Annotated in this window: 95 protein-coding genes and 17 pseudogenes (1 of these 112 cut by a window edge); 46 read left to right on the top strand and 66 right to left on the bottom strand. The window is 61.5% G+C overall.

All coding sequences use genetic code 11. The features are described 5' to 3' along the window. The first annotated feature begins 142 nt into the window (after positions 1-142). A protein-coding gene (locus tag HAP54_RS18670; RefSeq protein WP_166293531.1) for an IS630 family transposase occupies positions 143-1,089 on the top strand; the annotation gives its coding sequence in 2 pieces (ribosomal slippage) (positions 143-482 and positions 482-1,089; 948 coding nt in all). A 94-nt stretch (positions 1,090-1,183) separates the two neighbouring features. On the opposite strand, the gene HAP54_RS18665 is transcribed toward HAP54_RS18670, so the two are convergent. The 13 genes and pseudogenes from HAP54_RS18665 to HAP54_RS18605 form a co-directional block, all read right to left on the bottom strand. Further along, complete coding sequence (locus HAP54_RS18665; RefSeq protein WP_166302550.1) at positions 1,184-2,077, bottom strand: energy transducer TonB family protein; 894 nt, start codon at positions 2,075-2,077, stop codon at positions 1,184-1,186. Continuing rightward, positions 2,074-2,562 (bottom strand): TonB system transport protein ExbD, encoded by a 489-nt coding sequence (gene exbD / locus HAP54_RS18660; protein ID WP_166302547.1) that lies wholly within the window; start codon positions 2,560-2,562, stop codon positions 2,074-2,076. The genes HAP54_RS18665 and exbD overlap by 4 nt, the downstream gene beginning before the upstream one ends. A gap of 2 nt (positions 2,563-2,564) precedes the next feature. Next, positions 2,565-3,671 (bottom strand): tonB-system energizer ExbB, encoded by a 1,107-nt coding sequence (exbB, locus tag HAP54_RS18655; protein ID WP_414646223.1) that lies wholly within the window; start codon positions 3,669-3,671, stop codon positions 2,565-2,567. Between the two features lie 290 nt (positions 3,672-3,961). Continuing rightward, positions 3,962-5,536 (bottom strand): (2,3-dihydroxybenzoyl)adenylate synthase, encoded by a 1,575-nt coding sequence (locus HAP54_RS18650; protein WP_224742062.1) that lies wholly within the window; start codon positions 5,534-5,536, stop codon positions 3,962-3,964. A 37-nt stretch (positions 5,537-5,573) separates the two neighbouring features. Further along, positions 5,574-6,278, bottom strand: coding sequence for a class I SAM-dependent methyltransferase (locus tag HAP54_RS18645; protein WP_166302542.1), 705 nt, complete (start codon positions 6,276-6,278; stop codon positions 5,574-5,576). Further along, positions 6,275-7,027 carry a thioesterase II family protein gene (locus HAP54_RS18640; protein ID WP_166308004.1) on the bottom strand — a complete coding sequence of 251 codons (753 nt, stop codon included), beginning with the start codon at positions 7,025-7,027 and terminating at the stop codon, positions 6,275-6,277. The genes HAP54_RS18645 and HAP54_RS18640 overlap by 4 nt, the downstream gene beginning before the upstream one ends. Continuing rightward, positions 7,027-8,109 carry a Gfo/Idh/MocA family oxidoreductase gene (locus tag HAP54_RS18635; protein WP_166302539.1) on the bottom strand — a complete coding sequence of 361 codons (1,083 nt, stop codon included), beginning with the start codon at positions 8,107-8,109 and terminating at the stop codon, positions 7,027-7,029. The genes HAP54_RS18640 and HAP54_RS18635 overlap by 1 nt, the downstream gene beginning before the upstream one ends. Next, on the bottom strand, positions 8,106-9,224 hold the full coding sequence (locus tag HAP54_RS18630) for a saccharopine dehydrogenase NADP-binding domain-containing protein (protein WP_166302537.1): 1,119 nt from the start codon (positions 9,222-9,224) through the stop codon (positions 8,106-8,108). Before HAP54_RS18630 ends, HAP54_RS18635 begins: the two co-directional genes overlap by 4 nt. Then, positions 9,224-14,674, bottom strand: coding sequence for a non-ribosomal peptide synthetase (locus HAP54_RS18625; protein ID WP_166302534.1), 5,451 nt, complete (start codon positions 14,672-14,674; stop codon positions 9,224-9,226). Before HAP54_RS18625 ends, HAP54_RS18630 begins: the two co-directional genes overlap by 1 nt. Next, on the bottom strand, positions 14,671-24,306 hold the full coding sequence (locus HAP54_RS18620; protein WP_166302532.1) for a non-ribosomal peptide synthetase: 9,636 nt from the start codon (positions 24,304-24,306) through the stop codon (positions 14,671-14,673). The genes HAP54_RS18625 and HAP54_RS18620 overlap by 4 nt, the downstream gene beginning before the upstream one ends. A gap of 388 nt (positions 24,307-24,694) precedes the next feature. Beyond that, positions 24,695-26,029, bottom strand: a complete 1,335-nt coding sequence (locus tag HAP54_RS18615) for an IS1182 family transposase (protein ID WP_166202952.1) — start codon at positions 26,027-26,029, stop codon at positions 24,695-24,697. Positions 26,030-26,137: 108 nt separating this feature from the next. Continuing rightward, positions 26,138-26,971 (bottom strand): annotated as a pseudogene (locus tag HAP54_RS18610) (TonB-dependent receptor domain-containing protein); the annotation flags it as partial. Continuing rightward, on the bottom strand, positions 26,860-27,480 hold the full coding sequence (locus tag HAP54_RS18605; RefSeq protein WP_166302529.1) for a hypothetical protein: 621 nt from the start codon (positions 27,478-27,480) through the stop codon (positions 26,860-26,862). The pseudogene HAP54_RS18610 and the gene HAP54_RS18605, both read right to left, overlap by 112 nt. Before the next feature lie 130 nt (positions 27,481-27,610). Between HAP54_RS18605 and HAP54_RS18600 the strand changes: the two genes are divergently transcribed. After that, positions 27,611-28,557 (top strand): IS630 family transposase gene (locus HAP54_RS18600; protein ID WP_166302526.1). Its coding sequence is split into 2 segments (ribosomal slippage): positions 27,611-27,950 and positions 27,950-28,557, totalling 948 coding nucleotides; the frame shifts between segments, so codons are not numbered across the junction. Here the strand turns inward: HAP54_RS18600 and HAP54_RS18595 are convergent. The 8 genes from HAP54_RS18595 to HAP54_RS18560 all read right to left on the bottom strand — a co-directional run bounded on the left by HAP54_RS18595 (position 28,493) and on the right by HAP54_RS18560 (position 38,180). After that, on the bottom strand, positions 28,493-29,155 hold the full coding sequence (locus tag HAP54_RS18595) for a TonB-dependent receptor plug domain-containing protein (RefSeq protein ID WP_166302523.1): 663 nt from the start codon (positions 29,153-29,155) through the stop codon (positions 28,493-28,495). The two genes, HAP54_RS18600 and HAP54_RS18595, sit on opposite strands and share 65 nt — an antisense overlap. A gap of 455 nt (positions 29,156-29,610) precedes the next feature. After that, a complete protein-coding gene (locus HAP54_RS18590; protein ID WP_166302521.1) occupies positions 29,611-30,309 on the bottom strand; it encodes a 4'-phosphopantetheinyl transferase family protein in 699 nt (232 codons plus the stop codon). Then, positions 30,281-31,717 carry an isochorismate synthase gene (locus tag HAP54_RS18585; RefSeq protein WP_166302518.1) on the bottom strand — a complete coding sequence of 479 codons (1,437 nt, stop codon included), beginning with the start codon at positions 31,715-31,717 and terminating at the stop codon, positions 30,281-30,283. The genes HAP54_RS18590 and HAP54_RS18585 overlap by 29 nt, the downstream gene beginning before the upstream one ends. Then, positions 31,711-32,046 (bottom strand): isochorismate lyase, encoded by a 336-nt coding sequence (locus tag HAP54_RS18580; protein WP_166302516.1) that lies wholly within the window; start codon positions 32,044-32,046, stop codon positions 31,711-31,713. The genes HAP54_RS18585 and HAP54_RS18580 overlap by 7 nt, the downstream gene beginning before the upstream one ends. Further along, positions 32,046-33,392 carry a cytochrome P450 gene (locus HAP54_RS18575; protein ID WP_166302513.1) on the bottom strand — a complete coding sequence of 449 codons (1,347 nt, stop codon included), beginning with the start codon at positions 33,390-33,392 and terminating at the stop codon, positions 32,046-32,048. Before HAP54_RS18575 ends, HAP54_RS18580 begins: the two co-directional genes overlap by 1 nt. Continuing rightward, the gene (locus HAP54_RS18570) at positions 33,376-35,163 is read right to left on the bottom strand and encodes an ABC transporter ATP-binding protein (RefSeq protein ID WP_166302510.1); all 1,788 of its coding nucleotides are present in this window, start codon (positions 35,161-35,163) and stop codon (positions 33,376-33,378) included. Before HAP54_RS18570 ends, HAP54_RS18575 begins: the two co-directional genes overlap by 17 nt. Next, positions 35,160-36,938, bottom strand: coding sequence for an ABC transporter ATP-binding protein (locus HAP54_RS18565; protein ID WP_166302507.1), 1,779 nt, complete (start codon positions 36,936-36,938; stop codon positions 35,160-35,162). Before HAP54_RS18565 ends, HAP54_RS18570 begins: the two co-directional genes overlap by 4 nt. A 15-nt stretch (positions 36,939-36,953) precedes the next feature. After that, positions 36,954-38,180 (bottom strand): MFS transporter, encoded by a 1,227-nt coding sequence (locus HAP54_RS18560; RefSeq protein WP_166302504.1) that lies wholly within the window; start codon positions 38,178-38,180, stop codon positions 36,954-36,956. A gap of 215 nt (positions 38,181-38,395) precedes the next feature. Here HAP54_RS18560 and HAP54_RS18555 point away from each other — a divergent pair, with 215 nt between their 5' ends. Then, on the top strand, positions 38,396-39,739 hold the full coding sequence (locus tag HAP54_RS18555; protein WP_166302501.1) for an IS1380-like element ISBdi2 family transposase: 1,344 nt from the start codon (positions 38,396-38,398) through the stop codon (positions 39,737-39,739). Between the two features lie 500 nt (positions 39,740-40,239). On the opposite strand, the gene HAP54_RS18550 is transcribed toward HAP54_RS18555, so the two are convergent. The 3 genes from HAP54_RS18550 to HAP54_RS18540 form a co-directional block, all read right to left on the bottom strand. Beyond that, entirely contained in the window at positions 40,240-40,908 is a 669-nt protein-coding gene (locus tag HAP54_RS18550) for a helix-turn-helix transcriptional regulator (RefSeq protein ID WP_166302498.1), read from the bottom strand. A gap of 110 nt (positions 40,909-41,018) precedes the next feature. After that, complete coding sequence (locus HAP54_RS18545; protein WP_166298619.1) at positions 41,019-42,083, bottom strand: IS630 family transposase; 1,065 nt, start codon at positions 42,081-42,083, stop codon at positions 41,019-41,021. Positions 42,084-42,847: 764 nt separating this feature from the next. Continuing rightward, positions 42,848-42,982, bottom strand: coding sequence for a hypothetical protein (locus HAP54_RS18540; RefSeq protein ID WP_339156954.1), 135 nt, complete (start codon positions 42,980-42,982; stop codon positions 42,848-42,850). Positions 42,983-43,559: 577 nt separating this feature from the next. Between HAP54_RS18540 and HAP54_RS18530 the strand changes: the two genes are divergently transcribed. After that, positions 43,560-44,006, top strand: a complete 447-nt coding sequence (locus tag HAP54_RS18530) for a hypothetical protein (protein ID WP_166302495.1) — start codon at positions 43,560-43,562, stop codon at positions 44,004-44,006. A gap of 306 nt (positions 44,007-44,312) precedes the next feature. Next, positions 44,313-45,230 carry a LysR family transcriptional regulator gene (locus tag HAP54_RS18525; RefSeq protein WP_175619447.1) on the top strand — a complete coding sequence of 306 codons (918 nt, stop codon included), beginning with the start codon at positions 44,313-44,315 and terminating at the stop codon, positions 45,228-45,230. A gap of 34 nt (positions 45,231-45,264) precedes the next feature. Here the strand turns inward: HAP54_RS18525 and HAP54_RS18520 are convergent. Together HAP54_RS18520 and HAP54_RS18515 are read right to left on the bottom strand one after the other, a co-directional pair. Continuing rightward, positions 45,265-45,477 (bottom strand): annotated as a pseudogene (locus tag HAP54_RS18520) (DUF2274 domain-containing protein); the annotation flags it as partial. An 89-nt stretch (positions 45,478-45,566) separates the two neighbouring features. Further along, positions 45,567-45,806 carry an ATP-binding cassette domain-containing protein gene (locus HAP54_RS18515; RefSeq protein ID WP_166307995.1) on the bottom strand — a complete coding sequence of 80 codons (240 nt, stop codon included), beginning with the start codon at positions 45,804-45,806 and terminating at the stop codon, positions 45,567-45,569. 57 nt (positions 45,807-45,863) lie between these two features. Here HAP54_RS18515 and HAP54_RS18510 point away from each other — a divergent pair, with 57 nt between their 5' ends. Next, positions 45,864-46,160, top strand: a complete 297-nt coding sequence (locus tag HAP54_RS18510; protein WP_248114485.1) for a globin — start codon at positions 45,864-45,866, stop codon at positions 46,158-46,160. A 154-nt stretch (positions 46,161-46,314) separates the two neighbouring features. Here the strand turns inward: HAP54_RS18510 and HAP54_RS18505 are convergent, their stop codons facing one another. After that, the gene (locus HAP54_RS18505) at positions 46,315-46,848 is read right to left on the bottom strand and encodes a hypothetical protein (RefSeq protein ID WP_166302490.1); all 534 of its coding nucleotides are present in this window, start codon (positions 46,846-46,848) and stop codon (positions 46,315-46,317) included. A gap of 260 nt (positions 46,849-47,108) precedes the next feature. Then, positions 47,109-47,636 (bottom strand): RidA family protein, encoded by a 528-nt coding sequence (locus HAP54_RS18500; RefSeq protein WP_029085234.1) that lies wholly within the window; start codon positions 47,634-47,636, stop codon positions 47,109-47,111. A gap of 598 nt (positions 47,637-48,234) precedes the next feature. Between HAP54_RS18500 and HAP54_RS52530 the strand changes: the two genes are divergently transcribed. Further along, on the top strand, positions 48,235-48,543 hold the full coding sequence (locus HAP54_RS52530) for a hypothetical protein (RefSeq protein ID WP_414646204.1): 309 nt from the start codon (positions 48,235-48,237) through the stop codon (positions 48,541-48,543). Between the two features lie 226 nt (positions 48,544-48,769). Here the strand turns inward: HAP54_RS52530 and HAP54_RS18490 are convergent. Beyond that, positions 48,770-49,021 (bottom strand): annotated as a pseudogene (locus HAP54_RS18490) (IS110 family transposase); the annotation flags it as partial. Between the two features lie 258 nt (positions 49,022-49,279). Then, a complete protein-coding gene (gene ltrA / locus HAP54_RS18485; RefSeq protein WP_224496557.1) occupies positions 49,280-50,578 on the bottom strand; it encodes a group II intron reverse transcriptase/maturase in 1,299 nt (432 codons plus the stop codon). Between the two features lie 587 nt (positions 50,579-51,165). Between ltrA and HAP54_RS18480 the strand changes: the two are divergent. Beyond that, positions 51,166-52,412, top strand: a pseudogene (locus tag HAP54_RS18480) (IS256 family transposase). Between the two features lie 76 nt (positions 52,413-52,488). On the opposite strand, the gene HAP54_RS18475 reads toward HAP54_RS18480, so the two are convergent. Beyond that, positions 52,489-52,680, bottom strand: a complete 192-nt coding sequence (locus tag HAP54_RS18475; RefSeq protein WP_166302487.1) for a hypothetical protein — start codon at positions 52,678-52,680, stop codon at positions 52,489-52,491. Between the two features lie 309 nt (positions 52,681-52,989). On the opposite strand from HAP54_RS18475, the gene HAP54_RS18470 reads away from it, so the two are divergent. The 4 genes from HAP54_RS18470 to HAP54_RS18455 all read left to right on the top strand — a co-directional run bounded on the left by HAP54_RS18470 (position 52,990) and on the right by HAP54_RS18455 (position 55,947). Continuing rightward, positions 52,990-53,172 (top strand): hypothetical protein, encoded by a 183-nt coding sequence (locus HAP54_RS18470; RefSeq protein WP_166302485.1) that lies wholly within the window; start codon positions 52,990-52,992, stop codon positions 53,170-53,172. A gap of 1,019 nt (positions 53,173-54,191) precedes the next feature. Continuing rightward, positions 54,192-54,458 carry a DUF3892 domain-containing protein gene (locus tag HAP54_RS18465; protein ID WP_084518836.1) on the top strand — a complete coding sequence of 89 codons (267 nt, stop codon included), beginning with the start codon at positions 54,192-54,194 and terminating at the stop codon, positions 54,456-54,458. Between the two features lie 553 nt (positions 54,459-55,011). Further along, on the top strand, positions 55,012-55,176 hold the full coding sequence (locus tag HAP54_RS18460; RefSeq protein ID WP_166302482.1) for a hypothetical protein: 165 nt from the start codon (positions 55,012-55,014) through the stop codon (positions 55,174-55,176). A 213-nt stretch (positions 55,177-55,389) separates the two neighbouring features. Then, on the top strand, positions 55,390-55,947 hold the full coding sequence (locus tag HAP54_RS18455) for a DUF5677 domain-containing protein (protein ID WP_166302480.1): 558 nt from the start codon (positions 55,390-55,392) through the stop codon (positions 55,945-55,947). A 352-nt stretch (positions 55,948-56,299) separates the two neighbouring features. On the opposite strand, the pseudogene HAP54_RS18450 reads toward HAP54_RS18455, so the two are convergent. After that, positions 56,300-57,175, bottom strand: a pseudogene (locus HAP54_RS18450) (IS3 family transposase); the annotation flags it as partial. Between the two features lie 228 nt (positions 57,176-57,403). Here HAP54_RS18450 and HAP54_RS18445 point away from each other — a divergent pair. Further along, entirely contained in the window at positions 57,404-58,786 is a 1,383-nt protein-coding gene (locus HAP54_RS18445) for an IS110 family transposase (protein ID WP_175619444.1), read from the top strand. A 2-nt stretch (positions 58,787-58,788) separates the two neighbouring features. Here the strand turns inward: HAP54_RS18445 and HAP54_RS18440 are convergent. Beyond that, a pseudogene (locus HAP54_RS18440) lies at positions 58,789-59,049 on the bottom strand (transposase); the annotation flags it as partial. Between the two features lie 344 nt (positions 59,050-59,393). Here HAP54_RS18440 and HAP54_RS18435 point away from each other — a divergent pair. Both HAP54_RS18435 and HAP54_RS18430 read left to right on the top strand, forming a co-directional pair. Beyond that, a complete protein-coding gene (locus HAP54_RS18435) occupies positions 59,394-59,615 on the top strand; it encodes a hypothetical protein (protein ID WP_166302477.1) in 222 nt (73 codons plus the stop codon). Between the two features lie 83 nt (positions 59,616-59,698). Continuing rightward, positions 59,699-60,133 (top strand): universal stress protein, encoded by a 435-nt coding sequence (locus HAP54_RS18430; RefSeq protein ID WP_166302475.1) that lies wholly within the window; start codon positions 59,699-59,701, stop codon positions 60,131-60,133. A 481-nt stretch (positions 60,134-60,614) separates the two neighbouring features. Here the strand turns inward: HAP54_RS18430 and HAP54_RS18425 are convergent, their stop codons facing one another. Further along, entirely contained in the window at positions 60,615-61,202 is a 588-nt protein-coding gene (locus tag HAP54_RS18425; RefSeq protein WP_166302472.1) for a hypothetical protein, read from the bottom strand. A 106-nt stretch (positions 61,203-61,308) separates the two neighbouring features. Beyond that, positions 61,309-61,695 carry a hypothetical protein gene (locus HAP54_RS18420; protein ID WP_166302470.1) on the bottom strand — a complete coding sequence of 129 codons (387 nt, stop codon included), beginning with the start codon at positions 61,693-61,695 and terminating at the stop codon, positions 61,309-61,311. A gap of 685 nt (positions 61,696-62,380) precedes the next feature. On the opposite strand from HAP54_RS18420, the gene HAP54_RS18415 reads away from it, so the two are divergent. Both HAP54_RS18415 and HAP54_RS18410 read left to right on the top strand, forming a co-directional pair. Next, a complete protein-coding gene (locus HAP54_RS18415; protein WP_166302467.1) occupies positions 62,381-62,572 on the top strand; it encodes a hypothetical protein in 192 nt (63 codons plus the stop codon). Between the two features lie 204 nt (positions 62,573-62,776). Next, the gene (locus HAP54_RS18410) at positions 62,777-63,034 is read left to right on the top strand and encodes a hypothetical protein (protein ID WP_166302464.1); all 258 of its coding nucleotides are present in this window, start codon (positions 62,777-62,779) and stop codon (positions 63,032-63,034) included. A gap of 57 nt (positions 63,035-63,091) precedes the next feature. Here the strand turns inward: HAP54_RS18410 and HAP54_RS18405 are convergent. The 6 genes from HAP54_RS18405 to HAP54_RS18380 form a co-directional block, all read right to left on the bottom strand. Further along, a protein-coding gene (locus HAP54_RS18405; protein ID WP_166298338.1) for an IS3 family transposase occupies positions 63,092-64,443 on the bottom strand; the annotation gives its coding sequence in 2 pieces (ribosomal slippage) (positions 63,092-64,107 and positions 64,107-64,443; 1,353 coding nt in all). 62 nt (positions 64,444-64,505) lie between these two features. Continuing rightward, entirely contained in the window at positions 64,506-64,628 is a 123-nt protein-coding gene (locus tag HAP54_RS18400) for a DUF5131 family protein (RefSeq protein WP_414645904.1), read from the bottom strand. 373 nt (positions 64,629-65,001) lie between these two features. Next, complete coding sequence (locus HAP54_RS18395) at positions 65,002-66,411, bottom strand: integrase catalytic domain-containing protein (protein ID WP_166293515.1); 1,410 nt, start codon at positions 66,409-66,411, stop codon at positions 65,002-65,004. A gap of 166 nt (positions 66,412-66,577) precedes the next feature. Then, positions 66,578-66,934 (bottom strand): hypothetical protein, encoded by a 357-nt coding sequence (locus HAP54_RS18390; RefSeq protein ID WP_166302461.1) that lies wholly within the window; start codon positions 66,932-66,934, stop codon positions 66,578-66,580. Between the two features lie 59 nt (positions 66,935-66,993). After that, on the bottom strand, positions 66,994-67,350 hold the full coding sequence (locus HAP54_RS18385) for a hypothetical protein (protein WP_166302458.1): 357 nt from the start codon (positions 67,348-67,350) through the stop codon (positions 66,994-66,996). Between the two features lie 39 nt (positions 67,351-67,389). Beyond that, the gene (locus HAP54_RS18380) at positions 67,390-67,551 is read right to left on the bottom strand and encodes a DUF2934 domain-containing protein (protein WP_084518397.1); all 162 of its coding nucleotides are present in this window, start codon (positions 67,549-67,551) and stop codon (positions 67,390-67,392) included. A 687-nt stretch (positions 67,552-68,238) separates the two neighbouring features. On the opposite strand from HAP54_RS18380, the gene HAP54_RS18375 reads away from it, so the two are divergent. Then, the gene (locus tag HAP54_RS18375; RefSeq protein WP_166298615.1) at positions 68,239-69,585 is read left to right on the top strand and encodes an IS5 family transposase; all 1,347 of its coding nucleotides are present in this window, start codon (positions 68,239-68,241) and stop codon (positions 69,583-69,585) included. Between the two features lie 628 nt (positions 69,586-70,213). Here HAP54_RS18375 and HAP54_RS18370 read toward each other — a convergent pair. Genes HAP54_RS18370 through HAP54_RS18355 form a run of 4 tightly spaced genes read right to left on the bottom strand, consistent with a single transcriptional unit; the run spans position 70,214 to position 72,198 of the window. Then, positions 70,214-70,690 carry a DUF3147 family protein gene (locus HAP54_RS18370; protein ID WP_035978340.1) on the bottom strand — a complete coding sequence of 159 codons (477 nt, stop codon included), beginning with the start codon at positions 70,688-70,690 and terminating at the stop codon, positions 70,214-70,216. Next, entirely contained in the window at positions 70,687-71,034 is a 348-nt protein-coding gene (locus HAP54_RS18365) for a DUF3147 family protein (protein WP_029084926.1), read from the bottom strand. The genes HAP54_RS18370 and HAP54_RS18365 overlap by 4 nt, the downstream gene beginning before the upstream one ends. Beyond that, complete coding sequence (locus HAP54_RS18360) at positions 71,031-71,636, bottom strand: cupin domain-containing protein (protein ID WP_166302455.1); 606 nt, start codon at positions 71,634-71,636, stop codon at positions 71,031-71,033. The genes HAP54_RS18365 and HAP54_RS18360 overlap by 4 nt, the downstream gene beginning before the upstream one ends. Beyond that, the gene (locus HAP54_RS18355) at positions 71,623-72,198 is read right to left on the bottom strand and encodes a phosphatase PAP2 family protein (RefSeq protein ID WP_166302453.1); all 576 of its coding nucleotides are present in this window, start codon (positions 72,196-72,198) and stop codon (positions 71,623-71,625) included. Before HAP54_RS18355 ends, HAP54_RS18360 begins: the two co-directional genes overlap by 14 nt. A 190-nt stretch (positions 72,199-72,388) precedes the next feature. Between HAP54_RS18355 and HAP54_RS52525 the strand changes: the two genes are divergently transcribed. The 3 genes and pseudogenes from HAP54_RS52525 (at position 72,389) to HAP54_RS18340 (ending at position 73,961) form a co-directional block, all read left to right on the top strand. Next, complete coding sequence (locus HAP54_RS52525) at positions 72,389-72,538, top strand: hypothetical protein (protein WP_166302450.1); 150 nt, start codon at positions 72,389-72,391, stop codon at positions 72,536-72,538. A gap of 20 nt (positions 72,539-72,558) precedes the next feature. Then, positions 72,559-73,507 (top strand): annotated as a pseudogene (locus HAP54_RS52520) (YihY/virulence factor BrkB family protein). 160 nt (positions 73,508-73,667) lie between these two features. After that, complete coding sequence (locus HAP54_RS18340) at positions 73,668-73,961, top strand: hypothetical protein (protein WP_224741879.1); 294 nt, start codon at positions 73,668-73,670, stop codon at positions 73,959-73,961. 103 nt (positions 73,962-74,064) lie between these two features. On the opposite strand, the gene HAP54_RS18335 is transcribed toward HAP54_RS18340, so the two are convergent. After that, a protein-coding gene (locus HAP54_RS18335; protein ID WP_166204126.1) for an IS3-like element ISRj2 family transposase occupies positions 74,065-75,194 on the bottom strand; the annotation gives its coding sequence in 2 pieces (ribosomal slippage) (positions 74,065-74,942 and positions 74,942-75,194; 1,131 coding nt in all). On the opposite strand from HAP54_RS18335, the gene HAP54_RS18330 reads away from it, so the two are divergent. The 5 genes and pseudogenes from HAP54_RS18330 (at position 75,158) to HAP54_RS18310 (ending at position 78,742) form a co-directional block, all read left to right on the top strand. Beyond that, positions 75,158-75,634 (top strand): hypothetical protein, encoded by a 477-nt coding sequence (locus tag HAP54_RS18330; RefSeq protein WP_166302448.1) that lies wholly within the window; start codon positions 75,158-75,160, stop codon positions 75,632-75,634. The genes HAP54_RS18335 and HAP54_RS18330 overlap by 37 nt on opposite strands. Continuing rightward, positions 75,631-75,936: a hypothetical protein gene (locus HAP54_RS18325; protein WP_166302445.1), complete on the top strand. Its 306-nt coding sequence runs from the start codon at positions 75,631-75,633 to the stop codon at positions 75,934-75,936. Before HAP54_RS18330 ends, HAP54_RS18325 begins: the two co-directional genes overlap by 4 nt. A gap of 83 nt (positions 75,937-76,019) precedes the next feature. Further along, positions 76,020-77,510 (top strand): annotated as a pseudogene (gene istA, locus HAP54_RS18320) (IS21 family transposase); the annotation flags it as partial. A gap of 8 nt (positions 77,511-77,518) precedes the next feature. Further along, entirely contained in the window at positions 77,519-78,382 is an 864-nt protein-coding gene (istB, locus tag HAP54_RS18315; RefSeq protein WP_166294386.1) for an IS21-like element helper ATPase IstB, read from the top strand. Between the two features lie 120 nt (positions 78,383-78,502). After that, positions 78,503-78,742 carry a hypothetical protein gene (locus HAP54_RS18310; RefSeq protein WP_166302442.1) on the top strand — a complete coding sequence of 80 codons (240 nt, stop codon included), beginning with the start codon at positions 78,503-78,505 and terminating at the stop codon, positions 78,740-78,742. A gap of 288 nt (positions 78,743-79,030) precedes the next feature. On the opposite strand, the gene HAP54_RS18305 is transcribed toward HAP54_RS18310, so the two are convergent. Both HAP54_RS18305 and HAP54_RS18300 read right to left on the bottom strand, forming a co-directional pair. Next, the gene (locus HAP54_RS18305) at positions 79,031-79,261 is read right to left on the bottom strand and encodes a hypothetical protein (protein ID WP_165127406.1); all 231 of its coding nucleotides are present in this window, start codon (positions 79,259-79,261) and stop codon (positions 79,031-79,033) included. Positions 79,262-79,323: 62 nt separating this feature from the next. After that, on the bottom strand, positions 79,324-79,584 hold the full coding sequence (locus HAP54_RS18300; RefSeq protein WP_166302439.1) for a hypothetical protein: 261 nt from the start codon (positions 79,582-79,584) through the stop codon (positions 79,324-79,326). Positions 79,585-79,943: 359 nt separating this feature from the next. Between HAP54_RS18300 and HAP54_RS18295 the strand changes: the two genes are divergently transcribed. The 4 genes from HAP54_RS18295 to HAP54_RS18275 all read left to right on the top strand — a co-directional run bounded on the left by HAP54_RS18295 (position 79,944) and on the right by HAP54_RS18275 (position 83,099). Next, positions 79,944-80,120: a hypothetical protein gene (locus HAP54_RS18295; RefSeq protein ID WP_165127410.1), complete on the top strand. Its 177-nt coding sequence runs from the start codon at positions 79,944-79,946 to the stop codon at positions 80,118-80,120. A 1,200-nt stretch (positions 80,121-81,320) separates the two neighbouring features. Next, positions 81,321-81,968: a CoA transferase subunit A gene (locus HAP54_RS18285; protein WP_166302437.1), complete on the top strand. Its 648-nt coding sequence runs from the start codon at positions 81,321-81,323 to the stop codon at positions 81,966-81,968. A gap of 3 nt (positions 81,969-81,971) precedes the next feature. Then, a complete protein-coding gene (locus HAP54_RS18280) occupies positions 81,972-82,622 on the top strand; it encodes a 3-oxoacid CoA-transferase subunit B (RefSeq protein ID WP_166302434.1) in 651 nt (216 codons plus the stop codon). Positions 82,623-82,640: 18 nt separating this feature from the next. Continuing rightward, positions 82,641-83,099: a MaoC family dehydratase gene (locus HAP54_RS18275; RefSeq protein ID WP_029084595.1), complete on the top strand. Its 459-nt coding sequence runs from the start codon at positions 82,641-82,643 to the stop codon at positions 83,097-83,099. A gap of 16 nt (positions 83,100-83,115) precedes the next feature. Here the strand turns inward: HAP54_RS18275 and fabI are convergent, their stop codons facing one another. Genes fabI through HAP54_RS18255 form a run of 4 tightly spaced genes read right to left on the bottom strand, consistent with a single transcriptional unit; the run spans position 83,116 to position 88,326 of the window. Then, entirely contained in the window at positions 83,116-83,907 is a 792-nt protein-coding gene (fabI, locus tag HAP54_RS18270) for an enoyl-ACP reductase FabI (protein ID WP_166302431.1), read from the bottom strand. Continuing rightward, positions 83,904-85,118 carry an acetate/propionate family kinase gene (locus HAP54_RS18265; RefSeq protein ID WP_166302428.1) on the bottom strand — a complete coding sequence of 405 codons (1,215 nt, stop codon included), beginning with the start codon at positions 85,116-85,118 and terminating at the stop codon, positions 83,904-83,906. The genes fabI and HAP54_RS18265 overlap by 4 nt, the downstream gene beginning before the upstream one ends. A gap of 5 nt (positions 85,119-85,123) precedes the next feature. Continuing rightward, a complete protein-coding gene (locus tag HAP54_RS18260; RefSeq protein ID WP_166302425.1) occupies positions 85,124-86,089 on the bottom strand; it encodes a phosphate acetyltransferase in 966 nt (321 codons plus the stop codon). A gap of 26 nt (positions 86,090-86,115) precedes the next feature. Further along, positions 86,116-88,326: a DUF3141 domain-containing protein gene (locus HAP54_RS18255; RefSeq protein ID WP_166307992.1), complete on the bottom strand. Its 2,211-nt coding sequence runs from the start codon at positions 88,324-88,326 to the stop codon at positions 86,116-86,118. Positions 88,327-88,443: 117 nt separating this feature from the next. Between HAP54_RS18255 and HAP54_RS18250 the strand changes: the two genes are divergently transcribed. Continuing rightward, the gene (locus tag HAP54_RS18250; protein ID WP_166302422.1) at positions 88,444-88,962 is read left to right on the top strand and encodes a GNAT family N-acetyltransferase; all 519 of its coding nucleotides are present in this window, start codon (positions 88,444-88,446) and stop codon (positions 88,960-88,962) included. A 103-nt stretch (positions 88,963-89,065) separates the two neighbouring features. After that, a complete protein-coding gene (locus HAP54_RS18245) occupies positions 89,066-90,130 on the top strand; it encodes an IS630 family transposase (RefSeq protein ID WP_166204319.1) in 1,065 nt (354 codons plus the stop codon). Positions 90,131-90,377: 247 nt separating this feature from the next. Here HAP54_RS18245 and HAP54_RS18240 read toward each other — a convergent pair whose 3' ends face one another. The 4 genes and pseudogenes from HAP54_RS18240 to HAP54_RS18230 all read right to left on the bottom strand — a co-directional run. Then, entirely contained in the window at positions 90,378-90,992 is a 615-nt protein-coding gene (locus HAP54_RS18240; protein WP_166302419.1) for a hypothetical protein, read from the bottom strand. Positions 90,993-91,643: 651 nt separating this feature from the next. Further along, positions 91,644-91,892 (bottom strand): response regulator transcription factor, encoded by a 249-nt coding sequence (locus HAP54_RS52515; protein ID WP_224742065.1) that lies wholly within the window; start codon positions 91,890-91,892, stop codon positions 91,644-91,646. Positions 91,893-92,150: 258 nt separating this feature from the next. Next, complete coding sequence (locus HAP54_RS18235) at positions 92,151-92,327, bottom strand: hypothetical protein (protein ID WP_166302414.1); 177 nt, start codon at positions 92,325-92,327, stop codon at positions 92,151-92,153. 154 nt (positions 92,328-92,481) lie between these two features. After that, positions 92,482-93,357, bottom strand: a pseudogene (locus tag HAP54_RS18230) (IS3 family transposase); the annotation flags it as partial. A gap of 228 nt (positions 93,358-93,585) precedes the next feature. On the opposite strand from HAP54_RS18230, the gene HAP54_RS18225 reads away from it, so the two are divergent. Next, positions 93,586-94,968 carry an IS110 family transposase gene (locus HAP54_RS18225; RefSeq protein ID WP_175619444.1) on the top strand — a complete coding sequence of 461 codons (1,383 nt, stop codon included), beginning with the start codon at positions 93,586-93,588 and terminating at the stop codon, positions 94,966-94,968. A gap of 2 nt (positions 94,969-94,970) precedes the next feature. Here HAP54_RS18225 and HAP54_RS18220 read toward each other — a convergent pair. The 5 genes and pseudogenes from HAP54_RS18220 to HAP54_RS18200 all read right to left on the bottom strand — a co-directional run. Then, a pseudogene (locus HAP54_RS18220) lies at positions 94,971-95,231 on the bottom strand (transposase); the annotation flags it as partial. Positions 95,232-95,267: 36 nt separating this feature from the next. Further along, on the bottom strand, positions 95,268-96,065 hold the full coding sequence (locus tag HAP54_RS18215; RefSeq protein ID WP_166302409.1) for a hypothetical protein: 798 nt from the start codon (positions 96,063-96,065) through the stop codon (positions 95,268-95,270). A gap of 85 nt (positions 96,066-96,150) precedes the next feature. Then, the gene (locus tag HAP54_RS18210) at positions 96,151-96,417 is read right to left on the bottom strand and encodes a hypothetical protein (protein ID WP_339156845.1); all 267 of its coding nucleotides are present in this window, start codon (positions 96,415-96,417) and stop codon (positions 96,151-96,153) included. A 162-nt stretch (positions 96,418-96,579) separates the two neighbouring features. Then, positions 96,580-97,644, bottom strand: a complete 1,065-nt coding sequence (locus tag HAP54_RS18205; RefSeq protein ID WP_166204319.1) for an IS630 family transposase — start codon at positions 97,642-97,644, stop codon at positions 96,580-96,582. Positions 97,645-97,663: 19 nt separating this feature from the next. After that, positions 97,664-98,275, bottom strand: coding sequence for a hypothetical protein (locus tag HAP54_RS18200; protein WP_175619443.1), 612 nt, complete (start codon positions 98,273-98,275; stop codon positions 97,664-97,666). A 386-nt stretch (positions 98,276-98,661) separates the two neighbouring features. Between HAP54_RS18200 and HAP54_RS18195 the strand changes: the two are divergent. Beyond that, positions 98,662-99,090 (top strand): annotated as a pseudogene (locus HAP54_RS18195) (transposase); the annotation flags it as partial. Here the strand turns inward: HAP54_RS18195 and HAP54_RS18190 are convergent. Continuing rightward, positions 99,091-99,465: pseudogene (locus HAP54_RS18190) on the bottom strand (IS66 family transposase); the annotation flags it as partial. Positions 99,466-99,503: 38 nt separating this feature from the next. On the opposite strand from HAP54_RS18190, the gene tnpA reads away from it, so the two are divergent. From tnpA to HAP54_RS18165, 5 genes and pseudogenes are all read left to right on the top strand, one after another. Further along, positions 99,504-99,899, top strand: coding sequence for an IS66-like element accessory protein TnpA (gene tnpA, locus HAP54_RS18185; RefSeq protein WP_166202956.1), 396 nt, complete (start codon positions 99,504-99,506; stop codon positions 99,897-99,899). After that, positions 99,896-100,243, top strand: a complete 348-nt coding sequence (gene tnpB / locus HAP54_RS18180) for an IS66 family insertion sequence element accessory protein TnpB (RefSeq protein WP_063676425.1) — start codon at positions 99,896-99,898, stop codon at positions 100,241-100,243. The genes tnpA and tnpB overlap by 4 nt, the downstream gene beginning before the upstream one ends. Before the next feature lie 46 nt (positions 100,244-100,289). Beyond that, positions 100,290-100,882: pseudogene (locus tag HAP54_RS18175) on the top strand (IS66 family transposase zinc-finger binding domain-containing protein); the annotation flags it as partial. Between the two features lie 12 nt (positions 100,883-100,894). After that, positions 100,895-101,014: pseudogene (locus HAP54_RS18170) on the top strand (hypothetical protein); the annotation flags it as partial. Positions 101,015-101,077: 63 nt separating this feature from the next. Further along, a pseudogene (locus tag HAP54_RS18165) lies at positions 101,078-101,956 on the top strand (IS66 family transposase); the annotation flags it as partial. Between the two features lie 78 nt (positions 101,957-102,034). Here HAP54_RS18165 and HAP54_RS18160 read toward each other — a convergent pair. From HAP54_RS18160 to HAP54_RS18145, 4 genes and pseudogenes are all read right to left on the bottom strand, one after another. Continuing rightward, a pseudogene (locus tag HAP54_RS18160) lies at positions 102,035-102,343 on the bottom strand (IS66 family transposase zinc-finger binding domain-containing protein); the annotation flags it as partial. 154 nt (positions 102,344-102,497) lie between these two features. After that, the gene (locus tag HAP54_RS18155; RefSeq protein ID WP_166302406.1) at positions 102,498-103,499 is read right to left on the bottom strand and encodes a trypsin-like peptidase domain-containing protein; all 1,002 of its coding nucleotides are present in this window, start codon (positions 103,497-103,499) and stop codon (positions 102,498-102,500) included. Positions 103,500-104,066: 567 nt separating this feature from the next. Continuing rightward, positions 104,067-104,303, bottom strand: a complete 237-nt coding sequence (locus tag HAP54_RS18150) for a hypothetical protein (protein ID WP_166302403.1) — start codon at positions 104,301-104,303, stop codon at positions 104,067-104,069. Positions 104,304-104,516: 213 nt separating this feature from the next. Continuing rightward, on the bottom strand, positions 104,517-104,720 hold the full coding sequence (locus HAP54_RS18145; protein ID WP_166302400.1) for a hypothetical protein: 204 nt from the start codon (positions 104,718-104,720) through the stop codon (positions 104,517-104,519). 305 nt (positions 104,721-105,025) lie between these two features. Between HAP54_RS18145 and HAP54_RS18140 the strand changes: the two genes are divergently transcribed. The 7 genes and pseudogenes from HAP54_RS18140 to HAP54_RS18105 form a co-directional block, all read left to right on the top strand. Further along, entirely contained in the window at positions 105,026-105,640 is a 615-nt protein-coding gene (locus HAP54_RS18140) for a hypothetical protein (protein WP_166302398.1), read from the top strand. Positions 105,641-105,681: 41 nt separating this feature from the next. Continuing rightward, a complete protein-coding gene (locus HAP54_RS18135; protein WP_166202952.1) occupies positions 105,682-107,016 on the top strand; it encodes an IS1182 family transposase in 1,335 nt (444 codons plus the stop codon). Positions 107,017-107,635: 619 nt separating this feature from the next. Next, on the top strand, positions 107,636-107,899 hold the full coding sequence (locus HAP54_RS18130; RefSeq protein ID WP_166212946.1) for a hypothetical protein: 264 nt from the start codon (positions 107,636-107,638) through the stop codon (positions 107,897-107,899). Positions 107,900-109,840: 1,941 nt separating this feature from the next. Next, positions 109,841-111,184 (top strand): IS1380 family transposase, encoded by a 1,344-nt coding sequence (locus HAP54_RS18120; protein ID WP_224741340.1) that lies wholly within the window; start codon positions 109,841-109,843, stop codon positions 111,182-111,184. A 643-nt stretch (positions 111,185-111,827) separates the two neighbouring features. After that, positions 111,828-112,958 (top strand): annotated as a pseudogene (gene istA, locus HAP54_RS18115) (IS21 family transposase); the annotation flags it as partial. A gap of 403 nt (positions 112,959-113,361) precedes the next feature. Continuing rightward, positions 113,362-114,177, top strand: coding sequence for a DUF2971 domain-containing protein (locus HAP54_RS18110; protein WP_166299299.1), 816 nt, complete (start codon positions 113,362-113,364; stop codon positions 114,175-114,177). Positions 114,178-114,299: 122 nt separating this feature from the next. Then, positions 114,300-115,343 carry the 5' portion of an IS1380-like element ISBdi2 family transposase gene (locus HAP54_RS18105; protein ID WP_166295177.1) on the top strand. 300 nt of this gene lie beyond the right edge of the window, so only the first 1,044 of its 1,344 coding nucleotides appear in the window; its start codon is at positions 114,300-114,302; the stop codon falls past the right edge of the window.

Below are 115,343 nucleotides of genomic sequence, written 5' to 3'. Positions count from 1 at the left end.
GGGAGGGCGCAACCATCTCAAATTGCTGTTCCAAGCGGCAGCCTAGACTAGAGCATTTTCCGACCGGAATGAATCGGGTGGGGATTCCCAAAACGGCGCGAGTCAGATTCAAGCTGCATGCTGGCGAGGGAGGCCAGCATGTATGGCCAGGGCGCTTTCGGTTGATCTTCGTCAAAGGGTGATAGCCGCGATTGACGGTGGCATGTCCTGTCGACAGGCTGCTGAGCGCTTTGGTGTCAGCGCGGCCAGTGCGATCCGCTGGCGCGGTCGCCTCAAGGAAGTTGGCGACATCGTTCCTAAACGCCAGGGCGGTGACCGCAAATCGCAGCGCATCGAAGCGCATTCGCAATTGATTCTGGAGGCAGTGACAGCGAAGCCGGATATCACGCTCGCCGAGTTGCGAGAACTGTTGAAACGTCGTGGAATATCGACTGGCATCGCGTCGCTCTGGCGTTTTTTCCAGCGCAGAAAGATCACACTTAAAAAAAGACAGCGCACGCCGCCGAGCAACGGCGCGGCGATATAAATGCCGCGCGTGAGGAGTGGTTCGAAGGGCAAATCGATCTTGACCCTGAGCGTCTCGTCTTCATCGACGAAACCAGCGCCAACACCAAAATGGCGCGGCTTTACGGCCGCTCGCCACGCGGCGAGCGATGTCGTGCAGCTATCCCACACGGACATTGGAAGACGACGACATTCACCGCTGGATTGCGCTCCGACGGTCTGATCGCGCCGCTTGTTCTGGACGGTCCAATGGATGGCGACGCTTTCCTGGCCTACGTCGAGCAATTGCTCGCCCCATCGCTGCGGCCGGGCGATACCGTTATCATGGACAACTTGCCCGCTCACAAGGTCCATGGCGTTCGAGAGGCCATCCGGGCGGTCGGAGCAAGCCTGCTCTATCTTCCGCCCTACAGTCCAGACTTCAACCCGATCGAAATGGCCTTCTCTAAACTGAAAGCCCTGTTGCGGGCCGCCGCAGCGCGCACCATGCCCGATCTCTGGCAAGCAATCGCCAACGCTCTCAAGCGCTTCTCACCCGAGGAATGCCAAAATTATCTCGTCGCGGCTGGTTACGACGCAACGTGATCGGAAAATGCTCTAGTTATTCCATGCGAGGCGCCGCCGATTGCACGCCATGGCGGCGTGTTCAGCCGCCCCTGACCAAGTACTCTTGACCCCTCTAGCGGTTGAACCGGATAGGCACCGCGAGCGTCATCGTTCGTCCGCCAAGGCCGGTTGGAGGCGCAGGCACGGGGCTGGCCCGACGCAGGACGGCGATTGCCTCGGCGTCGAGCGCGGCATCGCCCGATGAGCTGGTCAGCCGGACGGACAGCACCTCGCCGCTGCGGCTGATCGTGAAGAGAACCGAGACGGTCCCCATTCCGGCGCCCTCGGGAAAGCGCTTGTGGCGATTGAGGTGCGCCATCAGCGATCCGCGCCACGAGGCCTGCGACACTGAAGCGGATGATGACGCGCCCGTCGAGGACGTTGCGGCCGTGTCGGGGGGAGCCGTTCGCGTCGGGCGCGGCGTCGTGGCCTGCCGGCGTTTGGGGATATCGGAATCGGCAGGGCGTTCAGGGGCAGTCTCGCGCTTCCTGGTCGGCGGTTTCTTCGCTCGCTTTGGTTTGGGGGGTGCCGAAGGGGGCGTCAGCACTGCATCGGCGTCGGGTCTCTCCAGAGTTTCAGAAACCTTGACCTCCGGCGTGGGGGACTGGAGCGGGTCCTGTGGTGTCTCCACGACAGGTTCGATCGGCTCAACAGGCTCAGCGCCGGGCTTATCGGCAACGGATGTCTGAGCCGTCTCGGGCGTCGGTTCGTGCTGTACGTCAGTCACCGGAGTCGCAGGCGAAAGCGACCTCGAAGGCACCTCGGGCGCGACTGCGAGCGGTGCCAGCTCAATCATCACCGTTGACGGCACTTCATTCGGAATGACCTGAGCAGGGAGCCAGTTCAAGGCCACCCAAGCGCCCGCACCATGGGCAGCAACAACGAGGGCCATCGCTATTGTCCAGCGCAGCACTGTCAAAGCGCCGGCCCCCGAGCGCGGATGATCGACATGCTGCCACACCGTCATGGGCGCGCCGGCCCAGTTTCCGATGCGGGCGCTGGCGATGGCACGGAGCCCAATCGGATCGCCTGTCCGGTATCCTCGAGGCCGACCAAGGCAACCTTGAGATAGCCGGTATCACGCAGAAGGTTCATGACGTTCATCAGGTCGCGATAGGCGACGGCGCCGTCCGCCCGCAGGAAGACCCGCTGGGCGCGGTCTCCGTGGGTCTGCTCGTCGAGCCGGATCTGCAACATCTCTCGCGGCACGATGTCGTTGCCGAGGGCGAGCGAGAGATCGCCTTTGACCGTCAGGAAGACCGGCATGTCGGGACGCGGCCGAGGCTGTGCGTTCGACACCGGTAGATCGACCGGAACATCGACCGTAGAGAGCGGCGCCGCCACCATGAAAATGATGAGCAGGACGAGGATGACATCAATGAAGGGCGTCACGTTGATGTCGGAGACTTCGGCAAGATCGCCGTCTTGTGGCTCCTTGAGCAAGATGGCCATGCTCAGCCCGCCGCTACGCTGGCGGGTCGCATGGCAATCGGCCCAGATCGCGACCCGGTGGGAGCGGCAGATGGGTCGGGTACATCCGGAGCCCGCTCCCGCCGCTCGAGATCGCGGGAAACATGCTGTAGGACCTCGCCGGAAGCATCGGAGAGAAGCGCGCGATAGCCACTGATTGATCGGGCGAAAACATTGTAGATGATCACAGCCGGAATGGCTGCGATAAGGCCGATGGCGGTTGCGAGCAGCGCCTCGGCGATGCCCGGCGCGACCACGGCAAGGTTGGTCGTATGCGCCTGACTGATGCCGATGAAGCTGTTCATGATCCCCCAGACCGTCCCGAACAGACCGACGAAGGGCGCCGTGGCGCCGATGGTGGCGAGCAAGCCCGTGCCACGCCCCATGTCGCGACCGGCACGCGCTTCGACGCGCGAGAGGGCGATTGCCAGGCGCTCCTTGATACCCTCGACGGAGAGGTTGGCGGAGCGCGTATTCTCGCGTCTGGCGGCCTGTATAAGCGCGTATACCGGCCCGCGTCGTGTCCAGCCGGTCTCGACTTGGCGCGCAGCCTCGTCAAGGCTGTCGGCGCGTTGAAGCTTGAGCGCCGCGCTTCTTGCCTGCTGCTTGGCGGCGACGAGTTCAAGACCTTTCGCGAGCCAGATCGTCCAGGTCAAGAGGGACGCGAAAGCGAGACCGATCATGACCGTTTTCACGACGATATCGGCCTGCATGAACATCGACCAGGGCGTCAGGTCGTGCGGAAGCATGGCAATGGCGGACGACGACGATGACTCGGGTGCTGCTGAAGCTTGTGGCGTACTTGCGGGCAGCACCGGATCGGCCGCGGGAGTCCGATTGAAGGGGTCCCTCGTCCCCACCGGACTCGGCGACGGCCCTAGCGAGATCGATGGGCTCACCAACGGAGAAGTCGGCCCATCCGTTGGAGCATTGGAGTGTATTGGCGCGGCAACAGACGCAGGTCGGACATCCTGCGCGATGGCGACCGACCCCGCCACAAGCGACACGATGACCATTAGTCCCGCCACACTGGCGCGAGCTAGGTTCAGCCTCAGCTTACCGTGGCACCACTTGTGATCTTGTTCATGCATGTCATCACCTGTTTCGTTGTGGTGCTGCGGCCATGCGATGAATTTGACGAATACTTCAATGGCGCACCTGGTGAAGGACCGGCGGGGCTGATTTGTCGTCAACGGCACGCGGACGCAGCGTGATGGTTGGTTGACGAAGTCGTTCGCTTCACCGCGTAAGGTGATCTCGTGACTGTCCTGACTACGAAGCCCAAAAGCGGCAAGAAAATTATCCGACTTAATGGGAGAAGGCGTCCTCGCCTTTCGAATTGAAACGTCGGTGCTTTCCAAGCTGAGTGCGACACGGATATTCACGGCAGTATCTCCTGTAGCGATACCGCAAGTTGTCGCTTGTCGACCTTCCCAATTGGCGTCAATGGAAATTGCTGTACGTGCGACAACTTATCGGGCCACTTGTGAGCGGCAATCTGGCGGTTGGCGAAAAACGCGCGAATATCGTTCAGGGTCAGAGCGGCATCGTCGCTGATGACTGCGGCATGGACAGCTTCGTCGAATCCGGCCGACGAATCGGCAAATACCGCAGCATCGCGAATAGCGGGGTGTTCCCGTAGACACGCCTCGATTTCGTCGGCAGCGATCGACTCGCCATGCCGGTTGATGACGTCCTTGATTCGCCCTTCGACGATAATATGGCCACTGGGCAATCGGCGGACGCGATCACCGCTCCGGTAGAACCCGTCCCGTGTGAACGCCTGGCGATTGTAGTCGGCAGCCCGATAATACCCACGAATTGTATAGGGACCGCGAACTAGAAGTTCGCCAATCTCACCAGCAGGTACATCCTGTCCCCGTTCATCCACGACATGCACCTCATCGTCGTCGCAGAGCGGCAGTCCCTGAGTTTCGGCGATCAGTTCCGGCAGGTCGTCCAGCCGAGTGAAGTTCAGCAATCCTTCGGCCATGCCGAACACCTGCTGCACTCGGCAGGCGAACTGAGATGCCAGATGTCTGGCCGTCGCGGCATCGAGTTTGGCGCCTCCGACCTGCAGCAGCCGCATCGAGGACAGATCAGGGCGCTCCCATTCCGCCGCCTCCAGCCAGAGTACCGCCAATGAGGGCACCAGCGCGGTCAGCGTTGCACGATGGATGGCGATGACCTCGAACGCCTCTTCCGCCGCCGAGCTCGGCGGCACGACGACGCTGCCACCCCGCTCCAGCGTGCCGAGAATCCCCGGACATCCCAGCGGGAAGTTGTGCGCCATCGGTAACGCCGCCAGGTAGCGGTCCTCGGCGGTGACACCGCACAGCGCGGCGCTGGCACGGAAATTGTAAATGTAGTCGGCGTGGGTGCGGGCAATCAGTTTCGGCATGCCGGTCGTGCCGCCGGACAACAGCAGAAGTGCAACATCCTCCGGCCGTACGGAGGGCCGTGGCAGCGGACCGGTCGCGCCGTCGGGCCAGTCGGCAAACCGCCGGTCCGGTGAAGCGAGAAGCGAGAAGCGAAGACTGGGCACCGCAGCCAGCAACGCCGGCGTGTCGATCCCCGCGTGCTCGCTGCCGAGATAGCCGACCGCGGTCGCCAATTCGGCGACATGGGTCACCTCACGCTGCCGGTGCGCCGGCAGCGCCAGCACGGGCACCGCGCCGAGCAGAAGCAGGGCCAGCAACCCGATGATGAAATCGGTGTCGTTGGGATGCTGCAGCACGACCGCGTCGCCCGCCTCAACCCCGCTCGCCGCCAGATGGCGTCCGAACCGGTCGGCGCGCGCGATCAGCGTGGCGAAATCCCAGCTGTCGCGCGCCGTCAGCAGCGCAGGTCGCTCCCCGTGCCGGCTCGCCCACGCCCGGACAATGTCCGGCAAGGTCTCGTCGCCCCAATATCCGCGCTGCCGGTACCGGACCCGCATGGCGTCGGGGTAGCGCATGTCGGGCAACAGCACGGTCCGTGGAGGGCTGGGTACGTCAGACATAGAGAACCCCCGCCTGCTGGCTGAGCCGGTCCGCCCGCAGCCCGGTTTCCTGGGCGAGATCGTCCAGTCCGAACGTGTGCCAGACGCTGGTGTTGCGGACGGTCTGATCGGGGCTCGGACCACCGCTAGCCACCCAGGTCGACGTCAGCAGCATGATGTCGCCGTCGCCGGGCTCGCCATCCAGCGTGGCTTTGTAGCTGCGGCGGCCGACGGTCTCGTTTGCCAGTGGTAGCGTCGGCAGCCGCATCGGCTTCTCGATCGGCAGCAGCTCGACGAACACTGGCGCGCCTTTCGACAGGCGCGGAAGCAAGGTCCGCCACAGCCTCTGGCGGGCGTCCAGATCCAGGTGCCCCAGCACGCCGAAGGCGATCACGGCGCCGAGACGCTCCGGAAGCGCCAGGTTCTCCACCGGCTCGGGAATGATCGTGACGCGGCGCCTGAGTTCGGGGTCCCGGGCGACCATGTGCGTCAGCACCGCCCGCATCGCCGGCGCCGGCTCAACCGCCAGGATCTCCACATCCGGCACGGTTTCCGCGACCGCCAGCGTGGTGCGTCCGGTGCCGGCGCCGATATCCAGGATCGGGGCGCCGGCCGGATCGAGCCCGCGCAACTTCTCGCGCAGCTTCAGTTCGCCCTCGCCGTGGGCGCGGGCGACCAGATCGTAGAATTCGGCGACGGGTGAATAATAATCGCTCATATCCGCTCCTCTTCGGCCATCGCCTGGCGCACCGTGGCCGCGACCTGCGCGCGCTGGCTTGCGATGAAAAAATGATCGCCCGGAAAAAAATGCACCCGGCAGTCGCCGCGCGTATATTCCGCCCAGGCCCGGGCCGCCTCGGGGCTGAGCTCCGGATCGTGTTCACCGGCGAGCACGGTGATCGGGCAATCCAGCGGCCGGCAGTCGCCGGGACGGTAGCGTTCGATCAGGCGGTAGTCGCCGCGCACGATCGGAAGCAGCAAAGCCGCAAGCTCCGGCTCCTGGGCCAAGGCCTGATTGTCCGGACTGAGACGCAGCAGCTCGGTCAGCAGCTCGGAGTCGCTCCCCTGATGAATGGTGCTGTCCAGCGGATGATGGCTCGGCGGCTGGCGGCCCGATACCACTAGGCGGCGGGGTTCGGCTCCGCGCGCGGTCAGGCGCATCGCAAGTTCGTGGGCGACGGCCCCACCCATGCTGTGTCCGAGAAGATAGAAGGGCCGGCGCGCGACATGCGGCAGCGCTTCAGTCAGAAGCTGAGCCAGCAGGGTGTCCATGTCTTCCACACGCGGTTCGCCGAAGCGATCCTCGCGGCCCGGATACTGGGCGATCGCGACTTCGGTGTCGTCGTCTAGCAGGAACGGCCAGGCGCGGAACGCGCTAGCGCCGCCACCGGCGTGGGGGAAGCAAATCAGCAGCCGCGCGGCCTGGGGCCGTGGCTGGTAGAAGCGCAGATATCCATCGGTCCGCATCAACGGTTCTCTCCAATGCCCGGTAGGAGATCCGCCAAGTTCACGGGCGGCGGTGCCTCGGGATAAATCAGGTCTGGTGAGCCGAGGGCCGTGGACACCTCGTGCCAGAAGGCAGTCACCCCGCTCGCCCATTGCGCCGACCGTGCGGCAGCCGCGGGATCGCCCCAGGTCGCGATGAATTCGCTCATCGCAAGATTGATGGCCTGCGGCCACAGGCGATCGAACACGTCGCGAAAGGTCCCGCTCTCCGTGCCCGCAAGCATCTCGCTCGACGGCAGGGAGAGCCGTTCGGTTCCGGGCCCGCTCAGCACCAGCCGGTGCGTGGCATCGCGATGGGTATGCAGCCGCGGACTCCAGATCACCGGACCGTGGGTATCGGCCAGCGCCAGAATCCCACTCTCGAATCCCAGCGTGAGCCGGTGCAACAGCAGGGCATGATTGTCCGCATCGACCGGGTGAATCTGATTTTGCACCCGCAACGTACATGGCACCCCGCCGATCTCGCCGTGGAGGCTGGTGTAGGGGCCGCAACGGGCGGGCACGAACGGCCGCAAGACCGATGGGCGAAGGCGCCCGACCGCTCGCGCCGCGACATCTAGCAGCGGATACAGAACCTGGGCGCCGCAGATGCCGTCGACGAACAACGGCGCACCATGACGGCGCAGCAGTTCCGCGGCCTGCAGAAAGCGGGCGATCGGCGCTACGGTCGGATAAAAGGCATTGACGCTGTAGCGCACGCCATGGCGGTGCGCACTGCGCAGGCAGCGCGCCAGTTCGGCCGGATGCAGCGGATGCTCTTGCAGGACGTGAATGCCGCGCGTGAGCAGTGTCTCGCTGATATCAGCGCCCGGCCCTCCCGACACACCAGCCCGCACCACGACGCAGGCAAAATCGATATCCGGCGGCAGCTCGGATAACGCAGTGTAATGCGCGATGCCGTACTGCCCGGCGTATTCGGCGGACGCCCGCGAGCCGGTCGACAGCACGCCGGCCAGTTCTACCGCGGGATGCTGCGCGAGCGCGTGCAAATAGAAGCGACCAAAACTGGTGCCGCACACGATGGCGCGTCGCCGGACGCTCACAGTGTGCCCTCCTCGACCTCGGCGAGATTCAGTGTATGGCGGCAGATGCGCGTTCCCGCATGCAACCGCTGCACTTCATCCAGCGTGCGATCCGGCGACAGCACGTCGTCGGCGAAATGCAGGCCCGGCGGAATCTCGCCGCGCAGCAGCGCTCGCAACGCCGCGGCCGCCGTTGCCGCCGTCAGCGCCAGACTGCTGTCGGTCACGATGGCGGCCCGGCGGGTTGGCCGCTGCGGCTGTTCGAGGACGAACACCATCGCGTAGTATTGACGCATGCCGAGCACATCGAGCTCCCCTGCCCGCTCGACAGCACGAACCGCCTCGCTCAGCGCCCCAGTCCTGCCGCGCAGCCCGATCAAGGTTTCCCGCAGGCGCTGACCGCTGAACACGTTGAACCAGCGCAGCGTGGTGAGCTTGTGCCGCATGGCAAGCCGCTCGGCATCGGCACTGAGATACGGCAGCACCGCAACCGTGCCTGGAAAGAAATCGAGCTGCACGTTTTCCCGCGCGGCAAGGCTGCGGCTGCGGCGCCGGCCGAGCTCCCAGCTCGCCCCGGCTTCGCCGTACCAGTAGTTGCCGATCGTCACGGCGTCCTGCGGCTGCAGCGACAGCACCAGATCCGCGGCGGCGGCGCCGGAGAGCCTTTCGACACCGCCGCTGTAGACCGTCAATGCGCCGCCCGGCTGATCGCTCAACCACGCGGGCACCAGATTGGCCAATCCGGGCAGCATCCCGGCCGACAGCAGCGCGATCCAATCCCGATTGGCGGGCATGCCGTCCTGCAGCAACGCGTGCGCCGGTCCGTCGCCGGAGACATCCACATAATGCGCGTTCTCTGCCGCGGCGGCCCGCGCCACCCGGTCGAGCACCTGATACGACGGCCCGGCGCAGTTCACCACCACCCGGCAGCCCCGGCAGAATTCCGCCAGCGCGCGATCGTCGTTCAGATCCAGCGGATGGATATCGTCGTCCCGCTGCTGTCGTAGCGCCTCGAGCGGCGTCCGCCGGCGCCCGCCCAGGCGCAACGGTCCGAGCCTATCCTGCCGCAGCCAGCCGACCACGTGATGGCCGACTTGGCCGCTCGCGCCCAGAACTCCAATCGGTCCGCTGCTCATCACGCCCCCCCGCGCCGGGTGTGCTGCGAAATCAGCGCCGCCAGTTGCGGCGCATGGGCGCGCGACAGGCAACTGAAGTGATCGCCGGCGATGTCGGCGACCACCAGATCGCCCAGACAGATGTCCTGCCAGTAGCCGGCGACGTCCTGCGGCGTGCCGGGCAACAGCGGATCGCTGGCGCGGTTGCGCAACAGCACCGTACGGCCAAGCCAGGCATCGGGGCGATGCAGGCCGACCGACGCCATGCTGTGGGCGAACAACGCGTGCTGCTGGGCGAATTCGAGGTCCGCGCCGTCCGGCTGATGATAGATGCCGTCCGCATGGCCGCCCGCGCGAAGTTGCGCCAGACGCTGGTCCAGCGGTCGCGACGACCACGCCGCGAAACTCTCCCTGACCTCGCGATGCCGGTCGCCGAGCCGATCGAACGCGTCCGGTGCGATCCCGCCGGACCTGGCTTGCAGAATCTCGGCCACCGCCGCCGCGAGCGCCGGCTCCTCGGGCAACGCCAGCCGCTGCGGCGATGCGCCGAGCGCGCGCGCGAACACATAATCCACCAGCGCATCCGCCTCCACATGCGGCGGCTGGTAGGCGCTGATCGCGACCAGTTCGGTCACCGTCTTGCCCTGTTCGGTCAGCGTCCGGGCAATCTCGGCCGCCAGCAGACCGCCGAGGCAATAGCCGATCAGGGTAAACTCGTCGCCCTGCTTCGCCAGCTCATCCGCGTAGCGCGCGGCCAGCCTGGCCAATGCGCCATCGGCGGGCAGATCGGTGAACACCTCGCGCGCCGGCAATTCCACGCCGATCCCGCGCGGCCATGCGGTCTTGTCCAACGCCTGCAACAGATGCTGGTAGGGCAGCAGATTGCCGGTGCCGGCATGCACCACCACGCAGCAGCGCCCCCCCGCCGTCTTGTCGCCCCACAGCGGCACCAGCGCCGAGCGCAGGTGCGCGGCGACCGGCTGCTCGCGCGGCGCATGGCGCAGCCGCTCCGCCAGCGCGCGGATCGTCGGTTCGCGCAGCAGATGCCGCAGCAGCACTTCCCACTCCAGCCCGGCCGCCGCGGGCAATTGCTGGCGCAGCCGGGCGATCATGCGTGACAGCAGCAGTGAATCGCCGCCCAGCGCATAGAAATCGACGTCGCAGGCGGGCTGCGTCACTCCGAGCACATGCGCCCAGACATCGGCGATCTGCTGCTCCAGCGCGTCGCGTGGCGCCGCGCCCGATACTCCCGCTGCGCCGGGCCGCGACCGCTCCGGCTGGACCAGGCCCAGCAGCGCCGCGCGATCGCTCTTGCCGCTGCGCAGCCGCGGGAGGGCATCGAGCACTTGAACCTGCGCGGGGACCATGTAGACGGGCAGCCGGTCGCGTAGGAAATCGCGCAGCGCGTCGGCGCGCAGCAGCGAGCGGTCAGTCTTGAACTGGGCGATGAAGACGCCCTGCCCAGCGGTGGCGAGGTTGCTGTCGGCGGCGGGCGCGCAATCGGCGATCACCGCGCCCGTCTCCCGAAGCCAGGCCAGCCACTGCTCGCGCGTGAAGAAGGTCTGGTCGGTGTCCGCGCGCAGGTCGCTAAATCCCGTCAGCTCCGGAAAGAACTCCATTGAGACCAGCAGCGGATAATTATGCCGCCGGAACGGCTCGATGAACACCACGCAGCCGCCTGGCGCCAGCAGCGTCGCGAACTGGCTCAGCACCTCGCCGGCATGCCGGGCGTTGTGCAGCACGTTGGCGCAGAGGATGACGTCGAAGCTGTTGGGCGCCATGCCCTGCGGGCGGGCGTCCTCGTTCATGTCGAAGATGCCGTAGTGCATCCAGGGATAGTCCGCGAACAGACGGCGCGCTTCGGTCAGGAAGAATTCCGACAGGTCGGTGAACCAGTAGTCCGGAGTAAACTCCGCGAGCGCCGGCACCAGATCGCTGGCGGTGCCCGCGACCCCGGCGCCGACTTCCAGCACCCGCAACGGCGCCGCATCGAGAGCCTTCCGACGCTGCGCCAGCGCCCGCACAGCGGCAACCACCATGCCGTTCATGCTCTGGCTGACGAGGTTGTCGCGATAGGCCGCGTGCGCGGTCCCGAGTTCACCCTGCGGAAACAGGATGGCGCGGACGTCGACCTCGCCACGCAGCAGGCCGGACAATTGATCGCTGCATACCCGGATGTAGTGCAGGGTCTGGCTGCCGTAGCCCGCCTTTCGTTCGAGCTGATCGACCTCCGACCAAACGTTGCGAACCGTGGCGTCGTCGGCGGCGATCAGGCCATGGTACAGCCCGTCATCGCACGACAGCGCGCCCGCGGCGACCAGGCCGTCGAGCCAGCGGCGCAGCAACCGCTGATGCACGGCGGCAACGCCGGTCGCCTTGTAGATCTGTGCGAGATCGAGCCGCGCCTCCGGCGTCGCGAACAGGCCGTCCCCGCGCAGACGTGCGGCCATCGCCAGAATCGCCACCCGGTCGGCGCCATGCATCAGCGCCGCAAACGCGTCGCCGTCGATCTCGTGTTCGATCGTAGCGGCGCAGTGGTGCAGCGTCTCCACCACGGCATCGGCCACCGGCTGATTGTCCCGCCCGGGCTCGACGAACGCGCAAAGCATTTTGGCACTGCCCTCGCTCAGCAGCACCTGGGCGTCCGCCACGGCGGGATGCGTCCGCAACACGCCGGCGATCTCACCGAGCTCGACCCGATGGCCGCGAATCTTCACCTGCGCGTCCTGACGGCCGAGGAACTCCATCGTCCCGTCCGGCCAGTAGCGGCCGAGGTCGCCGGTCAGATACAGGCGCTCGCCGTCGTCGCGGGTAACGAACTGCCCGGCGGTCTTGTCGGGATCGTTGAGGTAGCCCAGCGCAAGGCCGCGGCCGCTGATGGCGATCTGTCCCACCACCCAGTCGGGGCGCTCGCGCAGGCGGCTGTCGACGATGTGCATGCGCTGGTTGGCCAGCGGCCGGCCGTAAGGAATGCTCGACCAGTGCGCCTCGACCGCGGTGACCGGATGATAGATCGACCAGATCGCGGCTTCGGTCGCGCCGCCCAGACTGATGAGCCGCGCCGCGGAGCTGTGCCGGTCCAGCCGCTGTTTGAGATCGAGCGGCACCCAGTCGCCGGACACCAGCGCCAGCCGCAGGTGCGCCGGCGCCGCGGCGCCACCGTCGGCCGCATCGCACAGCATCTGCAACTGCGCCGGCACGGTGTTCCACAGCGTCACGCCATGTTGCGCGACGAGTTGCGTCCAATGCGATGGATCGGTCTTGCGCGCCTCATCGGGATAGACCAGCGCGCCACCCGCGGCCGGGATCCCGAACAGATCGTAGACCGACAGGTCGAAGCCCAGACTGGCGAGCGCCAGCACGCGGTCGTCCGCGGTGACGCCAAATCGCTGGTTGATATCCGCGACCGTATTCCAGGCGGCCGCATGAGAGATCACCACGCCTTTCGGGACGCCGGTGGAACCGGAGGTGTAGATGACATAGGCCGGCGCGTCCGGCGACACAGCCTGCACCGACGGCAGCGCGCGATCGTGCTCCGCCTGCACGGCAACGACCGGCGCCGGCAGTTCGCAGCCGGGATCGGCAATCGCGAAGCGAATGCTGGCGTCGCTGAGAATGGCATTGCGGCGCGCCACCGGCTGATCGATCTCGACCGGCACATAGCACCCGCCGCACAGCAGAACCGCCAGCGGCGCGATGGCCTGCATCCGCCCCTTGGCGCAGAGAATGGCGACCCGCTCGCCGGGACGGCAACCGGCGACGAGCAGCCCCGCGGCCAGCGCCTGTGCCGCTACCAGCCACTCGCCGTAGCTGACACACCCGCGATTGTCGTAGAGCGCAGGTCGCGCAGGATGCCGCTCCGCCTGCGTGATCAGCGCCTGATGAAGCAACGCATCCGCATGCTGCCACCCGGTCGCATTCGCGGCGCGCCGGACCGCCGCCTGCCCTTCGGGCAGCGTGATCAGATGCGCCTCGTCCAGGGCCACGGCGTCATTGGCGCTGACCCGCTCGACCAGATCGCGGAAGGACGCGAACATCTGGTCGATCATGTCCGGCGGAAACAGACCGTCACGCACGTCCCAAGCAACCAGCAAGCCATCCGGCTGTTCCGTGATCTGGCAATCGAGACTGACCTGCGGCGTCTGCGTCAAGCCGTGACGGATGGTGTAGCCGGCCGGTTGCCCGCGCCGCGCCGGGCCACCCCCCACGGTGCTGGTGAAGACCACCGGCATCAACGCCGACGTGCCGCGCCGTCGGGTCAACTCACCGAGCACCTCGAGCCCGGAAAAGCCCGCGTGGTCGAGATCGTCGAACAGCTGCCGGCCGATCGCCTGCACCCGTTCACCAAAGGTTTTCGCGGCGTCGAGATCGATCTCCAGCAGCGTGACCGAGGTAAAGTCGCCGATCACGGCGTCGATATCGGGATGCAGCGGCTCACGGCGGAAGATCGGCAGGTTGAGCGTGAAGCGACGGGCTCGGCTCCATGCTCCGAGAACCTCGGCGAAAGCACCGAGCATCAGCGCGTTGAGCGTGGTGCCGCGCGCGGCCGCCCATGCGTTCAGGCGCCCGCTCTGCGCCGCCGTCAGCGGAAACGCGCGGCGACTGAAGCGGCCGGAGTCGGCGGCGATGGCCAGCGGCAAGGCGCCCGCCATCGGCAATTCCGGTGCGGGCGGCAGCGCGTCCAGCCGCGCCAGCCAGTAGTTGCGGTCGCGCCGGTACCGTCGGCCCTGGCGCTGCGCACGCCGTGCGATGACATAGTCCCGGAAGGTCACGGCGGGCACCGGCGGCAGCTCGGCACCGGACACCAGGCGGTCGAGATCGTCGATCAGCAGGTAAAGGCTCGCGGCATCCACCAGGATCAGTTCGATCGCCAGCAGTAACACGGTCTGGCCCCGGCAGCGGCAGATGCGAACATCGAACAGCGGCCAGCGCGCGTAGTCTACCGGCGCTGCCAGCATCTCCTCGCGCAGGCGTTCGACGTATCGCTCGACCTGCGCATCGTTCAGGCCGGTGAGATCGTCGACCGGAATCGGCCGCGGCTCGATCTCATCCAGCACCCGCTGATAGCCCTCGTCCTCGATAACGACACGTAGCATGTCGTGACGGCGGATCAGATCCTGCCAAGCCCGGTCCAGCATCTGCGGGGACGTCCGCGCGGGATAGGCGATCTCCAGATAGCCGCGGCACGACACGCCGCCGTACTCGAATGCGCTGTGGCGGCCAAAGAAGTAGGCGCTTTGCGCTTCGGTCAGCGGAAACGGCTGATGGCGTCCGGCTTCATCGATGATGAACTCGCTCGACGCGCTGTCGTCGGACAGATGCTGCAGGATCGCCGATTTGTTGGTGCTCAGCCGCTGCTTCAACTCAGTGGTCATGACCCCCTGCGGAGCGCGAAAGCGCAGCTGTTCGCCCTCGTACGAGAGTTCGACGCCGAGCGCCTCGATCTCTTCGACCAGATTGATGATGTTCATAGTGACCCTTCCTCCATGCGCGCTCCGGCAGCCAGGTGTCCGGCAACCGATGCGGACAGGCCGGCGAGCGTGGCGTCGGTAAAGAACTCGCGCAGCGATAACGTGATGCCGTAGTGTTGAGAGAGCCGCGCCACCAGGCGCGTGCCGAGCAATGAATTGCCGCCCAGCGCGAAGAAGCTGTCGGTGCGTGAGCGCGGCCTTGCATCGAGCAGTTCGTGCCAGAACCCGGCAATCTCCCGCTCACGCGGATCGTCGACCTGTTGCGGCTGCTCGGACGGTTGCAGGCGAAGCTCGGCCAGCCGGCGCCGGTCGATCTTGCCGTTGGCGTTCAGCGGCCATGCCGAGACCGGCACGAGTTCGGCCGGAACGGCATAGGCAGGCAGGCGATCACGCAGGAATCCCCGCAAGTCGGCGAGGTCGGGCGCGGTCGCGTGCGGTTCGACGAACGCCAGCAGGCGGGCGGCTTCCCCCTTGCCGTCGACGATCGCCACCGCGCGGCGCACGGCATCGTGCTGCTGCAGCACCTGCTCAATTTCGCCGAGCTCGATGCGATGCCCGCGCAGCTTGATCTGGCCGTCGCGGCGGCCGAGAAACTCCAGCACGCCGTCGGGACGGTAACGCCCGAGATCCCCGGTGCGATACCAGCGCCGCGGATAGGTGCCGCCGAACTGCTCCCCGGTGAGATCGGGCGCGCCGCAATAGCCGCGCGCGACCCCCTGGCCGCCAATCCACAGTTCGCCCGGCACCCAATCAGGAGCATCGTCTCCCAGCGCGTCGACCACGCGGAAGGACTGGTTGCGCAACGGCAAGCCATAGGGCACCGATCCCCAGCCGTCGAGCGGCGTGGTGCCGACCGCCCATGCATTCGACCAGATCGACGCTTCCGTCGCGCCGCCCAGGGCTATGACCTGCGCCCGTGGCGCCGCCAGCGCGAGCCGGGCCGCGATATCGGGCGCCACCCAGTCTCCCGACAACAGCGCCAGACGCAGCGCCGGGAACGCGACCTTGCGCGCCGCCGCCATCGTCAGCGTCATTTCCAGCAACGCCGGCACGCTGTTCCACACCGTGACGCCGTGCGCGATCATCAGTTCCAGCCAGCGGTCGGCATCGCGCTGCTCGTCGTCCGACGTCAGCACCAGCGTGGCGCCTCGCCCGAGCGAGCCGAACAGATCGAAGACCGAAAGATCGAAATCGAGCGCCGATACGCCCAGAACGACATCGTGCGCATCAACCGCGAACCGCCAGCAGATGTCGTCGACCGTGTTGACCACGCTGCGATGCTCGATCTCGACGCCCTTCGGCTCGCCAGTCGAGCCGGAGGTGAAGATGATGTAGGCCAGCGCATCGGCGGTGACCTGCCCGCAGGGTTGCGCCAGCGGCGCCGTCTCCAGCGCCTCCGACAGCGCGCCCGCCCTGACGGGCGACGGAAGTACCGGCGCATGGTCGGCGAGCACGAACCGTATATCGGCCTTGGCGCACATCAGCGCCTGGCGCCGAGGTGGATGAGCGGGATTGATCGGAACATAGGCCGCCCCCGCTGCCAGCACGCCCAACACCGCGGCAACCTGCCCGGCCCCGCGCCGGCAACTGATGCCGACGCGATCGCCCGGCCTGACGCCTCGCCGCTGCAGATACGCCGCCACACTCAAGGCCTGTCGCGCCAGCGTGCCGTAACTGACCTCGCCGCTGTCCTGTGTCCACAATGCCCGGCGCCGCGGCGCCAGTCCGGCCTGACGGAAAAAGGCCTCGTGCAGCGCCTCGATCGGCGACGGGGCGGTGGTCGCGTTGACGCGATTACGCACCGCGCGCTGCGGCTCGGGGAGCGCGCGGTGCAGCGGCTGCCGCCAGTCGGCCTCGATCAGTTGATGAAGCAGCGCGAGATAGCTGTCGAACATGGCTGCGATCATGCCGTCGGGGAACAGCGACTCGACATAGTCCCAGCTCAGCAACAACCCATCGGCCAGATCGATCGCCTGATGATCGAGCCAGACCTGCGGGGTCTGCGAACTGGTGAAGTCGGGCCAGCGGGTTTCCTTCGCCAGCGCATCGGCAACGCCCAGCATGCTGGTAAACACCACCGGAACCGGACGCACTTCAGCGCGGTTGCGGCCGGCCAGTTCGCGCAACACCCGCACCGCCGAGACCTCCTGGTGATCGAGATCCTGCCAGATCTGCGCCTGCAGACGCTCCGCGCGGGTCAACCAGCTCTCGCCCGTCCCGGCCCGATACGCGGCAAGAATAAGCGACGTGAAGTCGCCGACCACGCGATTGATGTCCGGATGAAGCTCGGGACGATCGAACAGCGTCAGATTGACCACCAGTTCGGACTGTCCGCTCCAGCGGCTCAAAATCTCGCTGAAGCAGGTCAGCAGCAGCACCGACGGCGTGATGCCGGCTCCCCGCGCTTTCGCGGTCAGGCGGGACCACGGCTCGGGGGCAAGCCGCGCCTCGACACGGGCGAACCGCGGCCGTGACAGCGTCGACGGCTCCACCCGGGTCGGCAACGCCGGCGCCGGTGGCAACCCGGCCAGACGCTCCCGCCAATAATCGAGCGCGCGTTCGGACACGCCGGTCTGCACGCGCGCGCAGACGTAATCGCGGAAGCGGATCCCGATCGGCGCCAGCACCTGATCGGGCCGGTGGTAGAGCTGGAACAGCTCGGTGAGCAACGTCAGCATGCTCAACCCGTCGACCACGAGATTGTCGAACAGCACGGCAAGACGGCTTTGCGCCTCGCCATGGTGGATCACGTGGACGTCGACCAGGCCGCCCGTCCCGGCGTTCCGCGTCTGGCGCGACAGCTGGTCGCGCAGCGATGCGAGCGCGGCGGGTTGGTCGGCGACGGCGCGCAGGTCGTGAAGGTGAATGCGGCCGCCCGGCGCGGACGGCAGAACACGCTGCAGGCCTGTGTCGTCGATAACGCAACACAGCATGTCATGGCGCGCGACGAGGGTCGACCAGGCGCGCTCAAGCCGGGCGACGTCGAGGTTCTGCAGGTCATATTCGACGTAGCATTGAGCACCAATGCCGCCCAGTTCGAAATCATCCCGCCGTCCCAGCCAATAGGCCTGCTGCACATCGGTGAGCGGGAACGGCGCATGGCGCGCGGCCTCGTCGGCGACGATGATGCATGCCGTCGGCTGGTGATCGGCAACGAGTGTCGCGGCGAAGTCGCCGAGTTGCGGCTGCGTGAACAGGGCCGCCAGCGCGCCGCGATAGCCCAATCCCTGCAGGCGCGTCATCAGGCGGGTCGCGATCAGGCTGTCGCCACCGAGCGCGAAGAAGTTGTCATCCGCACCGACATCGGCGTGTCCCAGCAACTCGGACCACAAATCAGCGACCAGCCGTTCCACGGCTCCCGTGGGCCGCCGCCGCTCCGCGCCGGTGCCACCTGCGGCGACGGCCGCAAGCTGCACGGCAATCGCCACGCGATCGATCTTGCCGTTCGCCGTCAGCGGAAAGCGTTCGAGCTGGAGCAGATATTCCGGCACTTCGTAGTCGGGGAGCGTGGCCTGCAACGCGATCCTGACTCCAGCCAGATCGAGCGGTTCCGCGGCGATGACGGCCGCGCCGAGCTTGGCAGCCGCCCCTTTCAGCAGCACCGCGGCCGCCGCCTCGATCTGCGGATGACCGACCAGCGCGCCCTCCACTTCGGCGAGCTCGATGCGATGGCCGCGGATTTTCACCTGATTGTCGGCGCGACCCAGAAATTCCAGGATGCCGCTCGGGTGATAGCGCGCGACGTCGCCGGTGCGGTACCAGCGATCATCGTCCCACGCCACGAACTTCTCGTGCGTCCGCGCCGCGTCGCCACGGTAGCCCTGGGCGACGCCGCGACCCGCGACCCACAGCTCCCCCTTGACCCAGTCCGGGCAATCCCGCCCGAAGCCATCCACCACCCGGCAGCGCATATTCGCCAGCGGACGACCGTAAGGCGCGCAGGCCCACTGCGGGTCCTGCCGCGTCACTTCATGGCAGGTGGAATGGATCGCGGCTTCCGTCATGCCGCCAAGCGCGGCGAAACGCGCCTGCGGCGCGCAGCGCCACAACGCCTCGGGCAGTGCCCGTGTCACCCGGTCGCCGCCGACCATCACGAGACGCAATTCGGGTGTCAGGCCAACCTGCTCGGCGGCAATCGTGATCATCTCGACCAGCGCCGGCACCGCGCTGATCACCGTGACCTTCCAGCGATTGATGAGCCTGACCCAGGCCGCGGCGTCGCGGCGTTCCGTCTCCGAGATCACCACGACGGAGGCGCCAAGACTGAGGAACGCAAACAGATCGTAGGCCGAGAGGTCGAAATCCAGCGCCGAGAGCGTGATCGTACGATCCTCGGGGCGGATTGCGAACAACCGATCAACCGCATCGATGGTGTTGGCCACAGCGGCATGGCTGACCTCAACCCCCTTGGGCACACCTGTCGAGCCCGAGGTAAAGATGATGTATTTGATCGCCTCGGGCGGCTGCGCGACCGGCTCCTCGAGAGCGGAGCCCCCCAACGCCACGGAGAGCGGTACCACCGGCGTTTCCGCCGGCCAGTCCAGCCGCTGATGGCTCGCGTCGTCCGTCAGCACCAAGCGAACGCCGGCGGAGCGGTAGACGATCTCGCGACGTGCCGCCGGCAGATCGATGCCGGACGGGACATAACACCCGCCCGCCGCCAGCACGCCGAGCACCGCGATCACCTGGTCCGGCCCCTTGGCATGGGTGATCGCCACGCGGTCTCCGGGCCTGACGCCCTGCGCCGCCAGATAGCCCGCGACCTGCAGCGCCCGGCCGGCCAGGGTCTGGTAGTCGATGGTTGGATCAGCCGCGCAGACCAGCGCGGGCGCCGTGGGCGTGCGCCTGGCCTGGGCAAAGAACCGCAAATACAGGGGGCGGGAATCGGACCAGCCAAGGGCCGTGCTGTTGATATCCTGCCGGATGTGCTGCTGCACGGCCGGCGGCGCAAGCCGGACCGGGAGAACCCAGTTCTCGTCCACCAGCCGCTCGACCAGCCCGACATAGGCGGCGAACATGTCGTCGAGAACGCCGGGCGCGAACAGCTCGTCGACGCCGTCCCATTCCAGCACGAGACCGTCACGGGATTCCGAAACCTTGGCGTCCAGCCAGACCTGCGGCGTCTGCGTGATGGCGTAGACTTGGCGCGGAAAGGCCGGGGACAGATCGAGCGAGGCATCCTTTGGAAGACCCAGCACGCTGGTGAACACCACCGGCATCGTGGCCATGGGCTCGCCCTTGTGCCGCGCCAGCTCCCGCAGCACCCACACACCGGACACATCGCGGTGGGTGAGGCCTTCACCTTCCTGGCGCTGCAGCCGCTGCGCGGCGTCGACAAAGCCCTGCCCGCCGCCGGTCTGGTAGCCCAGCAACAGGATCGACGCGAAGTCACCGACGACGCGATCGATCTCGTCGTGGCACCGCGGACGGTCAAACAGGGTCAGGTTGATCGCCACCGCCGGCTGATTGCTCCAATAGCCGAGCACCTCGCCATAGGCCGCCGCCAGCGCCACGCTCGGCGTGATGCCGTGCTGCTGGGCGCGCTCCCTGAAGCGCCGCCAGCGGCGCGCGTCCAGCGTGCTGCTGAGACGGCGAAACCGCGGCTGCCGCAGTGTTTCCGGCGCCGACTGCAGCGGCAGCGCCGGAGCATCCGGCAGTTCGGCAATCCGGGCCTGCCAATAGCGCTGCGCGCGATCGACCCGCTGCGGATCCGGCTGATGCTGAACGACGTAGTCACGGAAGCGAAGCTTGGATGCCAATAGTCCCGTTCGGCCGTTGCTGTAGAGCTGATCCCATTCGGTGAACAGAACCATGATGCTGCGCCCGTCCAGCATCAAGCTGTCGAGGCTGACGAATACGCGCGCACGGGTTTCCCCGCCCGCGGCGTACTCCGCAACCTGGATATCGAACAGCGGCCAGCGGGTGACGTCGTAGCAAGTGTGCGACAACGACTGCCGGAGTTTCTCGAGCCGCGTCCCAGCATCCTCAGCAGATAGCTGATGCCGACGAATCTTGTAGGCCGGTACGGTTTTGAGCACGCGCTGCTGGCCCTGCTCCGTCACCACGGCACGCAGCATGTCGTGGCGGGCGACTAGGGTGCGCCAGTTGCTCTCCAGGCGCTTGACATCGAGGTCCGGCCCGTCGAGCTCGACATAAAAATGCGATCCGACCCCACCGAGCGGCATCTGCGGCGACCGCCCGATCCAGAAGGCGCGCTGGATATCGGTCAGCGCAAACGGTTCGAAGCGCTGCGCCGGCTCGGCGCGAATGATCGCCTCCGGCTCGTCCACGCGCTGCTGCAACGTGGCGCAGAACGCAGCGAGCTCCGGCTTCGCGAAGAGATCCGCCAATTGCCCGACCAGTCCCGCCTGGCGCAGTTCCGCCATCAAGCGCGTTGCGATCAGGCTGTCCCCGCCGAGAACGAAGAAGTTGTCGTCCCGCCCGACGTCCGGCGCGGACAGCAGCGACTGCCAGAAGCCGGCCACGCGCTGCTCGATCTCGCCCGCCGGCGCGCGCCGTGGCTGCGCCTCGGACCGCAACGCCTGCTCCGCCTGCCGCGTCAGAATCTTGCGGTCGATCTTGCCGTTGGCGGTGAGCGGGAATTGCGGCACTCGCTGATAGTGTTCCGGAACGGCATATTTCGGCAGCCTGGCGGCAGCCCATTCGCGCAGCTCCGCCACATCGGTATCATCGCGCAGGACCGCCAGCGCGCAGAGCTGGCGCGCCACCGGCGCAACCACAACGACGAGAACCTGCTCGACCGACGGATGGGCCGACAGCACCGCCTCCACCTCGCCGAGTTCGATGCGATGGCCGCGAATCTTGACCTGATTGTCCGCGCGTCCAAGAAACTCGATGACACCGTCCACCCGATAGCGCACGTGATCGCCGCTGCGGTACCAGCGCCGCCCGCCATGGGCGACGAACTTGTCCGCGGTACGCTCGGGATCGCCGCGATATCCGATCGCAACCCCGGGGCCGCTGACCCACAGCTCGCCTGCGACCCCGGCCGGACAATCGCGTCCGTGGCGATCGACCACACGGCAGGACATGTTGTCGAGCGGGTGGCCGTAAGGCACCACGCTCCAACCGGTCTCGTCGAGGCCCAGTTGATGGCAGGTCGAATGGATGGCGGCCTCGGTCATGCCGCCGAGCCCGACGAACGGCGCATCGTTGGTGACACGCCACCAGCGCTGCGCCAGTTCCGGCAGAATCCGGTCGCCGCCCAGCATCACCAGCCGCAGTTCGGCCAGGGATTCGCTCCCGTTGGCCGTGAGCAGCATATCGAGCAGAGCCGGCACGCAGCTGATCACGTTCACATGGCGTCGCCGGATCAGTTGCAGCCAAGCATGGGCATCACGCCGTTGCGTCTCATCGACCACGACGACGCTGCCGCCATAGGCCAGAAAAGCGAAAATGTCGTAGGCTGACAGATCGAAGTCGAGTTCCGACAACGTCAGGGTCCGGTCGGTGGCGTTGATACCGAAACGGCGGTTGACAGCATCGATGGTGTTGGCCACGGCGCGATGGGAGACCTCCACGCCTTTCGGAACACCGGTGGAGCCGGACGTGAAGATGACATACATCGCCTGCTCGGCCGGAACCTCGACCGGCTGCACCAGCGGCGCCGATTGCACCGCGTCCGCGAACAGATGCACCGGCCGCACCGCGGAGCCGTGCTCTCCTGTCCCGACCAGCACCAGCCGCACGCCTGCGCTCTGATAGATCTGATCGCGTCGCAGCTGCGGCAGATCGATGCCGCACGGCACATAGGTGCAGCCGGCTGCCAGCACGCCGAGCGCGGCAACGATCTGCGGCCATCCCTTCGGCATGGTAATCGCGACCGAATCGCCGGACCGCACGTCCTGCGCATGAAGGAACGCCGCAACCCGCAGCACCCGTTCGGCAAGGTCACCGTAGCTCATCGCATCGTCATCGCTCCAGAGCAGCGCGACGGCATCCGGCGATTGCGCGGCCCGGGCAAAGACGCGCGCGAACAACGGCTCGGGCACCGGCGCCTGACGGACCTGCTGCGGTTCGATCGGCATGACCGGCGGCGGCGCCTGCAGCGGGAGATGCCAGGATTCGGGAGCCTCCAGCAGCCGTTCGAGTTGTGCGCGATAGTAATCGAACATCGCGGCCACCACGCCTTCGATGAAGACGTCGTCGCGCACGTCCCAGTTCAACAGGACGCCGCCGCTGTATTCGGTGACCTGGGCGTCGAGCCAGACCTGCGGCCCCTGCGATATCGACCACGCCGGTTCGCCGAACTGCTCTCGGACCGCGGGCTCGTACAGATCTCCCAGCGAGAGCGCGCTGGTGAACACCACCGGCGCCAGGACCTGCTGCCCCTGCTGCCGGCGGGTCAAATCGCGCAGCACCTCGACGCCACTATAAGCCGCGTGGGCGGCAGCCTCGTGCAGGGTGTGCTGCTGCGCGCGGACTTGCTCCAGGAAGGCGCGCCGATCGGGACACGCGTTAATGAGCACCGAGCTGGAGAAATCGCCCACCAAGCCGTCGATGTCCGGGTGATCGCTTTGCCGGGAAAACACCGGCAGATTGAGCAGGAACGGATCGCCGCCGCTCCAGAGACCGACGGTCTGCGCAAACAGCGTCGTCATTGCGGCGGTGAGGGTCACGCCGTTCTGCCGGCACAGCTGGTTCAGGCGGCTGCTAGCGAGCGGGTCCAACCAGTGATGGTGGCGGACAACCCGTGGCGCGACGGCGGTGTCCTGAGTGCTTCGCAGTGGTAGTGCCGGCGGCGGCGCCATATCGTCCAGCCGCGCCTGCCACCAGGAGCGGTCCTTCTCGAGCTCGGCGTCGGGCTGCTGCCGGGCGTGCTGCAGATACTGCTCGTAGGTCAACTCCAGCCGCGGCAGAACCGCGTCGGGCTGTTCGTAGAGGAACGCCAACTCGCGGAGGATGTTGCGCAGGCTGACGGCATCACCCGCCATCATGTCGAGATCGATATGCAGTCGCGATCGCCCGTCCGGCCGACGCGACAAGGCAATCATGATTACCTCGCCCTGCTCGACCCGCAGCCGCTGGTGCGAATAACGTTGCCGCATCTCCACGAGCTGCCGGGCGCATTCGCCATCATCGAGCCCGCGCAGGTCATGCACCCTGAAGACCGGCAATCCGGGAGCCGCCAGCACGCGCTGGCGCCCGTCGGGTGTAACCAGCATGCGCAGCATGGGGTGGTGCTGAACCAGAGCGTCAACCGCCCGGGCCATTCGCTCCGGATCGAGGTCGTCACCGTCCAGCTCGGCATAAAAGTGAGCTGTCACGCCCCCGAGCTGCTGAGCGTCGCCCCGGCCGACCCAGAATGCATGCTGCATGGTGGCGAGGTCGAAGCTGTCGGGCTCGGCAGATGCGCGCGCGTCCGGCGGCGGCGCGACCACACGGCCTGGCAGATCCGACAGCTCTCGCCGCCAGTCTGCCAGCGTCCGCTTGCCGATCAGCGCCGAGAACGTGACGGCTATACCGGCCCGCCGCAGCCGGCTGGCGGCGCGCATGGTGCGGACAGAGTCGAGACCGAGACACAATAGATCGCTCTCGTCGTCGAGGCGATCAGCGGGGATGTCCAGCAGGCTCGATAGGGTCTCGACCAGAACGTCCGCATGTCCGTGCATTTCATCGTCTCCTCTGCTTGCCGCCCTCGTTCCAGGTGCGGCGGATGTTGATCCGCCGCAGCGCTGTCGAAATGTTCGGGCTCGCTCTAAAGGGCGTGCTGCTCGCGCAACTCCGGACGATTTTCCGTCGCCGGCTCAGCTCCCAGCACCATTGATCAAAACGTGATTTCCGCGCCGAGGCCGACGACCCGGCCAAGACCCGGCGTCACCGCGAGAACTTTCGGCGTGAAGGCCGTGCCGGCGACCTCGATGTCGGTGTTGAAGAGATTTCGTCCAAACGCATAAATCTTGTACCTGTCGTTTTGCCAGCCGATCCGGGCGTTTGCGACCGTATAGGAGCCCGTCCAGATATGTTTTCGTGACGGGCATTTGTTGTAGAGTAGCAGGCTCAGGCTGCGTTTGCGAGGTTGAACAGCTTGAGGAGGTTATGGACGGTGCAGATCATTGTCCACTCGGCGCGCACTTTCTCGATGCCCCGCAACAGGAACTGGCGGAAGCCTCTTGCCTGTTTGATCTGCCCGAACACCGGCTCCACCACTTGCTTTCGCAATCGGTAGGGTGTTTCGAAGCCGCCATCGTCGATCTTCTTTCGCATGGCCTGTGTCAGCGGGCCGCCGACTTTTCCGTTCGCTACTGTCGGGTGCTTGGCGCGTCCGGGCGCGACATAGCCATCGATGCTGCGTGTGTCGAGCGCTTCGAGATTGGCTTCGCTGCAGTAGCCGGAATCCGCTGAGGCCTGCCGCGGCTTGCGGCCAAGATTGCTCTCGATGGCCTCGATCAGGGGCACCAACTGGCCCTGATCGCTGCCGTGCTGGGTCAGTTCTTGCGCGACAATGATCTGGGCATGTGCATCGACGGCCGCCTGGGCATTATAGGCCTGAACGAAGCCATCCTTCGACTTCATGATGCGGCTTTCCGGATCGGTGAAGTTGCGTTGCGCCTTGGGATTGGGTTCCTCCGATGGCAGCGCCGCCGGTTTGCCCGGCTTCTTGCGGCCTTCGGCCTGGCGCTGCTGTTCCTTTTCGGCCTCGATGCGGCGCTCTTCCTCCGCCGCCAGTTTGGCGTCCGCTTCCAGCGCCGCCATCGCTTGCTGGATCTTCGCCAGCCGTTTCTGCTTGTCGACGGTCCAGTCCGGCAGTTCGTCGCTGTTGCCGAAAGTCTCATCCTCCGAGGCATCCGCCGCCTCGGCGGCCGCCAGCATGCGAGCGACCTCGGCCTTCAATTCCGCCTCGCGCTTCTTCATGCGCTCATAACTCATCGCCTTGTGTTTCGACGCGTTCGCCTTGATCTTCGTACCATCCAGCGCGACATGACCGAGCTTGACCAGCCCGGCCGTCTCGCACAACTTCAGAACCTGCACGAATAGCGCGCCGAGCGCCTTCAAATGTCGCTTGCGAAAGTCGCTGATCGTCCGAAAATCCGGCGCATCCAGCGCCACGATCATCACAAAATCGTTCCGCTCCCGGCAGGCCTTGGCAATCCGACGCGACGAATACAGCCCACTCGCATAGCTATGCAGCAGCAGCGCCACCATCATCCGCGGATCAAACGGCGGCTGCCCAAGCCCGCTCACATAGCTGCCCATGATCTCCCTGAGATCGAGGCTCTCCCGCACCAGATCAACCATAAACCGCGAGACATGGCCTTTCGGCACGAAGTCCTGCACATTCGGCGGCAGAAGCAGCGTCTGATCGATGTTCCAAGGCCGAAAATACTTGCTCATCGCCCAATGTTGAATCAGACCCGACCAGATTTGAACAGCGACTATCCAGACAAGCTCATAGGCGTGGAGATCGAAGGTGTTGGCGATGTCGGCCGCGCGATGACCACCGACGAACTGGAGTTCGCCGACGCTGACGAGATCTCCCGCGAGTCCGAATTGAGTGAGTGGCAGCCGGTGTTCCAGGGCGACATTGCCGGACCACGTGGGGACTCCCGGCACACGTCCGCCGTTCCTAGCGCCGGTCGTATCATTGGCGGGAATATTGGCGAACTCCGCGTGCACGTAGCCAACACCGCCACGAACCGTCCAGCTATCCGTCAGGCGCGCGCGCGCCGAGGCCTCGAAGCCGTAGGTTCGATAGTCGAGCGCTGCGATCGTGAAGCTGTTCGCCAACTGATCGAAAGAGTTGACGTGACCGTCGGTGACGTCGTTGTAGAAGATCGAGCCATCGAGCGACAGACGGCCGTTCAGGAGGGTTTTCCGCGCACCCATTTCGTAGGTCCAGGCATAGGAAGCTGGGTAGGACGGAGCGGCCCTGCCGAAAACCGAATAAATGTTGAAGTATGGAAACCCGCCGTTTGAATAGCCGCGCTTCACCGATCCGTAGATCATCGCATCGTCATCGACCTTGTAGCTGAGCGTCACCCCACCGGCGACAAACGGATCGCTGACCTTGCCGTATTCATTGAAGCTTGCCACCGTTCCCGGCGCGCCATTGGACACATAGCTGCCGCGGCGGGACACGGAATCCTGACCGAAGCGGATTCCGGGCGTGAGCGTAAGCCGGTCGGTCAGCGGAAGCCCGATTTCACCAAAGGCGGAGTAGCTGTTCAGATCCAGCTTCGCATTATATAAGCCGTTCTGGGTCGGCCCGAACGAGAACTGGTGTTGGTGCCGCCCTGCTCGAAACTGGAATTGTAGATACTGACACCCGTAATCCAGCGCACCGGAGCCTCCGGCTTCGACGTTGCTCGCACCTCCCCGGAATAGGCGCGCTCATTGAAGTCGTACCGCGTACAATCCGAGCAGGTCCTGCTCGAAAAGAAGCTGGGAGGAAGACCGGTGAGCTGGCTGTAGACAAGGCCGTCGGTATTGTCGGAGGTCATCCGCGCACGAATATCCTGAATGCCGAATGTGCAGATGAGATCGAAATTGTCGAATTCTTGCTTGACTTCGACCGAACCGATCGCAAGCTTCCGCTTGAACCCAAGCGGCTCATCGAGCATTGCAGCGGGATAGTTCGGACCGCCGCGCAGGATGTAGTTGAACGTGTCTTGTTGGTTGCGTTCGTAAAACCCCGAAACCGTTACGGTCGTGCGGTCACCGGCGAACCAACGCAATGAACCACGGGCGGCGCCTATATCGCTGTTCGGCAGGTTCTCACCACTCAGCATGTTCTTCACATCGCCGTGTCCGCCCGTGAAGCGGATGGCGCCGCGCCCGTTCAGCACGCCCGGGATCAGTGTTCCGCCAGCGATGAGATCGGTTAGAGCATTTTCCGACCGGAATGAATCGGGTGGGGATTCCCAAAACGGCGCGAGTCAGATTCAAGCTGCATGCTGGCGAGGGAGGCCAGCATGTATGGCCAGGGCGCTTTCGGTTGATCTTCGTCAAAGGGTGATAGCCGCGATTGACGGTGGCATGTCCTGTCGACAGGCTGCTGAGCGCTTTGGTGTCAGCGCGGCCAGTGCGATCCGCTGGCGCGGTCGCCTCAAGGAAGTTGGCGACATCGTTCCTAAACGCCAGGGCGGTGACCGCAAATCGCAGCGCATCGAAGCGCATTCGCAATTGATTCTGGAGGCAGTGACAGCGAAGCCGGATATCACGCTCGCCGAGTTGCGAGAACTGTTGAAACGTCGTGGAATATCGACTGGCATCGCGTCGCTCTGGCGTTTTTTCCAGCGCAGAAAGATCACACTTAAAAAAAGACAGCGCACGCCGCCGAGCAACGGCGCGGCGATATAAATGCCGCGCGTGAGGAGTGGTTCGAAGGGCAAATCGATCTTGACCCTGAGCGTCTCGTCTTCATCGACGAAACCAGCGCCAACACCAAAATGGCGCGGCTTTACGGCCGCTCGCCACGCGGCGAGCGATGTCGTGCAGCTATCCCACACGGACATTGGAAGACGACGACATTCACCGCTGGATTGCGCTCCGACGGTCTGATCGCGCCGCTTGTTCTGGACGGTCCAATGGATGGCGACGCTTTCCTGGCCTACGTCGAGCAATTGCTCGCCCCATCGCTGCGGCCGGGCGATACCGTTATCATGGACAACTTGCCCGCTCACAAGGTCCATGGCGTTCGAGAGGCCATCCGGGCGGTCGGAGCAAGCCTGCTCTATCTTCCGCCCTACAGTCCAGACTTCAACCCGATCGAAATGGCCTTCTCTAAACTGAAAGCCCTGTTGCGGGCCGCCGCAGCGCGCACCATGCCCGATCTCTGGCAAGCAATCGCCAACGCTCTCAAGCGCTTCTCACCCGAGGAATGCCAAAATTATCTCGTCGCGGCTGGTTGCGACGCAACGTGATCGGAAAATGCTCTAGATAGTTGCCGTTGGTACCGACCTCGCCTCTGAGACGAATATCGCGAACGCCATCCGGTTCGGCTGGAACAATGTTGACGGTACCGCCTTCGCTCGATCTGCCGAACAAGACGTTTTGCGGGCCGCGCAACACCTCGACTCGCGAGACGTCGAGCAATTGCTGCGTCCCGCCGTACATCGAGAGCGGCATACCGTTGAGCGCATACCCAATTGTGGAATCAAATGGGTTTTGCGGAAATGAGAGCGTACCAACGCCGCGAATCGAGCCGAAAGCAAAGAGCGGGTTGCCGACATCGGTGACGCTGTAGTTCGGAACCCGACGCGAGATATCAACCGCAGCATTGCTAGGCGCTTCGAGTTCGGCATCGCGGCCCTGAACCACATCGACGCTGACGGGTACAGATGTGAGCGGTTCGGAACTGCGACGAGCCGTCACCTCGATCGGATCAAGAATGATGGTGTCCGCTTGTTGTGCAAACGCCTCGGGGGCAATCGAAAGCGAGGCAATCGGGGTGACGATAGCGACGATAAGCGCGATAGCGCCGAGTTCTAGGAGACTGGAGTAACCGCAAAAAACAAACACCTATCATCACTGCCCTCGTTGATCAGGCAGTGACGTCATCACCTGTATTCCCCGCGGTGACGACCGCCGTTCACACACATGGAAATCCTGCCTAGGTTGTCGCGCGTTGCGGCATCCTTTACTGGATTAATCAGTAGATAACCCCGACCTGAGTGGCCAGATGGTTGATGTTTGCGAGCAGGCTAAAGACGTATGCACGAGGTCGAGGAGATAGAATCTCCAACTTCGAATTAGTCGAATTCCAATCGAATAATAACTCTGCGTGTGTTGTTAGCTCTTCTGACGACAACACTTGGCCGCACGTATCTGGACCGCTGTAGCGGCGGGATATAAAGTCATTCGAATTCTCGAGCTGCGAATTACTCGCGCAAAATGGCGCTTAGGGACGGCACGCGCGTGGCCTTCTCGTTATCTCCGGTGATCGGGACATAATAAATTGGATATCCTCGAAATCGTCATCGTGCGAGTGACGAGGCGTCCAGCACAGGAGAAAAAGGTTCACGTACGATGCGAGATGGAGGCGCCCCCACTCGCGCAAGAGCGACTATGTCGCGACACGAATGATCGATAAGCGCCAATGTCTCTGACAAGCCATCAACACAAATCTCAATATCATACCAAGTTTGCGTATCCACCGCACGCCATCCAAGATCGAGCGACCCCGGAGTTAACGACAACCCTCGTCCGACAGCTTTCGCGACAGCTTCCTTGCGGACCCATAGACGCAGCAGCGCCGCTGGATCAATTCTCTCGGGATCAAGTGACAATCTCTCACGCGATGACAAGGCGATGTCGAACCATTCGAGCTGCGCCGCCGGATCGTTGCACTCAACATCGACTCCCACGGCAGCGTCTTCATCAACTGCAAACAGTGCATTTGGACCGGCATGGGAAAGATTAAAGAACGGCCCGCCCACCACAATTGGCTTGCCCCAAGCATTGTAGGTAATACTCACGTCCGCAGGTCGATTCCCAAGCATGCGGCCCAGGACATGGCGCATGACGACTCGCCCCGCCACGAACCTTCGCGTCAATTCTGGCCTTGCGAACTGGATGGCTCGGCTCCGCTCGCCTAGATTGAGGCAAGCTGCGACCGCTGGTTGGCTCAATGACGGATCATCGAGATCAGCGGAAAAGAGCGTCAGAATAGCCATGTTCTTCGAAGAGCCGTGAAGCGGACGTCTGATTGTTCAGCGCCGCGGCCATGGTTCGCATCTTCACCTCGGTCTCCCGATATTCGTTATCGGGAGATGAGCCTTCGACGATCCCGCAACCGGCAAATAGCGTGGCGCATCCTCCGCGCAACAGCGCCGAGCGCAGTGCAACGGCAAACTCCCCCTCGCCCCGGCTATCGATCCAGCCAACGGGGCCGGCATACCAGCCGCGATCCAGCTCCTCCTGCGCCCGGATATATCCGATCGCATCTGCCCGCGGGAAGCCGCCGACCGCAGGGCTCGGGTGCAGTTGTTCGAGCAGCGCGAGCAGTCGCAGGCCATCGTTCGCCTGCCCGCCGATTGGAGTCATCAGGTGTTGCACGTGGGGCAGCTTGCGCAGGCTCGGCTCGAGAGGGATATCCAGTTGCCTGCAGTGCCGCGCGAGAACCGACCGCAGTTCATTCACCACCAGCGCATGCTCGTGACGATCCTTGACGCTCCGCAGCAAGCCCGATCCGAAGCGCGTGTCCTCGGCCGCGACTGCGCTGCGTTGCGCGCTGCCGGCCAATGCCCACGTCGACAAATAGCCATCTCGAAATTCGATCAGACGCTCCGGCGATGCCCCCAGAAAGCAGGCGTCATTGCGGGCAAAGGCAAACACGTAGGCGTCGGGGTGGGTCTGCGATAGATTGAAGAGAACATCCTCGACCGAGACCGTCAGCGGCACGGTCCGGGTCCGAGCCAGCACCACCTTGTCCATGGTGCCGGCGCGAATGGTCGCCACGGCGGCCGCGACTTTGCACCGCCAGGTATCGGCGGCGATGTCGTGCTCCAGCATCCCCGGTGTTTCGGCGACCCGCAGCGCCGGCGGCCGGCGTGACACGATCCTGGCCCAATCCGCGATGACGCCGTCCACCAGCGCGGCGCAATCGGAAGCGGCGCTCACCAGGATGTTCATGATCAGACGCGTCTCGTTGCCGCGCCTGGAAAGACAGAAACGCGACAGGGTGAGCGCGGCGGCGGGAAAATCCTGCCACCGTGACTGGTGGGAGCGAAGAGGGTCGAAAGCAAAGCCTCCGCATAATATCGGCCGATGACCGCCGTCGATCACCGCGGTCTCTAGCAAATGCTGCCACTGGTCCTGGACGGCGCTCCACGGTGCCCCCACCCCCACTCGAAATTCATGAGCGCAGCCCAAGCCGAGCAGCGACAGCTCCTGCTGGGGAACCGACCAGAGTGTCACTGGCTGCTCGTGCCGTTGATTGGCCGCAAACATTTCGAGATGATCGCAATGTGCCCACGGCAAGGAATACGACGCCAGCAACTGAGAGTGTCCATCACCTAGTCGGCGCCGGGCTTCCGTCAAACACCGCAACAGGTCTGGAGCATTTCGCAGCTCTGTCAGCATGATGGCCCCGATTGATCCTGTGCACCACGCAGCACCCGCCAATGAATAATTTGCTGCTGAATGAACCATTCAATCAGACTGGCAAACAGCGTCTCTACACCATCCGCGGGCAGCCCAGCGACTTCAGCCCAAGCCCGTCGATCGGTCAGCATCGCAGCCACCCGGTCGGGAGCCGGTATGCTCTCCTCAGTCGGCTTGAACTGAGCCGCGGCTTTGACATAGGCCATGCGGTGCTTCAGGATATCCACGATCTGGCGATCCAGTTCGTCAATCCCCTCGCGGATGTCTCCCAGATTTTCACAAGCATCTGGCAATTTGGATCGGGACATTAGGTACTCCCAAGAGATGAGAAGCTGCCTTCGCTCACACCGGCGGCGGTATTGCGCTGGATCGGATGCGAAGGAGCGGGCGTATAGCGAACCGGCATGCGCCGGATCCCGGTATGCTTGTTGCTTCGAACCCATTCCACGTCACCAGCCAGATCGAAACCAGCGACGTGATCAAGCAGGGCATTCAGCACCACGCGCATCTCCAGCCGCGCTAGCTGCGCGCCGAGACAACCATGGCCGCCACTGCCGAATGCCAGATGCGGATTGATCGATCGGCCGACATCGAAATCAAACGGTCGCTCGAAGAACCCTTCGTCGCGATTGGCCGACGCCCACCACAGTGTCACTTTCTCACCACGCCGGATTAGCCGGCCGCCGATCTCCACGTCACGGGTGGCGGTGCGGCGATTGTAGGGAGTCGGGGAGGTCCAACGCAGGATCTCCTCCAGCGCCGGGTTGATCAATGTTCGCTCTTCTCGCAACCGCGTCCATTGCTCGGGACACTCGATGAAGGCGAGAACGCCACCCGCGATGGCATTGCGGGTGGTTTCGAGGCCAGCCACCATGACCACGTTGAACACCATCAACTGTTCGACCGGTGACAGGCGTCCGAGGCCGTCACGCAATTCCCCGGTCACCGCCAGCGAGACGACATCCTCGCCGGGCGCCTGCCGCCTCGATTCAACGAAACACTGCCCATAAGCCATGAACTGCTGCATCGCTTGCGCGCTGCTCTGGCTGGTCTCGCCAAGCTGGCGATCCGCGTAGTCAAGGACAGCATTGATCCAGGCGAAGATCTGATGCCGATCCTGTGCCGGGATGCCAAGCAGGCTCGCAATCGCAAGCAGCGGCAATTCGGCGGCGATGTCCTTGACCAAGTCACCATGGCCTCGTGTTAGCACGTCAGCGACCGCTACCCGCGCCGCTTCGGCCAGTACAGGCTCCAGTGCGGCGATCTTGGCATGAGTAAGACCCGGCGCAACCAGGCGAAGCAACGCCCTGTGGCGCGGATCGTCCATCATGTTGATCACAGACCCCACTCCGACCGCGCGCGGGAGATCTTCGATCATCGTCCCACCGCCCTCGCGATCACCACCGCTCTCGGATGAGAACGCGACGTGATCACGAGCAATCGGCACCATGTCCCGATAGCGAGACACCACCCAAAAACCCTCACCGCCGGGTGTTAGCGCCGTAGCCGGATGGAACAACGGGCCTTCATATCGGCGCAATTCGGTGAACAGCGCATGGGGAAAGCCGCGGGTGAACAGATCAAGGTCCGTCAGGTCCTTGGCCGGCAACGGCCATTCTTTCGCGCTGGCGCTGCTATCAAGAAACGGGCGCATACCGGCTCCTGTCTGATGTCGTGTAGTTCCGGAAGCCGTGCAATCGCCAGCCCGCCGACGCCGACCGTGCACGCCAGAAAGCGGCGTAGCGTCCATCGGCGGCCAGCAGCTGTGGATGGGTGCCTTGCTCGACGATGCGATGATTGTCGAGCACCACGATCTGGTCTGCGGTCCGGATTGCGTCAAGCTGGTGTGTGATGACAAGAAGGGTCTTGCGTCCGTGCAGCATGCGCAACCCTTCGGTGAAGGCTGATTGGTTCTCGCCATCGAGCCCGCTTGCCGCCTCATCCAGCAACAATATCGGCGCGTCTTTGAGCAGTGCGCGGGCAATGCATACCCGCTGACGCTCGCCTCCCGAGAGCAGGCTCCCGCGCTCGCCGACCGGGCTCTCCCACCCGGCAGGCAACCGGGCGATGACGTCATCAAGCCGGGCCAGCTCCGCTGCTCGCTGCAACTCCTGTTCGCTCGCAGTCAAACGTCCCAGCAGGACATTGTCGCGCAATGTTCCGGAAAACAAATATGTATCCTGGAAGACCGGAGAGATCAGCCGCATCAATTCAGCGCTTTCGAGCTGGCGCAGATCCACGCCGCCGATGCGCACGGTGCCGCTGTCGGGGTCGCTGAACCGTGCGATGAGCTGCAGAATCGTGCTCTTGCCCGAACCTGAGGTCCCCAACAGCGCGGTGGTCGTGTTCGCCGGCAATCTCAGGCTGATCGCATCGAGGACCGGCTTCCCGGGCTGATAGCTGAAGCCAACCTGATCCAGCTCGACGTCCCATTCGGTGGGCGCGTCCTGAACTGGGCGATTCACTGGCAAGGGTTCGGCGATCAGGATCGCTTCCACCGCCTCCATCTGAGCCGTTGCCATACGGATACCGGCGCTGTAGCTCGCGACCTCCGTCAATGGGTCGACCACGCGATTGATCAGCACCAGCATTGCGATCAAAGTCACCAGATGCCCCGGATAGGCATTCCCGATCGCCAGCCAGGTGATACCAGCCATCAGCGTCAAAAAACTGAGCTGCGCCAGCCAGGAATTGGCCAGCAAGGGCGGCAGAACTAGCCACAACTGGCGGCGGTTGGCGCGACTTTGCCCGACAAGCGCCGCATCGAAAAGCGCATAGCCGCGCTCGCCACAACCATAGGCGCGCAGAACCACCTGGTTCTGCGCGAATTCAACCATGCGATCACCCGCTTCGGCCGCCGCGTCGGCGACGGCCCGATCGGCGGCGCGCCCAAGACGCCCCGCCCACCAATAGACCACCGCTATCGCCGGAAAAATAATCGCCGCCATCGCGGCCAACCGCCAGTCGAAGAAAGCCATCGCAACCACCACCACAAGCGGTGTCACTGTGGCGCGCATCAGAGGCGTCAGTTGGTGGGCGGGCAGGCCAAGGAGATCCATCACACCTTGGCTCAAAATCAGCCCAAGCCGGCCGGCGTTCAGCGGCGTGAACCAGCCAAGCGGCAGCGATACGACGTGTTCACCAATACGGTGGCGGAGTATCTCCAAAAGCGTGATTGCAACCTGAAACCCGCGGAGCGTGGCAACATAGTTCAGTGACCAGGTCATGATTGTGCCGAGAGCCAGCGGCAGCAACCACCACGCCGCCAGACCGGGGTCACCGACAAGCAGCGCCTGCATGATCGGCACCACGAGCACGAATGTCAGGCCCTGCACGATACAACAGACCAGCATCAGCCAGAGATAGCGCCGCAGCACCGATTCATGGTCCGGTCCAAGTAGCCGCGCCAACCGCCGAATGATCATCGGCCATTCACCTCTTGTTGGAGTACAGGGTTTTGAACTCGCCACATCCGCGCATAATCACCGTCGCGAGCCAGCAGCGTGCGATGATCGCCGCTTTCAACGATTTTTCCGTCGTTCAGCACGACAATGGTGTCCACATTCATGACACTCTTGAGGTTGTGTGCGATCACGAGAACGGTTCGGGCGCGATCTCCAATCGTCATCAGGGCAGAAAGTGCGGTCTGGATTGCGGCCTCGGTCTCGACGTCGGCGTGGGCAGTTGCTTCATCGAGCACGAGAACCGGAGGCGCGAGCAATAGGGCACGCGCGATGCCCAGCCGCTGTGCCTCTCCGCCGGAAAAGCGCGCATCCTCTCCGCAGACAGATTGATAGCCGCGCGGCAGTTGCAGGATACGCTGGTGGATATTGGCCGCGACAGCGGCCGCTTCGACCTCCTGATCAGCGGCTAGCGGCCGCCCCAGCGCGATGTTGTCGCGCACGCTCATGCGCAGCAACCGCACCTCCTGAAAAACAAACCCGATCTTCCGATACAGCTCGCGGGAATTGATCGCCGCAATATCGTGCCCACCGAGCGTGATGTGGCCGCTTTCCGGCGCATGGAAACGCAGCAGAAGCTTCGCGAGCGTCGACTTGCCTGAACCGGACCGGCCGACCAGCGCAGTGACCGTTCCCGGCTGCAGCGTCAGGGAGATGTCGCTCAGAATCCGGCGCGTCCCGTCGAACGAAAACGTCACCCGTTCAAACCTGATCGCGTTGCCATCCGGCTGCAGCTCCGACTGAGGCTCCTGCTGCTGCGGGATACTGAGCAATTCGGCCAGTCTGGCAAAAGCTCCCCGGCTCAACTGCAGCGACTGCGCTCCACGGCTCAACGCAGAAACCGGGATCGATATTCCGAGCCCGAGAACCGCAAAGGGCAACAACTTAGATCCTTCGAGCCAGCCCTGACCGACGGCAAGCGTGCCGAAGACCAATACAAGAAACAGCAAGGTGACAGGGGCAATGACCAGGGACGACAAAGTCTCCGGCTTGATCAGAGGGCGGACCCAGGCAAGAAAAAACGCCGCAAAATCATCCACGGCGATACGATAGGCGCGATGGGCCTGTCCCTGCTGCCCGAAGATCTTCACTAACGGAATACCTTGCGCGAACTCGATCACTGCATGATTGACCCGACCCAATGCCTCCCCGTATTTGGCCATCTTCGCGTCACTGCTCGCAGCCATCACACGACTGTAGTAGAGAACGGAGATTGGCAGCGGGATCAGCGTCACCAAGGTCATCCGCCAATCGATCCACAGCAGATAACCATATACGAAAAGCGTGGTCGCCACCGCGTTGGCGAGATTGACATAGGAGTGAGCGATCAAGTGATGGATGGCGGTGACGTCGTCCTGAACGCCCTGCTTAATCCGTCCGCTGTTGTTGTCGTCGAACCATCCAAGAGGCGCCCGCGCGATCCTCCGAGCAAGCCGCTGGCGCAAATTCAGCGCAAAGGCGTTGTCGGCCAGGTGGGTCGTCAATTCCGCCAGCCCTCGCAATGCCAATGCGCCGCCGAGGCATACTGCGGAAACCATCACGACCCACCATGCGTCGCGTTCCTGCACACTACCGCCCGAGAGAATGCGCGCCAGCTCGGCCAACCCCATCAATGGAGCCAGAATCAGGCCCGACGAGACAACCTGCATGATGATCGCAAGACCGAGCATGGCGCGGATCGGTTGGAGCAGATGGACGCCGGACCGGCCAGTGCCCTCGGAGTAAACTGCTGATGTCATGAGTCTTCAGTCCAACTACTGGGTATGCTCCACCAGGAGCTGATCACTCGCCGGCTCTACGGAATTTTGACGGAATCGCATTGTCGCTACAGCGAACAGGGCGGAGAGTGCATAGCCGACGCCAGGCAATATCAACGTCGTCCCGTAGCCGAACTTGGTAGCGATAAAGCCGCTCGCGGCGAAGCCGACCAGTGCAAATGCCGACATCATGGAGGTCAGGAACGTGACATCGGTTGCCGTCTCGCCCGGCCGGGCCAGTCCAAGAAACCAGTTCGTGAACGCGACATGTTGAACCGCTAGCGCTGCGAAGACGATGCCGACGCTCGCGACGGCACTGACGCCGGTCCCGACATAGCGTTCGATGAACGCAAGCCCCGCGAAGCTGAGCGCTAGGATTGTACAACCCCACACCACGGCACGATGCGGGGCCGTTCGGGCGACCATTGCACTCGTGAGGGGCGCAATGATCGTAAACGTAGCGACATTAGCGAGCACTCCGATCCAGCCGATATCGGCGGCGGCAAAGCCGAGATCGACCAGCCTCGGCTGAACCATCGCAAATGCGACCGCCACTCCGAGAACAGCGGGTGCGATCAGCCCCGCAGTCGTCCACAAACTCTGATTCCGCAATATCGCGCGGATCCACAAGCGACTCGGCGGCTGCGACGCCGTATCCTCGCGCGGGGTGGGTTCAGGGATCGCTAAAATCCATCCGGCAAAGACGAGCAGGAGCAGTGAGAAGCCGAGCAAGGCCGGACGCCAGCCAACCACCTCTATCAGCTGGAGGCATACCGCGCCGCCAATCGCATTGCCGATTGCCCCACCCCAACCCAGCAACGCTGCGCCGAACGGACGCTCCGCCGTAGCAAGCGCCTCCGCGACGTAGCCGAGCGTCGCGATACGTTGCGTCGCGGCGAGTGTCGCCAGCGCGAGGCAGACCATAAGAACCGGCACGAAGTCGGCTGTCGGGTTCAGGCCCGCCATCACCGCCATCGAAGCAGCGCTAAGAGCCCGGGTCGACAAAATCCACGAGCGCCTCAACCCCAGGCGATTCAAGCAGCAACAATCGACGACGGGAGCCCAAAGGAAATTTATGGTGAAAGCGAAGAATACAGCGCTGAACAAACCAACCAATTCCAGACTTGCACCATTGGAACGCAAGATAACTGGGACGGCTGCATAGATAAATGCAATTGAGAGATACTGCTGACAAGCCAGCGCAACGATCACGAAATATCGCATGTGACGATGGTCCATCAGCGTTCCAATGCGCTGACGAAATCTCTGCTCTCAACCAAACATTTGCACATCGCGGCTCCCTATCAGATCGAGTTAACCCGTCTTATTCGTCAGAGTGCGCCTGAGAGGCTGGCGAGCGTGGTGTAAAGCGCTGATGCGGCGTAGGATTCGGTTGCAAAGCCAACCCCATCACCTCAACCGCGAACGCCAGGCCCGCCATGACCGATGATACGCTTCTGCCCTTCTCGTTTCCAGCCGTTCACGCCAAGAAAGTCACAGCTGCCTTCGATGGCGGTCGGCTGACCTCGAACGGGGGCGTGATGCTTCTGGCGATGGCCGAGCGGCGTCTCGGCTTGGCCGACAATTTGGCCCGGGTGTTCCCGGATCGGCGCGATCCGACGCGGGTCGTGCACAGCCTTGTCGATATGTTCCGCGCGCGCATGTTCGCGATCTGCTGCGGCTACGAGGACGCCGACGACCTCGATCATCTGCGGTCCGATCCCGCATTCAAGCTGGCCTGCGGACGGCTGCCGGACACGGGTCGCGATCTGTGTTCCCAACCGACGCTGTCGCGGCTGGAGAATGCTCCGCGCCTGCGCGACGTGATCCGACTGACCTACACTTTGGTCGACGCATGGATGGATAGCTACCCGCGCGAGCCGGCATCCGTCACGCTCGACATCGATGATACCTGCGATGTCGTCCACGGCCATCAGCAGCTCTCGCTGTTCAACGCTCATTATGACGAACGCTGCTTCCTGCCGATCCACGTCTACGACACGGAGAAGAGCCGGCCCGTGGCGGTCGTGTTGCGGCCCGGCAAGACGCCGGGCGGCGTCGAGGTGCGTGCCCATCTGCGCCGCCTGATACGGCATATCCGGACGCGGTGGCACAACACGCGAATTACGTTCCGTGGCGACGGGCACTATGCCCGGCCGGAGGCAATGGCGTGGTGCGAGACCAACGGCATCGACTACATCTTCGGTCTGTCCGGCACCAAGCCGCTCGCCAGAAAACTCGACGAGGCCGCCGACGACATCCGCACGCGACGCGCCATCGAGAACCTGCCGGTTCTGCGTGGCTATACCGAGACGCGCCACAAGGCCAAGTCCTGGGATCGCGAACGGCGTACCGTCGCCCGTATTGAGGCGACGATGCTCGGCCTCGACATCCGTTTCGTCGTCACCAGCCTCGATGTCGGCTCGGCCGAGTGGATCTACGACAGCCTGTATTGCGCGCGCGGCCAAGCCGAGAATCTGATCAAGCTGCATAAGACACAGCTCGCCTCCGATCGCACCAGCTGCCGTTCGGCGCTCGCCAATCAAGTCCGCCTCGTTCTCCACACCGCCGCTTATTGGCTGATGCTGACCGTGCGCGACGCGATTCCCAAAGCCCGGGAATTGGCCACAGCCGAGTTCGCGACGCTGCGTCTTCGTCTCTTGAAACTCGCTGCCCGTGTCGTCGAGACCACGAGCCGCATTCGCCTTGCGTTTGCCGCGGCATGTCCCGAAGCCGACCTGATCCGCGGCTTGCCAGGCGCGCTGCTGCCTCTCGGTCCTTGACCGGCGGGGCGTCCGCCCCCCGTTCGCCCAACCTACACCTCAAGCGCGTTGCAAAGTACGGGTCGGTCAGGCGGTGAAAAGCCGAAGGCAATCCCGCGCGCCTCGTCAGAGCAGATGTGCGGCCACATCAATCGGACTAAAAAAAGCACTCTCACGAATAGGACGGGTTAAAGCTGATGGGTTGCGCGCGGCACAATTCATCAAGCGTCGTGGAGGGAGCCACTTCGCGTGCGCCTCCGGTTCGCGATTCAAGTAGATTGGTTGGAGGTCGAAGACCAGAGACCGGGCGTTTGCGAGGAGTTGAAAAACGTATGCAGAGGGCCAGACAACTCTTCCGACGCGCCAGAATCGCTGGTCAACGGGCGCTATGCGTCAAGCGGCGGCCTCGAATACCGCAAGTGATTCCGACGTTCCGCGCTCAACAAAAGTGCGGTTCGAGATGATTATTCTCCAGAAGCGCGTCATGACTAGCAAACCGCCGAAAGCTTAGGTCCTGCTACTCAGTAACTCGCAGGCGGGGCCCCTACCCGAGGAGACCGCAATGCCGAGGTTGGGGCGGTGCCGAAGCGTCGACGAAAAGCAGTCGCAAAATTTGTTGCGTGGCGATAACCGACATAGAATGCCGCTTGGGAGACCGTCCATCCCTCATACAGCAGGCCATCGCGCGCGCGATCGAGCCGCTTGTCGCGCAGGAACTGGAAAACCGGCTGGCCAACGACCGCCGTAAACTTGCACTTTAATGTGCTTGTGCTCATGCCGACATCGCGCGCGAGGTCGCAGAGATGATGCTCCGCATCGAGAGTCGCCAATAACTTGTCGCGCACACGATGGATCTTTGCAATGTCGCGCGGGTGGATTGAGCAGGTCGTTGTTATGTTGTGGCCTTTTCGATCTCCGATCGCCCACGCCAGCAACTCCAGCGCGCAGCTCTCCGCCAACAATCGTCCGACCACTCCGGTATGGTCAGATGAAAATAGTTCATGAGCGAGCGCGCGTACGCGGCAACCTAGGAGCAACGGCTTCGCCGTTGTCTCCGTCAAAAGGGCATCGAGATGCTCGGTGAGCTCTGTGTCCTTCGCGGTGACTGGGCAAGTTTGTATCACGAGAATCCGGGAACTCTCTCCACAACGATAGCTGCTTGCCATGTGCGTGTTGTCGGAGGTCCACATCGCAACGGCTCCTCCGGCAACCAGATCGACCGTTTGATCGTCATCGATTGAATAAGTAATCGGCGAGCCGCCGAGATTGAGCGCTATCGTTAACGACCTAGTACCCAGAATCAGAGCTGAGTGATACGGCGGCCTTTGAAACGGCGTTGACGGACCTTTTTCTTGGTCCAGACGAAGGGCTCGGCTCTGTCGTTGTATGCGTTGACGTAGGCATCGATGTGCTCCTGAAGCTGCGTGAGGCTTGTGAAGGAGGTGCCGCTGAGCGACTGCCCCTGCAAGATCGAAAACCATACCTCGACCTGATTGAGCCAAGACGCACTTGTCGGCGTGAAATGAAATTGCACGTTGGGGTGGGCCTTGAGCCAATGCTCGTTCTTCTTGTGGGTGTTGAGGTTGTCGAGGATGACGTGAAGCTTCCGGTTCGGAAAAGCCGCGGTGACGCTGTTCATGAAGTCGAGAAACTCGACGCGGCGTCGGCGTTTTGAATGCGCCGCGATGATCTTTCCGGTGGCGACTTCGAGCGCCGCAAACAATGTTGTGGTGCCATGCCGCTTGTAATCGTGGCTCTGGCCGGTCAAGGCGCGGCCATTGGGCAACTTCAGATAACCCTGCGCTCGCTCCAAAGCCTGGATCGAGGGCTTCTCGTCCACGCACAGCACAATGGCCTTCGCGGGCGGGGCGACATAGAGGCCGACAACATCGGCGGCTTTGGCCGTAAAGTTCGGGTCGCTGCTCTCACACCAGGACTTACGAGCCGCGAGGTCAATCTTGTGGCTGCGCAGGAACCGCCAGACATATTGGACGTCAACATCGCCCAGCGCCCCGGCCAGCAGGGGCCCGGTCCAGCGTGCGAACCCGTCCGGCGGCGGCTTGTCCAGCAGCTTCAGAATCCGCTTGTCGGTGGCCTTCGTATAGATTGGCTGCTTGCCCGGTCGCGGCTTGTCTTGCAGCCCTTCAAGGCCTTGGTCGGCATAGCGATGCCGCCAAAGGCTGACAATCCGCGGCTGGACCCCAACTTCCTTGGCGATCGACCGAGTGCTGCGTCCATCCGCCGCCAACAGAACTATCCGCGCCCGCTTCAAATCGCGCTGCAACGTCACCGGGGAGCGGCAACACGCCTCAAGCACCTTGCGATCTTTCCTCGAAAGGTGGACTTCTCTTGCTTCGGGTATCATCCCGACCTTGAATCACGACTCACGCTTTAAGAACAGTAGGTACTAGTGGCAATTCCGACCCGGTCATTGTCGTGAAGCGTAGTCAGGTCGCTGGTGCAAACGTTTAACCCACACGGCAATTTTCGCGACGCGATGAAGCCCGAGGCAAGTGGTGACTCGTCTTGTCCCTGTGCCACATCAGTTGCGCCCGACATCCCCGAGCGAAATCCCCATTCATTGGCAATGTCTGCCAAGTCAGAGGGGAAGTACTGATCGCCACTGACGATACCGCCTTGGTCGGTTGGGATTGCGCGCGTTACGCCCATTGTTTTGCCTCGCTTCGTCGAGCAGATTGTCTACATGGGCGCGTGAAACACGAAACCGCGTCGCCAAAGCGCTCAAACTCAGCTGCCCCCTTAGAACCTCATCATACTTCCAGAGCGTCACGCTCACGCCCGCCGCTGCCACAAGCCTATTGATAATGCGAGTCTTTCGCAAGATGGAAAATGAGATTAGAATCTCTTTAAGATACTGATGGATCAGGCGAACTTGTCCCGAAGGGACTCGGCTCAGACGAGCCGGGAGGCGAAATTGGAAGAGCCAGGATTAGGAATAACGGCCTGATATTGTACGTAATGTTGCGGTCGGAGCGTTACACTGGACGGGGTGAGGGTCTGCGCATTCGGGGTTTCTGACAACCCAGGGACGTTATCCGTTCTTGGTTGCGCATCCATCGGTTCGAACGGCCAGTTGCTGGAACGATGCTCGCTCTTCACGATCACCTATTACGACCTCAAGACGTCGACGCGTTCGGCGAGGTGCCGGCCGAGCCGCATCGGTGGCGCCGGTTCGCCAGTCAACGGCTGGGCCGCATCCTCCGGTTTTGACCCTTCTTCTATCCCGGGCTCGGTCTCGCTCACGACGCCAGTCTCCCGTCAGTGCGGGTGATCTCCACACGATTCTGATGATCGCCCGACCCGGAACGCAACACAGCGGCCGCGAAATACCGATCCACGATCATGTGGTTACCGCGGCCGCTGAGCGGCGTTGCTTGACAGCTAGCCTGAGCGCTTCCGCACACGGCGATTTTTGAACTGCTTCGTTGTGTCCGCTGGCTGTGCTTGCATCGCTAAGACTCTTGAGCACAAACCGGAACAACTTGCGGTATTCGAGGCCGCTGCTTGACGCATAACGCCTGTTGGCAAGCGATTTTGGCGCTTCCGAAGATTTTTCCGGCCCGCGGCATACGTTTTTCAACTTCCCGCAAACGCATGGTCTCTGGTCTTCGACCTCCAACCAATCTACTTGAATCGCGAGCTGGAGGCGCACGCGAAGCGGCCCCCTCGACGAGGCTTCTTCGGACCTCGACGATCGTGCGCGCGGACCGAATCCTGGTCCTCTAAGGCGGCCGCATCGTCGATGTTGGTCTCCATGGCGAACTCGCCCCGCACGGGGCGGTGGTTATGCCCGGCTTATGGCATCACAAGGAGACCTCATATGATTCGGCACGACCTCACCCATTGGCCGCTGGTGCTTTCCACCATGAGCGGCCCGACCACTCCGGAAGACCAGCTTGCCTTCTTCGCCGACTGGATGACATGGCTCAACCGTGGCGAAGCTTTCGCTACGCTGCGAGTCTTCGCCGATGCCGACGCGCTCACCCGGCAGCAAGGCAGCGGACGGGAGGCGAAAGCATGGCTCCATGCCAACGGCGAGCGGCTAAAGGCACTTGTGGTTGGCATGGCGACGGTGGTGCCCGCCGATAAGTGCGAGGAGATGAGCCGAATAAACGCCGAAAAGCTGTTCGGCGTACCGGCCCGTACATTTCAGGACGCCCATGAGGCGATCATTTGGATCGGACATCTACTGACGGACAGGCGTGTCGGTTTCGACCCTTGGGCAATACAGAAAAGCTTGGAGGAACTGGTGTTCACTCCGCGATGAAACGGGTGGTGCCCGGGGCTTGGTATTGAGTTTCACACTCGGCGGAGACGATCAAGGCACTCCACCAAGCGGTCCATCCTTGACGCAACCGTTCGAGCGGCGATCCCAAGGACTTCCTCGCACAACAGACTATCTTCCGGGCCGAATTCCAAAGCGTCGAACGCGACAGCGCACCTCTGCGTGACAGGTTGGTGTTGCTCGGCTTGGCCCGTTCGCGTGCGGAAAAGACAGATAATCCTTTAGAGGAATAAGCGGGAGCGGAGAAGAGTGTATGTAGGGCGACCATTTGCGATCGAGTTCCGGCATTTGCGCTATGTGATCGCCGCCGCCCAATATGGAAGTTTCCGCGCGGCAGCCATTGCTTTGGGCGTGCGTGCTTCTGCGATCAGTCGACGCATCCGTGACCTTGAAGACGCGATTGGCGTGGCACTATTTATTCGTCACCACGGTGGTGTCAGCTTGACTTATGCAGGCGAGCGATTTTTCAACCGAACGCGAGAAGCGCTCAATCAGATCAGCTATGCGGCAAGGGATGCCGGTGCGGCCGGTCGCGGAGAACAAGGTGCGCTTCAGATCGGCATCTTTGCGCCGCTCGCCCCGGGCTTCCTGATGGAGCTGCTTCAAGCCTATGCGCTCCGCAATCCAGACATTCGTCCCGACGTGATCGAGGGTGATGGCGCGTTGCATATCGCCGCTATTCAACAGCACCGCTTGGATATCGCATTTTTGCCCGGGCACCCCACAGTTCCCAACTGCGACGTGGCTCATCTTTGGAACGAGCGGGTTTTCGTCATCCTTCCTTCAGGTCATCAACTGTCTACCCAAGAAGAAGTAATTTGGCCCGATCTTCGCGATCGTCATTTCATCGTCACCGAAACCGAACCGGGACCGAAGATTCACGATTATCTGGTGACGCATTTGGTGCAGATGGGACATCATCCAACGGTCGAGCGCTGTCCAGTTTATCGCGAAACGCTCATGCAATTGGTCGCTGTCGGGCGCGGACTATCTCTTACGACCGCTGCAGCGACAGCCGTGCTGGTCCCAGGCGTTGTTTTTCGGCCTTTGGTCGCAGATGAGCTTCCCTTCAGCGCCATATGGTCTCCTCGCAACGACAACCCGGCATTAAGGCGTCTACTTAGCTTGGCTAAGGCGATGTCGCGGACGATGCTGCCGGGCTTGCTTCTCTTGCTCGGTCTGCCTGAATACGAACTGCCAATCTGATATCGCTGCGTCGTCGCGACTGACTCAACCCAGTCGCCTTTCGCGCGCTGGCAAAGCCGCGGTCAGTGGCAATGAACCGTTCCAGCATCGGCACGATGAGCTTGAGGGGATCGGCGATCGGTTGACCTTGCTCACGACCGAGCGCCTCGGCGTAAGCCGCCAAAACCCGATGAAGTCGCGCGGGGAGTTCGCCGCGGCATTCATCGTGCGTCTCCTCTTGATGGACGAGTGAGGAGATAGAAAGCAATAAATCTGGAAAGGTGGAAGTCTTCAGGACGACCAGGCGGGAAATATCGGGCTGTGGCGTGCAGATGGGATGGTGACGCCCTCCTTCAGCTAGGTACCGCGCATACCGTGCCATCCCAGACGCAGAACGCGGTCCTCCAATCTAATAATACTCGTTCTATGTGTGATCGCGATGGTCGTTATCTCTTCGGCCATCTTGCGAAGCTCCTCAATAATCTCGCCCTCTGTCGTCTCATCGAGCGCCGAGCTGGCCTCGTCGAGGAACAAGATTCGAGGGTCGGTATACAAGGCACGGGCAATGGCGATGCGCTGCCGCTCTCCTCCCGAGATAGCTAGCTAGCTCCTGATGCAAGAGATATATTCGGCGGCGATATCGAGCAGCAGCGGATGAAGGTGCTGGATATGATCACCGCGCTGGTCGCCTCGCTCGACGAAAGACCGATGTTCCAATCGCTGATCACGCTTTCAGGTCACAAGCACGCCAGACTTGGCGTTCAGCCATCGCACTTCGTCGCAATGGGCGAGGCGTTGATGTGGAGCTTTGATTGCAAATTCGGCCCTTCTTACCCCCGAGCTGAGGGAATCGTGGCGGACGCTTTACGCCACCGCCCAGAACGAGATGCTGCGCGCGGCCGGCCGGCAGAGTTCGTTTTGACAACGGCGGGCGAGAAGCCTAATTCGTGACCCAATCGTGGATCTCCGGTCGGCTGGAGACACACGAAAAAACCTTGTCGCGCGAACAGTGCTCGTGCTCCTGAGCTGACGTTCCGAGATTCGCTGAATTGGAAACTCACGCAAACGCGCTTCGATGAGTCCTGCGGAGAAATGAAATCCGCAACTACTTGCCGATCGAATATTCGATCTCGACTTGTGTCTCATTTACACCTACTTTGGGATCGGCGTGGCCGGTTGTTCGCGCAATTCCCCGAATGCTAGCTAGCGTTCCCGTACCTTCCGTGATGTAGGCGACAGTCGTGTTGCTAAGCTTTCCCAGCTCGGCGCTATGAGCAAGCACTGTCCCGCGGGTAAAGAACTTGTCGCCATTTTCGACAACATAGACATTGTATATGCTGGCAGTGCCAATATTGTCGACGTAATCGGAAACGCAACGGGTCCACGTTTCCTTGATCTTCAATCCATTGACGACAGGGGCGTTAGTCGAAAAGATACGATGAATTTCAAATGATCGCACCTGATGGCCAGCAACGTCGCCGACGTCGAGAAACTGCTGTTGTGTGTATTTGGTATTTTCCGCGCCCACTTTGTAGGATGCACGCTGTGTCTGTTGGGCGAACGCATCGCTGATCGGTACAACAACAGCGAGACACAGCAGAGCTGATGTCGTTAGAATGATTGTAGCGAGTTGTTTCATGGTAACCTCCTGGTCCGCCAACCGCATGGGCCTGTACGCCCTTATGATATTGGCCTCGTGCTTGCTGCACACTTGCTGCACAGCTTCCCGACCACGCTAAACGCAGGGTCCTTTGATGCGCGTGATGCGTGCGTCAGCGCTTTATTCTGCCATAAGAACCGACAAAGACGTCACGTCGGCAGAGCGGATATCTTCAACCCTCGCGCTACATCTCCCTTAGCCAAGCGCATTGTGTAACGAGATCGCGACCGCCGACAAAGCTACTCTACCTCAAGGATCATTTCGACTTCGACCGGGGCTTGGCGCGGAAGCGCCGCCACGCCCAACGAGGAGCGAGCATGCTTACCAACCGACTCGCCGAACACCTCGACCATTAGGTCGGAATATCCATTGACCACCTTGGCTTGGTCACCGAAGTCGTCGGCCGAGTTCACCATACCGACCACTTTGACCACGCGCTTCACCCGATCGAGGCTGCTCAGCGCCGCGCGCACTTTTGCCAGCATGATCAAGCCGGCCTGCCGCGCGGCTTCATAACCTTGTTCGACAGTCAGATCCCGTCCGAGCTTACCCTTCAAACCGCCTGGAACACTGCCCGCCATGAACAAGAGATTTCCAACTTGTACCGCGTTGACGTAGCTACCGACCGGAGCGGCCTCAACCGGCAGCGTGATGTTCTTCTCTCTCAAGCGAGCCTCCGCACTCGACGAATTCTCCGCCTGCGCGCCGTCAAATGCTGAAGCTAAGGTCACCAAACAAAAGGCGATCAATCCCGCAAATTCCCTCATCGAGGGCCCCCGCACTTACCCGTGAACGTACTTCTCTAAAGCGAACCTACCGGCAGCATCCGCTGTGTGGCCGTCACTGACTCAAAGCTTCTGGACCCTTTGACTAAGAGTAGTGTGGGCGATTGATTTGCGCGGGTCACCTCCCATATGGGGTAGGACGAGCATTCCGGAACCTTTCTCCCGTGCGGTCTGTCTTGTTGTGCTGCCCAAGGCACTCGCGGTTCACGACCTTCTGCGACGCTCTCCGCCAGGCCTCCAACGCTATACGGAAGTAAAAACTGAAAACACAAGCGTTCGCCTGCGTGTCACACCGTAAATGACCGCCCATATGATGGCTCTATGGAGCAATAGCTGATACCGCAGTTCGCGTCTGCCTCAAGCGTGCCCAACCGATCCATCTGCTTGTCATTCAGCCAGTCATTTTGTGGAAGTTCCAGTCCGCCCCCACGTAGTACATCGTCCATCGAGTTGGACTTTTGTCACCAGCTTACAATGCCGGATCGTCATTGTTCTACAGATCGGCTGTATACGGGCCGTGCTGATCATTTCGTGAGTAGATTTTGTAGCTCGCCCATCCGTTCGCTAGTGGGTCTTGTGGGTGCTGACCATGCCGGAAACTGAACATTGCCTGCGACAGCTGTGCCTGTCAGGCGTCCGCGACACGCTGCAGACGCGCGTGCTGCAGGCGCAGGGCGCCAACCAGCCATTCCTCGAGACCTTCTCCCTGATCCTGCAGGACGAACTGGACTGTCGTCAGTCCCGCCTCATCGAGCGCCGGGCCCCCGTCGCGGGATTGGCTGGATTTGAAGGTGGCGTAGTCTCCGAGGCATTTCTCGCTCTCATTCGGCATGCAAAATTGGCTCTGACTCATATGTGGAACGGCCCGGGCTGCAAGGTCTTTCTCTGATTGAACAAGGAATGGCGGTGCGGTCATATGTTCGGCCTGTGAACGCGGCACCTGGCCGCTGGCCACGATGATGTCCGCGGAAGCAATCGCCCAATCAATTTTGCGCGCTCGAAGCGCAGTGAGTCAGGCGGTCTGATTGCTACCGGGAATGTCGTCATTCAGTGTTCATCCAGATTGCACCCTGCCTCCTCGGCGGCTTTCCTTTTCCGCCGATGAGCTCTTAAGATTAAGATTTCAGCATTGCGGCCGGTGCCTGATAGATGCCGCCTTTGACTAGCAACGCCCAGATGGTGCGCGCAATCTTGTTGGCTAACGCCACTGATACGACCTTGACCGGCCGGCGTTGCAGCATGGTCCGAACCCAGAGCGGGACTTTCAAGCCTCGTTTGGCAAGCTTGATGATAGAAGTTGCACCGACGATTAAGAGCGTCCGTAGTTGCCGATTTCCCGCTTCGATATCGCGCTCACGGCCACCTGCACAAAGTGCAACGTAGGGCTCACCGTCACCGACAAGACCGACGATGCATCGCATATCAACGCTCAGCAGGCACTGCTCGGAGCAAAGACTATAGGCAACCGGCATCCTAGCGGTTTTGTGAGCAAGAGGGCAACCAATTCCGCGACGGTCATCGGGGATGGTCGAGTAGCTAAGCCATTCGGCTTCGCCCTCACAGATCCGGGCATGCAGATTTCCCGCACCCGGCTCTTCTCGAGAGTCACCCGCATCGGTTTGCTCCTACGCCCATGAGTGAACGACACGTGCCCGGGGTAAGGGAAAACGCGCTTCCACAGTCTCAAACCAGTCCCAGCCCTTGTCCCGGTTCTTCTGGCTCCGCCGCCTGAGGCAGGTGAACCAGATGCGCCGGACCTCCTGTAGGAATCCGTTGAGAGCGCGCCAGTTGTGTGGGACGCCATAGTAGCCGTAGTGGCCGCGCAGCACGCTGGAGTACCAGCGATGCTGTGTCGCCATCGGGGCATGCATGATCTGCCACGCTTCCTGCCGCAACGCCTTCAGCTTTCGCGTCATGCGTTTGCTCTGCGTTTTGCGTTTTACGATAAATCTGCCGTCCCTGGTCCACCCAGAGTAGTGGGTGAGGCCGAGGAAGGCGAATGTATCTAGACGCCGTGCGCCGCGTTGTCGTCGAGCCATGGCCGGTAAACGGCCGAACTCGATGAGCCGCGTCTTGTCCTCGTGGAGTGCCAGGCCGAAGCGCGCCAGTCGCTCCTTGAGGTCTGCCATCATGCGTCGGGCATCCGCCAGCCGTTCGAAGCCCATCACGAAGTCATCGGCATACCTCACGATCGATACCCGACCGCTCGCGTGCCGACGGCGCCATTGATGCACCCAGAGATCGAGGGCGTAGTGCAAGACGATGTTGGCGAGGCACGGGCTGATGCCCGCCCCTTGCGGTGTCCCCTTGTCCGTTTCGTACCATTCTCCGCTCTCAAGGGTACCGGCCTCGAGCCACATCCGAATGAGCCGGAGGATCCGAGGGTCGGCAATCCTGTGCGCCACCATCCGCATCAGCCACTCGTGATCAATCGAGTCGTAGAAGTTGCGAATGTCGGCATCGAGCACCCAGTTCACGTACTGGCTCATGATCGCTGTATGCAATGCTGAGAGAGCCTGATGTGGGTTACGCCCCGGCCGAAAGCCGTAGGAGAACCCCATGAAGTCGACTTCGTAGATGCTGCTCAGCACCTCGGCGACCGCGCCTTGAACGATTTTGTCTTCCAGCGTTGGCACGCCGAGTGGACGCCGTCCACCATCTGCCTTCGGGATATGTACACGCCTGACCGGCTGCGGCCGGTATCGGTTGGTGTGGATTCGTTGACAGAGCTCCTCGAGATTGCTCACTAGGTTCTGTTCGTAATCCGTCACCGTGATCCCATCGACCCCCGCGCTTGCCCGCCGCTTCTGACGCCGGAACGCTCGTTCGAGCGCTTCGACATTCACGTGATGCAGCAGAGCCGTGAATTGGGTACGGGCGGCCTTGCGGGCCGCTGCGTTCACCCTCGCGAGGTTGGGCGGCAAGGCACCCCGGCTCTGTGTCCGGTCCTTGTCCCTCTCGTTTGGGCTCCTCTCGAGCTGGCTCCTTCCCTCAGCCCGTCTCGTTTCCTTCGACGGCTTCATCGGTAATATAACCCAGTCCGACTCCCGACCTCAGCTCGGATGGCGGCTCCGGCGTTGCCTTGCCGCCATCCCCCACCGGGGATCATTCCGGCGGACCCGGTCGGGCCTCTCATGTTCCGATGCGTGCTTTCCATGCGTGATCCGGCCTTCGACCCCGACGGAGCATCACCGTCTCGCTTAGCGACGGCGCACATTCTGCCTTCGTGGTCGGGAACACACTCGGCCTCCGTGACATTCAGCATTTCGTGGCTCAATCCCGCACCCCACATGGCCCCTGTCTACACTTCAGACGCCGCGTTACCGCGACGCCCGCAAGACTCGGTCCTGATCTGCCCGCTACGGCTTTGATCAGATGAGACTCTCACTCATAGGCGCGCATCAGCTTTCATGACGTACTCCCGCGTTCTGTTGAATTTCTGAAGAGGTCGGCGTTGCCCACCTTGAGCCGGTAGGCTCGGGGTGCTGATTCCACAAAGGAGAGCAACGCCATGACGAGAGATATCACACCGGCTGGTTGGCCGGCGACCGGGGCGGTGGACGAAGCGTTTGCGGAAGTGCGGGCGAGCTTCGATCGGTTCTGCCTTGCAGCAGGGATCGAGGCGCTCGGCACGATGATGGAGGCGGATGTGACGGCGGCCTGCGGGCCGCGCCACGGTCGCGATGCGGCGCGGCGGGCGCACCGTTGGGGCCGAACGCAGGGACGGATCGGTTTCCACGGCGGCAAGATCGAGGTCGAGCGCCCGCGGGTCCGGGGCGTGGATGGCGGCGAGGTCACGATCCCGAGCTGGGAACGGCGGCGCAGGAGGACTGGCTCGGTCGCTGGGCGATGAACCTGATGCTGATCAATGTGTCGACGCGCCGGTTCGGCCGCGCTGTCCGGCTGCCCGAAGGTCACGTGCCGGCACCGCCCGGACCGGGGGTTTCGAAGTCGGCGGCCTCGCGGAGGTTCGTAGCGCTGTCGGCGGCGCGGCTGGCTGACTTCATGGCTGCCGATCTGTCCGCGCTCGACCTTCTGGTGGTCCAAATCGACGGGCTGCATCTCGGCGACGATCTCGTGCTGGTCGCCGCGATCGGGGTTGACGGCGAAGGCAACAAGCATCCGCTGGCGCTGGTGGAAGGGGCGACCCAGAATGCCGCAACGGTTCAGGCCCTGCTGGACAACCTGGTCTCGCGCGGGCTCGACCCGACGGTGCCAACACTGTTCATCGCCGACGGCGCGAAAGCGTTGTCGAAGGCAATCCGCCGCACCTTCGGTTCGGCCGCTGCGATCCAGCGCTGCCAGATCCACAAGGCGCGCAACATCATGGAACGCCTGCCGAAAGATCGGGTGCTGCGCCAGGCCTGGGAGCTCGATGACGCCGACAAGGCTGAAAAATTGATCCGCAATCTCGCGCGTCGACTCGACCAGCAATGGCCCGGCGTAGCGGCCAGCATCCTCGAAGGCCTCGACGAAATCCTGACTGTCGTCCGGTTGAAGCTGCCGAAGGAGCTTCGTCGATCGCTCGCTTGTACCAACATCGCCGAGAACATGATGGGCACCATTCGCCGCATCACGCGCAACGCCGAACGCTGCCGGGATGCCGGTATGGCGTTGCGATGAGGCGCGGCCGGCATGATCGAGGCCAACAAGGGCTTCCGACGATTGAAGGAATTGTCGGTTCTACGTGCGGCCCTTCAAGCTCACCACGATCGCATGACGATCAAGCCCGTTGCCCACGTCTCGAGGGCCGCGTAACATTCATTCCGGCAACGTCGGCCCGACGTAGTTCAACACCGATCGGGACATCCCCACGGTCATCAGCGCAGCCTCCTCAATAGCCGAGTTGCAGGCGACGCAGAATCTTCTGCTTCCGGCGCGCCCGACGCTCTGGGGTGATAGGAATTATCTGGGCCGGGCCCGCGATGGCAGGGCGCACCGACCGCGTCAGCGGCCTCACCATCTCGTCGCAAAACGAGGCCATGAACTGCAGAGGCGCGAGGGCGAGATCGACAAAGAACAGCATGTGGCCACTCCTTTCTTTAAGCCGTAGTTGTTTCGCACCAGATCGAGCAGGTCGCACTCTGTCTGGCGGCGCTCGAACTCCTCACCTACCAACAGATCATCGACAGTTCGCACGCGCCCGAATTGCGCGCGGTATCCCGTGTCGTGCTCCCAGACCGTCCCCCACAGCGAAACCGTACCCACAGCGAGAGCAACCAGATCACCCTGGTCGGCAGACGGCAACAGAAGCGGAGAGCCCCAGACGGCTGCAAGCTTTGCTCCTTCATCGGCCGTGCGCTCGGTGATCCCGAGGGATCGGTCCTATCAGTGGATGAGTCTGACCGCGGCGCCGGTGGGCAAGGTGCCCAAGCTATCCGAGGTGGTGACCGTCAGCGGCGTGCCGCGCGAGCCCGCGGCCGATGGCTGGAACGGCGAGATCGCAACATTCTTAAACCCGGCGCCGTTCATTTCCGCGGCAACGGCCTCAGCTTCTTCTATCGTCCGGCACGGCTGAATGATTGGCCGACCGCTCCAACGTCCGCTTGCGAGATCACTACGGTTCTCCCTCCAATGAATTCCAGAGGAAACATGCTGCTCTATTGGAGGCTTGGCAATGCGGGATCCTACGGGGTTGCGGTATTTTTGAGCTGCCCCAAGCCCCCAGCACGGGAGAGACGCCTATTCGCTGAGGACGTGAGAGCCTTGGCGACGACGTTGCCGGACGACATACACCAAGGCTCACCCGCACAACGGATTGCCCCTTAAATGGCGTGAGCCGTCCTTCGGTTGTCATCCCGCCCCGGCGCGATCGAGTCCTGCTTGTCCCTCTGACTTGAAGGATGGAGGAGTATGCGCCGGGTGCCGACCGCGATCCGGGCGGCCGGCGCCCCCTAGAATAGGTAGGAGCCTGATCCAATGTTGGTGCTGTACGGTGAACCGCCGTTAGCTTTTCGGGCTGTCCAGTGGAGCATCAGGAATCTGTTCGATGTCTAAAAAGACTACCAACTTGCGTGCCGGAGTTAAGAAGCGCATTGCCCAGATCGAAAGTATGACACTAGTCCAGATTCAACGGGTCATGATGGATTGTATGTCCAAGCGGTCTGCTGGTATGTGAGGGCAATGCGTTGCGCCACGCGCTGAACAAACGGGTCGGCATTCTCAGACGAGACCTTGTCGCGACGCGGGAGAGCTAAAGCGCCAGGTGAGAGGCCGCGATCCCGAAGCCGGGGTCGCCATGCTTGCACGCCTAAAGAAAGAACTCGCGGCATGGAGTTAGAATACAAATACAGGAGCGGTACCGGCTCGCGTCAAGGACAAGAGGAGCGTGGCATGTTCGAACGATCACACTTCCGTTCTTATTCAACCTTGGCCGCATTTGTATTGGCCTTGCGGTCTTAAGCGCCGTCCTGCTGGTCCGGATAATAATGACGCCCGTCGGGCCATAAGGCTGCTCCCCAGTTTGTGTATCCTCGCTTGGTTGATTGGGGATTTGCTGGATGCCGTTCCGCCGCTGGAGACGAATCGGAGTGAGCCATGACGCGCCGCATTACTTGCATTGCCAGGCTGCCTAACCATCAAGACCGCCATCGGCGCATTCAAGCAGTCGGTGGTTCAGGATGGCAAGACACGGAAGAAACAGCCATTGCAAACGTCAGACGCGACAAAAGCGCTTATGAGGTCACTGAGCAGGGCAAGACGGTCAAGGTGACCGTCAAAAAACACGATGGTCGCGAGTACCTCAATACCGAGAACAATCGTTTTCTTCCCGACAATCTTCTTAGTCTTCCGGATTGCCCGTGACCAGCATGTCGGCCCTCGCGCTCCGGCCGGAGGGGCATCTTTGTCTCGGACTTCGAGCAAGGTGAGATCGGCCCGGACCTCTTCCGGAAGGCCTGCGAGTTCGGCTTTGAGGGCTTGGTATCGAAGCGCTCCGATCGCCCATACCGCGGCGGCCGATGCCCGCATTGGGTCAAAATCAAGAATTGGACGCATGCGTCCATGGCGCCGAAGTTCGAGTGAAAGCCGAGCCGCGGAGTGGCGGGCGTGAGAGCCCCAGCCCTTGGCTTTCCTGCCCGCTTAGGTTGTGGCACATTCCCTTCTTATATTCATTAAAGGGAAACAGCCTGTGGCCACCACAACAAAAACGGGACCGAAGCGGAAGCCCTTAAAGACATTCAAGCCAAAGCTGGCGACAATTGACACGACCAAAGTTAAGCCAGTTCCTAAGACGAAACGCAAGAAATTGCCCGACGGAAGTTACGATGTCTAAGCGATGCACTAGCGCCAAATGAAGTTTGCACCGCCGCTCCACTCGGGGTCAATACAAGAAGCTTTCAATCGAAGCCTTCACGACATGGCCCGTGAAGTGGCCGCCAAATTGATCCAGGAGAAGATTCGCGAGCAAGGCGTGCATATAGCTGAAAATCACCTCGCCAGCTTAGTCGACGGACTCCTTCAAGCAAACAGCGTCGATGCGGTGACGGTCGATGATGGGCGAGCCGGTCGAGATAATATTTGATCGACGTGATGAAGACGAGCTGTCGCGACGGCTTGGCGATCTTGAGGATCAAATTCCATCTCTGACAAACGACTTCACAGAGAAGGTTTCGACGCAATTGCTCTCCACTCTTAAGCGGGGATGGCAAGAGCACGCGACGGAACAGAAGGACAGCTTGGACGGCTTCCGGAGCAGGATCGCTGAGCGCTGGGGAGCCGGACTCGAGGAGCTCGATTGCTCGTTACAATTGCCAGCGAATTCGGAAACAACATAGCGCATGGCGTGTCAGAGCCAGAGCCAATCGCCTATTCGATGGCGGCCATTCGCCTGCTTCACGCGCGATCCTGCCAGATTACCCAGGAAATCATCTGGTTGCTGAGCGGAGGATTTGCTGATGCCGCTATGGCTAGATGGCGGACGCTCCGCGAGGCGATGGCGGTGGCCAGTCTGATCGGGGAACACGGGGAAGATTTAGCGGAGCGCTATTTCGCGCATGAAGTTGTAGAGACCCGCCGGGCGGCGTTGCAGTATCAAAAGCACTGCACAAAGTTGGGTCAAGAACCCTGCAGCGACGAAGAAATGCAACACCTTGAGAGCCAATACGCGGCGGCGCTATCAAGGTATGGACGCAACTTTAAGACCCAGCAGGGTTGGGCTGCTGAGCATCTAAAAAAGGCCAGTCCGAAGATCGAAGACATATTTGAGGCCGTCGAGCTCGATCACCTCGTCCCTACTATCGCCTGGCAAGCCATAATGTTCACGCAAATCCAAAGGGCGTGCTGTTCAAGTTAGGGCTGATGGACGAAATGAAGGTTCTTCTGGCGGGTCCCAGCAATGCCGGCTTGGCGGATCCCGGATACGCTACCGCTCGATCATTGATGCAGGTTTCTTCGGTTCTGAACATGTTGGCTCGAAGACCATTGAAGGCCTGGTGGCAGTGGGGTTGATCGAAGCCGGCCCAAATGCTCGTCACTAAGGGGAAATTGGCTGGCGGCTGACAGACGACGGTTGGCGCTGCATGTATGGTGAAACGATCGCCGAGATTTTGGCCAAGCCGGAGGCGTGAAGTCTTATCCCTTCATCTGAGCTGGCTCCGGTTGTCTGAACAGATTTTCCGCGTCGATAAGTGGAGCCTCTGCCATGGTTAGGCTGCCAAGCGGAGTGGCAGCGGGTTGAAGTAGGCTTGATCGGGGGTGACGCCGTCAAGGCTCGAATGCGGGCGCCGACCGTTGTAGAAGTCGAGGTATCGGCCGATCGACGCGAGGGCCTCGCTGACGCTGTCATAGGCCCGCAGATACACCTCCTCGTATTTGACGCTGCGCCATAGCCGTTCGACAAACACGTTGTCCCGCCAGGCTCCCTTGCCGTCCATGCTGATCGCAATGCCGTTGTCGGCGAGCACGCCGGTAAAAGCCTGTCCGGTGAACTGCGAGCCCTGATCCGTATTGAAGACGTCCGGCTTGCCGTGACGAGCCAGGGCATCCTGAAGCGTCGCGACACAGAACGCCGCCTCCATGGTGATCGATACGCGCCACGACAGCACGCGGCGGCTGAACCAGTCGAGCACAACCGCCAGATAGACGAAGCCTCGCGCCATCGGGATGTAGGTGATGTCCATCGCCCACACCTGGTTCGGCCGCGTGATCTCCATCCCGCGCAGCAGGTACGGGTAGATCTTGTGGCCCGGCTCGGGCTTTGTCGTGCGTGGACGGCGATAGAGCGCTTCTATCCCCATCCGCCGCATCAACGTCTTCACATGCCGACGGCCGATCTTGCACCCATCGGCAGCCAGCAGCCCTCGCAACATGCGAGAGCCGGCAAAAGGGAACTCCAGATGCAGCCGGTCGAGGCGCTGCATGATCGCAAGGTCGGCGTCCGGCACCGGCCGCGGCAGGTAGTACACGCTGCCGCGGCTGATGTTCAAAGCCTCCGCCTGCCTGGTGATCGACAGCTCGTGCTCACGGTCGATCATCGCTTTGCGCTCAGCAATCCCGCCTTGGTGAGCGCTCCTTCTAAAAAACTATGCGCGGCGATGCGCTCCCCCTGTGGGATAGAAACGGACCGGCGCTAGATTGCCGACCGGGAGGGAGCGGCCGATACGATTTTGGTGGCACGTGACCCCGTTAAAAAACCTGGTCCATGGGTTGTCGCGCACTTGAGAGTGGTGACGCCATCCGGCGATCCCGTTTAGGAATCTGACGTATAGCGCAGCCCAGCCCTTCCGCCGCCGTCAGCAGGAGGATTAGAGATGAACCCCAAAAGATCGAAGTCGAGGAACGGAGGTAAGATGCAGATGGTGCACCCGGACGCGGCTGCCATCGACGTCGGAGCGACTATGCACATGGCTGCCGTGAGGGCAGATCGCGCACCGGAGCCAGTCCGCAGCTTCGGTACCTTCACGGCTGATCTGCATCGGCTAGTCGACTGGTTTACTGAATGCGGCGTCGAGACTGTCGTCATGGAATCGACCAGCGTCTACTGGATTCCGATCTTCGAGCTTCTCGATGCCCGGGGATTTAACGTGTTTCTTGTCAACGCGCGCGATGCCAAGCACGTGCCGGGGCGCAAGACCGATGTCAGCGATGCGCAATGGCTGCAGCGGCTCCATTCATTCGGGTTGCTGCGGGCCAGCTTTCGGCCCAAAGGGCAGATTGCCGAGCTGCGAGCCTACGTGCGTCAGCGCGAGCGTCTGCTGGAGTACGCGGCCTCACACATCCAGCATATGCAGAAGGCCTTGACGGAGATGAATCTTCAGCTGCACCACGTCGTCACCGACATCACCGGCGTGACCGGCCTGCGTATCATACGGGCGATCCTTGCCGGCGAGCGCGATCCTGAGGCGCTGGCGTGCTTGCGCCATTATAGTTGCCGCTCCAGCGCCGAGACGATCGCGAAGGCGCTCACCGGAAGCTACCGCGCCGAGCATCTGTTTGCGCTCGAGCAGGCACTTGCGCTTTACGACGCCTACCACGAGAAGGCATCTGCCTGCGACGCCCGAATTGAAGCCGTGTTGAAGGAACTGAGCTTCCATCGGGGGCATGGCCACGGATCAGCGCCGCGGGTCTCGCGGCGTCGGAATCGAACCGATCAGGCGAACGCTCCAGCTTTCGATGTCCGCGAGGCGCTGTTCACGTTGCTCGGAAAGGACCTCACCGCGATCGACGGCCTCGGTCCTTACCTCTCGCTGAAGCTGATCGCTGAATGCGGCGACGACCTCTCCTCGTGGCCAAGTGCAAAGCATTTTACCTCCTGGCTGGGACTGGCGCCGAGCAACAAGGTCTCCGGCGGCAAAATGCTCTCGTCCCGAACGCGCCGATCCGGCGGCCGAGCGGCGGCACTTCTGCGCCTTGCTGCCGTGACCGTGGGTCGTACAGACACTGCGCTCGGCGCCTTTTATAGACGGCTCTCAGCGCGCATCGGCAAGGCCAAGGCCGTGACCGCCACGGCCCGGAAGATCGCAGTTCTGTTCTACAATGCTGTGCGATACGGAATGGACTATGTCGATCCCGGGGCCTCGTCCTACGAGATGCGTTACCGGACGCGAGTGGTCAACAATTTGCATCGGCGTGCCAAGGCATTCGGCTTTGTTCTCCATCCCTTGGAGCCGAAAGTAGATGCTGCCGTTTCTTAGGAATCGTTCTCCAGCGTCAGTTCGCCGATCTTGGCGTGCAGCGACTTCACGTCGATGGCTGCTTGCTCCGCTCCGGAGCCGCCGCCGGGACCGAACGCATCGGCGGCCTTGCTTTCAAGCTGAGCCTTCCACGCCGTGATCTGATTGGGGTGGACGTCGAACTGCTCGGCAAGCTGAGCCAGCGTTCGATCGCCCTTCACGGCGGCGAGCGCCACCTTCGCCTTGAAGGCCGGTGTGTGGTTCCGGCGTGTTCTTCTGCTCATTGTCGCTCCTGATTCGCAGGCACAGCGTGCCCGCTGTCAGGCAGAAACTCCACTTATCGCCCTGTGCAGAATTCCGGGGCCGGCTCTCACCATCAACCCGACGCACTGGCGTCCTTGGGCCGAAAACCAGTAACTCTCACTTTCCTTGGTAGTCTCGCTAGCCCGCAATCAATTTAGCCTCTTCCCCTGCGAGCAGCCGTTTGAGCGTTTCCCGCTTGGCCAGATTCGACAGTAATGCTCCATCATCTTGTTTGCCATGCCCCTTAATAAGCCTTGCGTTGTGTCGGGAACCAGACACTATGGCCGCTTGGGGCCCAGACCTTACCCCCTGTTGGGAGATCGGAATGAACTCCTTCTTCCACGACGAAAACGTAGCGCTTTACCGCAAGCTGATCGCGGAAAGCGAAAGCAATCCGTCACGGGATGATTACGGGCATGCAATGCTGCTGACGTTGCTTGTCGAGGAAACGGCGAAAGCGATGCAGTTACCACGCTTGCCTGACGCATGGTGCGCCGCGCCCGATGTGTGGACATCTGGGTCGCGGCACGATGGGCCGATAGATTGATTTATCTCAAGGCCGTATCCGAAACGCGGGGCCAGCTTTACCTTCGGAAGGCAGCGATAGGTCAAGACAATCGGGAGTGAAGCATGTACCGGCATATTCTCATTCCGACAGATGGGTCGGAACTTGCGGAGCATGGGGTGGCGCATGGGTTGGCGCTGGCGAAATCCCTTGGAACCAAAGTTTCTGTAATCTTCGTTGTGGAGCCGCTTTCAGAAATGAGAAAAGGGTCTCCGTTCCTTGAAACACTCGCAAAATATGCTGAGCTGCGCCAGGAACAGGCCACGAGCGTGTTGGATCGCGCGGCAAATGCGGCCAAGGAGGCTGGTGTTTCCTGCAAGACAATTCAAGTAGAGAACGGACAACCCCATCAAGCCATTATCGCAGCAGCCGAGGACAGAGGCTGCGATCTCATTGTTATGTCATCGCATGGGCGCAGCGGACTTTCCGCGCTACTAATCGGCAGTGTGACAAACAAGGTGCTGACGCACGCGAAAACCCCCGTATTGGTTTGTCAATGAATGTGCAGCAGACCGCTCGATGGGCCAAATAAACGCGCCGGAGATAATGCCCGGTAGTGGGATGTCACGGCCTGCCCCGCTGCTTGATGGCCCACAGCCGGTAGGCTTCGTTCTCGTAGGGGTCATCGCCGTCCCGCACTCCTTTCCGAAGAAGGTGCAGTGTGAGGGGTGGCACTGGTCCCGTCCGTGCCGGGATAACGCCAAAGGTGCCGGGGCATCGAGGCACTTGCTCCTCGGCCCCGGCTGGCGGCGGTTACTTGTTTCGCGGCACCCGCCGTCTTGCCGCGCCAGAGCATCACCATGACAAGAGTCGTGATGGACACGCGCCCTGGAAACAGGGAGACGGAAAGGAGAATGATGACCCGCCTCGCCCTTTCGACTGCGAGCGTGGAAAGGATAAGCCCGCTCGCAGCTTCGCGACGCCAAACCAACACAAACGTCGCGAATTAGAATCATAGCGGCAGCAGTTGTCGTCGCTCGCTTAGAACCCCCGCGTCAGCCGATGCGCCTTACGTAGTTCGAGGTTGGTGGGATCGTTGAAGAAGCGGTCAAAGGCGGGCGCGGGACGTTCACCCGTCTTCCGCGTCGCCTGCGCCTCGGCGTCGATCAGCTTCGTGAACTCAGCCTCGGCAACGCCGCCGAGCGACTCGCCATTGGCGATGAACAGCTTGGCCATGGCCATCAGGCTGCCGTGCTGCTTGACGATGGATTGGAGTTCGGTTGCGCGGTCCATAATAGGTTCGTCCTTTCGTTTGGTTGCCATGTGCCTTGCCAGTTCGCGGCCATGGCGAGAGTGCAACAGGTAGTTAATCGCTTCCTGCCTGGACATGCTGTTTGGGGAAGCGGCGATGACGGCGGCGATCATCGCTTCAAGCTTCGGCGGCAACTGGCCTTGTTCGGTCTCGTCGGTCTCGTTGTCGGTGTTGTTCTCGTTGTCCTCTTCGTCGTGCTCGTCATCGTCAGGGTCGTTTGGCGGCGCGGCAAACTTCGCTTTGCGAAAGTCAATGGAGCCGAACAGCGCGCGCAGGCGCTTCTGGTGCGGCGTGCCGCCAGAGGCATATCTGCTCACGGCACCTTCGTTACGAAAGCCGCTGCACGCCGCGCAGTTGCACAGAGGCTCGTCGTCGTAGCGTTTCGATATCACAACAGTGCCCGACACAGTCACCGGGATAAGCTTAGTGTACATCGAGTAGAATGCGGCCCGGTGCTTCTGTGCCCATTTGATAAACTGCGGGAGGCTGCCGATACCTTCGAAGCAAAGGGCGATGGCGTCCTTGGATTGACCCGAGAACTCGGCTGGCACCTGCTTGGGCATTCGTTTCGACGCCGAGCATCGCGTCATCGATCATCTGACTTAGCGGGTGTTGATCATTTGCCGCCTGCGTCGAGATGATGACGCCGAGACTTTCACGGCGCTTGCCCGTCGCTGTACGCAGATTGTTGAGCAGATCGGAATTCGGCGCTTGCGCGAATTCGTCGTAAATCCAGAGCGACGGCGCGAGCCCATAAGAGCGCTTAGCCGCTGGGGTGAGCTGCGCACCTGCGTTTCTGATCGCGGCCATGATGATAGCATCGCTTATTCAGCCGCAGGTCACGGGCTGACGAGCTATGAACCATTCCGCGAAGCCGCGAATACCAGGCAAAGTGCTAAAGATAGTAGCAGGAGCAACTGTTCTGGAGACGCATTCGTGCGCATCGCAGCGGCGCGACGGGGCGAAGAGGCCTCGCGCCTTATCGAGGATTTTACGCGCAGCACTGCCGACGAGCCGCGCGCCGGTCCCGCGCCCTCCGAAGGGCCGAAGTACCGCCCGACGACGGAACTGGCCTCCGACAGCCCCGCTGCCCCGGCAAAGAGCCTTCCCGGGGCGATGACCGGGACACCGAGCGAGCGCCCGCCGACGTAAAGCCCCGCGCCGCATTCCCACCCCGCACATCGAGCGCGCCCTCTGTCCCCGGCATGTACATCGGCGCTTTGGAGAATATCGAAACCGACCAAAGCACAACAGCTCGCTTCTATAGATGGAATGGACATGGAAGAACGGATAGGACCATGACCGAAATCTCGTGAGCGCGTCATCTGTACGAAATCCACTGCACGCCACAGCCTCCATTAGTAACGGATGTTCTATCCTCTGAGCACATCGCTGAACTTGCACGGCTGCGCGAGTTCCTGTGACTATTTCGCTTTTTCAATGATCGTCATTACAGGAAAGCTGTGATAGCAAGTCGCTCCGATGCAAAGGAGCAATGATCGTGAAGAAGGCAACTAAGAAGGCCGTCAAGCGGCGCGAGTGGAATAAGAACGACATTAAAGAACTGAAGGCGCATTCGAAGGCGCGCACGCCGGTCACCAAGATATCCAAACTGACGAAGCGCAGTGTTGGTGCACTCCGTCAGAAGGCGTTGCACCTCGGAATCGGGCTCGGGCATCAGCGCTAACGAATGAAGGAGGACGGCCTACGGGCCCGTCCTCCTTGCCATTACAGATTGCGCCCCGCCTTCGCCTTACGCACAGGGCAAAGTCCTCATGCTGCTGGCGCACGATACGGGACCCTGCCTGGGAGGTGGGGATAACGGCTCCTGTGCCCCTTTTGGTGGGTGTTCGGTGCAACTAACTATATACCGTCCGAAAGGGGCGGCAGGATGGCTTTCAAGATCACGGGCCTAGACAAGCTGCAACGCGAGCTGGCAGCGGCCAGCAAAGCGTTGGAAGCGCTCGATGGCCAGTTAACAGAGGTGCAGTATAACCCCGAGAGCCCGTCGAGCGTCGAAGCAGCTATAGCCCAGGCCGAAGCCGCTATCGATCTGAAGATCGGTCCGTTGGCGTTCGCCGTGCGGGCCCCATTGCACTCTTTTATATCGGTGATCCATCATTGCTTCGGCATATCCGTCGTCAGATAATTTGAGACTAATCAGGCTTTTCGAGAAGGGAGGCTCTGGCTCATCTGTTGTTGGAGTTTAAGCGGCCTGCAGTTGGTGCTGCAAGCGGCGGTTTGCGATGGTCTCACGCTTGATGCGCTGTCGTTCGGTTAGGATGGTCTCGGCTCTGCCGAAGTAGACGTCAGCCGGGGTCAGGTTTTTGATGCTCTCATGATAGCGGACGTGGTTGTAATGCTCGACGAAGGCGCCGATCCGCCGTTCGAGGTGGTGAGGTAGATAATAGTTCTCGAGCAGAATGCGGTTCTTCAGGGTCTGATGCCAGCGCTCGATCTTTCCCTGGGTTTGGGGATGATACGGAGCGCCGCGCACGTGCTGCATGCCCTTGTGTTCGAGCCACCTGGCCAGATCGTCCGCGACGTAACTCGAACCATTGTCGCTGAGAAGCCTCGGCCGGTGCGCGACGGTGATGTGGTCAAGGCCGGAGGCCGCGAGTGCCTGGTCGAGTGTGGCCGTGACGTCGGAGGCACACATCGTGGGACCAAGCCTCCAGGCGACGATGTAACGCGAGAAGTCATCGAGCACGGTCGACAGGTAGTACCAGCCCCAGCCGGTGATCTTGAGGTAGGTAAAGTCGGTCTGCCAGAGCTGGTTGATGGCGGTGGTCTTGTCCTTGAACTCGTTCGCCGCCTTGATCACCACATAGGCGGGGCTGGTGATGAGGTCATGCGCCTTCAGCAGCCGATAGACCGATGCCTCGGAGACAAAATACTTCCGTTCGTCGGTGAACCGCACGGCCAGCTCGCGCGGCGACAGCTCGGGCAGCTCCAGCGCCAGGTCGATGATCTGGCCCCGCACATCGTCGGGGATGCGATTCCATATCCGGTCAGGTCGAGACCGGTGGTCAGCCAGCGCCTCGACGCCGCCATCACGATAGCGATCATACCATCTATAAAACGTGGCGCGTGGGATCCCGAGCTTGTCCAGCGTGCGCTTGGCCGGCAGGTGCGACTGCTCGACCAACTGGATGATCTCGGCCTTCTCGGACGCAGGATATCTCATGCCTCGTCCTCCCCATCCCCGTTCATGCTTTTTTTGAGCAGGCGGTTCTCAAGGGTGAGGTCGGCCACGACTTCCTTCAATGCGGCCGTCTCACGACGGAGATCCGTCACCTCGCCGGAGGTCGCCGCACGCGCCGTATCGCCCGCCAGGCGGCGCTTACCGGCTTCGAGGAACTCCTTCGACCAGCCGTAATACATTGAGGCGGCAATGCCCTCACGCCGGCAGAGCTCGGAGATGTTCTCCTCGCCCCGCAGTCCTTCCAGCACGATGCGGATCTTCTCTTCCGCCGAATACTGCCGGCGGGTCTGGCGCCGAATGTCCCTTAGTACCTGTTCTGCCGGCGCTTTGCCCGGTCCGGATTTCTGCTTCATCTTCGCTCCTGGTGGCTACGATGAACCAGAAATCCTCCCTCCGCAAAATCCTTCAATTTGTCTCACACGCCCTGACGGCAAACACCTTCGGCATAGCAATTATCACAGCCCGGCGAGACTTTTTGGCAGCCAATCCATGGATTGAATGTATGATCGCACCATTCTATTTTCGAATTTTCACCCATCACAAATCTCCAAAGTTCAGAGCATCGCTCTGCCCGAGACACCGGTCACGGTCGCATCCTTTACAAGTTTATTTTTCGCCTTTAGCGGTGGCTAAACGCACCGACGTCATCGAGCCGACGACGTCTCCTCGGAAGGCATTTCAGGGAGAATAGCGTGTTCCGTTTTTCTTTCGCTTGGAGCGACAAGTATGAATTTCTCACAGGGTGGTTCTTGCGATTCATGCATGCGCGCAGGGATTACTTTGCGGCAACACGATTGAACGGCTGCGGGCTGAAGCCGAGCACATTTCCTCGCCTTCGCGCGACTAGGCTTCGCTCAAATCTGTCAATCGGCGTTCAAATTTGCCCCCTCGTATTGCCTCAGGAAGTAATGTTACCCGGGATGAAGGTCTACGAACTGCCCCAGACCGGTCTCGAGCCGCGGCCAGCTCGGTGGAGAGGCTGTGGGCGGGGCGGAGTGCTCATCACACGCAGCGCCGTCCACAGCCTCGGGCCGTATTTCATCCACGGGCATGGATACGATGGCTGTCTCCGCCACCTTCCGCCGGAGGGACCGAAGCAGGCGCTGAACGATCGAATGCTGCTTGTCGCTGAACATCGAAGGATCGATCGTGGCGAGCCTGCCCACGATGGCCAGTGCAGTGAGCTGTGGCTCGACGGCGAGCCAGTTCTCGATGATCGCGAGATGGGGATCGAGCTTCGAGGGCATGCGAATACGCTTTTTGTATCGCCGTTTCGGCCGGCGGTGCGTGGCCCGCACTTCGGCGGTGTTTGCCGCCGTGCCGAGCGATCGGGCAAACGAGAGCGGATCAGCCGGCGATACGGTGGGAACCTTCGCAAGACCGCGCTTGCCGATCCGTTCGCCGAGCTCTTCCTGCGCCGTGCGGATCGTGGCAAGCAATTGTATGGGATCGAGAGTCCGATACGTCTGGCGCAGACGGCGCTTGACCGCTGATGGGAGTTTCGGGTGCCCCAGTGCACGTTCGTATGGTGTGGCAGGCGGATGATAGCGTTTGATGATCTTGGCACCCTCGCGGCGCTTCTCTTTGAGCTTGAATGACGGCTGGAAGAAGTTCACCAGCAGGCGCGCCGCCGCGTAGAGACGTGCCATCACGCGGGCCGTCTCGACCCCGTCGAAGCGCCCGTATCCGACGAGCCGCCGGACCACCGCACCGTTCTTCTGCTCCACGAAAGCCTGATCGTTCTTTTTGTAGGCACGTGACCGCGTTACCTCGATCTTCTGTGCTCGGCACCATGGAACGACGACGTCGTTCATGAACGCGCTGTCGTTATCGAAGTCGGCGCCACAGATCACCCACGGGAACAGGCCCTGTGCTCGCGTCATCGCTTCCACGACGAGGCTGCCATCGCGTGTCACCAGGGGCAGGCATTCCGTCCATCCTGTTGCGATGTCCACCATGGTCAAAGTCTGGATAAACGAGCCGGCGACGCTGGTCCCACCGTGCGCGACCATGTCGATCTCGCAAAAGCCTGGCGGCGGGTTTGCCCAGTCATTGAAAGTGCGGATCGGCACCTCGCGTCGAATCGCCGAGTAGAATCCGACTCGCCGCCGGCGCCCCCCAGCAGCCGCAATTTTAACGTCGATCAACATCCGATCGATCGTCGCCGCGCTCAGAGTTGTCAGCAGCGCACGCTCTGCGCTCGTTGGCTTCAGCCGGCCATGCCGCTCGAGTGCGGGCAACAGCACTGGGATCATCGATACGAGGCGCTTACCGCAGACGCGATCGGAGGCTTCCCACAGCGCGATCAGCGCGTCGCGCACGCTGGCGTATTTGCGTCGCCGACTTGTCGCTGGTTCGGTTGGGCTCGTTGCCCCTTCGTCCAGTGGTGGTCTGGGCCTGTCCCTTCCGGCAACCGACAGTGCTCGCACCGCGTGCTTGCGGTGCCCACCCGTCGTTGCTGTCAACTCGTCAAGGATCCGTCCCTTCTCAACTCGTCCAGCCGCACGGTAGCGCCTCGCCACCACGGCCAACACCTCGCGCCTTGCGCCCATGCTGATCCCGCTCGCCATTGGCGCCACCGACCTGATTCGGTAACGCCGCCCCAGTCATCAGCGGAATTGTTCGGTAACATTTTCGATGAGGCAATGCGCCCCTCATCGGCGTCCAATTTTGGACGCCGATCCCCCGGCTTAGGGGATCAATATTGCAGGCCGAATGACAGTCTTTATCGGCTGCGTTGTCGAACTGCGTTCGAAACGCGGTGTACATATTGTAGTCGACGACGCCTGAAAGGCTGATCGCCGGCGACTTGAAGGCGGTAGCAGGCAGGGTCGCTGGTTCCATCGGTCGATCCTATCGTGGTGGTCATGGTCATGGTCTACGCGCCACATGCAGATGCCGTGCTACTCTTCGGACCGATACAGAACCCGGTCGCGGCGCGCGGTCATCCGCCAAAGCCCGGCGATCGTGGAAAGACCGATCCGTAGGACGAGGACAACCAATGTAATCTGGAGCCAGATCAGGCCACCTATCTCCCGGAAGACGAATTCGATGCGAGGTCCCCAAGGGGGCGGAATGGCGTCGCCGATCGTCTCAATGCCGCGTTGGAGAATGCGCTGTGCGCCAGTTAGCAGTTCCGGCTTCTCGTAGAAGGCGGCTACGATCAACACCCATGCCAGGATCGCCGTGATTGTGCGGAAGGAATGCACCTTCAAGTGATAGCCTAATCCGGGTTGGTCGTTACCGCGCGTTCTCGCCATCCGCTCCGCCAATCCCCTCGCACTCGCAGCAAAGGTTGGTCACAACGTATCCGGGGTCCGCAGCGGCGATCCTTTATCCTCGTTGAGCAATTCCTGCTCGGCCAGATGCCAGAACTCCTCATCCCGTTCTTCCGGTTTGCCGGCCTTCTCCCAAAGCTTATAGGCGCGCGCCGCTACTGCTTCGTCAATCCGTCTGTTCATTGGGCCTCTCCTGCCCCTTAAACGGAGAGATACTTTATGCGTTCCTTCGATTATGCTCCCGATTATGAGACCATCGGAGAAGACGTTGCTACCTTACCGCCAGGGACACCACTCGGACCGTGGCCCACACGATCGAAGGCGGCCGGGCGCCGGGTGTCAAAATTCCGGCACCGGCATAGCGGGCTCGCCAGGAAACAAGAACGGGCCTGCGCCGGGCCAAGCACCGTAGGCTCGAATCCTCAGAACGAGCACGTTCAGCAGCAGGATTCTTCGAACGTGAAAGGGTTGCCCGGCAACAAGAGCGGGCCGCCTGCGAAGCGTTAACAGTACTCCAAGCCGGGCCGCCCCGACGATCGACCGGCGCGGCTTTCGTGCCACTAGGCGCCTTAGGCCGCTTAAGGATTTTTGCCGTGCCCGCAAGCTGAGGGTTTCGTCCGTCTAGCCAGCATCTGCTCGATCAACTTGACCGCACAGGTCTTGACGAAAGAGTTCGCGCGGCCCGGCGGTCGAGTAACCTAGTCGCCCGTTAAGAAGCTTCCAGGCGACTGATCTGGAATCGTAATTTGGCTGGAATGACGTTCTGAGATTGCAAGGTTTTGGTGTTTTGTGCATCGGAAGCTTGCAATTTCGTTTTCGAGATTCCCTCGACGGGCGAAGCATGATTCCCTGTCCGCATCGGAGGGCACGATGCGGCCGAAGAAGCACAAAACGACGGGAGCGAACGATTTTTTCCGGGCGCGGCTCGACCAGATCATCAATCTGAAGCACGAGCTGGTCCGGCTCACCGGCAAGATCGATTGGGACTGGATCGACGGCGAGATCGCGCCGCTCTACAGCGAGAACGGCCGGCCGGGGATTGAGACCCGCTTCGTGATCGGGCTGTTGTTGCTCAAGCACATTTACGGGCTGTCCGATGAGGGGGTATGCGAACGCTGGGTCCACGACCCGTATTTCCAGTACTTCACTGGCGAAGAGTTCTTCCAGCACGCATTCCCGCACGAGCGCTCGGACCTGAGCCATTGGCGCAAGCGGCTCGGCGACAGACTGGAACTGCTATTGGCCGAGAGCCTGCGGGTGGCGCACGACGTCGGCGCGTTACGCGGCAAGGACCTTGAGCGGGTCACGGTCGACACCACGGTGCAGCCGAAGGCCATCACCTTTCCGACCGATGCCAAGCTGCTGCATGCGGCGATCCAGGGGCTCAACCGCCTAGCGAGGAAGCACGGAGTGCGGCTGCGGCAATCCTATTCTCGGATCGCCAAGGCCACCGCGATGATGGCGGGACGCTACGCCCATGCCAAACAGTTCAAGCGGCACCAGCGGCAGTTGCGCATCCTGCGCAGCCGCCTGGGCCGGATCATCCGCGACATCCGCCGCAAGATCGAAGGCCAGGATGCGCTCGAAGAGGCGTTCGCACTCCCGTTGAGCCGGGCCACGCAGATCCGCTCGCAGCAGCAGCGCCAGCGCGGCTGGAAGCTGTATTCCTTCCATGCCCCCGAGGTGGAGTGCATCGGCAAGGGCAAGGCCAGCGCGCCTTACGAGTTCGGCGTGAAGGCTTCCATCGTCACCAACAACCGGCCTGCTCCCGGCGGCCAGTTCGTGCTGCACGCCAAGGCGCTGCCCGATAACCCTTACGACGGTCACACCCTGCGGGACGTCATCGACCGAACCGAGACACTCACCGGCTGCGCGATCCAGTGCGCCTTTGTCGACAAGGGATACCGCGGCCATGACGCACAGAACCCGCGCCGCGTCTTCATCTCCGGCCAGAAGCGCGGCGTCTTCGGCACTATCAAGCGCCAGCTGCGGCGCCGCTCCGCTATCGAGCCCGTGATCGGCCATTTGAAGGCTGACGGACACCGCGGCCGCTGCTACCTCAAAGGCCGCGCCGGCGATGCCGCCAACGTCATCCTCTCCGCCGTCGGTTACAACTTCCGCCGCATCCTCGCCTGGCTAAGGGCTCTTTGGTACCTCTTCCTGGCTGCCTTCTTCTCAGTCACCAGCCACCGCACACCACTCAAATCGGCTTCTTAACCGACGACTAACCTAAATGCGGGACGCATCGAGGATGAAGCAGGCGGCCGTTTAGCTTTGCGAGCTTGCGCTGGACTTAAGCAAATTTCTAGCTCGTGTGCGCTCTTCTGTGCGAGTTGGAAGGGGCAGACCCAAGCTGCGGGCCCGCAGATAAACCGAATGGACAGGACGCCTCAGTGCGACTGCGATGCGGTTAGCACTCGCGCGCGCAGCGATCAAAGCTTTCAGTCGCTCAACTTCTTCAGCAGTCCACTTTCGATAGCGCATTTTGTTTTAATCGTTCGGGAACGGGTGCGTTCCTAGGCGGCTACTGCAAGCTCTGGCGAGAAGATGGAGCGTCCGCCTCGCGCAAGAGCGTTTCTTTTAGGTCCGCTAACCCGTCGCCCTGCAAAAGCGGACGAAGTGTGCTTATTGCCGCACCTGCAACCTATGGCCCGAACCTTGGTTCCGTCCGGATCGCGGTAGTCCCAAGCGATCTAGAACAGGAACTTGGTCACGACGAGATCGCGCGCTTCCTCAATACTAATCTGAACGAAGAGGGCGGCCAACACCAAGCTCAACACGGTGTCGCTGCGCAAGGCGTCAAGCCAAGGCTTCGAACGCAGCTTGATTGAAATTCAAGATGGTTTCAGCGGCTCCGCGACAGCGCGGGGCCGCTTTCTCTTTGAGCTAACCGGACGACGCGGACCTGGCGCCGCACGAGCCAGGCGGTGACTGCCACCGTCAGCCAAGCCAGGGAAGCGCCGATGAACGCGCATGCCACGTTTCGCTCCACGAGGAGCCAGAACACTGCGGCGAAGGCGAGCATGCCGAAAGCGCCCAGCGCGGCACCGGCGGCGTCGAGTGCGGCGGCCTCCTGCCCTCGCCGCCTCCCTTCAAGACCAGCCTTCTGTTTGCGACGGATTTCGTGCTTCTCGATCAAGGTCGCGCTGGCGCAGAAGATTGCCGGGAGCGCGAGGAAGAGACCTCCGATCGAGGGTCCGTAAGAACCGCTGATAAGCCCCGTGAACACGGTGGCAGCGCCGCCCAGGGCGAAACGCACCAAGTATTCGTACCACCGCCCTTCACGCAGCGACGAGGGCGTGACCTTGATCGGGAGCCTCACGCCTGCCCTCCCGCGAGCACCCACAGACCGAAGGCTACGCCCACCCAGACGGCAATCGAGACGATTGTCGCCGGCAACGCCCGCATCCCCTCACGCACGAGGAGCTGGCAAACTAGGATGCTGTAGACCACCAGCCCGACCGCGCCGGCCATCATGGAAAGGCTTTGCGAACCGGCGTAGGTGGCGCCGTGCTGATAGATCGCGAGGCCTAGTGTTGCGAGCGCGACCGAAGGCGCCGCCCCGAACAGACCGGCGAAGCTCTTCGGTTTCAAGACATCGCCCAGCATCGAGAACGCCGACACGACGGCGCCTCCGATTAGGAAACGGAGGACATACTCGCTCATTTCTGCTTCTTCCAAAGCTTCATGAGCGGCCCTGCGGCGCCGTAGGCCGGATCCTTGCGCGGCACCGGTACTTTCGGGATGGTCTTCAGCGCACGCCGACGTTCCTCGGCGGTTGTACACTCGTCGTAGGTGCCCGCCGGGGGATAGGCGCCGACGACCAGGAAGTCCTTGTCCGCCGACAGACATTGATGCCCGGTTCCAGCGGGCAGGATCGCAACGTCGCCGGCCTTCAGCGTGAATATCCTGCCTTTGCTGCCGCCAAAGCGTATTCGGCCCTTGCCGCGGGCGATGCCGAGCACCTCGTGAATCCGTGAGTGATAGTGCACGTAGTCGTAGATGCCGTCGCGCCAGCTATCCCCCCAGCCGTTGGCCTCGAACAGGTCTTCGAGCACCGCCGCCGGATCATGCTGCTCGTCGAGGCCGACGACGCCTCGGTAGAGCATTAGCGGCCAGCGCGGATGGTTGGGCACCAAGCCATCGTCCTTGAACCGAACGGTATGGGGCTTTCGGGGCCGCGCGAGCCCGAAAGCCTGCCGCCTGCCCGGGCGGCGGAGACCGGTCGCACGCTCTGCGTATTCCTTCAGGTCCTCAAGTATCGGCATCATCTGTCTCCTTGGCGGGATAGCCGGTCCACAGGCGAAGCATTCGTTCGAGCGCCACACCAAGGGCGAAGCCGACGACGACGTCGCTTGCCCAGTGCGCCAGCACGATGATGCGCGTCAAACAGAGGCCGACCGCAAGCGCGCAGATCGCACGGCGCGGCCACGGAGACAGGGGACCGGCCGCCGATGCGAGCGCGCCCATGTGCATCGCGTGTCCGGACGGAAAGGCGTCTTCGCGCTTGCCGGAGAACGAGATCCCGTGAATATGTCCCAACACGGTCCTTCGGTCCGGCCGCGTCTGGTCGAAGACCGACTTCATAACGTGCGGCAGCAGCGATGCTATTGCCGCGACCAGCAGCGCATGGTTGCCGGCGCGGCGCAGCGGCCTTTGTTTCGTACGGGTGGCCATCCAGCCCGCAGCGGCCAACGCCAGAAGGATTTTCTCGTCGGCGCCCCAAGTTAACCCGCGTGCAATTTCCTCCACGCGATAGTTGGTCTTGCGCGCCACCGTCCGTGCGATCCTCTCGTCGATCTTCGTCGGTTTCACAGTGAGAAGAGACATCGGTCCTCTGGTTTTTCGATCTACAGATTCCATAACGCGGAAGTGGGTGCCCGGTTCTCCACCGCCCGGCGTCCGCCACCACGCTCAGGGAACGGCCGTAAGCCACGAAGGCGGCTGCGTGCCGTAACTTGTGACGGATGCGAACCGGGTCCGGATGACCTGGACTGGACACGACGCGTGCGAAGTTGAGGTGCCCGCCACCACCGGCTTCGGCACGAAGGTGCTCAAAACCACAATCGAGCGGAGCGGTGGCGAGATCGAGCGCGACTGGCGCTCTGAAGGTCTCTGCGTCCGGATTTCGCTGCCGCTGAAATCGCTGCGAGGCCGATGGAGCCTTTGAGCAGGAACCCAACCTCCGCGGTGAGATTGAAGTTCGCGGAGGATGTGACGGCAGAACCCGGAAAGATTGGAGCCCGACGCGCGGAGGGCACCGGATGGAGTCTGGCGGCAGAGGTCTGATGGCTGTCGCTTTTCTGTGGGATCGCATCGTCCCGCCCGACCGGTTCGCCCAGCCGGAAAAGGACGAAGCGTTCCCTAAAAACCGAGAAACCGACCGACATGCCTCGCCCGCCGAGATGGCGACCGAGGGTAAAGATCGCGGACGGCACGCCAGCTCCCCCGCCCAAATCCCGGCACGAGGATGGCGCGTCTACGGCAACATCGGTGAGCACCGCATTCTCGCGCTCGCGGCCGGCATGACCTACTACAGCCTGCTCGCGAGCTTTCCCGCGATTGCCGCCCTCGTCGCCATCTACGGCCTGTTTGCCGATCCCGCCAGCATCGCCAAGCACCTCGACGAAGTCGCCGGTAGGATTCACAGTCGGAGGGATTGCCTTCGTCCTTGCGGCGCTCGGCGGGGTCGTCGTGATCCCGGTGGTGTTGCAGTAGTAGGTCTGTCGAACACCGCCCGACCTTCTGATCCGGATTGGTCGCTGGCCGGCTCTCTTCGTGGGCGCTGGCACTCGCCCTCGCCTGCATCTGCCGCTTCGGCCCAAGTCGGCAGGCGCCACGCTGGTCCTGGATCACCTGGGGCAGCGCCGCAGCCGCCGTCCTGTGGCTTGTTGCCTCAGTCCTCTTCTCCTTCTACGCCGCCAATTTCGGAACCTTCAACGCCACCTACGGCTCCTTGGGAGCGGTCATCGGCTTCATGACTTGGCTCTGGATTTCGGCGATCACGATATTGCTTGGCGCAGAGCTCAACGCCGAGATGGAGCATCAGACTGTTCGCGACAGCACGCCCGGAAGGCCCAAGCCACTCGGCGTCAGAGGTGCCAAGATGGCAGACACCGTGGGGCCAGATCGGTCCTAAAAATTCCCGCGAAAGCTTCGGGGCTTGCCGTCGTCCCGCCACGAACGCGGTCGATAGCCGGTGCGATTCTTCGCTGCCACCACGGCGCCGCTGCCTCGGCCATCCCTCGCTGGAACCAAGCTCCTACCGCTCCGTTGAAACCGGCTTTGAGGACGCATCCATGTCAAAGGGTGATGAACTCCGCTACGGCGCGCCCGGAAACGCGGTTCATATCTGCGTAGACATGCAAAGGATGTTCGCGATAGGCACGGATTGGACGATGCCCTGGCTGTCTCGTGTCTTGCCCAATGTCGTTGCGATTACGTCGGCCCATCCGGAGCGGACTATTTTCACCCGCTTCATTCCGGCGCAAAGCCCTGGTCAGGGCGTCGGGATGTGGCGGCGTTACTACGAGCGCTGGGACTCGATGACAGAGCTGGCGCCGGTTGTTTGGACAGCGCCCCGCGGGATTTAAGTGGATTCCTGCCGGGTTATGCTGAACGCGGGGCCTTACGATTTTGTCGTTGCGTCGGGAGGGCGTAGCCCGACCAGAGCGACGACAAAATCGTCGGCGACGGTCATGCGGCCATCACCATAGCTTGCGTGCCGAAGTAAGCCTCGTCGGGCGTGCGCCCGTCAAGGCTCGAGTGAGGGCGTCCCTGATTGTAGAAGGCCAGATACTTGGCAATTGACGCTCGCGCCTCGGACACGCTGTCGTAGGCGCGGAGATAAACTTCTTCGTATTTGACCGTGCGCCAGAGCCGCTCGACAAACACGTTGTCGCGCCAGGCGCCCTTGCCGTCCATGCTGATGGCGATCTTCGCGTCCAGCAGCACATCGGTGAACTCGAGGCTGGTGAACTGGCTGCCCTGGTCCGTGTTGAAAATCTCGGGCCTGCCGTGCTTCGCCAACGCCTCCTGGACCGCTTCGACGCAGAAGGCCGCCTCCATTGTGATCGAGACGCGATGGGCCAGGACCCGTCGGCTGAACACATCGACGACCGCCGCGAGATAGACGAAGCCACGCCGCATCGGAATGTAGGTGATGTCCATTGCCCACGCCTGGTCGGGCCGCTCGATCTTCAATCCGCGCAACAGGTACGGGTAGATCTTGTGACCCGGTGCCGGCTTACTCGTGTTCGGGCGACGATAGACCGCCTCGATCCCCATGCGCTTCATCAGCGTCGCGATGTGGCGGCGACCGGCGTATACGCCCTCCCGCCGCAGCAACGATCGCTGCATACGCGCTCCCGCGAAGGGATAATCGAGATGCAGCTCATCGAGCCGACGCATCAAGGCAAGGTCCTCGGCCGAAACTGGCCGAGGTTCATAGTAGACCGTGCTGCGAGCCAGCTTCAGGACCTTCGCCTGGCGCACGATAGAAAGATCATGACCGCGGTCGATCATCGCTTTGCGCTCAGCAGGCCCGCCTTGGTGAGCGCGCCGGACAAAAAATCGTTTTCCAACGCCAGCTCGCCGATCTTGGCATGTAACGCCTTCAAATCGACCGGCGTCTCGGCCGACGCCTTGTCATGCCCAAACACGCCGGCGGCGCCTTCCAGGAGCTGGTTTTTCCAGATCGTGATCTGGTTCGGATGAACATCAAACAGTTGCGCCAGCTCCGCCAGCGTCTTGTCGCCTTTGACCGCAGCCAAAGCAACCTTCGCCTTGAATGCCGGAGAATGCATCCGGCGGCTCTTCTTCGTCATCTTCGCTCCTGATTCGCGGCAAGAATCCTCGCCGCTGTCAGGCAGAAAATCCACTCAAGCTACTGTCCGAATTTGCGGAGCCAGCTCTCAACCACGCCGAACAGTGGGAATGGAAATGCGGCTTCTATCCGGGATGCGACCGATCGACCGGCGGCCCGGCCGGGACCTTCAACCAGGCGCGCGCGGCGTTCGAGGCCGAATGGGAATTACTGCTGCCGTCCCTGACAGAGGCGGACTTCCAGGCCTGGCGAGACCAGCGCGACTGGATCGAGCGCAAGCAGGCCATGTGGGCGCGCGGCGAAAAGCTGCCTTCTCAACAGCCATCGTCGCTGATGCGCTGTCCGTGTGGCGCAACATTTGATAGCCATCGGCCCGCTGAGAGCCAAATCCACACCCCACACATTTACGCCGCGCAGAAGCGCGATGGAATCCGACGATGAACATGAAGGAAGCGCGCCTCTGGGCAGATCCCGAGACGGCTGCCCGCAGGATCATGGAGCACGCTCGAGCGTTCGAGCCGATCCAGGACGGCCGGATCTACATCGAGAGAATCAACTATCCGTTCATCGACAAGGACGGCGCTTCGCCAGCCGAGTACACCGCCGGGCTCAATTACGCCATCGAGCACGATTGGCTGGAGAAGCACGAAAGCGGGACCTACGTGAAGATGCTGCAGGCCGGAAACGATCTGTTCACGAGAGAGCCGCCATCTGTCATTCGGCCTGCAATATTGACCCCCTAAGCCGGGGGATCGGCGTCCAAAATTGACCCCCTACAGATTGATCTGTTGCGCTGCCTGCTTTGGAACGAAGCAGGTGGTGGGGGATGCTGATCGTGGAGACAATTGCCCGGATCCGGCGCGAGCACTTCATCAAGGGCAAGACGATCAAGGAGATCGCCCGTGACCTGAAGGTGTCGCGGAACACGGTCCGGAAGGTGCTGAGGTCGGGAGAGACCTCCTTCGAGTACGAGCGGCAGGTGCAGCCGCGGCCAAAGCTGGGACGATGGGCAGTAGAGCTTGACGGATTGCTGGCGGCGAACGCGGCCAAATCGGCTCGTGAACAGCTGACGTTGATCCGGATCTTCGAAGAGCTGCGCGGCCGCGGCTACGACGGCGGTTACGATGCCGTGCGGCGTTACGCCAGGCGGTGGAGCAAAGAACGCGGGCAATCGACCGCGGCGGCTTATGTCCCGCTGAGCTTTGCCCCAGGCGAAGCCTACCAGTTCGACTGGAGCCACGAGGTGGTCTTGCTGAGCGGGACCACGGTGATGGTGAAGGCCGCCCATGTCCGGCTCTGTCACAGCCGCATGCTGTTCGTGCGGGCCTATCCGCGGGAGACGCAGGAGATGGTGTTCGACGCCCACGACCGGGCGTTCGCTCTGTTCAAAGGCACCTGCACCCGCGGCATCTACGACAACATGAAGACCGCCGTAGAGACGATCTTCGTCGGTAAAGGGCGTCTCTACAATCGCCGCTTCCTGCAGATGTGCAGCCACTATCTGGTCGATCCGGTCGCCTGCACGCCGGCGTCGGGCTGGGAGAAGGGGCAGGTCGAGAACCAGGTCGGGCTGGTCCGGGAGCGCTTCTTCACGCCGCGGCTGCGGTTCAAAAACCTCGACGAGTTAAACGCCTGGCTGCTCGACAAATGCATCGCCTACGCCAAGGCTCATCGCCACCCGGAGCTGGTCGATCAGACGATCTGGGAAGTGTTCGAAGCCGAGCGTCCCAAGCTCGTTCCCTATGCCGGCCGCTTCGACGGCTTCCATGCGGTGACGGCATCGGTCTCGAAGACCTGCCTGGTGCGCTTCGACAACAACAAGTACTCGGTCGCAGCCAGCGCAGTCGGACGGCCGGTCGAAGTCCAGGCTTATGCCGACCGCATCGTGATCCGTCAGGATGGACGCATCGTTGCCGAGCACCCGCGATCCTTTGGCCGCGGCGAGACGACCTATGATCCCTGGCACTATGTGCCGGTGCTGGCTCGCAAACCCGGTGCCTTGCGCAACGGCGCTCCCTTCAAAGACTGGGTGCTGCCGGCCGCGATCGAGCGGATCCGGCGCAAGCTTGCCAGCACCGACGATGGCAATCGGCAGATGGTCGACATCCTCACCGCGGTGCTGACTGACGGTCTGTCCGCGGTGGAAGCGGCCTGTGCCGAAGCGCTCGGTCATGGCGTCCATTCCGCCGATGTCGTGCTCAACATCCTGGCCCGTCAACGTGAACCCGCCCCACCGGCCAACATCATGACGCCGGCCGCACTGACGCTCCGTCATGCACCGATCGCCGATTGTGCCCGCTACGACAACCTCCGGAGGACCATCTGATGGAACGAACCCAAATCTTCGACCTCATGGGCGAGCTCAAGCTCTACGGCATGAAGGCTGCCTTCGACGAGATCATGGCAACTGCCGTCAAGCGCCAGCACGAACCTCAGCGCATTGTCGGCGACCTGCTTAACGCCGAGATCAACGAGAAGCAGGCCCGCTCGATCAAATACCAGCTGACCATTGCCAAGCTGCCGCTTGCCAAGGACATCGCCGACTTCCAGTTCGACGGCACGCCGATCAATCAGACTCTCGTCAATGATCTCGCCAGCGGCGGCTTCATCGCCCAGCAACGCAATGTCGTGCTGGTTGGCGGCACCGGCACAGGCAAGACCCACCTGGCCATTGCCATCGCCAGAAGCTGCATCCGATCCGGTGCCCGCGGCCGCTTCTTCAACGTAGTCGACCTCGTCAATCGCCTCGAGACCGAGACCCGCAACGGACGGCAAGGACGGCTCGCCGAGCATCTGACCCGGATGGACTTCATCGTGCTGGATGAACTCGGCTATTTGCCCTTCGCCCAGTCCGGTGGCCAGCTCCTCTTCCACCTCGTCAGCCGGCTCTATGAGCGCGCCTCCGTCATCGTGACGACCAATCTCGCCTTCGGCGAATGGCCGAGCGTGTTCGGCGACGCCAAAATGACCACAGCGCTGCTCGACCGATTGACCCATCACTGCGACATTGTCGAGACCGGCAACGATAGCTGGCGGTTCAAGAGCCGAGACGACGATCACGCCACCCGCGCTCGTCTCGCCTCCGCTATCCCGGCCAGCTCCGACGAGACGAGCGCTACCAGCAAAGCCCGCCGCACGAAGGGGTCAAAATTGGACGCCGATGAGGGGTCAAATTTGCAGGCCGATTGACAGCCATCTGCCTCAATGAGGCTTACGTAGCTTTTAAATTATCTCGCGCCTATGGTCTTTCTTCTTCACCAGAAATTGGCTGGTCTCAGAGCTGGTGTCGAAACCGCGGGAGGGCCTAGGATGAGGATGACGTTTGCTGCTTTTGTCGCAGTCGCGACGATTGCCGGTTCGCTCGTTGCAACGCCCGCAAGCGCCCGACGTAATGTCGCCCCCGGCGTCTCGGTTTCGGATCGCTATTGGCCCGCACCTTACGGAGCGAGTCCTGGGCCATACGACGATTTTGGCAGTTTCGAATGGGTGACGCAACGTTTCTGGAATGGCAATGGCTGGCGGATCCGCCGGGTGCGGGTCTGCGGCTGATCCGCGATGACGGCGAGATTTGCAGGGCTTAGCAACCATCGACATCGAGCGGAGGCCGTCGAAATGACCGGGACCGCACAGCGCAAGGCCGAAGAACACAGCAGCGATGAGCGATCCATCCCGGCGAACTCGATTTAAGGAGGACAAGCTGATACTGCGGCGCGTGAGTCCGCTCTTGGCTCACAGCCGACGGTCTCTTTGACCATCGTAACGTCAGCTCGTCGTCTAGTTGGCCGCGCTGGGCGGGTTTTGACCCAACTAGGATTCCGCCTAACCATTCGCGTTAATTTACGCGGCCCGTTCCTTGTCCGACCGTTCCTCGACAGTGGTCGCGGTTTCTTCAAACCCCTTCTCGTAATTGCCCGCGAACCTCTCGATACTGTCGGCCCACATCCTCAGCATTGAGACCTGAAAGTGCATTATTGGCTTCAAGGCACTCATGCCGATTGCTGTCGCTTCGGTGATGCGCCTTTGTGGGTCGCGCGCGAAACGGTCTACGTTAGAGGTCTTGTCTGCCATGCAGTCTACTCCTTCTGCTCTGGTGTTGTGGCCCAAAGCTAAGTGTCGGGTTGTGCACTGCGTTATTCTAAACACTCGGCCAAAACTCGATCTGCCGCGAGTCTCGCACCTCGGTCGTCATACAATTCGTCCAGTTTTTTCAAGTAAGCGACTGCCGCTATTTGCAAGAGATCGAAATCATATTCGCCGGTATCACGAAGATTGGTGACGTAGCGATAAAGGGCGGAACGCCTGCTATCGTTCTCGCTGATACCGGCGTGGAGCAGCAAGTAGTTCCGCCAAGCGAACGCACACGCGCCTTCGATGGCTTGAGAAGTCGTCATGGGCACCTCCCTAAAACCAGAAAAGACTGACGAGCCAGTTCGTTCCGCGAATTTCTCACATGTGATGCTGTTCCGTCGGTGCGCCGCAAGGTGTTTGCGCGCGGGCGATGTCGGTGCTGCGGTCGGCGACGTCCCATGATGTAATCGGTCACGCGGTTGGCCGTTCCTAGGGACAGCGCTGGGCCGCGAACTGAGGCTTAGTCGCCTTTCGAGAGGGCTGATTTGCCAGAATGACCGTGCGTGGCTCCCTGGAAAATTGAGACTGCAGAACGTGCGCGACGGTTCTGGCCCGCCAATTCCGTGTCTGCCCCTCCGAAAAAGGGGTAAAGTGCCTCAGGGTCACATCCGAGGAGCAACACATGACCCTACAAATCCCCGAGGTAGTTCCCACCAGGATCGACCGGCGTGTCTTCGCGATCATGGGCAACACGATGCCACCCCGAGATCCCGATGACGACGAAGAGGACGAAGAGCAAGACGACGAAGAGGACCGAACCGACGAACCGCCGGTCGTGCGCGAGCCGGACGAAGACTGAGCAGGATCGGAGAGCGTGATCCCCAGCCTACGTGCGGCGCGCTGGCGCGTCCGGCGGCTCTCAAGGTCGTTCTAATTCCGAGAGAGCCGGCAGACGTTGAACGAACCACGGTTCCCGGCGGAGCAACCTGTTGGCTTTCACTGGTGCGGGAGGAGAGCATGACCCTCATATGGCTTGGTGTGCTCCTGGTTTTCGGCGGCGTGCTCCAGATGGCGTATCGGCCAATCTGGCAAGGCCGATTGAGCGGTGGAAGGTGGCTTCGCTCCGGGCGGGACACGCTGGAACCTGAAAGACCGGGTAGTGGCTTCGGCATCAAATCGAGTTGGCCTGGACTTGTGATGGTCGCGCTTGGCGGCGCTTTCCTGCTGGCCGGAGCTGCCGTCTGAGCTGGACGAATGTCTCAGGCGATGCCCGTTATCATGTACTAAAGCCATGTCTCTTCTTGGCCCTTTTCGGAAAGGCCGCGCTGGCTATCGAAAGTCTGGTGACGGGGTTTAAGCGGACGTCACGGTTGCGTCATCCGACTTGTTTGACCCAAAAACCGTCATTGGAAACGTGCGCAAGCAGGAGCCGATGCGATCCAAAGGTTCCAACTAACCTGTAAAACTACCTGTGATCTGAGCAACTACTCAGCAGGTTGACATTGCTATCCATGGTCGGTTTGTATTTTCGCTCGGGGAAAGCGATCTCCCCGCGAGGCGACATGCCCAAGCATCGCGTCCTGTTCACCAAGGGCGCACCATGTCGTCATACCCATCGGTCTCACCGGACAGATTGTCCCGTCTCATCGGCACCGCCAAGGAGCCGGCGCTTGTCGACGTTCGCCTCGATGAACATTTTGCCTCTGATCCACGCTTAATCCCGGGCGCTATCAGCCACTCCCATCTCGACGTCAAGGACTCGGCTTTCCGCCTCAATGCACCAGCGCGAAGATCACCAGCAACGCGATGGTGATGATCTGTTCACCACCGATGGGTATCGGTCGTTTGTCCATGACCCACGCTGAATCGAAACGGCTCCGGCTTTGCGCCGCATCGAATTTGAAAGCAGCCGCCTAATCCAGGCACAGATCTATCGGGATTGGGCGCCGCAAAGACGACGAATGACGCCCTGACTTTGACCCAGATCAACGTTGCCATCACGCCAAACGACAGTGTTCGCTGAACCATGCTACCTCGGACCGATTGCGGGAGCTTGAACATGAAGGCCGTATCCGCCGAAGAAGCTGTTGCGATGATCCCGAACAACGCGCGCGTCATGGTCGGCGGCTTCATGGGCGTGGGCACGCCGGAGCGCCTGCTTGACGAACTGGTCCGACAGAACAAATCGGGCTTGGTGCTAATCAGTAACGATGCGGCAACGCCCGGCAAGGGTGTCGGCAAACTGTTCGAGGGCTCGCAGGTGTCGAGCATGATCGGCACCCATATCGGGCTGAATCCGAAGGCGCAGCAGCAGATGCTGGGCAAACAGATCACGGTCGACCTGATTCCGCAGGGCACTTTCGTTGAACGCATCCGCGCGGGCGGCTGCGGTCTTGGCGGCGTGCTGACGCCTACCGGCGTCGGCACGCTGGTCGAGGAAGGCAAACAGAAGATCGAAGTCAACGGCAAGCCATATCTGCTGGAGACCGCGCTGCGCGCCGATTTCGCGCTCGTACACGCCTTCCTGGCCGACTATGCCGGCAACCTGTCCTATGCTCTCACTGCACGAAACTTCAATCCAGTCATGGCGATGGCAGCCGATACCGTGATCGTGACCGCCGAACATATCGTTCCGGTCGGCGTCATTGCTCCCGATCACGTCATCACGCCGGGACCATTGGTCGATTATCTCGTCGCAAACGGGTGACCCATGGATGCACAAACCATCATCGCGCGTCGTGTAGCGAGGGAACTACGGCCCGGCAACCTCATCAATCTCGGCATCGGGATTCCGACCCTGGTTGCAAACTACGTTCCCGCCGAGCTCAAGGTATTCTTCCAGTCCGAGAACGGCTTGATCGGCACTGGTCCAATTCCCGAACAGGGCATGACCCATCCGTTGCTAACCGATGCCGGCGGCAAGCCGATCAGCGCATTGCCGGGAGCGGCCATTTTCGACAGTGCGATGTCGTTCGGCCTGATCCGCGGCGGTCACGTCGACATAACGGTGCTGGGCGGCCTGCAGGTCGACGCCGCCGGCCACCTCGCCAACTGGATGATCCCGGGTAAAATGGTGCCAGGCATGGGCGGCGCCATGGACCTCGTCGGCGGCGCCAAGCGCGTCATCGTCGCCATGCAACATGCGGCAAAGGGAAAGTCGAAGATCGTCGCCAGGTGCAACTTGCCTCTGACATCCGCGCGCGCCGTGGATCTCGTGGTGACCGATCTTGCGGTGATCGCCTTCCCGGGTGGCAACGCGACCCTTCTGGAAACGGCGCCGGGCCTAACGGTCGCCGAGGTCCTGGCGGTGACGGACGCCGAGCTCACAATTCCCGATGCAGTTCCGGAAATGATCCTCTGAAGAGAGCGAGCCTACGCCATGCGGATTTTTAACGGGTTTGACGAACTCAAGGCAGCGGTAGGCACCGAAATCGGCGTCAGTGACTGGCTGGAGGTAACGCAGGAGCGCATTAACAAATTCGCGGATGCCACCTGCGACGAGCAATGGATCCATGTCGACCAGGAGCGCGCGAAGGCCGAAATGCCTGGAGGTATGACCATCGCGCATGGCCTTCTGTCGCTCAGCCTGACACCGATGTTCATCCGCTCGGTGATGGGCCTGAAAGGGCTGAAAAACACAATCAATTATGGAGCGGACCGGATCCGGTATCTGGCGCCAGTCCCTGCTGGATCAAAGCTGCGCGGTCGCGTCAGCATCGTCGAAGCGGTCGACGTGCCGCCGAACGGGCTGAGGGTTCACTACCGCGTGGCGATCGAGATGGAGGGCGGCACGCGCCCCGCTTGCGTCGCCGACGTCATCGGCCTGCATTACAGCTAGCCGGACCTTCCGCGCTCTAATCGATAATGTGGTAACCGCCGTCGACGTACAGCACGCTTCCCGTGATCAGCTTGGCGCCGTCGAGCGCAAGAAACGCCGTGGCCTTGCCAACGTCATCGATGCTGACGAGACTGCGCGTCGGCGCCTGCGACTGTGCCTTGTCCATCAATTCATCGAATTCAGGAATCCCGGATGCCGCGCGCGTGGCGAGTGGCCCCGGCGAAATGGCATGGACCCGAATGCCTTTCGGGCCGAGCTCGGCCGCAATGTAGCGCACCGCCGCCTCAAGCGCCGCCTTCGCGACGCCCATGACATTGTAGTTCTTCACCACCATTTGGCTGCCGTAGTAGGTCATGGTGAATAACGTGCCGCCGTTCTTCATCAGCGGTTCCGCAAGATGGGCCATGCGCATGAACGACCAGCAGGACACGTCCATGGTCTTCTGGAAGCCCGCCCGATCGACGTCGACCACACGGCCGTGCAACGCTTCCTTCGGTGAGAACGCGATCGAGTGAAGCAGGAAGTCGAGCTGCCCCCACTCCTTCTCGATCCGCTCGAATACCTTCTCGGTCTCGCCCTCGACCATGACGTCAAGCGGCATGAAGATCGGCGATTCCAGCGCTTTGGCCAGCGGCTCGACGTGCTTTTTGGCCTTCTCGTTCAGATAAGTGACAGCGAGGTCGGCACCGAGCGCGCGAAATGCCTTGGCACAACCCCAGGCGATCGATTGGTCGTTGGCTATACCAACGATCAAGCCCCTTTTGCCCTTCAGCGCGATCTTGGTCTCAGGATAAACCGGGATACTCATGACACTCGCTCGCTTTTTGAATTTGGCAATGGCTGGCTCATGAGCAGCGTCAACGTATGCTGCGCGATCATCAGTTCCTCATCGGTCGGCACGACGTAGACGGGAACTCGGCTGTCTGATCGAGATATTTTGGTCGCGTGCCGTGCGTTCTCGACGGGATCGAGTTCGATCCCGAGCCATGCCAGCCTTTCCGAGATGCGGGCACGGATCGAAACCGAGTTTTCGCCGATCCCCGCGGTGAAGACGAAGCCGTCGAGCCCTTCCAGCGCGGCTGCCAGCATGCCGGCGTTGAGGCCGACGCGATAGACGAAATAGTCGATCGCAAATACAGCCCGCGGGTCGGCGCTATTCTCAAGCTCGCGCATATCGTTGCTGACGCCGGACAGACCTTTCAAGCCGCAATCGCGGTACAGGAAGTCTTGTACCTTGGGCGCGGACATTCCCTTCTCGGTGAGCAGGTACAGGACGACACCGGGATCGATCTGGCCGGGCCGCGTTCCCATCGCAAGACCATCGAGAGCCGTGAATCCCATCGTGCTCTCGACGCTCCGGCCTGCCCGCATCGCACACATCGAGGCGCCGCTGCCGAGATGGGCCACGATCACACGTCCGACCGCGACCTCCGGCGCCATCTGCGGCAGCCGCTTGGCCACATATTCGTAGGACAAGCCATGGAAGCCGTAGCGCCTGATGCCTTCGGCGTACAGTTGGTGCGGAATGGCATAACGGTCCGCCAGCGGGTCATGATCGCGGTGGAACGCCGTATCGAAGCAGGCCACCTGCGGCAAGGCCGGAAAATTGGTCATCAGAGATTTAATGGGCGCCAGATTGTGCGGCTGGTGCAGCGGCGCCAGCGGCGCATAGCGTTCCAGCCGCGACAGGACCACGGGATCGATCAGCACCGGACGCGCGTAGTCCGGACCGCCGTGAACAACCCGATGGCCGACGGCGACGGGGTTGATTCTGAGCTCATCTCTCAACCAGGAGCCCGCGACGGACATGGCGGCAGGAACATCGGCAATCGCCTCGATCGGATAAGCGCGGTCGACCAGCGGCTCGCCGCTGGACCCGCTGGCACGCATCCGCGGCCGGCTGCCGATGCCATCGATCTGGCCCTTCAGTTGCCGCCACAGGTGACCCTCGCCTTCCACCTCGAAGACCTGAAATTTCACGCTGGAGGAGCCGGCATTGACGACAAGGATCGTATCCATGGTGGTCACGCTGCTGCGATGGGAGCACTGCGACGCCGGGCAGCCGCGTAGAGGCAGGCCACGGCAGCGGATGCCATCCTTGACCTCGCAGAATCGGCGCGCGACGTGAGCACGATCGGTACGCGCGCGCCGAGCACGATGCCGGCGCCATCCGCTTTGGCGAAATAAGCCAGATTCTTCGCCAGCATGTTGCCGGACTCGAGGTCGGGCACGACCAAAATCTGGGCCCGGCCAGCGACTTCAGACCTGATGCCCTTGATCCGCGCCGCCTCCATGTCGATCGCATTGTCGAAAGCGAGTGGACCATCGAGCAGCGCGCCGGTAATCTGCCTGCGGTCTGCCATCTTGCAGAGCGCAGCCGCCTCGATGGTCGACGGGATCTTCGACGTCACCGTCTCGACCGCCGACAGGATTGCCACCCGCGGTGTCGCGCCGAAGCCGGCCTGATTATAGAGATCGACGGCGTTCTGGATGATATCGCGCTTGTCGTCGAGGTCGGGGAATATGTTGATGGCGGCATCGGTGACAAAAATTGTTTCGGTATAGGTAGGCACATCCATGACGAACACATGGCTAATACGCCGATCGGTGCGCAGCCCGCCGACTTTTGCCGTCACGCTGCGCATCAGTTCATCGGTATGGAGGCTGCCCTTCATCAGGACTTCGCCTCTGCCTTCATGAATCAGCTCGACAGCCTTGGCCGCGGCAGCGGCCTCTGTTGGCGGCGTATCGACGATCTCATAGCCCGCGATGTCGAGATTGTGCTTCGCTGCGGCATCCCGGATCCGCGCGGCCGGACCGACAAGAATCGCCTTGATGATCCCAGCTTCAGCGGACTCGATCGCCCCTCGTAGTGAGTTCTCGTCACAGGGATGCGCGACGATCGTGGAGACCGACGGGACGCCCTTCGCGGCGACTATGAGGCGATCGTATTTCGAGCCCGGCTGGGTCTCGTTCGCTCCGGTTGCCATGATACCCATCGTTCCGCTCTGAGTTGTTATGATGCGCGGGCTTTTGGATCGAACGGGACCGTATTGTCCTGACCGTCAAGCCCAAACAGTCCGGCGACTTGCTTCAAGCGCTTGGCCACTTCGCCTGATATCTCCGCGCTTGCCGACAACACGTCCTGAATGGCGGCAAAGACCCTGCGACGCTCGTCGATATTGTCCGGCAGCAGTTTCGGAATGGCCGCGAGCGCGCCCTCCCGATCGAGCAGCAACATGAAGAACTGCTCGCGGACCAGCATCTTGAACTCCGCGAGTGTCATGCGCGCGGCCTCATCGGCCTGGCGAAGCCGTCGCAGCGCTTCAAGGCTGCGCTCGTCGACCATGCCCCGGGCCGATCCGACATAAAGCAAGGCCCGAATGCCTGCCTCTCCCATACCACCAGAGCCGATCCTGGATGTCAGCTCCGCTATGCGGGCTTGCAAGAGCTCGCGGCGCTTTGGATCCATCTCGCGGCGTTGTGAGGGTCCCGACTGCGGATCAACGCCGACGGCTGATTGCAGCGCCGGCGAGCCATAAATGGCAAGGAACATCGCCTCGCTCAGCGCCTCCTGCGAGTCGCGCCACTGATCGAGCGAACTGACGATCTGCTTGGATAGCCGTTCCTGGAACGCCAGGAAGGGATTGTCCTCAGCGACTGGCTTGCGCGTGTCGCGCGCCTTCTCCGCAGCGTTCTCCACCATCTTCATCCACGGGTTCGCGCTGCTAAACGCCTCGTATTGCAGGCGGAGCGGATGCCAATTGCGCATCACCTCCGCCACCTGTGGCGTCACCATCGATTTGACCCAGGGCTGCACGAATTTCTGATAAGCGGCAAGATTCATTTCCGAGACCCGCTTGGCAGTCTCGAACCGCCGCTCGTCTTCAAGCGAATTTCCGCCCATCGCACTAATGTCTTCGAGCGTTCGGGCCTCGCAGCGCATCACCCATTGGCCAACCGCTAACTCATCATTGAGCGTGTCGGATCCCCTCGCCTCGAACGTCGCTTCGTAAAGGCCGGGCGGCAACACATCGATCAAGTCAATGTTGCTCGAGAACTCTGCGTGCTCCTTCTTGGCGACGCCGCCGGAAACAAAAATACCGAGATGGCCGACCGTCTCATGCACCGTGTAGACGATGGTCTGCTCGTGCGCCCTGATCTTGTCGACATTCGCGTAAAGGTCCAGAATCCAGTGCAGCGCCTGTTGTGGGGGCGTGATGTTGTCCCCTTTTGAGCAGAACACCACGATCGGCGAATGAATATTGCGCAGATCGACCGCGGCTCCGTTGGACATCTTGACACGGCCGGCAGCTAGATTGTTGCCGATGAAGAGCTCATCGACGATGAACTGGATCTCCTCGGCATTGAGGTTGACGTGCCCGCCCCACCAGCGCTCGAATTCGAGATAGCGATCGGCCTCGGTGTCGACTTTGGAGAAGACGTTGTACTGATTTGACCACAACGTGTTCGAGGGATTCTGGTTCTCGAAGTTCTGCACCAGCCAGGCACCGTCGAACTTGCCTGCGCCGAGGTCACTGGAAAGTGCGGTTAACCAGCTTCCGCCGAGCAGTCCGCCGGAATAGCGCATCGGATATTTGCCATGGACGCCAGCCCAATAAGCGAGCGGCGCTCCCGCCACGATCACCGGACCGAACAGTTCCGGCCGTAGCGAGGCAAGGATCATGATTGCCCAGCCGGCCTGGCAGTTGCCGATCACGCACGGCTTACCATCAGCTTCGGGATGCCGCTCAATGACCTTCTCGATGAAGATGGCTTCGGCGCGCGCAATGCGCTCGATCGTTTGGCCCGGCATGGGCTCGGGCAGGAAGCCGATGAAGTAACAGGAATGCCCAGCCTTCATGGCGACGCCGATCTCGCTGTCGGCCTTGAAGCCGCCGATCCCCGGTCCATGACCCGCGCGCGGGTCGACGATAACGAACGGTCGGCGCTTGAGATCGATTTCCACGCCCTTGGGTGGGACAATGCGCACCAGCGCATAGTTGACAGGCTGTTCCAGCTTGCGGCCGTCCAGGATCAGCTCGGCGGCATAGCTCAAGACGTGGGGTGCCGTCTGGGCAACGTGCTCACGATACTGGTCACCGCGCTGGCGCAGGATGTCCAGAAGCAGCACGCTGCGCTGTCCGGCATCCACCATATATTCCACGGCTTTGGCGACGACCCCCGACATGGGCCCGCCCGGGAGTTGCGGATTGTCCAGCGACATCATTTCAGTCCTTCCGCTAGCTATCCAATCGAAAGCGTGTTGCGCGCTCGGAATGTTGATTTAGGTCAAGCCACGAGCACGGCCCTGCGCCCTTTTTGAAGCCGGGAGGACGGGTCCATGCCGGAGCCTGAGAATTACGCAGTGAGCGAATGTCTGCGCGATGGCCGAAGGGTCAAAATCCGCTCGTTACGGCCTGACGACGAAGACGACATGCTGGCTGCAATCAGCCGCACCGGCAGCCAATCACTTCAACGCCGCTTCTTCGTTCCCAAGCGCAGCTTTTCGGAGAAGGAAGTTGCTTTCTTCATGAACATCGATTTTGCCAAACACGTCGCCTTGGTTGCGCTTGCCGACGAGGACGGACGCGAGGTGATCATCGGCGGTGGTCGCTATGTCGTCGCGGCGTCGGGAGTAGCCGAGATCGCCTTCGTGGTGATCGACGACTACCAGGGACAGGGCGTCGCCACCTTGCTCATGCACCACCTCATCATTCTGGCGCGCACGACCGGGCTCAAGCAAATCGTCGCCGAAGTCCTGCCGGAGAACGCGGCGATGCGAAAGATTTTCAGCAAATTCGGCTTTCACAAGCGGGGTGGAGGAGACCCGCAGATCATTTGCCTGGTACTGTCCCTCTAGGGCCGTGGCTCCCCGCCCAGGCTCATGCACGCCGCCGATTACCGGTCGCACCCCTGCCTAGTACCTACTGTTCTTAAAGCGTGAGTCGTGATTCAAGGTCGGGATGATACCCGAAGCAAGAGAAGTCCACCTTTCGAGGAAAGATCGCAAGGTGCTTGAGGCGTGTTGCCGCTCCCCGGTGACGTTGCAGCGCGATTTGAAGCGGGCGCGGATAGTTCTGTTGGCGGCGGATGGACGCAGCACTCGGTCGATCGCCAAGGAAGTTGGGGTCCAGCCGCGGATTGTCAGCCTTTGGCGGCATCGCTATGCCGACCAAGGCCTTGAAGGGCTGCAAGACAAGCCGCGACCGGGCAAGCAGCCAATCTATACGAAGGCCACCGACAAGCGGATTCTGAAGCTGCTGGACAAGCCGCCGCCGGACGGGTTCGCACGCTGGACCGGGCCCCTGCTGGCCGGGGCGCTGGGCGATGTTGACGTCCAATATGTCTGGCGGTTCCTGCGCAGCCACAAGATTGACCTCGCGGCTCGTAAGTCCTGGTGTGAGAGCAACGACCCGAACTTTACGGCCAAAGCCGCCGATGTTGTCGGCCTCTATGTCGCCCCGCCCGCGAAGGCCATTGTGCTGTGCGTGGACGAGAAGCCCTCGATCCAGGCTTTGGAGCGAGCGCAGGGTTATCTGAAGTTGCCCAATGGCCGCGCCTTGACCGGCCAGAGCCACGATTACAAGCGGCATGGCACCACAACATTGTTTGCGGCGCTCGAAGTCGCCACCGGAAAGATCATCGCGGCGCATTCAAAACGCCGACGCCGCGTCGAGTTTCTCGACTTCATGAACAGCGTCACCGCGGCTTTTCCGAACCGGAAGCTTCACGTCATCCTCGACAACCTCAACACCCACAAGAAGAACGAGCATTGGCTCAAGGCCCACCCCAACGTGCAATTTCATTTCACGCCGACAAGTGCGTCTTGGCTCAATCAGGTCGAGGTATGGTTTTCGATCTTGCAGGGGCAGTCGCTCAGCGGCACCTCCTTCACAAGCCTCACGCAGCTTCAGGAGCACATCGATGCCTACGTCAACGCATACAACGACAGAGCCGAGCCCTTCGTCTGGACCAAGAAAAAGGTCCGTCAACGCCGTTTCAAAGGCCGCCGTATCACTCAGCTCTGATTCTGGGTACTAGTTACCCCGCGACGTATTGCCATGCCTTCGGGCAAGGCCAGCGACCGAACCGCGTGCCGTGCCCTAAGGTGCATTTTGGTTGCTCGGTTCGGCCTCCAAGGTTTGGACTGCCTGCCGCATCGGCTCAGGTGAGATACGGACCACGCCGCCAAGGCCTTGCTCCAATTCGAGGAACATTGCGACAGCACCGGCCACCGCAAGCGCGCACAAAGTCAAGGTGGTCGCTGAGGTGAAGTTACGCGGCGAAAAAAGTCCGAAACTGGCGAACAGCAACGCAAGCCAAAAGAACCAGGAGCGCGACGAACGCTTTCGGCGTTCCCTGCCCAATCTGCTGGGCAAGAAGCCATCGGGTCTCTCCGATCTTGGCCGCGAGGGTCATCGCCTGAGCCAGCCACCATTGATCGCGGGGATTAGCGGGTTTCAAGGCGAGGAGCATGTCCTCCAGCCGCTGCAGCAGTTCGTAGGTCGAAGGATTGTTGAGGCGCACATCGGCGCGATCGTCCGGAAACAGATCAGCCGTCTTGTGCTCGGCATACTGTAGGAGCATGTTGCGCGCCGGTTCCGCATCAGCCCCGTATCGGCGCAGTATGTGGTCCAGCCGGAGGATTTCCGCCGACAGCGCCGTCACTTGCCCGCCGAGCCGAGTGAACGATGTGTTGGCGTTAGAGATAAGCAGCCCAAGCACCAGCGCCGAAACGGTGGCCACCACTGCCGTCGATACGGACACAAGGTTTTTTGTCTCGTCCGTCAGGTGATGCTTTGGCAACCGCTCTCTGACCTCCGCGCCAGCGAACGCCCCGGCGAGGATAGCGGCAAAGGCGATAAGCCCAATAACCACGGTATTGTTCATCTTGGGTTCCCTCCGCAGACGAACTGGTTTGGGAATGACCGGGGAGGCCTCGATCAAAGGTCGCCGCCGGATCGGTATCGTCGAGCCATTTAACTGAGCGAAAGTTGTTTCACCGTGGCGATCTTTTACCGTCACCCGGATATGGGTCCGTCAACCGGGTAGCGGCTCGTGAGAGCCGCGATTGGCGGCGTTCACTTAACCTGCGGGATGGACTGCCAGCGCGGGCGTGGGACAACTCGCGTTACGCGGCCCCAGGTTGGCCCCGCCAGCGGTTCATGCTCGCCGCGATGGTTGGATCGTAAGCCGGTAGGCAACCGACTTACTCCCATCAAAAACCAAGCGACGTATCGCACACAGAACAGCGGTGCTCTCCTTCGGACCTTCGTCCGCACCACAGTTCCAACCGCCGGAAACCAGCTCCGCAGCGCGGACAGGTCGCGTCCGTCTTCCGCATATGCCTCACCCAAAGCCAAACCAGTAAATGACGGCTGAGCAAAACTTGCGAGCATCAAAATTGAACAAGGCCGCCAACTGAGACGCCCTGTCGTTTTGGCCAAACTCTGGAACTAATTTAGCTCTCCTACACACGGCATGTACGTGAGGAATATGTCCTTTGACCCGAGGCCGCTGCGGTTGATGGTGCTGTCCTAATTAGGACACTCGCGAAGGGAGATTAGGATACTTCATCTGACGAGGCCACGGCCCCAGATTAATGGCCGCTTCGATGATCTCTGCATGCGAGCAGATATTTAGCTTTCTGATCAAGCGAAGGCGTTGGGTTGCAACTTGCGCTTCGGTCCCGCCGATCTGGCGAGCGATGTCAGCATCGGACCGCCCCAGAGCCACCCGCCTGAGGATCTGTTTTTCACGCTCCGTGGGCGGCACTCCCGACGTCTTCATAGCGCGAACATAGAGATCGCAGCGATGACAATCGGCCTCAACCCTAGCGCTAAGAGTGGGAAAAGTATGCCAGTGCTCATGACGTAATCCCGCGTAGGACTTAAAATCTATCATCTGGAAAATTCGGCAATGCTAGCGCAATTTGAATGCCAAGGGCGACCGTTCTCAACTGAGGCGCCCCCTGAGAATGGCCCCAGCCACTTGGGGGCCTATGGTGATGGTGACGTGGTTCTCTTGGTCGCAAGATCAACGGCGGACCTACTTCATCTTTTCGTCTTTGACGACTGCCGCCAAGTTCTCAAGTTGATGCGCCAATGCTGTCCAACTGCGTGAAATGCACAAAAGCACCGTGGATCGGCGTGCCGAAATGTGCGGCTCGCTTCCTCGAATTTTGTATTCGGCTGCGCGTGCTTTGCATTCGTCGATGGAAGTCATCGCAACACTCCCGATTGGCTCGAGAGCAAGCGCGCCCTGTAGGCCGGTCGTTAGCGAATAACCTAATCATGCCACTAAGGTCAGGTTCCTAACTGAGCTGGCTCCGGTTGTCTGAACAGATTTTCCGCGTCGATAAGTGGAGCCTCTGCCATGGTTAGGCTGCCAAGCGGAGTGGCAGCGGGTTGAAGTAGGCTTGATCGGGGGTGACGCCGTCAAGGCTCGAATGCGGGCGCCGACCGTTGTAGAAGTCGAGGTATCGGCCGATCGACGCGAGGGCCTCGCTGACGCTGTCATAGGCCCGCAGATACACCTCCTCGTATTTGACGCTGCGCCATAGCCGTTCGACAAACACGTTGTCCCGCCAGGCTCCCTTGCCGTCCATGCTGATCGCAATGCCGTTGTCGGCGAGCACGCCGTTAAAAGCCTGTCCGGTGAACTGCGAGCCCTGATCCGTATTGAAGACGTCCGGCTTGCCGTGACGAGCCAGGGCATCCTGAAGCGTCGCGACACAGAACGCCGCCTCCATGGTGATCGATACGCGCCACGACAGCACGCGGCGGCTGAACCAGTCGAGCACAACCGCCAGATAGACGAAGCCTCGCGCCATCGGGATGTAGGTGATGTCCATCGCCCACACCTGGTTCGGCCGCGTGATCTCCATCCCGCGCAGCAGCTACGGGTAGATCTTGTGGCCCGGCTCGGGCTTTGTCGTGCGTGGACGGCGATAGAGCGCTTCTATCCCCATCCGCCGCATCAACGTCTTCACATGCCGACGGCCGATCTTGCACCCATCGGCAGCCAGCAGCCCTCGCAACATGCGAGAGCCGGCAAAAGGGAACTCCAGATGCAGCCGGTCGAGGCGCTGCATGATCGCAAGGTCGGCGTCCGGCACCGGCCGCGGCAGGTAGTACACGCTGCCGCGGCTGATGTTCAAAGCCTCCGCCTGCCTGGTGATCGACAGCTCGTGCTCACGGTCGATCATCGCTTTGCGCTCAGCAATCCCGCCTTGGTGAGCGCTCCTTCTAAAAAACTATGCGCGGCGATGCGCTCCCCCTGTGGGATAGAAACGGACCGGCGCTAGATTGCCGACCGGGAGGGAGCGGCCGATACGATTTTGGTGGCACGTGACCCCGTTAAAAAACCTGGTCCATGGGTTGTCGCGCACTTGAGAGTGGTGACGCCATCCGGCGATCCCGTTTAGGAATCTGACGTATAGCGCAGCCCAGCCCTTCCGCCGCCGTCAGCAGGAGGATTAGAGATGAACCCCAAAAGATCGAAGTCGAGGAACGGAGGTAAGATGCAGATGGTGCACCCGGACGCGGCTGCCATCGACGTCGGAGCGACTATGCACATGGCTGCCGTGAGGGCAGATCGCGCACCGGAGCCAGTCCGCAGCTTCGGTACCTTCACGGCTGATCTGCATCGGCTAGTCGACTGGTTTACTGAATGCGGCGTCGAGACTGTCGTCATGGAATCGACCAGCGTCTACTGGATTCCGATCTTCGAGCTTCTCGATGCCCGGGGATTTAACGTGTTTCTTGTCAACGCGCGCGATGCCAAGCACGTGCCGGGGCGCAAGACCGATGTCAGCGATGCGCAATGGCTGCAGCGGCTCCATTCATTCGGGTTGCTGCGGGCCAGCTTTCGGCCCAAAGGGCAGATTGCCGAGCTGCGAGCCTACGTGCGTCAGCGCGAGCGTCTGCTGGAGTACGCGGCCTCACACATCCAGCATATGCAGAAGGCCTTGACGGAGATGAATCTTCAGCTGCACCACGTCGTCACCGACATCACCGGCGTGACCGGCCTGCGTATCATACGGGCGATCCTTGCCGGCGAGCGCGATCCTGAGGCGCTGGCGTGCTTGCGCCATTATAGTTGCCGCTCCAGCGCCGAGACGATCGCGAAGGCGCTCACCGGAAGCTACCGCGCCGAGCATCTGTTTGCGCTCGAGCAGGCACTTGCGCTTTACGACGCCTACCACGAGAAGGCATCTGCCTGCGACGCCCGAATTGAAGCCGTGTTGAAGGAACTGAGCTTCCATCGGGGGCATGGCCACGGATCAGCGCCGCGGGTCTCGCGGCGTCGGAATCGAACCGATCAGGCGAACGCTCCAGCTTTCGATGTCCGCGAGGCGCTGTTCACGTTGCTCGGAAAGGACCTCACCGCGATCGACGGCCTCGGTCCTTACCTCTCGCTGAAGCTGATCGCTGAATGCGGCGACGACCTCTCCTCGTGGCCAAGTGCAAAGCATTTTACCTCCTGGCTGGGACTGGCGCCGAGCAACAAGGTCTCCGGCGGCAAAATGCTCTCGTCCCGAACGCGCCGATCCGGCGGCCGAGCGGCGGCACTTCTGCGCCTTGCTGCCGTGACCGTGGGTCGTACAGACACTGCGCTCGGCGCCTTTTATAGACGGCTCTCAGCGCGCATCGGCAAGGCCAAGGCCGTGACCGCCACGGCCCGGAAGATCGCAGTTCTGTTCTACAATGCTGTGCGATACGGAATGGACTATGTCGATCCCGGGGCCTCGTCCTACGAGATGCGTTACCGGACGCGAGTGGTCAACAATTTGCATCGGCGTGCCAAGGCATTCGGCTTTGTTCTCCATCCCTTGGAGCCGAAAGTAGATGCTGCCGTTTCTTAGGAATCGTTCTCCAGCGTCAGTTCGCCGATCTTGGCGTGCAGCGACTTCACGTCGATGGCTGCTTGCTCCGCTCCGGAGCCGCCGCCGGGACCGAACGCATCGGCGGCCTTGCTTTCAAGCTGAGCCTTCCACGCCGTGATCTGATTGGGGTGGACGTCGAACTGCTCGGCAAGCTGAGCCAGCGTTCGATCGCCCTTCACGGCGGCGAGCGCCACCTTCGCCTTGAAGGCCGGTGTGTGGTTCCGGCGTGTTCTTCTGCTCATTGTCGCTCCTGATTCGCAGGCACAGCGTGCCCGCTGTCAGGCAGAAACTCCACTTATCGCCCTGTGCAGAATTCCGGGGCCGGCTCTGTGTGTTATCCCTGCCGCATCGACATTCATTAGAACAAAGAAGATTGCGGTATGAGGCGGAAGATGTTCTGCTTTCTTAAGAAGCTCGTCGAATGGAAGTTCATCGTACCATTTTAGCTCGACCCGGCCCGCGAGTGGCGCGAGTTCTCGACGCATTTCTTCCGTCCAAAATCGCTCTATTTGGGAAGTGCCGTTTACAATTGCGATGGTCTTTGTGTCGGGCAAGACGCGCATGATATTCTCGAAGAGAAACGGAACATCATTCGTGGCCGACACTACAGCGTCATTATCCGTCAGTTTTTCATATTGAACTAAGCGCTGGTCTACGGCTGTAATGATCATCGGCACCATTGGAAAAATAAGCTGACGATGGCGCTGGATGAAACTGGCTGCCGGTGCGCCGAGGGCCACGATAAGGTCGGGCGGATGGTCCGTGTAGAGGGTGCTAAGGTACTCAACGACGGCACCTTCCAATTTTTCCTGAGATTGGCCGGCATTCACAAGTGAATGTTCCAGAAATTCCACCGAACTCTGCGAGTGCAGGTCTATTTCTGTGCGAATGGCCTGAGCGTAGTCGCTCCAAGGTTTGGAACGAGGACCGAATGAATGCAGCATCAGAACTCGTTTGGGCCCTGGATCAGCCGCCTGACTTTGACCCAGCGTCGCCAGCAAAAATGCGACCGCCAGCGCAGCGGCGAAGGTCCACGTGCAAGATCGCCATGATAAGGCAACTAGCCAAAACTGCATTGCTGTCTTACCGCGACGATGGCCCGCGCCTGATCGAGCGACCAGAACCGCTACGGACTGTCGCCCTGCCATACGACATCCTTCCTCAATATCCGTCGCCCCAACGATACTGCCATGCGATAGCAACTGCCGTCAGTTCGCTTCCTGTGCGGGTCGTGATGCCGGTACTGGCAGAGAGCTTGAGTGAGTTCTGTCGATTGATCGGCAAGGCGACCGTCAAGCCAGCTCGCGTTATCGCCTGCTCGTTATCACTTTTGACGCCGTTGAGAGCCGTGCGGCCGCCCGCGAAATAGAGCCCGTCCAGCGCCATCCATACGCCGGACTGAAACGTGTAGATGACATGTCCCTGCACGGCATAGATCGGAGCCTGCGAGAACGTATTGCCGCCGAAGAAGTCGGTGTTGTTGCTGAAGAAAGTTACGCTTGGGGCTAGCTCGACGGTCCATGGACCCCATGCCTTTGAAATCCCGAACTCGGGCCGGAATGACCAGCGATTTCCGCCTAGTACCCAGAATCAGAGCTGAGTGATACGGCGGCCTTTGAAACGGCGTTGACGGACCTTTTTCTTGGTCCAGACGAAGGGCTCGGCTCTGTCGTTGTATGCGTTGACGTAGGCATCGATGTGCTCCTGAAGCTGCGTGAGGCTTGTGAAGGAGGTGCCGCTGAGCGACTGCCCCTGCAAGATCGAAAACCATACCTCGACCTGATTGAGCCAAGACGCACTTGTCGGCGTGAAATGAAATTGCACGTTGGGGTGGGCCTTGAGCCAATGCTCGTTCTTCTTGTGGGTGTTGAGGTTGTCGAGGATGACGTGAAGCTTCCGGTTCGGAAAAGCCGCGGTGACGCTGTTCATGAAGTCGAGAAACTCGACGCGGCGTCGGCGTTTTGAATGCGCCGCGATGATCTTTCCGGTGGCGACTTCGAGCGCCGCAAACAATGTTGTGGTGCCATGCCGCTTGTAATCGTGGCTCTGGCCGGTCAAGGCGCGGCCATTGGGCAACTTCAGATAACCCTGCGCTCGCTCCAAAGCCTGGATCGAGGGCTTCTCGTCCACGCACAGCACAATGGCCTTCGCGGGCGGGGCGACATAGAGGCCGACAACATCGGCGGCTTTGGCCGTAAAGTTCGGGTCGTTGCTCTCACACCAGGACTTACGAGCCGCGAGGTCAATCTTGTGGCTGCGCAGGAACCGCCAGACATATTGGACGTCAACATCGCCCAGCGCCCCGGCCAGCAGGGGCCCGGTCCAGCGTGCGAACCCGTCCGGCGGCGGCTTGTCCAGCAGCTTCAGAATCCGCTTGTCGGTGGCCTTCGTATAGATTGGCTGCTTGCCCGGTCGCGGCTTGTCTTGCAGCCCTTCAAGGCCTTGGTCGGCATAGCGATGCCGCCAAAGGCTGACAATCCGCGGCTGGACCCCAACTTCCTTGGCGATCGACCGAGTGCTGCGTCCATCCGCCGCCAACAGAACTATCCGCGCCCGCTTCAAATCGCGCTGCAACGTCACCGGGGAGCGGCAACACGCCTCAAGCACCTTGCGATCTTTCCTCGAAAGGTGGACTTCTCTTGCTTCGGGTATCATCCCGACCTTGAATCACGACTCACGCTTTAAGAACAGTAGGTACTAGGTTGAGCAGCTTCGCGTTGTCATACTGCCCGACCGGCGCGGAGACCTGCATGCTTACTCCGACGATTAGATCCTGCCGATAGCTGGCGAATTCCTTCGCCGAGAGCGCGGGTGCCCCAAACAAGTTGACCGAGAAGCGAAATCGCGGATCGCCCAAGCCCAACGTCTCCCGCTCGCGCGGCTCACCGTTCACGAGGCCATGCGCGGCGAAGGACGATGTCGGCACGATCACATCAAGCTTGGCAGACTGGCCCACAAGCTCGAAGGACCGAACATAGGCCAGCACCCCGGTGTCGGAGCGGAATGTAGTGTCGGCAATCGCCGTGTTGGGATCGAACGCGAGCTTGCCTTGCGAGTAAGCGTAACCCGCGATCAGAAAATTCAACCCGATAGGCGTATTAGAGTAGGATCGCGGCTCTGCCTCCTGTGCCTTCGCATTGGAGACCACGGACAAAGCGGCGATCATTCCGTATGCCAAGCAGAGAGAGAGCCGGCTTGCGACACGCGCTTCAGGCGCATCGGAGCTTGCGACCACAACGGGCGCATCACTGACCGTCAATTGCACCCCAACGCCATGCCGGTTCATCGAAGCATCCTACCAAGCGACCTTGTCGGTTCAAGGGATCGAACGGTCCATTGGCAACCTTCGTCATCGTTTTATGCTTCAGGCACGAGGAGCTACGCAAAGGCCCAGCGATCTATCTCGCCGAAATCGGTATCCGGGGTAGCGCGGTCCCCGCATAAGTTGCGCCTCGACAGGACCCTTAAGGAACGATGACGAACATCCGGCATCGCAGCGCCCTCGCCCGTTCTCGGTAGGACTACAGAGAGGCCCTATTCACTGTTCTAGCCCGTCTTATTCGTCAGAGGGCGCCTGAGAGGCTGGCGAGCGTGGTGTAAAGCGCTGATGCGGCGTAGGATTCGGTTGCAAAGCCAACCCCATCACCTTCAGCCGCGAACACCAGGCCCGCCATGACCGATGATACGATTCCGCCCTTCTCGTTTCCAGCCGTTCACGCCAAGAAAGTCACAGCTGCCTTCGATGGCGGTCGGCTGACCTCGAACGGGGGCGTGATGCTTCTGGCGATGGCCGAGCGGCGTCTCGGCTTGGCCGACAATTTGGCCCGGGTGTTCCCGGATCGGCGCGATCCGACGCGGGCCGTGCACAGCCTTGTCGATATGTTCCGCGCGCGCATGTTCGCGATCTGCTGCGGCTACGAGGACGCCGACGACCTCGATCATCTGCGGTCCGATCCCGCATTCAAGCTGGCCTGCGGACGGCTGCCGGACACGGGTCGCGATCTGTGTTCCCAACCGACGCTGTCGCGGCTGGAGAATGCTCCGCGCCTGCGCGACGTGATCCGACTGACCTACACTTTGGTCGACGCATGGATGGATAGCTAGCCGGTCATAACCGTCATAGGCATCGCACTGCAGGAAGCGTCCGCAAAAGCCATCCAGGAACTGCTCCGCAAAGGCACCGCTGCGACCGGGGGCATATCGGAACAGCACGATCGGCGGACTTGGGCCGCTGTGGCCGCGATCGTCGGAGACGATCGCCCAGAAGTAGCCCTTCTTCGTTTGGCCTCGCCCGGGATCGAGCACCGGCGCCGTGGTTTCGTCCATGAACAGCCGATCCGCCATGGCCAGGCGGCGGCGCATGTGGTCCGCGATGGGCTGAAGATGGAAGCAGGCGCGGCCGGACCAGCTGCCCAGCGTCGCCCGATCAAGCCGGATGCCCTGGCGCGCATAGATCTCGGCCTGACGGTAAAACGGCGGTATCCGTCCGAGGGCGGCCGTCTTGGACTGTCCTTATGGACGGACATAAGGACAGTGCGGTGCTGAGCCGCATGGATTTGGTGGAGACCGGTCGGCGGCGACGCTGGACGCGTGCGGAGAAGCTCAGAATCGTAGAGGAGAGCTTCTCGGGGCCACGACTGGTGTCGGCGACGGCTCGCCGGTATGGGATATCACGTCAGCTTCTGCTGAGCTGGCGCAAGGCTTGGACCTGTCATGATCCGGCCGAAGAGGATTCGATCGGCCCGACATTCGTCCCTGCGATAGTTGCGGCAAGTACGCCGCCAACGACGGAAGCTGTCGAGACAGGTCAGATCGAAATCGTGAGCCCTCAGGGGCTGCGCGTGGTCTTCGGCCCCGGTGCGGATATCGAGGCGGTCGTTCGAATTGCTCGGGGCCTGGCGCGCCGATGATCCCGATCCCGACGGGCGTGCGGGTGTGGCTGGCGACGGGCCATACCGACATGCGGTGCGGCTTTCCGAGCCTGGCTCTGCGCGTGCAGGAAGTGCTCAAGCGCGACGCCATGGGCGGCGGTCTTTTCTGCTTCCGGGGCAAACGCGGTGATCTATTGAAGGTCATTTGGCACGATGGCCAGGGCGCCTGCTTGTTCACCAAAAGACTCGAGAGAGGCAGGTTCATCTGGCCATCGGTTGCTGGTGAATCGGTAACGATCTCTCCGGCGCAGTTGAGCTATCTGTTGTCCGGGATCGATTGGCGCAACCCTCAAGAAACCCAGCGTCCGACGCGGGTCGGATAGTCGTTTTACGGTTTGAATCTGCGGCTTGATCTGATTCAATGGCTCCATGATATCGAAGCCGGATGATCTTCCATCGGACCTTGTCAGTGCCCTGGCGGCGCTGCAGGCCGAGCGTGAGGCGCGACAGAAAGCCGAGGCGAAGGCCGCCAACTGGCAGGCGCAAGCCGCGAATGCGCAGGCGAAACTGTCGGATACCGAGGCGCTGATCGCTCATCTCGAGTTGCGCATCGAGAAGCTGAAACGCGAACTGCACGGGCAGCGATCCGAGCGCTCGGCACGGCTGCTCGAGCAGTTGGAGTTGGAGCTCGAAGAACTCGTCACCACGGCGAGCGAGGATGAGCTTGCCGCACAGGCCGCAGCGGCGAAGACGCAGAACGTCCGCCCCTTCATGCGCAAGCGGCCGGTGCGCAAGCCATGGCCTGACGATATCGAACGCGAGCGCGTCGTCATTGAGACTCCAACGACCTGCGCCTGCTGCGGTGGATCGCGGCTGGCGAAGATCGGTGAGGATGTGACCAAGACGCTGGAGGAGATCCCGCGCCGCTTCAAGCTGATCGAGACGGTACGCGAGAAGTTCACCTGCCGCGATTGCGAGAAGATCAGCCAGCCGCCCGCGCCGTTCCATGCCATGCGCGGCGGGGCTTCTTCGAGCTGGCTGATATCGAGAAAAATGCTCGGGAAGGCAAGAAAGGCAAACCGGTCTCCCCGATCGCGCTGGAGGCTGTCAGACGCCTCGATACGTTGTTCGAGATCGAGCGCGCCATCAACGGCCGCGGCGCCGACGAGCGGCGCGCCGTGCGCCAGGAAAAGAGCAAGCCGCTTCTCGAGGACAACGGCTTCATCGGCCCACAATTGCTGGCGACGATCCTGTTCGACAAGTTCGGCATGCATATCCCGCTCAACCGCCAGAGTGCGCGCTTTAAGGCCGAGGGGATCGACCTGCCGTTGTCGACGCCGGCCGACCAGGTCGGCCACGGGACCTTCGCCGTCATGCCGCTCTTCCACTTGATCGAACGCCACGTGCTCGCTGCCGAGCGCCTTCATGGCGACGACACCACCATCCGTATTCTGGCGAAGGGCAAGTGCACGACCGGGCGGATCTGGACTTATGTGCGGGATGACCGGCCGTTCGCCGGGCCTGCGCCGCCGGCAGCGGTCTATTACGCCTCGAGCGACCGACGAGGCGAGCATCCACAGAGACATCTGGCCGCCTTCGCCGGCATCTTGCAGGCGGATTGCTACAGCGGCTTCGAGCCGCTGTTCGACCCGCAGAAGAAGGCGCGGCCACGCAAAACGCCGGTGTCATCGGCATGCATGCCTGGCTGCTCCGCGAGCGCGAAACCCTCTCGCGTTCCTCCGAGGTCCTGAAGCCGATTAACTACATGCTCAGGCGCTGGGACGGCTTCGCCCGCTTCCTCGACGACGGCAGGATTCTGCTTGACCAACAATTGCGCTGAGCGCGCATTGAGAGGCATCGCCTTGGGAAGGCGCAACTGGACCTTCGCCGGCAGCCAGCGCGGCGTCGACCGTGCCGCCATCATGCTGACGATGATCACGACCTGTCGCCTCAACGACGTCGATCCCAAGGCCTGGCTCGCCGACGTCCTGGCCCGTATCGCCGATCATCCCGCATCGCGTCTGCACGAGCTCTTGCCCTGGGAATGGAAGCTCCTGCGCCAGGCCGACAAGCCAGCCAATCAGCAGGCCGCCTGACCTTCACCCTTCACCCAATGCCATCATAGACCTCGCCGTGCCCGCGCGCATGCGTCAATCAGGCGGCCTCCGTCGTATGCGTACAAACGGCGTATGGTCGCCAAACTTGGAGACGATCACGTGCGCGATGGCCGCTTCGGTCGGCAGCCCGCTGGGCACGACGCGCTCCGGTGCGTGCGCCTGCACGACAGGGCCCGAGCAGTGGCGACAGATGTATTTCGGGCGGCGCGTGACCAACACCCGCCATTGCGCCGGGATCACGTCGAGGCGTTTGCTGACGTCCTCGCCGATCTTCGTCATGGCGCCGCAACCGCACGGACAGAGCGTGCTCACAGGCTCGATGATCCGTTCCACCCGCGGCAAATGGGCAGGCAAGCAGCCGCGATTGCGATGAGAACCTTGATCCGGCACGCTCCCGTTTAATCTTCTGAACTCAGGCTTTTGTGCTGCCGCGTTAACGCGATAGGCGAAATCATCTCGGCGAGTGTGGTTGGTTCGCGTCGTCGGATCGACGGGACTTCGGTAGCGGAAATAGTCAAGGCTAACGATCCTGCTCCTTCTTTCCTCGCTCAATGGCCGCCTTATAGTCGTTCACGACGGCCACAATACCCGGTCCTTCCAAGATATCAGTAAGCCGCCAAGCCGGGATTACTCCCATCATTCCTGTATCGGATCGCACGTGCATGTTAGCGACGGGAGCGCCAGTCAGGCTGTTGATCACCGGCACCGTATCGTAGATATGGCAATAATCGATGCCCAGAAGCCAAGGTCCTAACTGATAGTAGTTCTGCCTTTTCTGATTGTACCCGACCATTTTGAGAAATTCTGGCATCTGCGCTTTGATGTCATCGGATGGATTGACAATGGGCGGCGGACCTGGAGCCGGAGGAATAGTGAAAAAAACGGGAGAGCCACTATAGCCCGGGATCGAACGAGCCTCGATCAAGTAGCTTTCTTGCGCAATTCCGCCATCCAATACAATTGGCTCCGCTGGCATTTGCGCGATAGCACCAAATCGAACAGACGGAATATTGCGGGCCTTCCCTTCGCGGCTAGTGAAGCGGCCGACAACGAATGTGTCGTCGCCGACGCCCACATCATATTGTTCGATCATCTTCTTGGTGAGAAATGCATCGCTTGAGATACTGCTGATCTGGTGCAGCGTCGTATTAATGCCAATCGGGCAGACCGCTATATCGTCACCATCCGGATGGTAGTGCCACTTCGCGCCGTCGAGCGGGATGATATCGAACCTGCCATCCGGCGTGTTCACGCGGACGGTGGCCGAGCCTCGGTCCACGACATGCCTGTTGGTGACAACGCACAGCAGTTCCATGTTAGCCGGACCCAGTCGGATACCGACAAAAAAACCACTCCCGCCCTGTTTCACGCCATCCTCTGCCTCCGCTTCCGAGGGGTAGAGGTACGCCACCGAATTTAGACAACGGTCGACAATGCGGGGCATTTCAGGCTTCTCAACGAAGTACGGGTATCCCTGCTTTGACAGGCGGAGACCCATTTTGAGGACCGTACCCATGGTCATAGCCTTACTCCTCGTCGTCAAGGCGATAAATTTGCCTACCGTCCGCTTAAAACGTTGGCCCCGACGGGATTGCACATCGGGGCCATTCAAGATCATCGGGCCGGTTACCTCCGCCGTACCTTCCGATCCTTGATGTCGCTGATTGCCTCACGTCCGATCTGTGCAAGTTATGACAGGGCGGAGGCATCTGCGTGATGGTTGGCGGCCAGCTCACCCGATTGAGCTGGCCGCTTGTACTGGTGGATGACCTACATCTTTACGACTCCACAGTTGATCCATCGGATCGCGTGAGCAAGCCGAAACGCCACCGCCACGCGATACGGATCTTCTTTGAGCGCTCGTAACGCAATTGACGCACAGTCATGCGAGCGCGAATGCGGTCAATTTCACTGGGACCCCTGAGGGAGGGCATCGCAGCGGCGATCTTCACCGCAACTGAGTTCGGCAGGTGGGTCGGATCATTCCCAACCCAACCGTCAATTCGGGTCACTGTCCGGTACGGCTCAGCGCCGGGCGGCGCAAATTTCATGAGCTTTCTCCGGATTGCGAGAAGTTAGAACACGCCCGTTACGATACAAATGCCTTCAGCCGCTTCACGGGACGATAGGTGAAGTGCGGCTCCTCCGGCTGAGCGGGTTCGCGCGCTTGTGCCTGATCATCGCTGCGCGGCAGCGTGGCTGGTGCCACGCCAGCGACTACCGCATCAGCATGCGCACGCAATAGCGTGTTGACTAAGTCCAGCGCCGCAGGCACCTCCGCGCGACAGATCGCCATGAACTTGTCGAGCCCCAGCGCGTCATACACAATCGGAACGGCCCGGTGTGTGTGTGCTCGGACAGGCGCTCCGCCGTGCCGTTGAATTCCGCGCCGACCTCGGTCAACTTCCGAACGAGCAGTTCGATCTCGGCGGCGGTCTCAGCGCGCACCTTGCGATCTGCAATCTCGGCCTTGGTACGCTCAAGCCGCTCCAACTGCTGATCAACAGCAGTGAGCCGCCTTCAAGGTGGCGCTACGGTCCTATGCCGCGCGCAATGCCGCCTCCGCACGGTCAAGGTCGGCGTCGTCGCCAGTCAGCGCGGCTTGCTTCGCAGCAGCCGCGTGACGCACAATCGCTTGCTCGAACTCAACGATCTGAGCCGAAAGGCGCTCGCGGGTCTTGATGGCCGCGTCGAGGTCGCGCTGCACCGTCTTTTCGGGGTTAGAAGATTTAAATAATGCCATTGCTTGCCAACTCCTCTTGCCAGGATAACTTTAGGCAAGCCTTAGGTGCGTCGCACGGACTGATTTTTAACCAAATCCAATGGGGCACAGCAACGCTGCGATGGGCTGTTTCCTGCTTCTTATCTCGTTAGCTGCATGTCCGGTATTCCGCCGAGAGCGGCCTGAGCGCGGTCATGGGACGAAGTCCGAGAAGGGCCAAAAACTGTCGGGATGTCTTTTTTCCAGTTTTGGAGTAGCCTAACATCGAATTGCGTTCCGGAACGTCCAAAAAGATCGTGCCGACTACTCGTGATGGAGCGAACAGCATGACGACCAAGACCGTCGTTGAACTTGATCTGGTAAGATACAGCGATGTGGCTCGCATTATCGAGGAGAACTTAGGAGCCGCTCTCGTTCTAAAATTCAATGATCAGATCCAGAACTTTGTGGAGGCGGGGCTTAAGGCCGTCAAACTCAAACGTAACAAGGTTGTTTTGGCTACGACCGGTGACGGCGCGATTTTGGCATTCGAGCAGGCAGCCCAAGCGCACCATTTCGCCGTCGCCGTTCATGAAGCTGCACAAGTACACAATTCAGGCCGAACGATTGCCTCCGCCATACGGTGGTTTCGAATTGGCGGAGCGACCGGCGAGCTTCACATGCAACCTCGTGACGGAGGCGGACAAGAGATCGCTGGAACAGTCATCGCGACTGCGGTTCGACTGGAAGCGGCCGCGCGCCCTGGGCAATTCTTGATTGACGAAGTAACATACAGTGCTCTTGGAAAAAATCTCCAAGCATTGTATGGGCCGAAAGAAACGGTATCAGGCAAACGAAACGAAAAATTTGCGGCCCGGCGATGCACTGTCGTGCCATTCGTGGATCATCCCCCATCCGGTCCCACACGCTCAGCTATGCTAGCTAGGAGCTTGTCTGGATAGTCGCTGTTCAAATCTGGTCGGGTCTGATTCAACATTGGGCGATGAGCAAGTATTTTCGGCCTTGGAACATCGATCAGACGCTGCTTCTGCCGCCGAATGTGCAGGACTTCGTGCCGAAAGGCCATGTCTCGCGGTTTATGGTTGATCTGGTGCGGGAGAGCCTCGATCTCAGGGAGATCATGGGCAGCTATGTGAGCGGGCTTGGGCAGCCGCCGTTTGATCCGCGGATGATGGTGGCGCTGCTGCTGCATAGCTATGCGAGTGGGCTGTATTCGTCGCGTCGGATTGCCAAGGCCTGCCGGGAGCGGAACGATTTTGTGATGATCGTGGCGCTGGATGCGCCGGATTTTCGGACGATCAGCGACTTTCGCAAGCGACATTTGAAGGCGCTCGGCGCGCTATTCGTGCAGGTTCTGAAGTTGTGCGAGACGGCCGGGCTGGTCAAGCTCGGTCATGTCGCGCTGGATGGTACCAAGATCAAGGCGAACGCGTCGAAACACAAGGCGATGAGTTATGAGCGCATGAAGAAGCGCGAGGCGGAATTGAAGGCCGAGGTCGCTCGCATGCTGGCGGCCGCCGAGGCGGCGGATGCCTCGGAGGATGAGACTTTCGGCAACAGCGACGAACTGCCGGACTGGACCGTCGACAAGCAGAAACGGCTGGCGAAGATCCAGCAAGCGATGGCGGCGCTGGAAGCGGACGCCAAACTGGCGGCGGAGGAAGAGCGCCGCATCGAGGCCGAAAAGGAACAGCAGCGCCAGGCCGAAGGCCGCAAGAAGCCGGGCAAACCGGCGGCGCTGCCATCGGAGGAACCCAATCCCAAGGCGCAACGCAACTTCACCGATCCGGAAAGCCGCATCATGAAGTCGAAGGATGGCTTCGTTCAGGCCTATAATGCCCAGGCGGCCGTCGATGCACATGCCCAGATCATTGTCGCGCAAGAACTGACCCAGCACGGCAGCGATCAGGGCCAGTTGGTGCCCCTGATCGAGGCCATCGAGAGCAATCTTGGCCGCAAGCCGCGGCAGGCCTCAGCGGATTCCGGCTACTGCAGCGAAGCCAATCTCGAAGCGCTCGACACACGCAGCATCGATGGCTATGTCGCGCCCGGACGCGCCAAGCACCCGACAGTAGCGAACGGAAAAGTCGGCGGCCCGCTGACACAGGCCATGCGAAAGAAGATCGACGATGGCGGCTTCGAAACACCCTACCGATTGCGAAAGCAAGTGGTGGAGCCGGTGTTCGGGCAGATCAAACAGGCAAGAGGCTTCCGCCAGTTCCTGTTGCGGGGCATCGAGAAAGTGCGCGCCGAGTGGACAATGATCTGCACCGTCCATAACCTCCTCAAGCTGTTCAACCTCGCAAACGCAGCCTGAGCCTGCTACTCTACAACAAATGCCCGTCACGAAAACATATCTGGACGGGCTCCTAGGCACATAAATTTCAATAGGTCGCAATTCGTTCTTGATCCAAATCAACGAGCGGAACGGCAACGGCTCCAGCGTTCACAGCATGAAATGGGACGCAATAACGATAGCCGGTTGCGCCACAATCGCACTTTCCGTGCTGGTCCTAATTTGATGTAGTCGGGCGCTCCCCTGCAAGAGAGGAAAAGTGAGCAATTTTGCTCAGACGAGAGCCGGGCCGTGTGCTGATTTAGCAAGCACCAGAGGCTTGCTCTATGCCAGAGATTTTCTTTTACATCGGCATTGTCGTGCTCGGAATTTGCACGGTCGCCCTTACTGCATTTGCCTTGTTCATGTGACCATCCGGGCCGCCGCTCGAAGCGGGCTGGTGGATGGCCCCAGCAACGAGCGATTGTCACGCGCCGCCCTCTTCGCTACCAGCGTCGAGGCCATTAGAAGGCCACACAGCGTCCCAGCTCCTTTGATCTAGGTCAACGTCAGCGATCCTTTGGCGCTTACGCTATGTTCAGCCGCACCTGAGGCGGCTCCCGTGCATCTGTTCCGCAGGCACGAAAAAGGGAGGTCCGCGATGCATTCGAGGAAGCGTCTTTCGATCAAGTCAGCGACTGTTGCCGGGATTGCTGCTAGCGCCCTGTTGGGGCTTGCAGGCGTCACCCTCAATCCAGCGCCAGCCAAGGCGGTCGTGTACTGCCAGTACACTGAATATCCGGCTGGTTGCGTTGCCCGCGCAGGCGTCGTGCTGAGGCCTCGTCCGGTGGCACGCGCTGCGGTTCGTCATAACGCCGGTGGCAATATGAATGGTGGCGTCAATCGCGTTGGGGCGCGGCGGTAAGAGCTTGTTCGCGGTCACGAGCGAAAGAGAAGCCGTCACCGCTTCATCCCGGTGATGGCTTTTTATCGTCCCGGCGCGGAGAACAGGCGACCGATACTGGGTGGCGGTATCGCGGTATGAAGCACACGTGGTATGTCACTTTTGAAGTTCCGACAGATGGCACGCTGTCAAGGCGGCGACATCCGCGCTTAACTAAGACGTTCGCAACAGAGGCAGAAGCTAAGGATTTTGCGCGAACCAAATTCAACGACGGTTTGATCGTCACTGCCGGAACCATCATTCCGCACCTGCCGAGAGTGTCAATCCCATCGGTGGAAATTCCAGCGTGGCTTCAACCGCGCGGCCAAGTTGATCAAGATCAATAACGACCTCAGGCGTCGCGGCCTGATCTCATGGCAGGCGCGATTTGTGCCTGACTATCTCCATCAGGAAGACAGCTAGGCGAAGCCCTATGAGGAAGAATCAAGGCGCTTCGCCGTCCACAGGACGGCGACCTCGAGAACGGCCTGCACATGCGGCGGTGCCGGCGCGCACTGCCCGGGATGCAACAAGCCTGCAGATGGCGCGGCGCCGCGACTGCCACACAGGTTTGAGGCAGATAGATATTCGGCGGTGATCTAGCCCTTCGTTACGATCGGAGCAGGAGCTTTTCCAACCGGGTACTTTCCGACCGGGTACTTGCCAACCGGATATTTCCCGATTGGCATCTTGCCAACCGGAGCCGTTGCAGTAACCGGCTGCGGACGAGGGAGGTCGGCAGCGCAGGCAGCAGCCATGAAACCGAAAGTCGCAACTCCAACAACCAGAAACTTCAACATCGTGATCTCCGAGATGGGTACCTAAGCACGAACACCTTTACCCTCTAACGGCTACACGGCAATTAACGCTGTATCAAAGCTGGTGCTCGTGCGGTCGTTTCTTTGCCGGATGTGACAAAAACGACACGGAGCGATTACTTTGCGTGGTGTTGGATATGGACGGGCGAGATCGACCTCGTACAATCGAAATTCCGGGCGTCGCCTGAGACCGCCGTTCAAAAGCAAGCTGCTTGCAAAAAGAATCGTCAGGACGGCGCATACCGGTGCCGCGCTGCAACGTGCTTTCAATTTCAGGACCCCTTGTCCACTTCCAGTCGCATCAAATCAGACTTGTAAGTCGTGACAATCGAGAACGATTTTGAAAGCGCGCAACCGGGCAGTTTTGAAGCTTACCTCGACGGCCCTGATTTTCCGGAAGTACCGCCAGAGGAAGAAAGCTAGGGCGTGCGTAGTTTTTGGCGTCCTGCAGCGTGACAAGCTGGCGGCCCCCGGGACAATGGTATCGGATCGTCGAACCGTCGTTTCCAACCGCGATCAACCGTCACGCTACGGCCTGATTTGTAATGATGATGTAGGGGGGCCCGGATTTGACGCATGATAAAACGAGTTTTGATTGGGGCGCTGGTCTTTGCCGCACCGGCCTGCCTGGTCTCAGCGCAAGATGCCAAAATTTCGGTCGATATGATCGGAATAGGGCGTATGAGTTGCGTCCACTGGCGGTCTACGCAAGCGCGTCGATTAGAGGGGACCACCTGGATCTACGGTTTCTGGACGGGACTCAATTACGTTGCTGCAGCAAGCGATCAAACACAGGCGAAGATTGACGAGGCGGCGATAGCGGCCCAAGTCGAAAAGACATGCGCTCAACAAACGTCGCAGCCGTTAGCCAGCGCTGCATGGACCACTTATCTTGAGTCTAAGAGGTAGCTGTGCGGCGGCAGCGCAGGGGTGTCGGCTACGTCAAATAATCGGTAGTTAGCCGTCCACTTATCGTTGAACTAGCCCGTCTTATTCGTCAGAGTGCGCCTGAGAGGCTGGCGAGCGTGGTGTAAAGCGCTGATGCGGCGTAGGATTCGGTTGCAAAGCCAACCCCATCACCTCAACCGCGAACGCCAGGCCCGCCATGACCGATGATACGATTCTGCCCTTCTCGTTTCCAGCTATTCACGCCAAGAAAGTCACAGCTGCCTTCGATGGCGGTCGGCTGACCTCGAACGGGGGCGTGATGCTTCTGGCGATGGCCGAGCGGCGTCTCGGCTTGGCCGACAATTTGGCCGGGTGTTCCCGGATCGGCGCGATCCGACGCGCGGGTCGTGCACAGCCTTGTCGATATGTTCCGCGCGCGCATGTTCGCGATCTGCTGCGGCTACGAGGACGCCGACGACCTCGATCATCTGCGGTCCGATCCGCATTCAAGCTGGCCTGCGGACGGCTGCCGGACACGGGTCGCGATCTGTGTTCCCAACCGACGCTGTCGCGGCTGGAGAATGCTCCGCGCCTGCGCGACGTGATCCGACTGACCTACACTTTGGTCGACGCATGGATGGATAGCTACCCGCGCGAGCCGGCATCCGTCACGCTCGACATCGATGATACCTGCGATGTCGTCCACGGCCATCAGCAGCTCTCGCTGTTCAACGCTCATTATGACGAACGCTGCTTCCTGCCGATCCACGTCTACGACACGGAGAAGAGCCGGCCCGTGGCGGTCGTGCTGCGGCCCGGCAAGACGCCGGGCGGCGTCGAGGTGCGGGCCCACCTGCGCCGCCTGATACGGCATATCCGGACGCGGTGGCACAACACGCGAATTACGTTCCGTGGCGACGGGCACTATGCCCGGCCGGAGGCAATGGCGTGGTGCGAGACCAACGGCATCGACTACATCTTCGGTCTGTCCGGCACCAAGCCGCTCGCCAGAAAACTCGACGAGGCCGCCGACGACATCCGCACGCGACGCGCCATCGAGAACCTGCCGGTTCTGCGTGGCTATACCGAGACGCGCCACAAGGCCAAGTCCTGGGATCGCGAACGGCGTACCGTCGCCCGTATTGAGGCGACGATGCTCGGCCTCGACATCCGTTTCGTCGTCACCAGCCTCGATGTCGGCTCGGCCGAGTGGATCTACGACAGCCTGTATTGCGCGCGCGGCCAAGCCGAGAATCTGATCAAGCTGCATAAGACACAGCTCGCCTCCGATCGCACCAGCTGCCGTTCGGCGCTCGCCAATCAAGTCCGCCTCGTTCTCCACACTGCCGCTTATTGGCTGATGCTGACCGTGCGCGACGCGATTCCCAAAGCCCGGGAATTGGCCACAGCCGAGTTCGCGACGCTGCGTCTTCGTCTCTTGAAACTCGCTGCCCGTGTCGTCGAGACCACGAGCCGCATTCGCCTTGCGTTTGCCGCGGCATGTCCCGAAGCCGACCTGATCCGCGGCTTGCCAGGCGCGCTGCTACCGCTCGGTCCTTGACCGGCGGGGCGTCCGCCCCCCGTTCGCCCAACCCATCCCTCAAGCGCGTTGCAAAGTACCGGTCGTCAGGCGGCGAAAAGCCGAAGGCGATCCTGTGCGCCTCGTCAGACAAAATGTGCGGCCGCATCAATCGGGCCCAAAAGCCGCACTCTCACGAATAGGGCGGGCACTAAAGCTCAAAGGATCACACCGGCCCCACGCAGAAGTAGCCCGATGATCGCCCGCCCCGTGTGGCCTCCGATTGGCTGTCTTGCGCATACGCCGTATTTTATCGGGATTACATTAGGCGTGGAAAACTCTAGGTTGGGTTCGCCGGGGCTGACATTTCAGTACGAGTAAGATTGCAACCGGCAAGGGGTCGCAGAGATGCGGCCCCTTTTCTTCAAGCCCGCCCCGCAAGGCTTTGTGGGCGGAGCCAAGACAGCGCGTCGCATCTCTGGGTGCCGCGCAAATTTCGCTGACGCCTCTGACCCCGAGACTGGAAGCAGCGCCAGCGCGACTCAGCGTCGACGAATTGCTGTAAATTCGCTTGCAATAATGCCCCCCTGAGGGGCGGTTTTCGCGTCCAATAAAGACCCCCCTTTGACGTTGTGTGTCAGCGTCCTTCCCTTTGGCCTCAGTCAGCCGGGAAGGGCTGATGGGGATGATTGGCGTGGACAAGATCGGCGAGATACGGCGCGCCTATTTCGAGCAGGACCGCTCCATCAAGGAGATAGTGCGCACGCTTTTGGTATCGCGCGCGACGGTGCGCAAGGTCATTCGGGGCCACAAGACCGAGTTCAAATACGCGCGGGGCGTTCAGCCGACGCCTAAGCTTGGCGACTGGGTCGAGGCTCTGACGGAGATCCTTGGAACCGAAGCTAATCTGCCGAAGCGGGAACGCCGCTCGACGCAGCGGCTGTTTGAGGAATTACGTGGGCGCGGATATGACGGCGCGCACGACAGCGTGCATCGCTTCGTCAAGTCCTGGCGCGACGAACGCGCCCGGGTCCCGGCTCATGCCTATGTGCCGATGAGCTTTGCGCCTGGGGAAGCCTACCAGTTTGACTGGAGCCACGAGACGATCACGCTCCAGGGCTTGCCGCTGACGGTCAAGGCGGCGCACATGAAGCTGTCGCACAGCCGCATGCCGTTTGTGCGCGTCTACTTCCGCGAGACTCAGGAGTTGGTGTTCGACGCGCATGACAAGGCGTTCCGGTTCTATGGCGGGGTTTGCCGGCGCGGCATCTACGACAACATGAAGACGGCGGTCGAGGCGATCTTCGTTGGCAAGGCGCGCCGGTATAACCGCCGTTTTTTGCAAATGTGCTCGCACCATCTGATCGACCCGGTGGCCTGCACACCCGCCTCGGGATGGGAGAAAGGTCAGGTCGAGAACCAGGTTGGCAACTTGCGTGACCAGATGTTCCGGCCGAAGCCTCGGGTCAAGAGTCTCGCCGAGCTGAATGCGTGGCTGGAAGATCAGTGCATCGCCTACGCCAAACGAACCAGGCATCCGGAGTTCAAGGATCGGCCGATCTGGGACGTGTTCCAGGAAGAACGCGCGAGCCTGATGGAGCTTCGCGGCCCCTTCGACGGGTTCGTCGAGAAGGCCGTTAGGGCCAGCACCACTTGCCTGATCATGGCCGATCACAATCGCTACAGCGTCGATGCGCGCGCCGCCGGCCGGATGGTTCTGGTGCGCTCCCATGCCGAACGGATTGTCGTCTTGCTGGGCGACGAGGTGGTCGCCGACCATCCGCGCCACTTCCGGCGTGACCAGATCATCTACGATCCCTGGCATTATCTGCCGGTACTAACTAGTACGCGCGACACTTCGATGCGCGACCGGCAGAGAGCATGAAGCCCACGGCGAGGATGCTTACTTCTGCGCAAAGGTCCGAGAAGCACATCCGGCCGAATTCGCTGAACTTTGCACAGCGTGGCAACGTCAGTTCGTTTGATGACAGATACGGCTAATCGCCCGCGAATAACGGCTGCACTGCCGTCGTAAGCTGACAATAGAGACGCGCCTGATCATGTCGGCTCAGGGCCACCAGCGGCCACATTGAACAGAATTGTGCAAATCTCATTTTTCAGTCGAACTTATGGGTGTCTGGAGGGATAGATAGGACACGGAGCATATTTGTGAACGTCGGCGCCAATTTTCGCCTAAGGTATCGTCCAGAGAGCCCCCAATGACCTTGTACCATTACACCACCGCCGCTGGCCTGCAGGGCATAATAGCGAGCAAATCGCTTTGGACCTCCAACTACCAGTTTCTGAATGACACTTCGGAGTTCCGGTACGGTTGGAAAATCGTGGTGGATGCGTTCGACCGTCGCGAAGCGGAAATCAAGGACCGCTCATCATTCGCCTGGCAGACGTATGAGCTTTTTATGCGAAATCGCGACAAGGCGTACGCGTTTGTCGGTTCACTGACGTCGCAGGGGGATCTTCTTTCGCAATGGCGCGGCTACAATCGCGGACAAGGCTTTGCGATTGGCTTTAACGAGGACTGGCTCGAACAAAACGCCGTTGTACAAAAATTCGACATAAGTCGTGTACTCTACGACGCTGACGAGCAGCGAGCGGCCGCTGACACAACGGTAGACCTCCTCATCCAGCAGTTGGCCGATAGTGAGGCTGAACCAACAACTGTTCTTGAAAGAATCAACACATGGCAGGTACAGGCAGTGAAGACCGCTCTCCGCTTGAAGGATCGTCACTTTTCGGAAGAGAAAGAATTCCGCCTTGTCTGGGCTGGTCACAGTTGGCCGGTGCGCCTGAAAACGCGAATTTCATCGACTGGACTTATTCCATACCAAGCGTTTCAGTTTGACTTGGCAACAACGAAAAGTGCACTTCCTCATCCCAATAACTTTGGCGTCGAAGAGATAATCGTAGGTCCTGCACTCGGACAACAGCAGGTCATCGCCGTTGAAGCGTTACTGGCTTCCCAAAGCATGCGACTGGCAATCCGTCGATCCGCGATTCCCTATGTCGCGGATTAGCCCGTCTTATTCGTCAGAGTGCGCCTGAGAGGCTGGCGAGCGTGGTGTAAAGCGCTGATGCGGCGTAGGATTCGGTTGCAAAGCCAACCCCATCACCTTCAGCCGCGAACACCAGGCCCGCCATGACCGATGATACGATTCTGCCCTTCTCGTTTCCAGCCGTTCACGCCAAGAAAGTCACAGCTGCCTTCGATGGCGGTCGGCTGACCTCGAACGGGGGCGTGATGCTTCTGGCGATGGCCGAGCGGCGTCTCGGCTTGGCCGACAATTTGGCCCGGGTGTTCCCGGATCGGCGCGATCCGACGCGGGTCGTGCACAGCCTTGTCGATATGTTCCGCGCGCGCATGTTCGCGATCTGCTGCGGCTACGAGGACGCCGACGACCTCGATCATCTGCGGTCCGATCCCGCATTCAAGCTGGCCTGCGGACGGCTGCCGGACACGGGTCGCGATCTGTGTTCCCAACCGACGCTGTCGCGGCTGGAGAATGCTCCGCGCCTGCGCGACGTGATCCGACTGACCTACACTTTGGTCGACGCATGGATGGATAGCTACCCGCGCGAGCCGGCATCCGTCACGCTCGACATCGATGATACCTGCGATGTCGTCCACGGCCATCAGCAGCTCTCGCTGTTCAACGCTCATTATGACGAACGCTGCTTCCTGCCGATCCACGTCTACGACACGGAGAAGAGCCGGCCCGTGGCGGTCGTGCTGCGGCCCGGCAAGACGCCGGGCGGCGTCGAGGTGCGGGCCCACCTGCGCCGCCTGATACGGCATATCCGGACGCGGTGGCACAACACGCGAATTACGTTCCGTGGCGACGGGCACTATGCCCGGCCGGAGGCAATGGCGTGGTGCGAGACCAACGGCATCGACTACATCTTCGGTCTGTCCGGCACCAAGCCGCTCGCCAGAAAACTCGACGAGGCCGCCGACGACATCCGCACGCGACGCGCCATCGAGAACCTGCCGGTTCTGCGTGGCTATACCGAGACGCGCCACAAGGCCAAGTCCTGGGATCGCGAACGGCGTACCGTCGCCCGTATTGAGGCGACGATGCTCGGCCTCGACATCCGTTTCGTCGTCACCAGCCTCGATGTCGGCTCGGCCGAGTGGATCTACGACAGCCTGTATTGCGCGCGCGGCCAAGCCGAGAATCTGATC

It is taken from the genome of Bradyrhizobium sp. 2S1 (assembly GCF_011516625.5).
Classification (GTDB): Bacteria; Pseudomonadota; Alphaproteobacteria; order Rhizobiales; family Xanthobacteraceae; genus Bradyrhizobium; species Bradyrhizobium septentrionale.
The sequence above is the reverse complement of the archived record's forward strand: the minus strand, read 5'-3'. Positions and strand labels throughout refer to the sequence as shown.

Excerpts from the sequence above, each read along its gene's own strand:
- HAP54_RS18155 (WP_166302406.1), bottom strand. The coding sequence starts at position 103,499 with ATGACCATGGGTACGGTCCTCAAAATGGGTCTCCGCCTGTCAAAGCAG.
- HAP54_RS18620 (WP_166302532.1), bottom strand. The coding sequence starts at position 24,306 with ATGCACGGACATGCGGACGTTCTGGTCGAGACCCTATCGAGCCTGCTG.
- HAP54_RS18565 (WP_166302507.1), bottom strand. The coding sequence starts at position 36,938 with ATGACATCAGCAGTTTACTCCGAGGGCACTGGCCGGTCCGGCGTCCAT.
- HAP54_RS18415 (WP_166302467.1), top strand. The coding sequence starts at position 62,381 with ATGATCGTGAAGAAGGCAACTAAGAAGGCCGTCAAGCGGCGCGAGTGG.
- HAP54_RS18325 (WP_166302445.1), top strand. The coding sequence starts at position 75,631 with ATGAACATGAAGGAAGCGCGCCTCTGGGCAGATCCCGAGACGGCTGCC.
- HAP54_RS18235 (WP_166302414.1), bottom strand. The coding sequence starts at position 92,327 with ATGACTTCCATCGACGAATGCAAAGCACGCGCAGCCGAATACAAAATT.
- HAP54_RS18145 (WP_166302400.1), bottom strand. The coding sequence starts at position 104,720 with ATGGCATTATTTAAATCTTCTAACCCCGAAAAGACGGTGCAGCGCGAC.
- tnpA (WP_166202956.1), top strand. The coding sequence starts at position 99,504 with ATGGACGGACATAAGGACAGTGCGGTGCTGAGCCGCATGGATTTGGTG.
- HAP54_RS18500 (WP_029085234.1), bottom strand. The coding sequence starts at position 47,636 with ATGAGGGAATTTGCGGGATTGATCGCCTTTTGTTTGGTGACCTTAGCT.
- HAP54_RS18530 (WP_166302495.1), top strand. The coding sequence starts at position 43,560 with ATGATTCGGCACGACCTCACCCATTGGCCGCTGGTGCTTTCCACCATG.
- HAP54_RS18365 (WP_029084926.1), bottom strand. The coding sequence starts at position 71,034 with ATGAGCGAGTATGTCCTCCGTTTCCTAATCGGAGGCGCCGTCGTGTCG.
- exbD (WP_166302547.1), bottom strand. The coding sequence starts at position 2,562 with ATGGCCATCTTGCTCAAGGAGCCACAAGACGGCGATCTTGCCGAAGTC.
- HAP54_RS18295 (WP_165127410.1), top strand. The coding sequence starts at position 79,944 with ATGACCCTACAAATCCCCGAGGTAGTTCCCACCAGGATCGACCGGCGT.
- HAP54_RS18630 (WP_166302537.1), bottom strand. The coding sequence starts at position 9,224 with ATGAGCAGCGGACCGATTGGAGTTCTGGGCGCGAGCGGCCAAGTCGGC.
- tnpB (WP_063676425.1), top strand. The coding sequence starts at position 99,896 with ATGATCCCGATCCCGACGGGCGTGCGGGTGTGGCTGGCGACGGGCCAT.
- HAP54_RS18470 (WP_166302485.1), top strand. The coding sequence starts at position 52,990 with ATGAGTCTGACCGCGGCGCCGGTGGGCAAGGTGCCCAAGCTATCCGAG.
- HAP54_RS18215 (WP_166302409.1), bottom strand. The coding sequence starts at position 96,065 with ATGCAGTTTTGGCTAGTTGCCTTATCATGGCGATCTTGCACGTGGACC.
- HAP54_RS18625 (WP_166302534.1), bottom strand. The coding sequence starts at position 14,674 with ATGAACATCATCAATCTGGTCGAAGAGATCGAGGCGCTCGGCGTCGAA.
- HAP54_RS18300 (WP_166302439.1), bottom strand. The coding sequence starts at position 79,584 with ATGACGACTTCTCAAGCCATCGAAGGCGCGTGTGCGTTCGCTTGGCGG.
- HAP54_RS18560 (WP_166302504.1), bottom strand. The coding sequence starts at position 38,180 with ATGCGATATTTCGTGATCGTTGCGCTGGCTTGTCAGCAGTATCTCTCA.
- HAP54_RS18135 (WP_166202952.1), top strand. The coding sequence starts at position 105,682 with ATGAGCAAGTATTTTCGGCCTTGGAACATCGATCAGACGCTGCTTCTG.
- HAP54_RS18510 (WP_248114485.1), top strand. The coding sequence starts at position 45,864 with ATGAAGGTGCTGGATATGATCACCGCGCTGGTCGCCTCGCTCGACGAA.
- HAP54_RS18585 (WP_166302518.1), bottom strand. The coding sequence starts at position 31,717 with ATGCTGACAGAGCTGCGAAATGCTCCAGACCTGTTGCGGTGTTTGACG.
- HAP54_RS18410 (WP_166302464.1), top strand. The coding sequence starts at position 62,777 with ATGGCTTTCAAGATCACGGGCCTAGACAAGCTGCAACGCGAGCTGGCA.
- HAP54_RS18275 (WP_029084595.1), top strand. The coding sequence starts at position 82,641 with ATGCGGATTTTTAACGGGTTTGACGAACTCAAGGCAGCGGTAGGCACC.
- HAP54_RS18665 (WP_166302550.1), bottom strand. The coding sequence starts at position 2,077 with ATGACGGTGTGGCAGCATGTCGATCATCCGCGCTCGGGGGCCGGCGCT.
- HAP54_RS18390 (WP_166302461.1), bottom strand. The coding sequence starts at position 66,934 with ATGGAACCAGCGACCCTGCCTGCTACCGCCTTCAAGTCGCCGGCGATC.
- HAP54_RS18460 (WP_166302482.1), top strand. The coding sequence starts at position 55,012 with ATGGCCCGTGAAGTGGCCGCCAAATTGATCCAGGAGAAGATTCGCGAG.
- HAP54_RS18580 (WP_166302516.1), bottom strand. The coding sequence starts at position 32,046 with ATGTCCCGATCCAAATTGCCAGATGCTTGTGAAAATCTGGGAGACATC.
- HAP54_RS18120 (WP_224741340.1), top strand. The coding sequence starts at position 109,841 with ATGACCGATGATACGATTCTGCCCTTCTCGTTTCCAGCTATTCACGCC.
- exbB (WP_414646223.1), bottom strand. The coding sequence starts at position 3,671 with ATGCATGAACAAGATCACAAGTGGTGCCACGGTAAGCTGAGGCTGAAC.
- HAP54_RS18640 (WP_166308004.1), bottom strand. The coding sequence starts at position 7,027 with ATGCGGACCGATGGATATCTGCGCTTCTACCAGCCACGGCCCCAGGCC.
- HAP54_RS18550 (WP_166302498.1), bottom strand. The coding sequence starts at position 40,908 with ATGTGGACCTCCGACAACACGCACATGGCAAGCAGCTATCGTTGTGGA.
- HAP54_RS18360 (WP_166302455.1), bottom strand. The coding sequence starts at position 71,636 with ATGCCGATACTTGAGGACCTGAAGGAATACGCAGAGCGTGCGACCGGT.
- HAP54_RS18575 (WP_166302513.1), bottom strand. The coding sequence starts at position 33,392 with ATGCGCCCGTTTCTTGATAGCAGCGCCAGCGCGAAAGAATGGCCGTTG.
- HAP54_RS18265 (WP_166302428.1), bottom strand. The coding sequence starts at position 85,118 with ATGGATACGATCCTTGTCGTCAATGCCGGCTCCTCCAGCGTGAAATTT.
- istB (WP_166294386.1), top strand. The coding sequence starts at position 77,519 with ATGGAACGAACCCAAATCTTCGACCTCATGGGCGAGCTCAAGCTCTAC.
- HAP54_RS18545 (WP_166298619.1), bottom strand. The coding sequence starts at position 42,083 with ATGATACCCGAAGCAAGAGAAGTCCACCTTTCGAGGAAAGATCGCAAG.
- HAP54_RS18645 (WP_166302542.1), bottom strand. The coding sequence starts at position 6,278 with ATGAGCGATTATTATTCACCCGTCGCCGAATTCTACGATCTGGTCGCC.
- HAP54_RS18140 (WP_166302398.1), top strand. The coding sequence starts at position 105,026 with ATGACGACCAAGACCGTCGTTGAACTTGATCTGGTAAGATACAGCGAT.
- HAP54_RS18280 (WP_166302434.1), top strand. The coding sequence starts at position 81,972 with ATGGATGCACAAACCATCATCGCGCGTCGTGTAGCGAGGGAACTACGG.
- HAP54_RS18205 (WP_166204319.1), bottom strand. The coding sequence starts at position 97,644 with ATGATACCCGAAGCAAGAGAAGTCCACCTTTCGAGGAAAGATCGCAAG.
- HAP54_RS18380 (WP_084518397.1), bottom strand. The coding sequence starts at position 67,551 with ATGAACAGACGGATTGACGAAGCAGTAGCGGCGCGCGCCTATAAGCTT.
- HAP54_RS18435 (WP_166302477.1), top strand. The coding sequence starts at position 59,394 with ATGAACTCCTTCTTCCACGACGAAAACGTAGCGCTTTACCGCAAGCTG.
- HAP54_RS18385 (WP_166302458.1), bottom strand. The coding sequence starts at position 67,350 with ATGGCGAGAACGCGCGGTAACGACCAACCCGGATTAGGCTATCACTTG.
- HAP54_RS18255 (WP_166307992.1), bottom strand. The coding sequence starts at position 88,326 with ATGTCGCTGGACAATCCGCAACTCCCGGGCGGGCCCATGTCGGGGGTC.
- HAP54_RS18375 (WP_166298615.1), top strand. The coding sequence starts at position 68,239 with ATGCGGCCGAAGAAGCACAAAACGACGGGAGCGAACGATTTTTTCCGG.
- HAP54_RS18555 (WP_166302501.1), top strand. The coding sequence starts at position 38,396 with ATGACCGATGATACGCTTCTGCCCTTCTCGTTTCCAGCCGTTCACGCC.
- HAP54_RS18445 (WP_175619444.1), top strand. The coding sequence starts at position 57,404 with ATGAACCCCAAAAGATCGAAGTCGAGGAACGGAGGTAAGATGCAGATG.
- HAP54_RS18590 (WP_166302521.1), bottom strand. The coding sequence starts at position 30,309 with ATGGCTATTCTGACGCTCTTTTCCGCTGATCTCGATGATCCGTCATTG.
- HAP54_RS18245 (WP_166204319.1), top strand. The coding sequence starts at position 89,066 with ATGATACCCGAAGCAAGAGAAGTCCACCTTTCGAGGAAAGATCGCAAG.
- HAP54_RS18475 (WP_166302487.1), bottom strand. The coding sequence starts at position 52,680 with ATGCTGTTCTTTGTCGATCTCGCCCTCGCGCCTCTGCAGTTCATGGCC.
- HAP54_RS18330 (WP_166302448.1), top strand. The coding sequence starts at position 75,158 with ATGCCGGAGAATGCATCCGGCGGCTCTTCTTCGTCATCTTCGCTCCTG.
- HAP54_RS18650 (WP_224742062.1), bottom strand. The coding sequence starts at position 5,536 with ATGCGCTACCCCGACGCCATGCGGGTCCGGTACCGGCAGCGCGGATAT.
- HAP54_RS18305 (WP_165127406.1), bottom strand. The coding sequence starts at position 79,261 with ATGGCAGACAAGACCTCTAACGTAGACCGTTTCGCGCGCGACCCACAA.
- HAP54_RS18505 (WP_166302490.1), bottom strand. The coding sequence starts at position 46,848 with ATGAAACAACTCGCTACAATCATTCTAACGACATCAGCTCTGCTGTGT.
- HAP54_RS18310 (WP_166302442.1), top strand. The coding sequence starts at position 78,503 with ATGAGGATGACGTTTGCTGCTTTTGTCGCAGTCGCGACGATTGCCGGT.
- HAP54_RS18225 (WP_175619444.1), top strand. The coding sequence starts at position 93,586 with ATGAACCCCAAAAGATCGAAGTCGAGGAACGGAGGTAAGATGCAGATG.
- HAP54_RS18420 (WP_166302470.1), bottom strand. The coding sequence starts at position 61,695 with ATGGCCGCGATCAGAAACGCAGGTGCGCAGCTCACCCCAGCGGCTAAG.
- HAP54_RS18615 (WP_166202952.1), bottom strand. The coding sequence starts at position 26,029 with ATGAGCAAGTATTTTCGGCCTTGGAACATCGATCAGACGCTGCTTCTG.
- HAP54_RS18260 (WP_166302425.1), bottom strand. The coding sequence starts at position 86,089 with ATGGCAACCGGAGCGAACGAGACCCAGCCGGGCTCGAAATACGATCGC.
- HAP54_RS18400 (WP_414645904.1), bottom strand. The coding sequence starts at position 64,628 with ATGGGTGAAAATTCGAAAATAGAATGGTGCGATCATACATTCAATCCA.
- HAP54_RS18200 (WP_175619443.1), bottom strand. The coding sequence starts at position 98,275 with ATGAACCGGCATGGCGTTGGGGTGCAATTGACGGTCAGTGATGCGCCC.
- HAP54_RS18430 (WP_166302475.1), top strand. The coding sequence starts at position 59,699 with ATGTACCGGCATATTCTCATTCCGACAGATGGGTCGGAACTTGCGGAG.
- HAP54_RS18465 (WP_084518836.1), top strand. The coding sequence starts at position 54,192 with ATGACGCGCCGCATTACTTGCATTGCCAGGCTGCCTAACCATCAAGAC.
- HAP54_RS18240 (WP_166302419.1), bottom strand. The coding sequence starts at position 90,992 with ATGAACAATACCGTGGTTATTGGGCTTATCGCCTTTGCCGCTATCCTC.
- HAP54_RS18570 (WP_166302510.1), bottom strand. The coding sequence starts at position 35,163 with ATGATCATTCGGCGGTTGGCGCGGCTACTTGGACCGGACCATGAATCG.
- fabI (WP_166302431.1), bottom strand. The coding sequence starts at position 83,907 with ATGAGTATCCCGGTTTATCCTGAGACCAAGATCGCGCTGAAGGGCAAA.
- HAP54_RS18110 (WP_166299299.1), top strand. The coding sequence starts at position 113,362 with ATGACCTTGTACCATTACACCACCGCCGCTGGCCTGCAGGGCATAATA.
- HAP54_RS18130 (WP_166212946.1), top strand. The coding sequence starts at position 107,636 with ATGCATTCGAGGAAGCGTCTTTCGATCAAGTCAGCGACTGTTGCCGGG.
- HAP54_RS18355 (WP_166302453.1), bottom strand. The coding sequence starts at position 72,198 with ATGTCTCTTCTCACTGTGAAACCGACGAAGATCGACGAGAGGATCGCA.
- HAP54_RS18340 (WP_224741879.1), top strand. The coding sequence starts at position 73,668 with ATGTCAAAGGGTGATGAACTCCGCTACGGCGCGCCCGGAAACGCGGTT.
- HAP54_RS52515 (WP_224742065.1), bottom strand. The coding sequence starts at position 91,892 with ATGAAGACGTCGGGAGTGCCGCCCACGGAGCGTGAAAAACAGATCCTC.
- HAP54_RS18250 (WP_166302422.1), top strand. The coding sequence starts at position 88,444 with ATGCCGGAGCCTGAGAATTACGCAGTGAGCGAATGTCTGCGCGATGGC.
- HAP54_RS18285 (WP_166302437.1), top strand. The coding sequence starts at position 81,321 with ATGAAGGCCGTATCCGCCGAAGAAGCTGTTGCGATGATCCCGAACAAC.